74 protein-coding genes, 3 pseudogenes and 1 riboswitch (1 of these 78 cut by a window edge) are annotated in these 80,805 nt (G+C 39.3%); of the genes and pseudogenes, 22 read left to right on the top strand and 55 right to left on the bottom strand.

Going from position 1 to position 80,805, the window contains the following annotated elements; all coding sequences use genetic code 11:
• Positions 1–240, top strand: the 3' portion of a protein-coding gene (locus B9T36_RS16745; RefSeq protein ID WP_228147024.1) for a hypothetical protein. It extends 18 nt beyond the left edge of the window; the window shows 240 of its 258 coding nt (coding positions 19–258); its start codon lies off the left edge, out of view; the stop codon is at positions 238–240.
• A gap of 279 nt (positions 241–519) precedes the next feature.
• Here the strand turns inward: B9T36_RS16745 and B9T36_RS16750 are convergent, their stop codons facing one another.
• From B9T36_RS16750 to glnT, 7 genes and pseudogenes are all read right to left on the bottom strand, one after another.
• A complete protein-coding gene (locus tag B9T36_RS16750) occupies positions 520–873 on the bottom strand; it encodes a hypothetical protein (protein ID WP_308463953.1) in 354 nt (117 codons plus the stop codon).
• A 288-nt stretch (positions 874–1,161) separates the two neighbouring features.
• Positions 1,162–1,431, bottom strand: coding sequence for a pirin family protein (locus B9T36_RS16755; protein ID WP_228147025.1), 270 nt, complete (start codon positions 1,429–1,431; stop codon positions 1,162–1,164).
• 92 nt (positions 1,432–1,523) lie between these two features.
• Positions 1,524–2,457: pseudogene (locus tag B9T36_RS16760) on the bottom strand (IS5 family transposase).
• Positions 2,458–2,538: 81 nt separating this feature from the next.
• Complete coding sequence (locus B9T36_RS16765; RefSeq protein ID WP_086210586.1) at positions 2,539–3,873, bottom strand: FMN-binding glutamate synthase family protein; 1,335 nt, start codon at positions 3,871–3,873, stop codon at positions 2,539–2,541.
• A gap of 27 nt (positions 3,874–3,900) precedes the next feature.
• Entirely contained in the window at positions 3,901–4,629 is a 729-nt protein-coding gene (locus tag B9T36_RS16770) for a protein glxC (RefSeq protein ID WP_086210587.1), read from the bottom strand.
• A gap of 26 nt (positions 4,630–4,655) precedes the next feature.
• Positions 4,656–5,579, bottom strand: coding sequence for a class II glutamine amidotransferase (locus B9T36_RS16775; protein WP_086210588.1), 924 nt, complete (start codon positions 5,577–5,579; stop codon positions 4,656–4,658).
• Between the two features lie 62 nt (positions 5,580–5,641).
• Positions 5,642–7,033, bottom strand: a complete 1,392-nt coding sequence (gene glnT / locus B9T36_RS16780) for a type III glutamate--ammonia ligase (protein ID WP_228147026.1) — start codon at positions 7,031–7,033, stop codon at positions 5,642–5,644.
• Between the two features lie 292 nt (positions 7,034–7,325).
• Between glnT and B9T36_RS16785 the strand changes: the two genes are divergently transcribed.
• Positions 7,326–7,925, top strand: coding sequence for a helix-turn-helix domain-containing protein (locus B9T36_RS16785; RefSeq protein WP_086210589.1), 600 nt, complete (start codon positions 7,326–7,328; stop codon positions 7,923–7,925).
• 264 nt (positions 7,926–8,189) lie between these two features.
• The gene (locus B9T36_RS16790; RefSeq protein WP_416202568.1) at positions 8,190–9,503 is read left to right on the top strand and encodes an ammonium transporter; all 1,314 of its coding nucleotides are present in this window, start codon (positions 8,190–8,192) and stop codon (positions 9,501–9,503) included.
• Positions 9,504–9,602: 99 nt separating this feature from the next.
• On the opposite strand, the gene B9T36_RS16795 is transcribed toward B9T36_RS16790, so the two are convergent.
• The 9 genes from B9T36_RS16795 to B9T36_RS16835 all read right to left on the bottom strand — a co-directional run bounded on the left by B9T36_RS16795 (position 9,603) and on the right by B9T36_RS16835 (position 19,399).
• Positions 9,603–9,986, bottom strand: coding sequence for a carboxymuconolactone decarboxylase family protein (locus B9T36_RS16795; RefSeq protein ID WP_086210591.1), 384 nt, complete (start codon positions 9,984–9,986; stop codon positions 9,603–9,605).
• Between the two features lie 2 nt (positions 9,987–9,988).
• On the bottom strand, positions 9,989–11,437 hold the full coding sequence (locus B9T36_RS16800; RefSeq protein ID WP_086210592.1) for an NAD-dependent succinate-semialdehyde dehydrogenase: 1,449 nt from the start codon (positions 11,435–11,437) through the stop codon (positions 9,989–9,991).
• A 151-nt stretch (positions 11,438–11,588) separates the two neighbouring features.
• Positions 11,589–12,758 (bottom strand): porin, encoded by a 1,170-nt coding sequence (locus tag B9T36_RS16805; RefSeq protein WP_086210593.1) that lies wholly within the window; start codon positions 12,756–12,758, stop codon positions 11,589–11,591.
• A 37-nt stretch (positions 12,759–12,795) separates the two neighbouring features.
• Positions 12,796–14,199, bottom strand: coding sequence for a purine-cytosine permease family protein (locus B9T36_RS16810; RefSeq protein WP_086210594.1), 1,404 nt, complete (start codon positions 14,197–14,199; stop codon positions 12,796–12,798).
• Positions 14,200–14,551: 352 nt separating this feature from the next.
• Positions 14,552–16,021, bottom strand: a complete 1,470-nt coding sequence (gene tgnC, locus B9T36_RS16815) for a (Z)-2-((N-methylformamido)methylene)-5-hydroxybutyrolactone dehydrogenase (RefSeq protein ID WP_086210595.1) — start codon at positions 16,019–16,021, stop codon at positions 14,552–14,554.
• Between the two features lie 14 nt (positions 16,022–16,035).
• Complete coding sequence (tgnB, locus tag B9T36_RS16820) at positions 16,036–17,073, bottom strand: flavin-dependent trigonelline monooxygenase oxygenase component (protein ID WP_086210596.1); 1,038 nt, start codon at positions 17,071–17,073, stop codon at positions 16,036–16,038.
• 2 nt (positions 17,074–17,075) lie between these two features.
• On the bottom strand, positions 17,076–18,008 hold the full coding sequence (gene tgnA, locus B9T36_RS16825) for a flavin-dependent trigonelline monooxygenase reductase component (protein ID WP_086210597.1): 933 nt from the start codon (positions 18,006–18,008) through the stop codon (positions 17,076–17,078).
• A 28-nt stretch (positions 18,009–18,036) separates the two neighbouring features.
• Positions 18,037–18,828, bottom strand: a complete 792-nt coding sequence (locus B9T36_RS16830; RefSeq protein ID WP_086210598.1) for an alpha/beta fold hydrolase — start codon at positions 18,826–18,828, stop codon at positions 18,037–18,039.
• Positions 18,797–19,399, bottom strand: a complete 603-nt coding sequence (locus tag B9T36_RS16835; protein WP_086210599.1) for an amino acid synthesis family protein — start codon at positions 19,397–19,399, stop codon at positions 18,797–18,799. Before B9T36_RS16835 ends, B9T36_RS16830 begins: the two co-directional genes overlap by 32 nt.
• 152 nt (positions 19,400–19,551) lie before the next feature.
• On the opposite strand from B9T36_RS16835, the gene B9T36_RS16840 reads away from it, so the two are divergent.
• Positions 19,552–20,217, top strand: coding sequence for a GntR family transcriptional regulator (locus B9T36_RS16840; protein WP_086210600.1), 666 nt, complete (start codon positions 19,552–19,554; stop codon positions 20,215–20,217).
• A 12-nt stretch (positions 20,218–20,229) separates the two neighbouring features.
• A complete protein-coding gene (locus B9T36_RS16845) occupies positions 20,230–20,514 on the top strand; it encodes a DUF1330 domain-containing protein (RefSeq protein ID WP_086210601.1) in 285 nt (94 codons plus the stop codon).
• Positions 20,515–20,676: 162 nt separating this feature from the next.
• Here B9T36_RS16845 and B9T36_RS16850 read toward each other — a convergent pair whose 3' ends face one another.
• From B9T36_RS16850 to B9T36_RS16940, 18 genes and pseudogenes are all read right to left on the bottom strand, one after another.
• Positions 20,677–21,345 (bottom strand): sarcosine oxidase subunit gamma, encoded by a 669-nt coding sequence (locus B9T36_RS16850; RefSeq protein WP_086210602.1) that lies wholly within the window; start codon positions 21,343–21,345, stop codon positions 20,677–20,679.
• A 2-nt stretch (positions 21,346–21,347) separates the two neighbouring features.
• Positions 21,348–24,263 (bottom strand): glycine cleavage T C-terminal barrel domain-containing protein, encoded by a 2,916-nt coding sequence (locus B9T36_RS16855; protein ID WP_086210603.1) that lies wholly within the window; start codon positions 24,261–24,263, stop codon positions 21,348–21,350.
• Entirely contained in the window at positions 24,260–24,592 is a 333-nt protein-coding gene (locus tag B9T36_RS16860) for a sarcosine oxidase subunit delta (protein WP_086210604.1), read from the bottom strand. Before B9T36_RS16860 ends, B9T36_RS16855 begins: the two co-directional genes overlap by 4 nt.
• Before the next feature lie 12 nt (positions 24,593–24,604).
• Entirely contained in the window at positions 24,605–25,843 is a 1,239-nt protein-coding gene (locus tag B9T36_RS16865; RefSeq protein ID WP_086210605.1) for an FAD-dependent oxidoreductase, read from the bottom strand.
• A 42-nt stretch (positions 25,844–25,885) separates the two neighbouring features.
• Positions 25,886–26,779 (bottom strand): bifunctional methylenetetrahydrofolate dehydrogenase/methenyltetrahydrofolate cyclohydrolase FolD, encoded by an 894-nt coding sequence (gene folD, locus B9T36_RS16870; RefSeq protein WP_086210606.1) that lies wholly within the window; start codon positions 26,777–26,779, stop codon positions 25,886–25,888.
• On the bottom strand, positions 26,776–27,642 hold the full coding sequence (gene purU, locus B9T36_RS16875) for a formyltetrahydrofolate deformylase (protein WP_086210607.1): 867 nt from the start codon (positions 27,640–27,642) through the stop codon (positions 26,776–26,778). Before purU ends, folD begins: the two co-directional genes overlap by 4 nt.
• 766 nt (positions 27,643–28,408) lie before the next feature.
• A pseudogene (locus tag B9T36_RS16885) lies at positions 28,409–29,340 on the bottom strand (IS5 family transposase).
• A gap of 81 nt (positions 29,341–29,421) precedes the next feature.
• Positions 29,422–30,186, bottom strand: a complete 765-nt coding sequence (locus B9T36_RS16890; RefSeq protein WP_086210609.1) for an OmpA family protein — start codon at positions 30,184–30,186, stop codon at positions 29,422–29,424.
• Positions 30,187–30,192: 6 nt separating this feature from the next.
• A complete protein-coding gene (tagF, locus tag B9T36_RS16895; protein ID WP_086210610.1) occupies positions 30,193–31,149 on the bottom strand; it encodes a type VI secretion system-associated protein TagF in 957 nt (318 codons plus the stop codon).
• Positions 31,150–31,185: 36 nt separating this feature from the next.
• Positions 31,186–35,007, bottom strand: a complete 3,822-nt coding sequence (tssM, locus tag B9T36_RS16900; protein WP_086210611.1) for a type VI secretion system membrane subunit TssM — start codon at positions 35,005–35,007, stop codon at positions 31,186–31,188.
• 24 nt (positions 35,008–35,031) lie between these two features.
• Entirely contained in the window at positions 35,032–36,471 is a 1,440-nt protein-coding gene (locus tag B9T36_RS16905; RefSeq protein ID WP_086210612.1) for a hypothetical protein, read from the bottom strand.
• Between the two features lies 1 nt (position 36,472).
• Complete coding sequence (gene tssG, locus B9T36_RS16910; protein WP_086210613.1) at positions 36,473–37,465, bottom strand: type VI secretion system baseplate subunit TssG; 993 nt, start codon at positions 37,463–37,465, stop codon at positions 36,473–36,475.
• Positions 37,429–39,237 carry a type VI secretion system baseplate subunit TssF gene (gene tssF / locus B9T36_RS16915; protein WP_086210614.1) on the bottom strand — a complete coding sequence of 603 codons (1,809 nt, stop codon included), beginning with the start codon at positions 39,235–39,237 and terminating at the stop codon, positions 37,429–37,431. Before tssF ends, tssG begins: the two co-directional genes overlap by 37 nt.
• Before the next feature lie 11 nt (positions 39,238–39,248).
• On the bottom strand, positions 39,249–39,725 hold the full coding sequence (gene tssE / locus B9T36_RS16920) for a type VI secretion system baseplate subunit TssE (protein ID WP_086210615.1): 477 nt from the start codon (positions 39,723–39,725) through the stop codon (positions 39,249–39,251).
• A 68-nt stretch (positions 39,726–39,793) separates the two neighbouring features.
• The gene (locus tag B9T36_RS16925) at positions 39,794–40,297 is read right to left on the bottom strand and encodes an Hcp family type VI secretion system effector (RefSeq protein ID WP_086210616.1); all 504 of its coding nucleotides are present in this window, start codon (positions 40,295–40,297) and stop codon (positions 39,794–39,796) included.
• A gap of 47 nt (positions 40,298–40,344) precedes the next feature.
• Positions 40,345–41,826, bottom strand: coding sequence for a type VI secretion system contractile sheath large subunit (gene tssC / locus B9T36_RS16930; RefSeq protein WP_086210617.1), 1,482 nt, complete (start codon positions 41,824–41,826; stop codon positions 40,345–40,347).
• Positions 41,819–42,322, bottom strand: coding sequence for a type VI secretion system contractile sheath small subunit (gene tssB, locus B9T36_RS16935; protein WP_086210618.1), 504 nt, complete (start codon positions 42,320–42,322; stop codon positions 41,819–41,821). Before tssB ends, tssC begins: the two co-directional genes overlap by 8 nt.
• A 36-nt stretch (positions 42,323–42,358) precedes the next feature.
• On the bottom strand, positions 42,359–43,012 hold the full coding sequence (locus B9T36_RS16940; protein ID WP_086210619.1) for a hypothetical protein: 654 nt from the start codon (positions 43,010–43,012) through the stop codon (positions 42,359–42,361).
• 391 nt (positions 43,013–43,403) lie between these two features.
• Between B9T36_RS16940 and tssH the strand changes: the two genes are divergently transcribed.
• The 6 genes from tssH to B9T36_RS16970 are packed head-to-tail and all read left to right on the top strand — an operon-like array spanning position 43,404 to position 50,988.
• On the top strand, positions 43,404–46,073 hold the full coding sequence (gene tssH / locus B9T36_RS16945) for a type VI secretion system ATPase TssH (RefSeq protein ID WP_086210659.1): 2,670 nt from the start codon (positions 43,404–43,406) through the stop codon (positions 46,071–46,073).
• 23 nt (positions 46,074–46,096) lie between these two features.
• Positions 46,097–47,233, top strand: coding sequence for a type VI secretion system protein TssA (gene tssA, locus B9T36_RS16950; protein WP_086210620.1), 1,137 nt, complete (start codon positions 46,097–46,099; stop codon positions 47,231–47,233).
• 5 nt (positions 47,234–47,238) lie between these two features.
• A complete protein-coding gene (gene tssK, locus B9T36_RS16955) occupies positions 47,239–48,609 on the top strand; it encodes a type VI secretion system baseplate subunit TssK (RefSeq protein WP_086210621.1) in 1,371 nt (456 codons plus the stop codon).
• A 5-nt stretch (positions 48,610–48,614) separates the two neighbouring features.
• Positions 48,615–49,412, top strand: coding sequence for a type IVB secretion system protein IcmH/DotU (icmH, locus tag B9T36_RS16960; RefSeq protein ID WP_086210622.1), 798 nt, complete (start codon positions 48,615–48,617; stop codon positions 49,410–49,412).
• Positions 49,413–49,423: 11 nt separating this feature from the next.
• Positions 49,424–50,023, top strand: a complete 600-nt coding sequence (locus B9T36_RS16965; protein WP_086210623.1) for a hypothetical protein — start codon at positions 49,424–49,426, stop codon at positions 50,021–50,023.
• Positions 50,020–50,988, top strand: coding sequence for a M15 family metallopeptidase (locus B9T36_RS16970; RefSeq protein WP_086210624.1), 969 nt, complete (start codon positions 50,020–50,022; stop codon positions 50,986–50,988). The genes B9T36_RS16965 and B9T36_RS16970 overlap by 4 nt, the downstream gene beginning before the upstream one ends.
• Here the strand turns inward: B9T36_RS16970 and B9T36_RS16975 are convergent, their stop codons facing one another.
• The 8 genes from B9T36_RS16975 to B9T36_RS17010 all read right to left on the bottom strand — a co-directional run bounded on the left by B9T36_RS16975 (position 50,989) and on the right by B9T36_RS17010 (position 56,063).
• Entirely contained in the window at positions 50,989–51,762 is a 774-nt protein-coding gene (locus B9T36_RS16975; protein ID WP_086210625.1) for an alpha/beta fold hydrolase, read from the bottom strand.
• Positions 51,763–51,950: 188 nt separating this feature from the next.
• A complete protein-coding gene (locus tag B9T36_RS16980) occupies positions 51,951–52,820 on the bottom strand; it encodes an MBL fold metallo-hydrolase (RefSeq protein ID WP_086210626.1) in 870 nt (289 codons plus the stop codon).
• Positions 52,821–52,824: 4 nt separating this feature from the next.
• The gene (locus tag B9T36_RS16985) at positions 52,825–53,238 is read right to left on the bottom strand and encodes a DUF6691 family protein (RefSeq protein ID WP_086210627.1); all 414 of its coding nucleotides are present in this window, start codon (positions 53,236–53,238) and stop codon (positions 52,825–52,827) included.
• Between the two features lies 1 nt (position 53,239).
• Complete coding sequence (locus tag B9T36_RS16990) at positions 53,240–53,656, bottom strand: YeeE/YedE family protein (RefSeq protein ID WP_086210628.1); 417 nt, start codon at positions 53,654–53,656, stop codon at positions 53,240–53,242.
• 472 nt (positions 53,657–54,128) lie between these two features.
• On the bottom strand, positions 54,129–54,854 hold the full coding sequence (locus B9T36_RS16995; RefSeq protein WP_086210629.1) for a zeta toxin: 726 nt from the start codon (positions 54,852–54,854) through the stop codon (positions 54,129–54,131).
• 33 nt (positions 54,855–54,887) lie between these two features.
• The gene (locus B9T36_RS17000; protein ID WP_086210630.1) at positions 54,888–55,139 is read right to left on the bottom strand and encodes a hypothetical protein; all 252 of its coding nucleotides are present in this window, start codon (positions 55,137–55,139) and stop codon (positions 54,888–54,890) included.
• Between the two features lie 126 nt (positions 55,140–55,265).
• Entirely contained in the window at positions 55,266–55,691 is a 426-nt protein-coding gene (locus B9T36_RS17005) for a hypothetical protein (RefSeq protein ID WP_086210631.1), read from the bottom strand.
• Positions 55,692–55,694: 3 nt separating this feature from the next.
• Positions 55,695–56,063, bottom strand: coding sequence for a hypothetical protein (locus B9T36_RS17010; RefSeq protein ID WP_004693046.1), 369 nt, complete (start codon positions 56,061–56,063; stop codon positions 55,695–55,697).
• A gap of 217 nt (positions 56,064–56,280) precedes the next feature.
• Here B9T36_RS17010 and B9T36_RS17015 point away from each other — a divergent pair, with 217 nt between their 5' ends.
• From B9T36_RS17015 to B9T36_RS17025, 3 genes are read left to right on the top strand one after another with little or no spacing between them, the layout of a single operon-like run.
• Complete coding sequence (locus B9T36_RS17015) at positions 56,281–57,225, top strand: ABC transporter permease (protein WP_086210632.1); 945 nt, start codon at positions 56,281–56,283, stop codon at positions 57,223–57,225.
• Positions 57,225–58,106 carry an ABC transporter ATP-binding protein gene (locus tag B9T36_RS17020; RefSeq protein ID WP_086210633.1) on the top strand — a complete coding sequence of 294 codons (882 nt, stop codon included), beginning with the start codon at positions 57,225–57,227 and terminating at the stop codon, positions 58,104–58,106. The genes B9T36_RS17015 and B9T36_RS17020 overlap by 1 nt, the downstream gene beginning before the upstream one ends.
• Before the next feature lie 14 nt (positions 58,107–58,120).
• A complete protein-coding gene (locus B9T36_RS17025; protein WP_086210634.1) occupies positions 58,121–58,450 on the top strand; it encodes a DMT family transporter in 330 nt (109 codons plus the stop codon).
• A gap of 638 nt (positions 58,451–59,088) precedes the next feature.
• Here the strand turns inward: B9T36_RS17025 and B9T36_RS17030 are convergent.
• From B9T36_RS17030 to B9T36_RS17040, 4 genes are all read right to left on the bottom strand, one after another.
• Entirely contained in the window at positions 59,089–60,111 is a 1,023-nt protein-coding gene (locus B9T36_RS17030) for an ABC transporter substrate-binding protein (RefSeq protein ID WP_086210635.1), read from the bottom strand.
• 55 nt (positions 60,112–60,166) lie between these two features.
• Positions 60,167–60,622, bottom strand: coding sequence for a CopG family ribbon-helix-helix protein (locus B9T36_RS17035; protein WP_086210636.1), 456 nt, complete (start codon positions 60,620–60,622; stop codon positions 60,167–60,169).
• A gap of 4 nt (positions 60,623–60,626) precedes the next feature.
• Positions 60,627–60,749, bottom strand: coding sequence for a hypothetical protein (locus tag B9T36_RS19340; RefSeq protein ID WP_265733403.1), 123 nt, complete (start codon positions 60,747–60,749; stop codon positions 60,627–60,629).
• 318 nt (positions 60,750–61,067) lie between these two features.
• Positions 61,068–61,559, bottom strand: coding sequence for a hypothetical protein (locus B9T36_RS17040; protein WP_086210637.1), 492 nt, complete (start codon positions 61,557–61,559; stop codon positions 61,068–61,070).
• Positions 61,560–61,963: 404 nt separating this feature from the next.
• On the opposite strand from B9T36_RS17040, the gene B9T36_RS17045 reads away from it, so the two are divergent.
• From B9T36_RS17045 to B9T36_RS17055, 3 genes are all read left to right on the top strand, one after another.
• A complete protein-coding gene (locus B9T36_RS17045) occupies positions 61,964–63,043 on the top strand; it encodes a zinc-binding metallopeptidase family protein (RefSeq protein WP_086210638.1) in 1,080 nt (359 codons plus the stop codon).
• 129 nt (positions 63,044–63,172) lie between these two features.
• Positions 63,173–65,110, top strand: coding sequence for an esterase/lipase family protein (locus tag B9T36_RS17050; RefSeq protein ID WP_086210639.1), 1,938 nt, complete (start codon positions 63,173–63,175; stop codon positions 65,108–65,110).
• A 118-nt stretch (positions 65,111–65,228) separates the two neighbouring features.
• Positions 65,229–66,383: an MFS transporter gene (locus B9T36_RS17055; protein WP_086210640.1), complete on the top strand. Its 1,155-nt coding sequence runs from the start codon at positions 65,229–65,231 to the stop codon at positions 66,381–66,383.
• A gap of 53 nt (positions 66,384–66,436) precedes the next feature.
• Here the strand turns inward: B9T36_RS17055 and B9T36_RS17060 are convergent, their stop codons facing one another.
• The 4 genes from B9T36_RS17060 to B9T36_RS17075 all read right to left on the bottom strand — a co-directional run bounded on the left by B9T36_RS17060 (position 66,437) and on the right by B9T36_RS17075 (position 71,316).
• Entirely contained in the window at positions 66,437–67,927 is a 1,491-nt protein-coding gene (locus B9T36_RS17060; RefSeq protein WP_086210641.1) for an amidase, read from the bottom strand.
• A 52-nt stretch (positions 67,928–67,979) separates the two neighbouring features.
• Complete coding sequence (locus B9T36_RS17065) at positions 67,980–69,410, bottom strand: GGDEF domain-containing protein (protein WP_086210642.1); 1,431 nt, start codon at positions 69,408–69,410, stop codon at positions 67,980–67,982.
• Positions 69,411–69,650: 240 nt separating this feature from the next.
• Complete coding sequence (locus tag B9T36_RS17070; RefSeq protein ID WP_086210643.1) at positions 69,651–69,878, bottom strand: hypothetical protein; 228 nt, start codon at positions 69,876–69,878, stop codon at positions 69,651–69,653.
• A gap of 193 nt (positions 69,879–70,071) precedes the next feature.
• On the bottom strand, positions 70,072–71,316 hold the full coding sequence (locus tag B9T36_RS17075) for a D-amino acid dehydrogenase (protein WP_086210644.1): 1,245 nt from the start codon (positions 71,314–71,316) through the stop codon (positions 70,072–70,074).
• Between the two features lie 133 nt (positions 71,317–71,449).
• A riboswitch (glycine riboswitch) is annotated at positions 71,450–71,536 on the bottom strand.
• 153 nt (positions 71,537–71,689) lie between these two features.
• On the opposite strand from B9T36_RS17075, the gene B9T36_RS19295 reads away from it, so the two are divergent.
• Complete coding sequence (locus B9T36_RS19295) at positions 71,690–72,469, top strand: hypothetical protein (protein WP_086210660.1); 780 nt, start codon at positions 71,690–71,692, stop codon at positions 72,467–72,469.
• On the opposite strand, the gene B9T36_RS17085 is transcribed toward B9T36_RS19295, so the two are convergent.
• From B9T36_RS17085 to B9T36_RS17100, 4 genes are all read right to left on the bottom strand, one after another.
• A complete protein-coding gene (locus tag B9T36_RS17085) occupies positions 72,466–72,975 on the bottom strand; it encodes a GNAT family N-acetyltransferase (protein WP_086210645.1) in 510 nt (169 codons plus the stop codon). The two genes, B9T36_RS19295 and B9T36_RS17085, sit on opposite strands and share 4 nt — an antisense overlap.
• A gap of 68 nt (positions 72,976–73,043) precedes the next feature.
• Positions 73,044–74,135, bottom strand: coding sequence for a chorismate synthase (aroC, locus tag B9T36_RS17090; protein WP_086210646.1), 1,092 nt, complete (start codon positions 74,133–74,135; stop codon positions 73,044–73,046).
• A 15-nt stretch (positions 74,136–74,150) separates the two neighbouring features.
• A complete protein-coding gene (prmB, locus tag B9T36_RS17095; protein ID WP_086210661.1) occupies positions 74,151–75,161 on the bottom strand; it encodes a 50S ribosomal protein L3 N(5)-glutamine methyltransferase in 1,011 nt (336 codons plus the stop codon).
• Between the two features lie 105 nt (positions 75,162–75,266).
• The gene (locus B9T36_RS17100; protein WP_086210647.1) at positions 75,267–75,689 is read right to left on the bottom strand and encodes a lysozyme inhibitor LprI family protein; all 423 of its coding nucleotides are present in this window, start codon (positions 75,687–75,689) and stop codon (positions 75,267–75,269) included.
• A 192-nt stretch (positions 75,690–75,881) separates the two neighbouring features.
• Between B9T36_RS17100 and B9T36_RS17105 the strand changes: the two genes are divergently transcribed.
• The 4 genes from B9T36_RS17105 to B9T36_RS17120 all read left to right on the top strand — a co-directional run bounded on the left by B9T36_RS17105 (position 75,882) and on the right by B9T36_RS17120 (position 80,453).
• Positions 75,882–76,187, top strand: coding sequence for a hypothetical protein (locus B9T36_RS17105; RefSeq protein WP_086210648.1), 306 nt, complete (start codon positions 75,882–75,884; stop codon positions 76,185–76,187).
• A gap of 157 nt (positions 76,188–76,344) precedes the next feature.
• On the top strand, positions 76,345–77,718 hold the full coding sequence (locus B9T36_RS17110; protein WP_086210649.1) for an ABC1 kinase family protein: 1,374 nt from the start codon (positions 76,345–76,347) through the stop codon (positions 77,716–77,718).
• 222 nt (positions 77,719–77,940) lie between these two features.
• Complete coding sequence (locus tag B9T36_RS17115; protein ID WP_086210650.1) at positions 77,941–79,236, top strand: acyl-CoA dehydrogenase family protein; 1,296 nt, start codon at positions 77,941–77,943, stop codon at positions 79,234–79,236.
• A gap of 17 nt (positions 79,237–79,253) precedes the next feature.
• A complete protein-coding gene (locus B9T36_RS17120; protein WP_086210651.1) occupies positions 79,254–80,453 on the top strand; it encodes an acyl-CoA dehydrogenase family protein in 1,200 nt (399 codons plus the stop codon).
• Between the two features lie 136 nt (positions 80,454–80,589).
• Here the strand turns inward: B9T36_RS17120 and B9T36_RS17125 are convergent.
• A pseudogene (locus B9T36_RS17125) lies at positions 80,590–80,805 on the bottom strand (IS982 family transposase); the annotation flags it as partial.

The raw sequence follows: 80,805 nt of genomic DNA on the forward strand, positions 1-80,805 counted from the left end.
GAAGTTTTATTAAAAGCTGTATTAAAAGTTACTGACTTACTTAATGTTAGTCAAGATGACCTTACAACCATCCTTGGAATTGATTTTAGATTAATTTGTAATTCAGAATTAGATCCAAAATCTGAATCTGGTAAGAGAGCTCTAATACTTATCAGAATCTTTAAATCTTTAGATGCTTTAAATGGTAACGATATTAGGCTGAATCAACATTTTATGAAAAACTTTAATTTAATAAAGTAACAGGCGGTATTCCTGCTGAGCAGATAAAAGATTCTGAGGGCTTAATTGCAGTATTAATGTTTCTAGAGATTTTGAAATAAAGTGAATTTGCTATAAAAAAAAGAAGTAATTAAGTCATTGGAGCCCTGCCCCAATGACTTTTAGAAGTATTGAATATTTTGCTTCCGCCAGTTATCTATAGCAGCAAAAACCAATAAAAAATCCGAAATTTAAGACAAACTTTTTATCAAAAATTTGACAGTTATGAAAATTTAAATTCATAACTCTCTCTTCTATTATTTAACCTTGCAATGTAGGCATGACAATTTCTTGCACAATTTGCCTCATTAATGTTGGATAAACGGTACATACGTCATTTGTTAGCCACGCAATGATGATACGTTTACGTCCTGTTGCTGTAACTGCTGCGGCAAAAATATCATCGTCCATTGCGTTGACGATGCCTAGACGCTTAATACACGCTTCGAACTCAACAGGTAAATTATCTTTCAGTTCATCCATCAAAGGTCCCTGAGCATATTTTTCCATACTTGAAGTAAGTACAGTCGGAATATTCAGAATTTTTGCTGTTTTAGCCAACATAACTGCATGGCGTTTCATCTCTTCAAGTGAAATCGAGTTAACCCAGCTCATTGTTCCAACTTGATGGTCAATCAATAACAATGCTGAATCTTCACTTGTAAATCGTTTGAGTTCCCTCATTTAATTTAATAATGGTTTAGCACTAAAAAAAAACGAGTTTTGCTCCTCGTTCGAGAGCTTTCAAAGTACTATACTGAGCTACTTCTTTTTCATTAAAAATAGGAACCTATAAATCATCAAGTTTAATGGTTTGATCATCTACCCTAACTTTGCCATAGACAGGTAAGAGAAAGCCTGAATGTTCAGGTGCTAAGTTCAAAACAAGTTCTGCGTTTGGTTCTAAAAACTAATGTCCAACATTGTGACTTCAGTGGGTGGAGTCAATGGCAGGCTAATAAAGATTAGTAGGGAATGTACGGTCTTTCCTGTTTCAGCAGGAACTTCTTCATGTACGATCCCTTTACCCGCGGTCGTCCAATGCAGACCACCTGATTTTATAAGATTTTGAGTCCCAATTGAGTCACGATTATTAATTCCTGTTTCTGAATCAAGGAATAAATATGAAACTGCTGAAAAGCCTTGATGGGGAGGAAAAGTCGGTCCACTCATCCAAGCATGATCAACACCAATAAATGGATTAGTTGCGTTGGGCTTTATTGCATAAAGCCTTTAAAGATAGAGTTCTTTTAAGCAACTCAAATTTAAGTTACAACTTGGGTATGTGGTCGACCTAATTCCATAAATTTGTTAAGGACTGCTACACATGCATGAACCTCATTGACTTGGCTTCGAAGGTTTCTTGAACTGAGTTTATCACTTAATAATTTGATGCAGTACATCTTGGTTTCAACCAAACTTCGGCGATGATAGCCTCACCATTTTTTCCATAGTGTCCTGCCTAAACGTTTTAACTGTTCGAAGTAATTCATTTCGCTCTAGCGAACTGGTCTTTGTATCTTTCCAAAACTTGGCATTTTTCCTAGGAGGAATCACTGCATGTTTTTGCCGATCCGCAATGACCGGACGGCATTTCTTGGTGTCATAAGCTCCATCGGTATAAACAGAGTCAATCTGCTCATCTTGTGGAATCTGATCAAGTAAATCACCAAGTAGCTGTTAATCACTGACATTATTGATTGTGAGCTGAATAGCATGTGTTTGCATGGTTTTAGCATCTATACCAATATGTAATTTACGCCATTGGTGACGATATTCAGGCTGATGTTTCTTACGTTTCCATTCACCTTCACCTAAAAACTTCAAGCCCGTGGAATCGACGAGTATATGCAGTCTATTGCAACTCTTCTCATAGCTAATTTGAATATCAATATGCTTTTGTCTGCTACACAGCGTACTGTAATCTGGTGCTGCCCAATTTAATCCGCAAAGGTTAATCAGACTTTGAACAAAACCTGTGACCATGCGTACAGAGAGTCTGAATAAAGATTTAATCATTAAACAGCATTGAATAGCGGTGTCAGAGTAAGTTTGATTCCGACCATGATTGCCTTATGATTGTGCATACCACTGGGTCTTTGGATCGAACCAAATGGCAATATTCCCACGATTAATGAGAGGTCGGTTATATGCGGGCCAATTGGTTGTGCGGTAGATTTTGTGTGTAGGCTTCTTCATTTGAAAATCATATTGCTGAAGAAGCCCTTAAGAACAGTTTTGTGCAACTAAAGCCATTCAGAACCAAAATCATTTCTAAGCTTAATACTGTAATTGCCCTGGAACCCAGTTTGTTCCTGCAAGTGGTACACGGGCCATTGCTGCAGCTTCAACAGTTAACGCAACCAAATCTTCAGGGTCAAGGTTGTGTAAGTGCGATTTACCACAAGCGCGCGCCATGGTTTGGGCTTCTAATACCAAGACCCGTAAATAATTGGCTAAGTGGCGCCCTCCTTCAATTGGGTCTAAGCGTTGAGCCAACTCTGGGTCTTGGGTAGTAATCCCTGCAGGATCACGTCCATTCTGCCAATCATCATAATAACCCGACGCAGAGCCAATTTTATTTAACTCTTCATTTAAACGAGGATGGTTATCACCTAATGCAATCAGTGCAGCAGTGCCAATCGCCACTGCATCTGCACCCAATGCCATCGCTTTTGCAACATCAGCACCTGTACGAATTCCGCCTGAAACGATGAGCTGAACCTTACGATGCATTCCCATTTCTTGCAGCGCCTGAACAGCTTGAGGAATCGCAGACAAAATTGGAATACCGACATGCTCAATAAATACTTCTTGAGTTGCAGCAGTACCGCCTTGCATACCATCTAATACAATGACATCCGCCCCTGCTTTAACTGCAAGTTTGACATCATAGTACGGACGGCTCGCCCCGATTTTGACATAAATCGGTTTTTCCCAATCAGTAATTTCACGGATTTCAGCAATTTTAATGGCTAAGTCATCTGGGCCTGTCCAATCAGGATGACGACATGCACTACGTTGATCGACACCTACTGGAAGTGTACGCATACCCGCAACACGCTCAGTGACCTTCATGCCGAGTAGCATGCCGCCACCGCCTGGTTTTGCACCTTGTCCGAGTACAATTTCAATGGCATCTGCTTTGCGTAAATCGTCTGGGTTCATACCATAACGTGAAGGAAGATATTGGTACACTAATGTTTCAGAATGACCACGCTCTTCAGGTGTCATTCCGCCATCACCTGTCGTTGTCGATGTCCCCACCATAGAGGCGCCACGACCGAGTGATTCTTTGGCATTGGCAGACAAAGCACCGAAGCTCATCCCTGCAATGGTCACTGGAATTTTTAAATGAATTGGTTTTTTCGCAAAACGTGTACCCAACACCACATCGGTGCCACATTTTTCACGGTAACCTTCTAATGGGTAACGCGACATACTCGCGCCCAAAAGCAGTAAATCATCAAAGTGTGGTAAATGGCGTTTAGTACCGCCACCACGAATATCGTAGATCCCTGTTGCAGCTGCACGTTGAATTTCTTGAATCGTCAAACGATCAAACGTAGCGGATTCACGTAATACTGGCTCAAATGTAGTAGTCGCTTGTGTCATGATGATTTCTCCAAATACGTTGAATTCTTAGTAAGCAGATGCATTGTCTACTTTGAAGTTATAAAGTTGGCGTGCGGAACCGTAGCGTTTAAATGTGCTTGGATCTTGGTCAAAACCCGCTTTTGCTAATAACTCAGTCAATTCAGCAATGTGCTCAGGGCGCATTTCTTTTTCAATACAATCTGAACCCAGTGATTTCACTGTGCCTTTAACATAAATACGGGTTTCATAGAGTGAGTCGCCAAGTGCATCACCTGCATCTCCACACACCACCAAGCGACCTGCTTGACCCATGAAGCAGCTCATATGACCAATACTACCGCCCACCACAATATCCACGCCTTTCATGGAAATGCCACAGCGGGCACCTGCATCTCCTTCAATCACCAGCAAACCACCATGTGCCGTTGCGCCTGCCGCTTGCGATGCATTGCCTTTAATATAAACAGAACCTGACATCATATTTTCAGCTACGCCTACACCGACATTACCATTCACCACGATGTCTGCTTCTTGATTCATGCCTGCACAGTAATAACCTGCATGTCCATCAATGGTGACTTGAACGGGCGCTTTAATCCCTACGGCAATGTTATGTTGACCCGCTGGATTTTTAACTTTCCAAGATGTGACTTCTTCAACAATTTCTGCAGTATGTAACGCCTGATTCAGCTCACGAATCGTATCCACGCTTAGATCATAAGTATCTTTAAAAGTGGTTGAAGTCATTTTTTCTGCTAGTACTGTGCTATTCATATTTTTACTCCAATTTTTCTGTTAACTTATGCTGCTGCACTGCTATTGGTTGAAGAACGTTCCCAAACATATAAAGTCGCTGGCTCTGGCTCCCACACTTTGGCTTTATCAATATTCGGTAATGAGGCTAAGGCTTGATATTCAGAAGCCATGGCAACGTAATCATCCGTTTCAGCCAAAACCGCGGGTTTACAAGCAATCGGATCACGAATCACGGCAAAACCATCGCGTGTCCCAATGGCAAAAGTAAAGAAGCCATCTAAGTCATCCAGTGCATGATTTAACGCTTGCTCAAGATTGTCCCCTTGCTGTAAGCGCCAAGTGAGATAACCTGCCGCAACTTCGGTATCGTTATCTGTTTCGAAGCTAATGCCTTCACGTTTGAGTTCTTGGCGTAAACGGGCATGATTCGATAATGAACCGTTATGTACTAAACATAAGTCGGCACCCGTAGAAAAAGGATGGCTGCCTTCCATCGTTACAGCACTTTCAGTCGCCATACGGGTATGCCCAATGATGTGGCTACCTTTCATCTTAGCTAAGCCAAAACGTTCAGAAATTTCGACTGGAAGACCCATGCCTTTTAAGATTTCAATGCTTTGCCCCACGCTCATAATTTTAAGTTCAGATGCAAGTTCAGTAATGGCAGCACGAACAGTGGCTTCATCTGCTTCAACTTTTAACACCGCCGCAGTTGCATTTTGAAACCAGTCAAACCCTGTGCCCAGTTTTGCTTGTAATTTTTCTGAAAAACCTTGCCAGTTAAAGCTTTCATCTGCGCTTTGTAAGGTCAATTTGACCCAGCCATCTTGTACTTCATCACCATAAATGGCGAAGCCCGCACTATCTGGACCACGTCCAGTCATGGCTTCTAGCATTGGTTCAAATAACTTGCCTAATTGTGATTCAAGCGCTGGGTTTTTAAGATATAAGCCAACAATTCCACACATATTCTTTCTCCGATTATTTTGTATTCATTGCTTTGTATTAGCGGTGACATTAGGTCTTTTGCTTAAAAGAACTCGGTATAACGCTGTATTTCCCAGTCCGAAACGTGACGACAGTATTCGACCCATTCCATACTTTTTTGTTCAATAAACTCACCCACAATCTCTGCACCCATTTTGTCTTTAAATAATGGATCAGCTTTTAAAGCATCGACCGCTTCTTTTAAGGACTGTGGTAAGGTTTCAATGCCACGTTCTGCAATTTCATCAAAACCTAAGGTGTATAAATTTTCATTGCATGCGGTTGGCGGGCTAAGTTCACGCTCAATACCATCTAAACCAGCGGCAATGATGGCTGCAGAAACTAAATAGGGATTACAGCCTGCATCTGGTAGTCGAAGCTCAATACGTCCATAGGGAATACGGACCATTGCCGAACGGTTATTTGCTCCGTAAGTGATAAAAGCAGGTGCCCATGTTGCGCCCGACAGTGAACGACCAACCACTAAGCGTTTGTAAGAGTTGACGGTTGGGGCACAAAATGCGCAAAGTGCTGGTGCATGAGCCAACAAACCAGCAATAAATTGGTAAGCCATTTTTGACAGCCCCATACCGCTTGGGTCGCTCGGATCATGAAATAAGTTATTTGATTCATCACTACCAATAGACAAATGGAAGTGCATTCCATTTCCTGCTCGTTTAGGATCTGGTTTAGGCATAAATGAACAAATCATGCCTAAATCATTGGCAATTTCTCCTGCTGCCATGCGGAAGAAAGTAAACATATCTGCCGAATTCATAGCATCACTATAAGTATAATTAATCTCAAATTGCCCATTGGCATCTTCATGATCAATTTGATAAATATCAAAACCTACGGGGATTAATGCTTCAGTTAAGCGCTCAAGGAACTGACGAGAACGGGAAAGACCTTTATAGTCATAACAAGGTTTATCTAAAGTATCTGAGTCATCCACAGCTTTTAATTTGCCATCTTCTCCACGACGGAAAAGACTAAATTCTGGTTCTAAACCTGTATTTAATGTCCAACCTTTCTCAGCCAAACGTTGTACTTGTTTACGCAGTACATAACGAGTGTCATAAGGGTGAGGTTTACCATTTACATGTCCTTCGCAAACCACGCGGCCATAACCAGGTTGCCAAGGGACAGGAATTAAAGTAGATAAATCCCCTTTTACCATAAAGTCAGGGCCATGCGGTTGCATTCCCATACCAGAAATTGCAAATCCAGCAAAGCCTACACCATCTTTCTCAATGGCTTTTAAACCAGAAATTGGAACTGATTTTGTTTTTGCTGCACCATGAATATCCACAAATTGTGCAAGCACATATTTCAAATGATGTTGATCAATGACTTTTTGTACTTCTGAACGATACATGGGTTTGTTGATCACTTCGTGGTGATCAAACATCTCCTTTACAGCCTGCTGCAACATGATTGACATACTCCTAATATGACAAAAACAGTGTTTGGCTTGAAAAATGCATTGAGATATTTATATTAATGCAAGTTTCATATCAAGAAATTTTATTTCCCAAAGAGAAAAGCAAATCTCTTGCCAAGTTTCATTTTTTGCAGAAGAATTTGATAAAAAACAGCCAAGCCTTTAATTTCCTTATAGGAATATTTATTTCACAAGAGGATTATTAAAATATAGAACAATAGTTTTTTATTTTTAGTAGAATTTAAAAGGCATAATTTTCAAAACAGTGCAGAGTTGAACCATAATGAGTCAAACCAAGAACAGCCTAAAGTTGGAACAATATATAGGTATTCAAATTAAGAAACATCGACAAGAACAGAGCCTCAAACTGTCTGAAGTAGCCCAAATTTCAGGTATTAGCCAAGGCATGTTAAGTAAAATTGAAAATGCTCAGGTTTCGACTAGCCTTGAAACTCTTAGTCGCCTATGTGAAGTCCTCGGTATTCCAATGTCAACGTTGTTTAGTCAATATGACCAACAAGAAAGTAATGCCATGTTGGTTAAATCAGGTGAAGGTATGGAAGTTGTACGTCGTGGAACTGAAAAAGGACACACGTATCATCTCATTACGCATTCACGTGGCCCACGTAAAAATTTTGAGGCTTATTTGGTGAGTATGGATGATGCTAGTGAGGAGTTCCCGACCTTTGCTCATCCTGGTACAGAAATGTTGTATCTGGTTGAAGGTGAATTAATGTATCGCCATGGTCATGAAATTTTCCACATGCAGCCAGGTGACTGTTTAACACTTGAAGGTGAAATCCCACATGGACCAGAAAAACTGATTAAAGTGCCAATTCGTTTACTCTCAATTATGAACTATGGATCAAATGGAGAAGTATAAGTTTCTGTATGGTACCTGTTTTAAGAAATGGTGCATGTGAAAATATTAAAGCTAAATCACATACACCTTTCAATCATTTCAATGTTTCATAGTTTTATCAATCACACTACATTGTCACGTCATAAGAATGCTTAATAAATAATCATGGTACAAGAATTGCTTTAACTGAAAGGAAATTATTATTCTCTTTAGGAATGCTGATCTTATGTATTTCTATTTAAGAGCCAATCAAATAAGCAAATCCTCCATTGGGAGTACTTCATCATGATTCATGTGTTAAAAAAAATCTTTCTGGCCTTGCTATTCCTTATTCCTACCTGTGTTTTTGCCGAAGAACCTCACTTAGATGCTGCATCTACAGTATGGATGATGATCTCTGCAATTTTAGTACTGATGATGTTCATTCCAGGTCTTGCCTTATTTTATGGTGGAATGCTACGGTCAAAAAATGTTTTGTCCTTGTTCTCTCAATTCTTTGCCGTTGCAGGTATTTCAGCCATTTTATGGGTGGCATTTGTTTATAGTATGACCTCCGACACCAGTAACATGACCGAAGGGAATTTAAACCTTAATAGTTTTGTAGGTTCCTTAAATAAAGCATTTCTACTCGGCATAAATGACCAGACCTTGGTGGGCGGTGTGCCTGAGTATGTGTTGATTACTTTTGGTCTAACTTTTGCCATTATTACACCTTGTATTGCCATTGGTGCTTTTGCAGAACGTATGAAGTTTAGTGCTGTTATAATCTTTGCTGCACTTTGGCTGACTTTAGTTTATGGCCCTTTAGCACATATGGTCTGGGGTGGCCCTGGGGCAATTATGCACAACTGGGGGGTGTTAGATTTTGCTGGCGGGACAGCGGTTCATATTAACTCTGGTATTGCGGCCTTGGTCGGTGTATTGGTTTTGGGGAAACGTCACGGCTGGCCTACGACAGCGATGCCGCCACACAATTTAGTATATACCATGATTGGTGCTGCACTATTATGGGCAGGTTGGTTTGGTTTTAATGTCGGTTCTGCGCTCTCTGCCAACACCACAGCGGGCGTCGCACTGTTAACCACAATGCTTGCGACTTGTGCAGGTATTACTGGTTGGATGTGTATTGAAAAAATGATGGCAAAACATGTGACATCTCTTGGACTGGCTTCAGGAGCTGTTGCTGGCTTGGTTGGCATTACGCCTGCTGCTGCCTATGTTGGACCATTAGGTGCGCTTGCGATTGGCTTCCTTACAAGTATTTGTTGTTTTTATGCTGTGACTAAATTAAAGCGAAAATTTGGTTTTGATGATGCTGTTGATGTATTTGCCTTACACGGTGTAGGTGGCATGGTTGGGGCAATATTAACAGGCATTTTCTGTATTCCTGCTTTAGGGGGTACTGTAAGCGATGTTAATTTAGTCCAGCAATTCTTTGCTCAAGTTGCAGGCATTGTCTTAACTATTGTGTACTGTGGATGTTTTACATGGCTCATTATGAAAGGCATAGATATGACAATCGGGTTACGGGTCAGTGCAGAAGAAGAACAGCAAGGTCTTGATATTATTGAGCATAACGAACGTGCTTATAACAGTTAAAAAATAATAAAGTAGGTGCTTTATACTTTGATGTAATGGCACAACGAACCAAATAAAAAGAGAAACTGCTGTTTCTCTTTTTATTATTCATACATAGCACTAAGCGTCTGCTTCAAACTCTTTAATCGCTTCTTTAGCAATACGAAAACTATCCACTGCCGCAGGTACGCCACAGTAAATTGCGACTTGTAGCAATACCTCACGAATTTTTTCTTTGGGCACACCATTACGCAATGCACCTTTGACATGTAGTTTTAATTCATGTGGACGGTTCAAAGCAGAAATCATCGCCAAATTAATCATGCTTCTTTCAGCTTTCGAAAGTTCTTCTCTGCCCCAAACTGCGCCCCAGCAATATTCTGTCACAAGCTCTTGTAAGGGAAGATTGAAATCATCGGCATTGTTGAGCGAGTTATTGACGTATTCTTCACCCAAGACTTGCTTACGAATAGCTAAACCTTTTTCAAATTTTTCATTGCTCATACTTAAATGCCTCCAAATAAGGTGTATTTAATTTCAAGATAGTCTTCAATACCATATTTAGAACCCTCACGCCCCAAACCTGAATGTTTCACGCCACCAAAAGGCGCCACTTCATTTGAAATCAGACCCTTATTGATCCCAACCATACCGTACTCAAGCTGTTCACTCATACGCCATGCACGGCCTAAGTCTCGGGTATAACAATAAGCAGCAAGACCATATTCTGTGTCATTTGCCATCTGTACGGCTTGATCTTCAGTTTCAAACTTAAATACCGCTGCAAGTGGACCAAAAGTTTCTTGAGTTGCCACTAACATCTCACTATTTGCATCGGCAATCAGTGTCGGTTCAAAAAACAGAGGACCCGCTACGTGGCTTTGTCCACCAGTCACTAAACGCCCCTGTTTGGAAAGTGCATCTTGAATGTGTGATTGAACTTTTTCCACTGCACCTTGATTAATCAACGGGCCAATTTCATGTCCTGCTTCTAAACCATTACCGACTTTTAAGGCTTCAATTTTACTTTTGAAGACTTGAATGAATTTTTCATAAATTCCTGCTTGCACCAAAAAGCGATTTACACATACACAGGTTTGTCCTGCATTTCGGAACTTGGCGATTAAGGCACCTTCAACAGCGGCGTCGACATCAGCATCATCAAATACAATAAACGGTGCGTTGCCGCCCAATTCCAAGGAAACTTTTTTCAGGGTTTTTGCTGATTGTTGCAGAAGCATTTTCCCTACAGGTGTTGAGCCAGTGAACGTAAACTTGCGTACAGCATCACTAGAGAAAATAGCATCACCAATTTGCACTGCGTCGCCTGTAATCACACTCAAAATTTCTGCAGGAATTCCAGCTTGTACCGCTAAATCAGCTAAGGCTAGAGCTGTAAATGGTGTTTCAGGTGCAGGTTTGACAATACAAGGACAACCCGCAGCCAGTGCAGGTGCCACTTTTCTGGTAATCATCGCAGCAGGAAAATTCCAAGGGGTAATCGCTGCAACGACACCAATCGGTTGTTTGTTTACAACAATGCGCGCGTCTGGATAAGGGCTAGGGATAACATCCCCATAAATTCGTTTCGCTTCTTCAGCAAACCATTCAATAAAACTGGCAGCATAAACAATCTCACCTTTGGCTTCAAATAAAGGCTTGCCCTGTTCAATGGTCAATATTGCTGCCAATTCATCACTATGTTGAATAATCAGCTCATACCATTTTTTTAATAAAACTGAACGTTCTTTTGCAGTTTTAGTTTTCCACATTGGCCATGCTGCATAAGCTGCTTGAATCGCACGTTCTGCTTCAGCTTTGCCCATATTGGGAACATGACCGATCACTTGCTGATTAGCAGGGTTATAAATCGTGGTTTTTTGTTGATTATCTGCATCGCACCATTGCCCTGCAATCAATGCTTGCTGATGAAAAAGTGGTCCCATTGGAGTCATTGTATATCCTACCTTTTAAACTGTAACTTCAGTCAAAATATCTGTAGCGCGTATTCCGTTAACTGAATAATAAATTGGATACCATATTATTGAAATATGGTATACCAAATAAATGAGGAAATTTTTTTGAGCAGTCTGCCCATTTTACCAATTAGAAATAATAGAAGAAGGTTAAGTTCAACAGTCTATTCCATTTGTCATCAGCATCGCCTTGCGCTAAAGCAGCCTGAGTTCCACCAATAAATGGGTCATTCTTACTGAAGATATATTCAGCCACTAAAGATACCTTTTTATAGTCAAATGAAGCACCTAAAAAGTTTCGGGTTGAATCTTTATAGCTATCCTGATCTTTGACATAAGTGGTATATGCCGCATACGGTGTAATGCTTAAGCCTTTGTATACATCTTTAAAATTATAACGAACATCGGCTGTATAAAATGCACCCTTATTGGCAACGTCATATTCACCATCATAAGAACCCATCACTGACTCATGTGGACCAGTTGAATCTTGATTGCTTACTGAATTTTTACCACCGGTAAGTGTCAATGCTAGATTTTGATAAGCCAAACTTCCAAACAGTGCCCACGCTTTACGGGAGCCGTCTAAGTCTGTGGTCTTATTTTCAATGTCTGAATACCAGTAAGAACCGCCTAGGTTTAAACTCAGATCAGGTATGCTACTTAATTTAATATCTTGGCTAATTCGTCCAATCCACATATTTTTTTCATTCAGTGTTGAACGTGTTGGATCATCCGATTCTACAAAGTTACCTGTATAGCGTGCTGAATCACGACTATCACCATGATAGTTTCCACCATCAGTAGCAAAGTAAGCCAAATCTATTTTGGTTGAATTCAGTTCATGATGGTAGTTCACGCCCAAATTATGTGCATCTTCTAAGCCCATGGTGTTGTTAATACCACCATATAATGAACTTTCCCAAAAACGTGCCACACCAAAAGGAATCGGTTGTAAACCTACGGTCACATTTTGTTGCTCATTAAAACGATAACCAGCATAAGCATCAACCAAAGTCGAGAAATCGCATAAGGTACTGTACTGATAGCAACGGTATTCACCATGTGCAAACCATTTGGGTGCTGAATAATCTAAAGCCAGCTTTGCAGCATTAAATTGCAGTTTATGGTCATTATCGGAACCATAATTTTTATCTTGGTAATTGGCACGTACATAACCTGAAATGGTCAGTGCGCCAGTGTCGGTTTGTGCATCACCCAAAGTAATTGCTGCAAAACAAGGCAGTGCGAGACTCGTACTGATTAAACCTAAGCTAAAGCGATAATATGAATGTTTCATTTTTTATTCCTTACAAACCTAATGTCTTTACGTTGACTTAACATTTTTTGGTTGAGACGTCGTAATGACGTGCAGAGACCTTGGACTGATTAAACAGGTAATAGATCACTGCGGTAACCAACATGCCGACAATCCACGAAATATCGACATCTGGAATAATGTTGGCAAACGTACCAGTAAAGAACGAGTTGGTCAGGAATGGAATTTGAACCACAATTCCAATGAAATAGGCAGCGAGGGTTTTGACATTGTATTTACCGTATTTACCACCGTTTTCATCAAAAATAGAATCAATGTCATAACGCTTTTTGTTGATGTAATAGAAATCCATCAGGTTAATAACAACCCACGGAATAAGAATAAATAACAACGCAAAGATGAAGTTTAGGAAGTAGCTGATAAAGCTGCTTGATGCCCAGAGTGCAGTTCCTGTCGAAAGAATGAGCACGAAGATCGACAAAAGAATGCGCGTATTTTTACTCGGAATCCACTTTCCTGCAAACGTTTGAATCGCGGTAATAAAGGAAAGTGATGCACCATATAAATTCATGGCATTATGCCCGATGATATTGCATAAGAACAAAATCATGAGGACATAGCCAAAACCACCTGTGACAGTTTTAACCGCAAGCATGGCATCATTGGTGGTCATAATACTGACTGCAAGCATACCAAAGCTAAATGCAATGATCGTACCTAGAGCTGCACCTAAGTAGGTATTAATAAACGGTTTGAAAATACCAATTTCTTTAGGTAGGTAACGTGAATAATCCGAAGTGTAAGGAGAAAAACTAATTTGCCAGATTGCGCATACGCAGAACATAGCAAACCAACCTTTTAAGTTAAAAGACCCTTTGGCAAGAACCTCAGCCGTTACATGCGGAATCATCAGTGCAAAACCAATTAAAAGCGCCCCACCCATAAACCATGTGCCAATTTTGTTGAACTTATGGATAAAGTGATAACCAATAATCCCGATTAAGGTCGCAACAATGGCACCAATTACGGTTGCTGTCGGTACGGGGATTGCAGGAATAACGGTATGTAAGGTTTTACCCGACAGAATAATGTTGGAGGTAAAAAAGCCCAGATAAATGAAAGTCGTAAAAATAACCACCAATAATGCGCCATAGCGACCAAATTGTGCACGACTCTGGATCATTTGAGGAATGCCGACCTGTGGCCCTTGCGCCGAGGTTAAGGCTAAAATAGCGGCGCCAAAGAAATGACCAAACAGAATTGCTGTAAAGGCACTGATGATGTTCAATTTAAATGTCTGTACAGCCATAGCACCCGTAATCACCGCCAAGGGTGCAATATTGGTACAGAACCATAAAGTAAATAAATCTTTTACGTTGCCGTTTCTTTGCGACGGATCAACATAATCGATACTGTTGCTTTCTATTTCAAAAGCTTTTCCTGTTGTTGCATTTTGACTCATATCCTTAATCTCACTTTTATAGAGAATTGGCCTAGATGACGATTCCAAGAATTCTTTCAAGGAATTTTTTATTCCCAAAATGCAAAGCAATTTTTAAACCATTTATTAATTAATCTAAAAAATATTGCAATTGAGCCTCGTCTACTAGGGATATCCTTTTTGTTAAGTCAAACGGAATTGAATAAAATAAAATTTTGTAGATCATTGTTTTAAAAATTATATAAAGCAATGCTGTGCCAACTCGATATCTACATCGAAGTTGGCTCAATCGAAAATCCATTTTCTTCGAGCAATCCGTTTATTTAAATTATCTAAATAATTAAATAATCTTAAAATATGGCATAAACTAGCTTTACCTCATGACGAAGGGGTCATCAATCGGGTCATCTGAGGTTCTTAGCCATACCGTTTTAGTGGTGGTGTAATCTAATACCGCATCTAAGCCACCTTCGCGACCATGGCCCGATAAACCATAGCCGCCAAAGGGAGCTAAAGGAGAAACGGCTCGATAGGTGTTTAACCAAACAATACCTGCACAGATCGCTTTGGTCATGCGGTGGGCACGGGTTAAGTTGGTAGTAAATACACCTGAAGCCAAACCATAAGGGGTGCTATTGGCTTTTTGGATGGCTTCTTGTTCAGTGGTGAAGCTATCTACCGATAGCACTGGTCCAAACAATTCTGTGGTAATACAATCGGCCTGAGGTGCCGTACTACAGTCCAAAATGGTTGGCGCATAATAAAAGCCATCTCTGTCTAATGCCTGCCCACCCGTCAACAAAATTGCTCCTTGTTGAATAGAAGCCTGTACCACCTGCTCAATTTTTTCACGTTGGCGCAAAGTACAAAGTGGACCATACTCAGTGGCCATGTCATTTGGTAAACCAACACGAATATGCTGTACACGCTCAACCAATTTTTCCAGAAATTGATCTTTGATACTGGCTTCAATCAATAAACGCGAACCAGCCACACAGCTTTGACCTGTTGCTGCAAAAATTGCAGCCACTTGTGCGTTGACTGCACTTTGTAAGTCAGCATCTGCAAATACGATAAAGGGAGATTTACCGCCGAGTTCCAAAGAAACCTTGGCTAAATTTTCAGCACTATTTTTGATGATATGCTTAGCTGTTTCAGGCCCACCCGTAAAAGCGACATGCGCTACTTTAGGGTGGCTACTCAGCACTGCACCACATTCAGGACCGAAGCCTGTAATAATGTTCACGACACCTGCTGGAAAACCTGCGGCATGCACAAGTTTTGCAAACTCAAGTAAAGGCCCTGGCCCTTCTTCTGATGCTTTGAGCACGACAGTGCAACCTGCGGCCAAAGCTGGACCAAGTTTAACAGCAGACAAAAACAGTTGGCTGTTCCAAGGCACAATCGCAGCAATCACCCCAACAGGTTCACGCACGGTCCACACTTGCATGTCTGGTTTATCTACAGGAATAAAGCTGCCCTGTATTTTATCTGCAACACCTGCGTAGTAACGGTAATACTGCGCCACATAAGCAATTTGACTAGACGTTTCACGTATAATCTTGCCTGTATCCTGAGTTTCAATTTCAGCTAACTGCGGTGCAGCCTGTTCAATTAAATCGGCAAGTTTATAAAGCAACTGTCCTCGCTGAGATGCAGTTAAGCTAGCCCAAGCAGGATCAGTTAATGCTTGCTGTGCAGCATCGACAGCACGATTGACTTCATCGTTGCGTGCCTCGGGCATTTCTGCCCACACTTGACCAGTTGCAGGGTTAATACTGCTAAAACGTGCAGCACCCGCTTCAAACTGACCGTTAATATACAATTGAAATTCTGAGGTCATCGTCCTTGCCTCTCTTATGCAAATGCAGGCATTACTTCATTGATCATACGTTCTAACGAAGCTTTTTTGCGTTCAAAACTCATACCAGTGTCAATCCAGAATGAATATTCGTTATATCCCATCGCTTCATAAGCTTTCAGACGATCAATTACTTCTTGCGCTTGACCAATCACATTATTCTTACGCATTGCTTCAGGGGTATAAAATGGATGTGCTGCGATTTCTTCAGCACTTAATGGTGCAATTAAGCCTTGAGTAATTTCTCGCTCATTTTTAAACCATGCACCAAAATAGTTATAGAACGTATTAATTTCATCAGCAGCCAATTGAGCGTCTGCTTCACTGTCAGCTACATAGGTATGGCGGAGTAACATAATTTCAGGGCGAGGAATATCAGCAAACTTTTCACAAGCTGTGTTGAAGTGTCCCATTAGTTTTTCAACTTCGTCATCGCCAAAATGTAAAGGTGTCACTTGCACATTACAGCCGTTTTGCACCGCAAACTCGTGGCTGTTTGGATCACGCGCAGCCACCCAAATTGGCGGAAAAGGCTGTTGAAGGGGTTGCGGTGCTGATGTTGTTTTCGGGAACTGCCAAAACTCACCTTTATGTTCGTAATCGCCTTTCCATAAGTTCTTTACAGCGGGAATCATTTCACGTAGACGCTGACCTGCACTCCATGCATCCATTCCAGGAACCATCCGTTCATATTCAAATGAATAGGCTCCACGGGCAATCCCGATATCTAAACGACCATTGGTAATAATATCGGTCATCGCTGCTTCGCCAGCAAGCTTAATGGGATGCCAAAAAGGGGCAACAATTGTTCCTGTACCTAGACGTACATTTTGAGTTTTATTGGCCAAATCCGCTAAATTAATAAAGGGGTTAGGAGCAATAGTAAAGTTCATCGCATGGTGTTCACCCGTCCAAATCGCATGCATACCGCCACGGTCTGCAATTTGACAGAGTTCAACCATTTCATCATAAAGTTGCTTCTGTGTTTGTTGATCAGAAACTCGTTCCATATGCACAAATAATGAAAAACGCATGATTAAACTCCCTCTTTAACAATTTGACGAACCGTTCCGCTGGTTTGATTACCGTAATAAACACCATATGTTTTTAGGTGATTCTCTTTACGATAACGCATTAACATACTTTCTAAGGCACTATCGACAAATTCGAGTTGTTCTAATTGGTTTAAATCGACAAAGGTTCCCGCAATGGCATCATCTACTGGGGTATTACATAAGAATGAAATATATTGTTGTTGATTTTCAATATTTTCATAAACCGAATAAATGAAGCTAGCAGAAGCATCGGGCTGATATTGTTCAAAAATGCTTTCTAATGCTTGATCGGCACCATCTTTGCCGACCATGACATGTGGAATCGTCCATTTATGATCAGGCGTTTCTACCAAGAGAATTTTATTTTCATGGCCAATAATGGCACTGATCACGACTTTCGGACCAGTAATGACTTCAGCAGAAAGTTTTGCTGGAGTGAAATAGCCGCCACGGTAATAGCCTAATCCAGCAAAACCTGCCGATGCAAAATTTTCAACTTTACCAATTAAAATCGCATGATCACCCGCATCCACAATCTGATGCGTCGTGCAGTCAAACCATGCACTTACTTGATCAATTAATGGGTTCTTGCAAGGGCTGGTTATCCATGCGAGATTTGCAAAACGGTCATCACTTGGGCGTGCAAAGGTATTTGAAATATCTTTTTGCTCTTCTGCCAAAATATTAATTGCAAAATGTGCAGCATCCGCAAAATTATGATAATTGCTTGATGTCTTGGCAATACTGACAAGCAGTAAAGCTGGGTCCAAAGACACCGAAGCAAAAGAGTTGGCAGTAAAACCTAGAGGCGTTCCATCCTCTTTACAGGTAGTGACTACGGTAACGCCAGTCATGAAAGACCCAAAAGCGTCGCGTAGTTCGCGCATTTTATTAACTACATCCTGTTCACTCATGTCGATACTCCTGTGATCGATCAGCAACCTAAGCGGCTGTATTCAGCCAAGCTTGCATTGCCTGATTAACTTTTTCTGGTGCGGTTAAATTCACCATATGTCTTTCATTTTCAATAATAACGGCTGTTCCATTTGGCGCTTGATTCGCCATTTGTTCGGTCATTTCTGCTGTTGAGTTTGGGTCGTCTGTCCCAGTTAAAACCAGTGCTGGGCAGGCAATTTTTGACCAACCATCTGCATAGGTTTCATCTCCGCTGGCAAATGCTGAATATGCGGTGGTATACCCCAACAGATTTACACTTTCTAACCAAGATTTCACTTTTGCTGAAGCAATTTGTTCTAGTTCACTTTCACCAAACCAACGTTGTAACGGTGTTTCAACATCAATATGGCCATGCTTCAACTCTTCAGCACGTTGCATTACCGCTTGGCGAGCTTGAGGTGTTCTACGGTATACCCCATTTAACACCGCCATACGTTTGACCAAATCAGGACGCGTGACACTAACACCTGCGGTAATCAGTGAGCCCATGGAGTGTCCAGCCAAATTGACTGGACCTAAACCTAACGCACTAATAAATTCAATGGTCCAGTCGACAAAGTCTTGTAATGAGGCATCGACTGGTAATTGAGTACTTTGACCATGACCGGGCATATCCACTGAAATAACCCGATATTGGTTCGAAAAAAATTCGATTTGCGGGTACCATGCTTCCGCTTGCATACCGACTCCGTGAATGAGAACCAAAGGTTCTCCTTCACCTTGCTCAAAATAGTGAGCAATACGGTTATTTGACAGCTGCTGGGTTTTTGAGATCATGTCCTAACTCTTCTAAATCCTTGTAACGATCACCAATACGGTGGTGTGGACGTCCTGTTGTCGCAGCACCAATTACAATCACAATTTCATCTGGTCCAGGTGCATCAGGGATGGCGAATTGCAACGTTAAATAATGTGAGCGGCGACCTTCATCATTTTTATCCATCATTGGAACTAAAATGGCTGCATTGGCTGGACCACGAGTATTGTTAAAGGCCAAGTACGATTTGGCTTCTACTGCACTGCGATAAGTGTTGCCAAAATGTAAGGTGTGAATAAGCGCTGAAGCATGTTCAAGTTCACCATTTAGCCCTACAACGGCACTTTTACCAAACGCTTCAACGGCTGCACCAGAACCGACCTCATCAATAATTAATTTGGTTAAGTGTTCACTTAAAATGGGTGCGATACGACGGATTTCTGGGGTTAAGTTTTCAACATAGCCCTGTCCTGCCCATGGATTTTTAATGACTGCGGCGGCTGCAACCATTTTTAATGGTGTTGCGGCTTCTTTCGCGCCATCTACATAGGTGGTTTCTATATGAAGTACAGTTTTGCGTATCAGGTTCATTGTTCTTCCCTGTTGAGTCGGTTAGTATTGTTATACATCTTATGGTATACCATAATACATAATGAAAAAAATGCAATACTTTGTTATGCTCTTTTCCAAAGAAAGTTATGTAACAAAATTGCGACTCACATATTTAGGTAAGATCGACTCTTATGAATCTTAAAATTGAAAATCCACCAGTCACCTTGCGTGAACTTTGTTTAGAGAAAGTTCGCAATGCGATTATTACGGGCTACTTTCCATCGGGCAAACGTTTGGTAGAACGGACATTATGTGAAGAGCTAGGGGTCAGTCGTTCTGTGGTCCGTGAAGTGATACGTTACCTTGAAGCAGAAGGCCTTGTTGAAATTTTGCCAAACAAAGGCCCTATAGTTTCTTTACTGAATTGGGACATTGCTTCGCAAATTTATGAAATTCGATTGTTGCTCGAACAAAGTGCTGTAGCGGACTGTACTAAAAATCTTAATGATGCAACCCGTGAACGTTTAAAGGTTCTACTGGCCGAATTAGAACAAGATTTTGCAGCTGATGATATTAATCACATTATCGCAACATCTGCCAAACTCTATGAAACCATCTTTAACACGGCTAAACATTACATTGCGTGGGAAGTGGTACAACGTTTAAATGGTCGGATTAGCCGTTTACGTGCCATGACTATGAAATCAACCAAGCGAGAAGTTTCGGGTTATCAACGAATTAAAAATATCTGCGAAGCCATTTATATTCATCAAGACCCCGATCGGGCAAAACAAGCCGTCGCTGAGCATATTGCGGAAGCCGCTGCAGTTGCTAAAAATGTTTTAGATCAGGCTTAAAAGGAATTCGCCATGACTGCTTACTGGATTGCACATGTAACCATACATGACATGCAACAATACCAACACTATATGCAATTGGCCCCTGCTGCATTTCAGAAATATGGCGCTAAATTTTTGGCTCGTGGGGGTAACTCACATAGCTTAGAAGGTCATGAATTTAGCCGTCATGTTGTAATTGAGTTTGCAGACTTAGCAACGGCACAAGCATGCTATGACTCCGAAGAATATAAAGCTGCTCGCCTCGCTCGTGAAGGCTGTGCCGATGTAATGATTAGTTTGGTTGAATCAGTCTAACTGTCTGAATAATTTTATATTCTTAATCAATTGAACACTCGAAGACAGATTATGTTCTTTCATGGGCTAATATTGAATTTTCGTTTTAGCATATAGCCAATACCGATCTGAACATTAGGTTGGGGAAAATGATCAAATCGGTATTTGATTGGCTATATCGGTTTAGAAGATGGCTTCAATACCTGCCACCTGCCCATCAAATTCGTCAATTGCATCAATCAAGACGTCCCAGAGGTATAAAGCAGCCGCACGGTCACACAGCAGATTAAACTTTTGGGTTTGAGCATCACTGACATTAATCACAATCGCATTAATCCGTGCAATAGAGGTCTGCGCTATTTGTCCCACTGCAAATTCTTCCTGATGCAAATTCACGCCACAAAGTTTTGCCATGACCAGCGCTACATGCTGCCCTGTTAACTGAATCCATGCATGACTGTCTTGACGCGGCAATAAATAGTTTGCCCGCTCATCCAACGTCCAGCCTTGTTCAAGCTGGCTGACACGTTCACCAAAGTCATGCAGTGAACCCAATATACAATATTCAGTGAAGGATAAGCGCGTAACCCAACTACCATCCTCTTGCTCTAATGCCTGATTCGGCTTTTCTGGTAATGTAAAACCATAGGAATTTAGATATTCTGCTGCATCTTGCCCACGAAAACCGACTCGAGATAAATTGGTTAAATCGACGATTGCACACTGCTGAATCTGTTTTTCTGCGGCTATATCTATATCTTTTAAAAATTGTTTACCCAAGCCAAAAGTTTGATAGGACGCAGTCGTACTTTTCGCAATCGGGCTACGTTCCACTTCGTATAATGTGTTCATATTTAAATCTCCTGACGTTGGTTTTTCGGATCATAGAAAGGGGCTTTTACCACCGTCGCATGCACCACATGACCTTTTTCTACCCGAATCGGGAATTGCTGTCCAATTTCACTTTGCTCGATGCCGACATAAGCCATGCCAATAATTTGATTTAGCGTAGGCGAGTATTCACATGAGGTAATATTTCCAGAAATATCATTACCATCCAATACAATATGACCTTCAAGTGGCTTTTCTTGAGTTTTATCTAAAACAAAAGAGACCAATTTACGTTTTAAATTTTGTGCCTCTAAAATTTCAATGGATCGTTTACCCACAAACCAAGGTTTACTCCGTGCCACTGCCCAACCCAAATCAACTTCTTGAGGATGAGTCATACCATCGGTATCTTGGCTAATGATGATATGGCCTTTTTCTAAACGTAACAGACGTTGGCTTTCTACCCCAAATGGTCGCATGTCAAAGTCTTGACCTGCTTGCATCAGTTTATCCCACATAAATTCACCATAGCGTGCGGGAAAGTGGATTTCATAGCCCAATTCACCCACAAATCCAACCCGTAAAATACGGACTGGAATGCCATAAATGGTTCCTACACGAAGTCCTAAATATGGAAAAGCTGCATTGGATAAGTCCACATCCTGACAAACCATTTGCATCACTGCACGTGAGTTTGGCCCCGCAATATTCACCGCTGCAAGTGCTGTAGTGACATTGGTAATATCCACATTCAAACGCCATTGCACATTCCACTTCAGCATTTGTTGATAGATTCGATCTACACCACTGGTGGTGGCTGTCACGTAAAAATGATTTTCACTGAGGCGCCCTGCAACCCCATCATCAATCACCACACCATCTTCATTCGCCATAACCGCATAGCGGGTTTTACCCACAGGCAACTTGGCGAATCCAAAGGTATAGAGGCGATTTAAGAATTCAGCACTGTCTGAACCACGAATCTCTAAGCCACCCAAAGTCGATACATCAATCATGCCGACATTTTGGCGCACATTCAGCACTTCACTTTCGATGTTTTGCAGACGTTTATTGGCATCACCGTAAAATGCAGGACGTTGCCAATTACCCGCGGGCATCATTTTTGCGCCTGCTTCAATATGACGTGCATGCATTGGGGTTTGACGGTACGGATCAAATCTACGTCCCGCAACATGCGCGAGTTTTTCTGCGGTAAATGGTGGACGTGCAGTGGTTACACCTGTTTCACTGACACTACGATCTGTCGATTTCGCCACTAAACGCGCAGTTGGTAAGGCTGAATGACGACCTTGCGATGGCCCCATACCAACAGTTGAAAAACGCTTAACCAATTGCACATCACGATAGCCGCTCTTGGTGGCATTCACGATATCTTTAATTTGTAAATCTTCATCAAAATCGACAAATTCTTTGCCTTTAGGGTGACTAAAGATCGGCCAAGGAAAATTCACATCTTGATCAGAGAATTGTTGCAACGATAAACCCTCATCAGCTTGCTCCAACGCTCGTGTAGCCGCCAATTTTGCAGTTTGTTGTGCATTTTCTAGAACATGCTCAAGCTTATGTATCCCATTCACTGAACCTGCAACATACAGTCCTTTGGGTAAACCAGAAAGGGTAAATTCAGCTTTGTGATCATCATAACTAAGCTTGGCACCCGCCTGACAAAGCAACTGATACACTGGCATATAACCCGAGGACATACACAGTACATCACATGGGATTGTTTGAGACTCTGTGCCGACTTCTCCTTCAGAGATAATCTTACGAATATCAACACCCGTTACACGATGCATATGTTTTTCATGGAGTGCTTCGTAAACGGTACTGCCCATATAGCACGGGATTTTTTTGGCTTTGAGTGCTCCGTAAAGTGCAGCATCCTTCGCGGTTTCTCGCATGTCGACCAAGGCCACAACATTTAAGCCGGCATCAATTAAATCCAGTGCAGCCAAATAGCCATCATCATTACCTGTCAAAATCGTAATCTTCTGACCCGGTTGAACAGCATAGAGTTTCATTAAACGCTGCACCGCACTGGTTAAAATCACCCCCGGTAAATCATTATTTCGAAATACCACAGGTTGATCAAAGCTACCACTTGCCACAATACATTGCTTCGCGCGGACTTTATATAAACGCTTGCCTTGAATCACAGGCAGATAATGATCGGTAAACCATGCATTACAGATGGACTCCGTCATTACGGTAATATTGGCATGCTGCTCGACTGCACTCAGTAGTTGTTGACGTAAAGCATTGGCTTTTTCACCTTTAAGGTCGAAACGTGCATAGTTCAGGCTACCACCGAGAATTTTATCTTGCTCAATTAGCAATACCTTTGCGCCAGCATCTGCTGCACTGAGCGCTGCTTGCAGCCCCGCTGGACCAGCACCCACAATCGCGATATCGGTAAATAAATAAGCCTTGTCGTAATATTCAGGTTCAAAATTGAGGTCCAATACCCCTAAACCTGCTTTTTTACGAATGATTGGTTCCCAAAGTTTCCACACGCCTTTCGGTTTATAAAACGAGCGATAATAGAACCCGACAGGCATAAATTTGGAAAATCTTCCTAAAAATGCGTCCGAGTCTTTCATCAGGGAACCTGAGAAATTTTGCCCACTAGAAACCAATCCAGAATGAATGATTGTCGTATCTGCTAACACATTGGCTTCATGTGGCAATTGGATTAAGGTATTGGCATCTTGACCAGCCATCGTGAGTGGCGCACGTGGACGATGGTACTTAAACGAACGGGACATCACCCAACGCTGGTTGGCAATCAAGGCACTGGCGATGCTATCCCCTGCGAAACCTTTAAATTTTTCAGCGTCAAATTCGAATTCAATTTCTTGGCTACGATCAAGTAATGTACCGTAAGGCAAAGGGAGTCGGGGTAAGTTTAAATTGCTCATGTTAATGACTCCTTCTGTTGCTGTGCGACAGCTGTTTTTTTACTTTCTACGGCTACAAATTCAACGCGCGTATTAAAAATTTCTTTGGCATCAAAAGTTCGGATAATTTCATCTGTTACGGTATGGCGTTCTGCGATAAACCAGTAACTACTGGGGGTATGCATCCACCATTCACGTACAATTCCTGCGGTGTTATCGCTATTAAAAACGTAGTCTGCCCATTCAATATCGGTACAGGTATTTTGATCTGGCATCTGTTTGACTTCACCGCCATAGGTAAATTCACTGATGTTACGAGGTCCATTCAAAGGACAATGCATAATTTTCATCTGATATTCTCCTTAATGGCTCGCAGCCGTTGCACCCATTTCATTCACTTGTTGGAAGCGACTAAAACGTTCTAATTCAAAAGGTTTAATCATTTCTGGTGTGCGACCTGTCGCCACCATTTCTGCCATGGTTTTTCCACAAATTGGCGTTGCCTTAAAGCCCCAAGTGCCCCAACCTGCATCCAAGTAATAATTGTCATAAGGCGATTTACCCATAATCGGGCTATAGTCTGGTGTCATGTCGGTGATGCCCGCCCATTGACGCATCAGTTTGGCATTGGCCATAAAGGGGAACATTTCAATTGCATGGGCAAGTAAACTTTCTTTTAAATCTAAAGTTGAACGCGTGTTATAGAGCGGATAAGGATCGGAACCGCCACCAAATACAATTTCCCCACGGCTGGTTTGTTGCACATAACAATGCAAAGCCGAAGAACTCACCAAAGGATTCAGGAAGGGTTTAAACGGTTGCGTGACCATGGCTTGTAAGGGATAAGTATGAATCGGTGCACGAATTTTCAACTTATTCATTAAAATAGAGGATGCTCCTGCAATCGCCTGAACAATACAGCCGCATTGCACTGTGCCACGATTGGTTTTCACAGCAGTAACTTTATTATTCTCGATCACAAAGTCTTGTACTTCAGTTAACTGATGAATTTCTACCCCACGTTTGGCTGCTTCTTTGGCATAACCCCAAGCAACGGCATCATGTCGTGCGGTTGCACCATCGATATGCCATAGGCCTGCTAGAACGGGTAAATGTCCTGGGTCTAAATTCAAGCAAGGAACGAGTTCTTTAATTTGTTGGCGGTCAATCATTTCTGTCCGACCACCAAAATGCTTATTCACTTCTGCGCGCTGACGGAATGCGCGCACCGTTGAATCTGTATGCGCTAAAGTCAATTGCCCGCGTTCAGAGTACATAATGTTAAAGTCAAACTCATTCGAGAGATCTTTAAACATACGTACCGATTCAGCATAAAATTTCACACCTTCAGAAGTTAAATAGTTCGAACGAATAACAGCAGTATTTCGCGCTGTATTACCACCACCAAGGTAGGACTTTTCCAATACCGCAATATTGGTAATCCCATGATATTTAGATAAATAATAGGCTGTTGCTAAACCATGACCACCGCCACCAATAATGACAACATCATAGTGTGATTTCAGCTCCTTCGGTGGAGGTAAATCCACTTCCACTGGATATTCATTACTTAATCCATACTTCAGTAGGCTAAATGGCATGGCGTAATCCTCCGCGGTGCGATGTAGCACCTATCAAAAATTCTATAAATTTGGATACTGCAAACGGACAGCTTGTACTGTGTTTTTCATAAGATAGGCAATCGTCATTGGACCCACGCCCCCTGGCACTGGAGTAATTGCACTCACCATCGGTAAGACATCATTGAAGTCGACATCCCCTACTAAGCGAGGTTTTCCATCTTTGATAATTCGGTTAATTCCTACATCAATAACTACGGCATCAGCTTTTAAATAGGATGCAGTAACCATATTTGGCTTTCCGACAGCTGCGACTAAAATATCGGCTTGTTGGCAGACTAGATGTAAGTCTTGAGTCTTAGAATGTACAACGGTAACTGTACAATTCTCTTTTAACAGCAATGCAGCCATGGGCTTGCCTACAATATTTGAACGACCGATAATAACGGCATGTAGACCACTCAAATCTTGACCTAAAGTTTCTTTAATTAAGCGTACGCAACCCGTTGGGGTACATGGTGTAAGTACGTCTCGCCCTTGGCTCAGCCCACCGACATTTTCACTGTGAAAGCCATCGACATCTTTTTTAGGATCAATGTGTTCTAACACTCTTATTTCATCAATTTGTTTGGGCAATGGCAGTTGCACCAATATGCCATGTACGTTTGGATCACTATTTAAAGCATCAATGGTTTTAAGTAAATCTGTTTCACTTAACTGTTCATCAAAACGAAACTCTAAAGAACAGATGCCAACAAATTTGGCTTTTTCGACTTTATTGCGGACGTACACGTGACTGGCAGGATCATCACCCACTAAAACCACCGCCAGACAAGGCTCAATACCTTGTTGTTGCAATGTGATCACATCATCTTTGACTTCTTCTAGCACGCGCTGGGCGATTGCTTTGCCATCAATAATTTTGTCATCATCTTGTTGTAATAAGGCCAGACTCATTTGAACACCACTGTACGGTTATCATTCATAAATACGCGATGTTCTACAAAATATTTCACTGCTTTTGAAAGTGCGATCGTTTCAGTATCACGACCAACTGCAACTAGATCTTCAGGAAGATAAGCATGATCTACACGCTGTACAGCCTGCTCAATAATTGGACCTTCATCTAAGTCACTGGTGACAAAGTGTGCGGTTGCACCGATGAGTTTTACCCCACGGTCAAAGGCTTGATGATAAGGTTTTGCCCCTTTAAAACCTGGTAAAAACGAGTGGTGAATGTTGATGGCACGACCTGCCAATTGTGTGCATAAATTATTTGATAGAATTTGCATATAGCGCGCTAATATCACTAGCTCAGTTTTAGTTTCATCAATGATTTTAAGGAGTTCTTCTTCTTGCTGTTGTTTGGTTTCTTTGGTCACAGGAAGATAAATAAAACGGATACCTTCACGTTCAGCAACTGCACGTAAGTCTAAGTGGTTAGAAACTATTGCCGTAATTTCAAAATTTAACTCACCTTTATGCTGGCGATATAATAAATTCAGTAAGCAATGATCAAACTTACTCACCATAATCATGACTTTCATGGGTTTTTTCTTTTCATAAAACTGTGCATTTAATGAAAATTTCTCTGACACCTCTGCAAAGCCGAGTTTTAGTTGCTCAAGATCTCCATTGCCATCATTGAAGCGAAAAACAATACGAGTAAAAAAGCGTCCAGTAATTTCATCGTCATATTGCGACATTTCACTAATAAAACAATTGTTTCCTGCCAGATAGCCTGAAACTGCAGCGACAATGCCAGAAGCAGCTGGACAAGAAATTTTTAAGACATACTGGTTAACAAGATCGTGAGACATGGTATTTCCTCAATATAAATTTGTAGGAAGTCGGAATCTGAAATTTAAAAATTCTCTTAAAGAATTATTTTTTCCTATTGGGAATTTATATAAGATTTTTTTTTGATCGTCTATCTGTTTTTTATATTTTTATTTATATAAATCAAAACTTTATAGTTATTTTGAACGTAAAGAACCAGGGTAATGTTCACTTGATCATTACCCTGTTAGAGATGTGCCTTTAACATAAAACTTCGACTTTATGATATTGCTTGAGTTGAAGTAATGAAGTGAATGGATTCTCAGATTGGCATAAGTGGTTGAGCTGTTCATGGAATTGGTACTCAAAAATATCATTACAATATATCGCCCACCCTTTGGTTAAATGCGTTTCGGTATTTTCTATATATAGTTCGCATGAGTTTTGTCCGATTAAACGGATATCCTTAATTTTAAATAAGCTGAATTCACCCATTTGAGTTACTCCACTAATCAATCTATTTAAACATTAGCAAGGAATATGCCAGTCTGTTATTTACATATATTTCAATACCATATATTAATTATTTATATTTAAATTCCTCACAGGAAATATTTATGCATTGTTTTTGTGCATTCAGCTACAGCTACGTTTAGTTTTGTTGCATTCTGCTAGCTTTCTTACAAAAAACTTAGCGCATATTCCTTCAGGCCCTTTAGGTGGAGATGTAGGTACTTAATGATTCTCCTATACAGGCTTTGTTGCACAAAGATTTATAATTTGAAGCACTCCCCAACTCACTCAAATTTAAGTTACAACTCGGGTATGAGGTCGGCCTAATTCCGTAAATTTATTCAGTACGGCTATACGGGCATGTATCTCATTGACTTGGCTCCCAAAGTTTCTTGAATATAGTCGATCGCCTAATAATTTAATGCAATGCATTTTGGTTTCGACCAAACTTCGCCGATGATAGCCTGACCATTTTTTCCATAGGTCCTGCCTAAATGTTTAACAGTAAGAAGTAATTCATTTCGCTCTTGCGAATGAACTTTTGTATCTTTCCAAGGCTTTGCATTTTTTCTGGGTGGAATAACTGCATTCGCTTGCCGATCTGCAATGACCTGACGGCATTGTTTTGTGTCATAAGCCCCGTCTGTATAAACTGAATCAATCTGTTCATCCAACGGGATTTGTTCAAGTAAATCCCCAAGGACTTATGAATCGCTCACATTGTTCGTAGTCAACTGTGCAGCCCGTATTTGCAGGGTTTTAGCATCTATACCAATGTGAAGTTTACGCCATTGACGACGATATTCAGGCTGATGTTTCCTACGTTTCCATTCACCTTCACCTAAAAACTTTAAGCCAGTAGAATCAACGAGTAGGTGTAATCCATCACGACTTTTTTGATAGCCAATTGCAAGATCAATATACCTTTGTCTTCTGCAAATGGTGGAATAATCTGGGGCTGTCCAATCTAATCCACAGAGTTTAATCAGGCTTTATACAAAGCCAGTGACCATGCGTAGGGAAAGACGAAATATGGATTTAATCATTAAGCAGCATTGGATAGCTGTATCGGAATAAGTCTGATTTCGACCATGTTTGCTTTTTGGTTGAGCGTACCATTGTGTTTTGGGATCAAACGAAATGGCAATATTCCCACGATTAATGAGAGCTTGGTTATATGTGGACCAATTGGTTGTACGGTAGATTTTAGGTGTAGGCTTATTCATTCGAAAATTATATTATGGAATAAGCCTTTAGAGATAGGTTTGTGCAACAAAGCCATTCAAATGTAACTTTCAATACAAAATTTATATCACATCAAATTCAATTCGACGATTCTTCTTGCGCCCATCAGCCGTAGCATTATCAGCAACAGGTTTATTTGCTCCCATTCCTTCAACACTTAAACGCTCTTCAGCGATATGCTTGTTGAGCAAATAGTTTTTTACAGCAATAGCTCGCTCTTTACTTAAAGCTAGATTCTTTGTCGCATCACCAGAACTATCTGTATGCCCAACAATTCGGACTTTCTTTCCTCCAACCTTATTTAAAGCCAGTGCCATTTCATCTAAAATCTGTGTCCCGCTTACTGCTAAAATGGCACTGCCAGATTCAAATTCGATAATTCGATTTTTAAGCGTATCATCAATAATTTGTTGTTCTGCCTGATTTACAGAAAATTGCGTATTTAAGCGATAAGGCGGTATGACTAAACCCTGAAATAAGTTTGTTATGGGCTGGATATCCGTTGAGTTCATTACTTTTCCATTGAGTTCCATCTGCGTACCACGTACGGACAATTTCCCTTGATGTACTTTTTTTAGCTCTGGAATCACCAAATTCGCTACAGACTCACTCCAACCCGATGGTGCATTTACAGCTTTAACTTGTATTTTATCAATAATTTGATCTGCACCATAAATGCTGTACATTTTAGCTAATATGGTTTGCTTACTGGCTTGATTGGGAACAATGCCTTCTACAATAACCGGCTCTGCCCAAACGTTGACACCGAAAAGCAGTGTTAAACTGAATAGAATTTCCGTTGTTTTAATTTTATAATTTATTTTCATATCTCATTAATCTATAAATGTTTTTTTAAAAATTCTTACGCCTTGCATTAAGCTTAATTGCCTCTCACTTAATGCTTGTTCAAGGGTTGCCAAACCAGCATTTTGCTCTAAATATGGGTCGATCCAATTTGCATTGACCAATGAAACCCAACGACCTGTATCCATTTTTTGTGTAAAAATTTCACTTAATGTAAGAATATCAGCGCCTTGAAAACCAAATAGTAAGATCGGTTTTTCGTCATGAGAAATGCCTATCAAGAGCTCTGCATTTTGATTTTGAATAAAATAACTGATTAACTTGACCCAAAAAGCTGCAATTTCGTAGCAATAAGCAGCGTTATGAATAGGTAAAATCAAAACTTTGGTAAGGCGACTCGTCCCTTGCTGAATAACTGGTTGTAGCAACAAACCTAATCCAATCATACTTTGGGCAAACTCGTAACTACTAATTTTTAGTAATTGTGCAAATGAGTGGATTGTATGATGTTCATAAAATGCAGAGGCTTCAACATGATTAAAAACCTGAATTTCATTCTGTAATTTCGTCAACTTATCCAATAATATATTTTCATCGCGTAGTGACCGCATTACACGGTTTTTTTGAAACAAATCAATCAAAGTTTGTTTATAGCGGTATGGTGCATAAATAATATGCTGGAAACTATCATCAACCTCCAATAAATGGCTTAAGACCATTGGAAATTGGCGCCCTGAACTATCATGGCTTGCAATTAAATTTGCCACAAGAAAATGATTTTCTTGTGGGTTTGCAATGAAAAAGTCTAATGATGGTAATTTCTCATAAGCTTGAGCAAAGTTTTCCGATTGCATCGCATGTTCTAAAGCTTCCGTAATCCATTGGTCAATCACCTGAATTAAAGCATATTGTCCACGTGTTTTTAAGAAATCGCCATGTGCTGGGTATTTTCCATAATATAAAGGCAATGTACGCAGTTCATCCATATCGGCACGCCTCCTTATCCCATGTCTTCCATAAAATCATGAACGTGGCTCCTGCAAATTTGTAGGAGCTTTTAAACTCACCGCTGTTGCTACAGGTGCTGTTTGTGCAGCCACCACACGAACGGATTTAGTTGAAACCACTTGATCAACTAATTGCATACCGTTATAGCTACGTTGCCCTCCTACTCCACCACTAGCATCCCCGCTGATTAAACGGAAGTTAACTTTTACAGCAAGTTCAGGATTTTGTTGATTTTTCCATATCATTTCATAGCTTCCTCCACGTTGCGTACGTTGTGCACTGTCAATTAAACGATTAATCCCGTACTCACCTGGAGCCTCAAAAATCGTATGGGTTTTTCCATCTAAATCAATAGCTGTAATACGTGCACCTGGAATTGCACCTGCATTTGGCCAAACAAAGTTCACCCACTGCTGAACCCCATTTTCATAGAGCATACGTTGTCCATCAATATCAATGGTATATGATAGAAGTTTAGTATTTTCAATTGGGTAAAATTGAAAATTAGATTGATTTTGGGCTACTGATGCAGATGAAGTTTGATTTAACTCTCCTGTGGCCATGCCACGACTTGGCGCAACATAAGTTTGAAAATTTACAACAAATTGTGGATTCAAACTGATACCTAGATCTTTCCAAGTCTTCGATGTCAAAGTATATCCACGACGAATGACCAACGGATCAAGTGTCTCTTTTACATAACGTGCAATACTGCCATTCTCCCCGAGAACTTGACTGATCTCACTGCTGGTGGCTTGTAAAGTTGCAGAAGAGTTAAACGGATATTTCTTACTCAAACCACTATTAAATGGTTGATATACCTGCATTTGCCAAAGTTTATTCATCTCATCTTGTGCTGGAGTAATTAAACTCTCAAATGACTGTGTAAGGGGTGACATAAGTAGCTTTTGTAGTATTTTTTGATCTGGCTCAGACAACCCAACAGACATTTTTTCATCTACCAGTTTTTGCGTTGTATTGAATACTGAATTTTGCTCATTAATGGTAGATTTAACCAAGCTTATTGTAGCTGGCCCAACGTCACCAGAGCTTTTTAGATCATTGAATTTGCTACGAACTTGTGCCAAAGACTGCATATATTCATCAAGCAAAGATTTATTTTGTTGATCATCACGTTTACGGACCAACTGATAAAACATTTGAAACTCGTTGGAAATAGACCCTTGAGCTTGATTTAAGATAGTTGCATTAAGTTTTGCATCATCACGTCTTAAGACTTTACGTTTAAACCAAGCAACAAATCCAGTCTGTGGTGCTGCAAGTTCAGCCATTACAACAGGATTATCCCAACTAGTCTCTGTCGCAACTCGATCAAACACGCTGCGAATTGGTGAGTTTTCTGGTTCACCTAAAACTTGGATAAAATTCGTTTGTTGAGCATAATCACTTGCTTTCGCATAATGTATGCCCGTCAGAAATTTTCTCCACTCCGCAATATATTCCTTTTTATATAAGTCAGTTAGCTGTTTTCTGATTTGATCTGGGCTACCGCTAAAGCTTAAATCGTCAGATTGCGTGCTATTTAGCACCCAATCTTTGGTGTCTGTTGGGCGCTTGGCAACTTCATCAATAGCTTGTTCGATATATTCAGACCATGCGGCATGTGTAAACATGCCTGGTAGTGCATAACTACCTAAAATTGTATTTTGATTCGTCTCACCCAACATCTGTTTTATGGTCAATGCAGGATAACGAACTGCTGCGCGCATTTTGAGTTCATTATAAACACGATCTCGTGCAGGCATGCCTCGTACTACAGACAACAAGGCTTGACGTGCTTGATCCACCACCAGACTATCTGAGCTTAGGACTGGAAACTTAGGATCATTTGTTAAAGTCATGCTATATGACAGCACTTGCTCAGCTTTTTGAATCATTTCACCGCGTGGCATTTGTCCACGATTATTGTCTAACCACGACCGCCAAAAGCGAGTCACTTGGTCACTTAAATGACTGGCATCCATATATTGAGCATTACCCATCATCAAATAGGCTTTTAATGCATTGTATGCATCTTGTGGATTCGTATCACTCGGCTCTAAATATTGCTGTGTTTTTGAAACAGGTGTTAGCTTTACATTGCTATGATTGGTTCGCAATTGCTCTTCATTGGCTTTAACACGTTGTAAATATTGAGTAATATTTTGCTGCGTTGGAACCAATATAATTTGTTGAACACCTTTTAAGTATTCAGTTTTAAGCTTCTCATGCAGCTCATCTCCTTGATATAAACCAAAAGCAAACTTTAGTGGTCGATCTTGCTCAAATTGATCGAGTTGTTGCATACGTTCTTGTAAAATTAACAGTGCGTTAAGCTGTGTGGACAACTCTTGACCTGACTGTTTTTCAAGTAACACAACCTTTTCTAAGTCAGCCTGTACATCGGTAATCAGTTGTTGATTATTACGATAAGACCAAACCCATAGACTTAAAATAAGAGCCACACCAAATAAAGCGGTAACGAATGCAATATACCGTTGACGTTTACGCGTTGGGTTGATGTGTTGCTTAACTAAGTTTTTGTCTTTTAAAATAACGTCTGAAAATAGACCTTTTAAAAAATAACCATGATTTTGTGAAATTGAACGTGTTGGAATACCGCTGTCATTACCCAAACCTTTCTGTAATAAAAAGTCTTGTGCAATTTGTTCAGTCATTGGGCTTTCGATGATACCTTCTTGTAGCGCACTCGTGAAATAAAAACCACGAAAAACAGGCTTAAATTGATAAGGATTATCTTCGAAAAGTGTACCAATAAACGTTTTCAATGCAGGCTTTAAGCTCTTAAACTCCAAAGGAAAAGTCATTACGCTTGGCGAGATATTCTGAGCGTGTCGACGGCTAAGATGTGTGGTACTCACCCCTTTCAAACCGTCGTATAAAATTGAATAATGTTTCTCAAATAACTCAACCGCATGGTTTGATGCATCTGTGCTATAAGGTAACGTTGCGCCCCAAACCTGGTCAAACTCGTTCACTTCATAGCATTCAAAAAACTCTGTAAAACCAGCAATCAAATCCATTTTCGAAAAAACCAGATAAACTGGAGAGAAAACCTCTAAACGTTCAGTTAGATCTTGAATACGTGCACGTAAATTTTTCGCAAGTTTAATTGATTTTTCAGGGCTATTACTGACTAACTCAGCAATACTCACAATCACAATCAAACCGTTAATAGGTGCCTTGGAACGATTCTTTTTTAGAATATTTAATAAACCTAACCACTCAAAATGGTCATCCGCATAAATGGAGTAACGCCCTGCGGTGTCCAATAAGACTCCTTCTGTTGAAAGAAACCAATCACACTGGCGTGTTCCACTTAAACCGGCAGAAACTGATCTTTGATGTGTCTCTTCAAAAGGAAATTTTAGACCCGAGTTATAAATGGCTGAGCTTTTTCCAGCAGCGGGATTACCAATCACCATATACCATGGCAATTCATATAAGGCTGCATTGCCTTTCTTATCGCCTAGTTTAGATTTCCGAATCAATTGGATAGACTCTTTCATTTGTTGTTGAATCAAATGAAGCTCATCGTTGTTTTTCTGCTTTCCATATTCAGCTTTCGTATCATGGGCAATGGCGTCAGCAAGCACCTCACCTTGTGCAGCGTGTCGACGACGCATAATCAATAAATACACACCCCAAATCACAAGCCCTAATACATAACAGATCATTAAAGCCCAAAAAACTTTGGCGGGAATCGTGTTATACATTGCAAATAACGCAACAAAACAAGATAAAGCGATAATGGCCTTAGGATTCGTCACATACTGCCAAACATAACCTAATACGTTGTAAAATAAAGAATTCACGTTACTCTCTTATTCTTTTTTAATTTAAATGGATTGTGCTAATTTTTCATTCATGTCTTCATATGCTTGTATAAAGCAATGCGTTGAAGATTGATCTACGCTATAGATCATTGTCATAAGTTCATCTGGCAAATGCATACCCAGCATAAAACCGAATATTTTCGCCAAATGCTGCGTATCACCAAGACTTTGTTTTGTATAAATAAAATGGTGTGGCTCAATATGGCTTTGACTAAAAGCATGATTGACCTTTTTTATGGTTGGAATATTTGTCATATCATCCAATATCAACACAAAAGGCTGAACGGGCTTCAATTGCTCTAAGCTCAGCATGTGCTCAGTTGGAAGTTGGTCTAAGATATTGTCCACATTTAAACCAATATTCAGTTTTTTTTGTGGTGTAGTCTCTAATAGTTGTAAAAAAGATGCAGCCAAACACCAACTCGATGCATATTCTGAAGGTAAGTAACGATCCGTCAGCCATGTTTTTTCATCTAGCAACTCTTGATCAATTTCAGAGTCAACATTAAGAATCAATGAAATTTCTTCTAGTTGCTTAGACACTTGTGCCAACAACAACACCCAGTCTTTATAGGCAGTTTCCTGACTCAAATAATGATGTTCAATTTGAATTTGTGCAGTGATGATCCCTAAAGACCTTAAATAATGCTCCACAATTTCAAAACTTTGTGTTTCATTCCAAAAATGTAAAACCGACTCAGATAACAAAATATGGATATGAATACGATTCAGTTTCGTTACACTTTTAATGCTTTCCTGATCGTCTTGTACATCAGATGCATATTCACTATTCGGATCAATCCAAGCGGGATGCATTCGATATTCATAAGCTAATTCGCTATCATAAAATAACGCAGATTGTTTTAAGTGCTGCGCAATTTGCCACAATGTTTCAGCATGCTGTTCAAGTTGATGCTCAATCAATGCTTGAATACGCTGGTGACGAGGGTGCTCTATCTCAAATTCATCTTCTTCATCTGCATTTGTAATGACATTGTCTAGCGCTTGTATACGATAGGACAACATTGGAAGCCCATAATTATTCTGTAATTGAGTATCTAACTCAGGGCTTTTAAACTTTTGCAGTTCATCAATAATTGTTTCATTTTCTCCCAAAGCACTATAAGCAGCTGAAGAATAAATATTAAGTTGGATCCATTCGATATCAACAGGTTTTGCTTGTTTTTCTACAGCTTCTATCTGTTGACTTTGTGCCAATTCATCTTGCTTTCGTTGCTCTTTACGTTGTTGTTGTGCTTTCCATACTCTGTAGATAGCCCAAGGCAACCATAAAATCACACTGATCAATAAGGGAAGTAAAAGCAAATGACGAACTAAATCAATTGCACTTGGGTCATAACCAGTATCACGCCAATAAAAAACAACAACACCACACACCAGTAACAATGAGCTCACAAGTGTTGCAATAAAAAGTTTAAGCATGTCACATTCCCATCAGTGCATAACAGGTTTCAGCGTTGTGATCTTTCTGTTTAGGCATTAAAAAAGCACCTTGGGATAAGCCCATAGTGGTTGTTGAATTCAGATGTAACGGTTGAATATCGTTTTTATTTAGAATGAGCCTTAAATCAACCGCGAGTGTTGGGCTCAACCAAGTAGACAAAATCCGTTTAATTTTTTCGCCATTTTCTTTTTTCGGTAAAAACGTTAAATATTCGCTATAAGAAACTGGGCCGACCACTATCTCTATCTTTTCGTCAATTTGACGTATCGTTTCACCACAAAAAGTATTCATTCCCAAAAGGTTTCCATTTCCTCCAAGCACTGTTCTCTGATCAACAGACAGAGTAAATTTTTCTTCGATGAACTCAAAAACCTTGATATTTTGTTTAAGCACAGCACTCAACATGATCTTCAAAGCATGTACTGTATTATTTTGCCCCTGCATTAAACCTGCAAATTCAGCAAAATAATCATCTAAATCTGGTTGATGGTGCTGTGAGCGAATATATCCATTCAGAGCGTGCAAAATATCTAAATAATGGTTCTCTGCTTCAATTTCATAGCGCACAGGTAAATGATAAGCCAAGCATGCATCGACATATTGGGTCGTCAACTTATGATTGAACAAACCTAAAAAATGAATAGTCTCCTCGCGTTGGATACGGGGACTGTGTCTAATTTTCTGGGTATAGCTATAGGGTAAGCTTCCATGAATACCTGTTAGCCCGACCATTAAATTGGTTAAATGAATTTTCTCCTCATCAAGACTTAAACTTTCAATCTCTGTATCGGGAAAATTAAGATTTAAAGAACTATGAAATCTAAATGGCTTGGCCCAATCTCCCTTGATTTCCTTGTTTGAATCTGCTGTCTGCCGTAATAATCGTGTTGCTTGAATAAACTCAAAGGCACGCGGTTGTTCAATCAAGGCCCCAATTACAGAAGTGTCTTGCCACCAACGTTCTGCACGCATTGGTATAACTCCTGTTGTGTATAAGCATCGGATATAACAACATCAACAAAACTGTTCATGTGTACTTTTAAATTGAAAACATGTGCTAAAAGCTGGCTAAAAATGAATAAGCTATGCCCCCGGAAAACCTTTGAATCAATCGCTAGTTTTACTTTTAAACCACGGACAAATAATGGAAAAGGTTTTGCCTCTACCATTTTTTGAGTAAGAGAAAAATCAACCATTTGAATTGAATTAATAATCAGTTGATTTTCTTTTGATTTGGGTAAATTATAGAGTTCAAGTAATTCCTTAATATGACTTAAGGTCTCTCCTTTCATTAAGGACAAAGTATTTAATGAAAGATGTGAAATAATTCTCCATTGTTCTTTTTTATTTTTTTCAAAAACATAGGGTTTATTGGGTCTTTTTAGAACCACCGCTCGCCGTGCAAGACTACTGTCATTCAAACTCAGAATACTATTAGTCTGACTTAACGCTTCATGGGGTAAGTCACGATTGGAACACAGTAATTGTGTACTAATGAAGTCTGATTTAGTGCTTTCTGGCGAAAGCTGCTTTGAGATAATACTATATACTGTTTCTGTGTATTTATTATGCAAATGGGCTGAATTTAAACTATAAAAAAATTGAGTATCTGGATCTTGATAATGACTCATTGCAAAAAAAGGATAAATATCAAATGCTGTTTGTTCTTGATTTGATTTTTCACGGATCATCTGCATTCTAGTAATACTATATGTTTGATAATACTCAGGATGATGTGCATCTGTAATTAAAGGGTATTCTAATTGCTTATGATTTATTTTCTGTGGTTCTGCTTGTTTCCTAAATAAATTCACTGCTGGAGTAACATATAATTTAAAGTTTGCAATATTTAATTCTGAGTAATTTTTGATATTCACTTGATCATTTAAATTAAGTTTTAGGTGAATTAAAATTTCAAAATAATGCTGACCTTTATCTAGATGTTTTAAAAAATCTAACTTCATATTTAGAAAGCTAAACTTTTCGGGGAAGCAAAAATACTCCATCAATAACCGATAAGCATGATGTGTATGCTGATCTAATGGCAGTAAGCTTTCATCTTCTGAGAAACCTTGAGTACAAAAAGGATTTTTAATATCAATCAGATGATGACCGTATTTCAATGAAAACCCAGTATTTGATTGAAACACTGCATCCAAAACCTGGAGTGGAAAATTAGATATAGCATCCAGATAAATAGGTAAGCATTCTTTTTCTAAAATGCGCTGAGATTGATTAAAAAGATTAAAACCTAAAGTAAGGGTAGCGTTTTGATTTAAGTGCATATGTGCACTGGGATGCGTTTTAAAACTGAGTTGACACAACTCAAGTGGTAATAGTTTTAACTCTTGGGTGGTATTAAATTCGCACTGCACTCCTTTAAAACTGCGTGACTTAATCGTGGTATTCTTAGGAACAACATGTGCTTCTGTTAATTGTTTACACTTATTTAAATCTTCCAAACTAAGTATAGTACATGCAGGAAAAGGCTTTAAATATTGTGGAAACATCACCTCAAACAGCGATCGCGTAAAGACGTCATAACTGTCTACAAGTTTTTTATCAATTCTAGCTGCAATTAAAGAAAAAGACTGAATTAAGCGCTCAATATGCGGATCATCAATTTGTTCTTGGTTTAAAGACAACCGTTGAGCAATTTTAGGATATTTTTGTGCAAATTCGCGTGATTGCTGTCCAAATTCTTGTAATTGTTTTTCATAGTAAGGTAATAACTCTTCAATCACAAATCACCCAATTAAGATCGTGCAGAAATAACATATTGTTGTGTTGTTGGTTTGAGTAAGGCATCGAAAATAACAGGCTCATACAATGGATGAATATTTAAATAAGCTTGAATACTCAAACATAAAGCTCCCATATTCTGCCCATCAAATAACATTTCGACTTTAACCTGTTTTAGTCTTGGCTCATGTGCGGTAATAGAACATGCGATAGACTGACATATTTTATCTCGGTCTAAGGGGTTAGCCGTCGAAAGCCCAACAAAATCAATGATCCCAAACTGTAAAATGGATTTTTTTACTAAGGGAAAGGCATCAATAACTGAGCCGAAGTTTGCCATACGACTATTAAGTAATTCTTCTAAATCATACGCGACAGACTCGCGCAACTCTTGAAGAGACATCCCCTGCCGATCCTGCTCACTTGTAGGCAACAATCGGTCAAATAGTGTTTTTCTAAAACCATATGGATAAAGTTGATCTAGGTTCATATTGACTAGAATTTTCCTACATGAAAAATAAGGGCTAATATAAGTTAGCCCTTATTTTTGAAGCATATTTATGCAGCGTACGATGCGGTATTATTTGACAGTGACCATTTTTTGGTCACTGCACCTTTTTGCGTACCATTAATATCTTGCTGGTTATACGTCCATTCCACTGCGGCATATTTCAAACCGAAGCTCTCAATTGGTACACCTTCTTCACTCACTGTTGGTGTAACACTTGAAACCAACACATGCTTTAACTTGATTTGCAGATATTTAATACGTTTATCACCATTCGCTCGATAAAAATCAATCTGAACTTCGTCAAAGGTATATCCCGCTGAACATGCTTCCCATAGCTTTGGGCTGGTTGCATCTAAATCTTTCACAAAAATCATGTCAGAGTGTTCTACACGCTCAGCTGTATGGCCACCTACACTTGAGGATGTTGCGGACTTCGGCTGGCGAATGTTATGTGACCAAGAATTTACCTCCAACCAGCCTTTATGTTCAGCATCGCGTGATTCACCATCGACTTTGTACTTACCACGAAATTGTACGTATATATCTTTCATTTTTAATATTTTCCTATTTTAAAGTTATTATGTGTTGGCATTCAAAATTAATTTGAGGACTGAGGTAATTCAGTAACAAGTCGCAGTGATACTGACAACTCGTCCAACTGGAAATGTGGTCTTAAGAAAACCACAGATTTGTAGTGCCCTGGCTGTGCAGGATTCTCTACAACTTTGACAGAGGCTTCACGAAGTGGATATTGCGCTTTCGCTTCTTGTGAAGCGCCGTCATCAAGTAAGATATATTGGGCTAACCATTCATTTAAAAATGCTTCGACATTTCCAGCAGATGCGAAGCTACCGACTTTATCTCGCATCATGGCTTTTAAATAATGTGCAATACGTGACACTGCCATAATGTATTGAATTTGACTTGATAAAGCTGAGTTTGCGTTCGCAGAATCGCTATCATACTTTTTAGGTTTCTGCGTCGACTGTGCGCCAAAAAATGCTGCGTAATCTGTATTTTTGCAATGGACAAGCGGAATGAAGCCCAGATCACTGAGTTCTTTTTCGCGACGGTCTGTAATTGCAATCTCAGTTGGACATTTAAAGACAACCTCACCATCATTGGTCTTAAACGTGTGGACAGGTAAGCCCTCTACTAAACCGCCACCTTCTACACCACGAATCGCTGCACACCAACCATGCATATCAAAAGCATTGGTTAAACGGGTTGCAAATGCATAAGCAGCATTCATCCATAAATAGTCATGATGATTTTGTCCAGTCACTTCTTCGACAAAATTAAAGCCTTCGGTCGCAGTACCTTCTTTAGGGTGATATGGCAAACGGCCTAGTACTCGTGGCATGGTCAATGCCACATATCGCGCATCATCACTTTCACGGAATGAGCGCCATTGCACATATTCAGCCGTCTCGAAGATTTTTGAAACCTCTCGAGGGCGGTCTATATCTGTAAAAGATTCTAGGCCTAAAATGCTTGAATCTGCTGCAGAGATAAATGGTGCATGTGCTGCTGCTGCAACATGCGAAATTTGTTCAAGCAAATACATATCTGAAGGCGTGCGGTCAAACTCAAAATCACCAACTAATGTGGCATATGGCGCTCCACCAAATGAACCATACTCTTCTTCATATATTTTTTTGAACAGTGTGCTTTGATCAAAATCTGTTGCACCTTGAAAATCCTTAATTAGCTCTTTTTTTGTAGTATTCAACATCCGAATTTTAATAAGCGGATTAGATGGCGTTTCCTGACAAAAATAATATAAACCACGCCATGTCGATTCAATTTTTTGAAATTGTTCATCGTGCATGATTCTGCTGAGTTGAGTCGAAATGAGCGCATCAATTTCTGCAATACGTTTATCAATAGATAAGGTCATATTTTCTGAAACAGTAATTGTTCCAGCCATCACTTCTTTAGCTAATTCACCAATTAGACTTTTAGCACGATCATGTTCTTCTTCATTACGCGCTATACGACTTCTTTCAACGATTGAGTCTAATAACGTAAATTCTTCTGTAGTGTCTTGAGCTACTGCTGTAGATTGAAAATTATTCATTCTCTGCCTCCACACTCATTTTGCGCACTTGGTCAGTATTTTGTAAAACTTGATCTAACAAATCTTCTAAACGTTCATTGTTTGAAATTTTATTTCGTAAATCCGTCAAACGCTCACGTGCTTCTACCAACTTTCGTAATGGATCGACCTGTTGAACCACGTTTTCAGGACGAAAATCCTCCATAGATTTAAAAGTCAGATCGACTGACATTCGACCACCGTCATCAGTTAAAGTATTTTCAACTTGATAAGTTGCTCGAGGCAATAATGACTCCATAACTTCATCAATGTTTTCTAAATCAACATTAATGAATTTTTTATCTTTAAGCTTGGTTTTTTCTAGTTCAGAGGCTGCTGAAAAATCTCCCAAAACACCCACAACGAAAGGTAATTCCTTAATTTCTTTACCATCCCCCACTTCAACATCGTATGTTAATTGGACACGCGGTGGTCGAATGCGCTGTAGCTTTTTTTGTACACTTTCACGTTTAGCCATGTAAAAATCCTGTTCGTTATTCTTTCGATTTAAGTTTTAAAGTGCATTAAATGGGTTTGCGTTCGATTTATTTAAAGATTCAACTGATTGTATTTTTTCAACTTTTTTTGTTTTTACTTGCTGAGTAGTTACCTTTTTTGTTGTTTTTTTAGAACTAGTAACAGCAAGCTTGCGTGTTGTTTTTTTGGAGGTCTTCAGCACAACTGCTTTTGCGTCACTGGTGTCTGGTGCTGGTAGAGAATTTTGTATGCTCTGTGACAAGTTTTTAGCAGGCGGATAGGTTAAGTCTGCTGATAAATAACGCATTTCTTCTTGACGCATATAGTCTAATGCTGCATTTGCAATCGCAATACCCGCTAAAAACCGCGTATCTGTAAGTGAAGAGTGCTGTATATTTTGAGCATTTAATGTTTCAACCAATTGTAACGCTTTATAATTTTTCCCAAGCTCTTGATAGCGTTTTGCCGCCTGGACTGAGAGCTGATTTTTTAAGACATCATCTTTTTTATTTTTCTTATCACAAAGCTGCATATATAAATGCAGTAAATTCTGATCAGTTTCTCCACTGACCAGTGGATATGCCTTAATACACTTATTGCTTAGCTGAATCACACCTTCTGTGTCTGCAAAAGCAAGTGATGTCGCAGCCAATAGAATGGATGTAGATAAAATAAAATAGTAACTTTTCAAAATTTGCCTCAAACTTATTATGAATAAAAAATTAAAATTATTATGGGTATAACTTCAAATTAATATTTAGCGACCTAAACTCTCGCTTTTTTATTGGTTATTTAATACGCTGAGATTTAACAAAAACATCCCACCTAAAGTCAAGAAATAAATGTTCCGAACAAAAGAATTTTGATCTTTTTATGTTATTTTTTTGTAATTTTATATCTTTTTTATCTAAAAATGATTTGTGTATTCTTAGGTCATATATATAAAATAGCAAAAAATAGTATTTTAAATTAAATATAAAACACTAATTTATAAAAAAATTTAGCTTTAACCAAAAAAACAAATTGCTATTGGCACATGATTGCTTGTTAAAGCCTTGCTATAAACCATGACTGAGTTATATATGAATAACCTTAAAATTCTAATTAAGAAGCTATCTAATCACGCACGTATTGGGTTAGAAAAATCAGCAAATAGTTGTATTAATCAACAAAATTATGAAATTGAAATTGAACATTTCTTTCTGGAATTATTGTCACAATCAGAAACGAATGACCTTCTTTTATTACTGGAAAAATATAATATTTCTCACTCAGATTTAGTTATTGATTTACAGCTCAGCCTTTCACACTTACCCAAGGGCAATGTTCGGACACCAATTTTTGCCCAATCTATAGTTCGTTTATTAGAACAGGCATGGTTACTTGCATCTGCTGAACAAAATTCCATCATTAGAACTGGGCATTTATTGATTGCACTACTAACTGCGCCTGATTTGTACCAAATCGCATCACGTGCCTCAAGTCTTTTTGAACTATTTCCAATTGATACAATGAAGCATAAGTTTATAGACCTATGCACTAACAGTAGTGAACAAGATTGCTATCAGCAAACAGTCTTAACACCAACTGACGTTCCAATACTTCCCACTTTAAACAAGACATTAGCGCTGGATCAATACACCATTAATTTGACTGACAAAGCCAAAAATGGGCGAATTGATCCAGTCATTGGGCGTGAATTTGAAATCTGTTTAATGCTTGATATTTTGATGCGCCGACGTCAAAACAACCCCATACTGACAGGTGAACCAGGTGTAGGAAAAACAGCAGTTGTCGAAGGTCTTGCACTCAAAATTGTCAACAACCAAGTCCCTGACGCTTTAAAAAATGTACAACTTCATATTCTCGATATGGGGCTATTACAGGCTGGTGCGAGTGTTAAAGGAGAATTTGAAAATCGTTTAAAGCAGGTGATTGAAGAAGTTCAAAGTTCGAGCCATCCTATTATTTTATTTATAGATGAAGCACATACCTTAATTGGTGCAGGTGGACAAGCAGGACAAAATGATGCTGCTAATTTATTAAAACCTGCATTGGCACGTGGTGAGTTACGTACCATTGCAGCCACGACTTGGGCTGAATATAAACAATATTTTGAAAAAGATGCGGCTCTTAGCCGACGCTTCCAAGTCATTAAAGTTGAAGAGCCAACAGAAGAAGTGGCTATTGATATGTTACGTGCCATGCTTCCCGTGATGACCAAACATTTTAATCTCAATATAGATGATGAAGCAGTCATCGCTGCAGTAAATTCTTCACATCGTTATATCAGTGGTCGTCAACTTCCTGATAAAGCCATTAGTGTACTCGACACGGCTGCTGCTCGTGTTGCGCTCACCCAAAATGCGCAGCCTGTAAAGTTAGATCAACAACTGGCTCAACAACATAATCTAAAACTTGAATACAAAATTTTGGAGAATGAGCACCAGAATCTGCCAATTCATCATGAACGCTTACAAGATTTAAAGCACAAACTAACACTGCTAGATACAGAGATTAATTTGACACAAAAGCAATGGCACAAAGAGCGTTCACTCGTTGAAAAAATTAAACTACGACAAAAAGATTTAAATCATCAAAATGTTCAAAAAGAAATTGCAACATTACGTGAAGAATTAGCTGAAATACAAGGTCAAAGTCCATTGGTCTTTGAACGTGTAAATGCGCAAATGATTACTGAAATTATTTCAGATTGGACAGGTATTCCTGTCGGCAATATGTTGAATGATGAAATCCAACAGATTTTAACATTAGAGGATAAGCTTTCAGCCCGCGTCATGGGACAACACTATGCCCTTCATCAACTGGTTCAGGGTATTAAAACATCTAAAGCAAAACTGGATGATCCGAACAAACCGCAAGGTGTATTCATGCTTGTTGGTCCAAGTGGTGTAGGTAAAACTGAGACTGCTCTTGCTTTAGCCAATGAACTTTATGGTGGAGAATCACATCTTATTACGATTAATATGTCTGAATATCAAGAAGCACATACTGTTTCCTCTTTGAAAGGTGCTCCTCCTGGTTATGTTGGTTATGGACAAGGCGGTATATTAACAGAGGCTGTTCGGCGGAATCCCTATAGTGTTGTCCTGCTCGATGAAATAGAAAAAGCGCACAATGATGTTCAAGAATTATTCTATCAAGTCTTTGATAAAGGGACACTGGAAGATGGTGAAGGCCGACTTATTGACTTCAAAAATACCACGATCCTTTTAACATCAAATGTCGGTTCAACTGCAATTATGCAAGCTTGCATCAATCAACCTGTTGATACATGGCCAAGCGCAGAAAACTTAATTGAACATCTAAAGCCAAGTCTATATAAACAATTTAAGCCTGCATTTTTAGGACGCATGCGGATCGTTCCGTATTTACCTTTACATGATGATTTATTAGTTGAAATTATTCATCATAAAATCAGTAAAATAACAGCTCGTCTTGAAAAACAGTATCAAACCAAAGTTCACTATACAGACGACTTAGTCGAGTTGCTATTGAGCCGCTGTACGGAAGTCGATAGCGGTGCGCGTAATATAGATCACATTTTAAATGCTACGGTATTGCCTGCTTTAGCAACTGAAATTTTAATAGCATTAGCGGAAGATAATGTGCCTAAAGTGATTTATATCAATGCTAAAGATGATGAAATCACCTACCGTTTAGATCCAATTGAAAAAACAAAAGTTCCCAAAAAACGTCAGCCGAATAAAAAACAAGTAGATCAAGCCTAACCCAATTTATAGAGTATCGAATTATGAGCTTAGAACTTGAGTCTTTACTGTCTCCTATTTCAAGCGACTATCCTTGTGGACAAGATCTATCTTTTTCCAATGAGTTTCATGCCATTAAAATTGCAAAAACTCAAGATGATCCACTACTCGATCAAGGAGATTGGGTTGCTGAACCCAAACAAGCAGATTGGCATTTTGTACATCAAAAATCTATTGAGCTTTTAACTGAAAAATCAAAAGACATTCGTTTACTGGGCTGGTTACTTGAAGCTTGCTCCCACTTGTATGGATTTGAAGGCATAACCAAAGCACTTGAGCTAATGCATCGGACACTGAGCAACTATTGGACACAGTTACATCCTGAAATGGAAGAAGATGATTTAGATCAACGTTTAGGTTTATTACAAGGTTCAATCAATCAATTGGTTGCCTTGATTAAACGCGTTCCAATCACACATTCTCCTCAGTTTTCACTGGGTGACTACGAAGCGCTGCTGAGACAAAAAAATCAGCAATTAAAACAAATCGAAAATTACGAGGAAAATCATACTGTTCAATCTCAGGGGATTGAACAGTTCGAGCACAGTTTATTTAATACATCAAAATCATTTCAATATCAAAACTATCAACACTTTTCAGCACTTCTAGCCGAATGGTCTCAACTCAAAAGTGTGTTAGATCGCCTCATGGGACTCGATGCCCCTAGCTTTGCAGCTATTGATACGCAGCTTGAAAATGTCCATATCAGTTTAAAGAAACTCTATAAAACTGATGTTTTTGTGCAAATACATGCCATCAATACATCGACAGAATCAGCAACACCAGCAATGATAAGTAGCCAAAGACTTTCATTGATGCAACAAGAAGAACAAATCAGCTTAGAGAATACATCACCAATGCCTCAAAATTTTAAGGTGCAACCGCAAAATCACCTCGTAAATCGTGAACAAGCAATGCGTGTATTGCAAGATATCTCAGACTATTTCCAAGCTAATGAACCACATAGTCCCGTAAGTTACATGTTGCAGAAAACTATAAAGTGGAATCAGATGCCACTTCACGAGTGGCTAAATCAAGTCATTAAAAATGAAAATCCACTCCTTAACATCCAAGAACTTTTGGGTGTACAACCACAATCTAATGAATCTAATAACTGGTAATCTTCATGTTTAAAGCAGAAAAAATACTTTGGGGCGAAGGTCTCTTCTTACGTCCTCAACATTTTCAATTGCAAGATGCTTATCATGAGCAACGCTTGAATCATACGATTCGCTCGACCATTCCATTTGCCTATGGCATTCAAAGTGTACAATTTGACGAAGCTCAGTTACAAACGCATATCTTGGCGCTCGAAAGCATTCAGATAATTTGGCAAGATGGAGAAATTTATCAGGCGCCTATGCGCGATCTATTACCATCGCCCGTTTTATTAGATGAGCTCAACCTGCGTGGCGAAGTTCTAGTCTATTTAGCGCTTCCAATTGTGCAAGCCAACAAGAGGAACTTAACCGGTGAAAATAGTACGCAACTAGGTCGTTATCATTCTTATTTGACTTCGACTCATGACTTATTTACAGATGCCAGCGAAGCCGATATCACATTATTACACCGCCGTGCCGAGTTCAGATTATTAGATGCTAATATTGAGCCTGATCAAGAACTTGATGGGTTTTTATATCTAGCCTTAGCAAAGATTAAACGTCAAAGCTCTGGGCAATTTGAGTTTGATCGCCATTTTATTCCCCCAATTTTGCACATTGAGTCGTCTGAGAATCTCATTTCAAGTCTAAAACGTACTTTAAATGTCATTAAAGCGAAAATTAAGACCATTCAAAGTAATAATCGTGAAAATGAGCAGAAACTGATTGAGTTCCGCTCTGGTGATATTGTGTCATTTTGGTTGGTCAATGCACTGAATACAGCACATGCAACATTAAATCATTTATTACAATACCCACATATCCACCCAGAACGACTTTATTTTGAGTTATTGCGCTTAACAGGTTCTTTACTCACGTTCTCGACTGCACATGATGTGGAACATTTACCACGTTATCAACATCTTCATTTACAAGAAAGCTTTTCTGAGATTGATATCATTTTACGTGACTTATTGGATACCATTATTTCAAACCGTTACATCAGTATTCTACTGAAAGAAACCCGACCATCTTATTGGTTAGGTCGTTTAGAGTCAGACAAAATTACACGTGATTCAAGGCTGTACTTGGCTGTTTCAAGCAGTATGATGCAAACCCACGAACTGGTTCAATTGGTTCCTTTACGTTTCAAAGTAGGCAATACAATAGACGTTGAACAACGTGTAGTTGCTGCACTTCCAGCCGTACCGTTACAACATTTAGTACAAGTGCCAACAGCGATTCCTGTCCGGTCTGGCGTGAGTTACTTTGAAATCGAACCGAATAATGACTTATACCAACGTATGTTAGATGCCGAGTCGATTTGTATTTATATTCCAGCGGGGTTTCAAGATATTGCTGTTGAATTGATTGTGGTTATGAATGGCCAAGGATAATAATAATGAATAATGCCCCTTCACTTTTTGATGATGGACAAATTGGAACTGGTTTAGTTTCACCACCTATAGCCGCAAAAACTGCCAATACCTCGAACTTAGTCGATTTATTGCATGATGGTTTTTATATCGTTTTTTTATTAAAAAACCAATATATCCCTAGCAGTGTCACGGAATTTCGTGAAAAAGTTATTGCATTGCTCGATCGCTTTGAAAACCAAGCACGAAAATTACAGTTTTCTGCAGACGATATTCTAGACGCTAAATATGCCTACTGTGCATTATTAGATGAAACCATTGTGACTCAGCAAGATACACAGTTTTTTGAGCTTCAAAATAGCTGGCTCATTAGCCCCCTACAACTGAGTTTATTTGGGTCACAACTTGCAGGTTATCGTTTTTTCGAAATATTAGAGGAACTACGTCGTAAAGGACATGGTCGATTAGGTGCTCTAGAAGTTTATCATTACTGCATGCTGTTGGGTTTTCATGGTAAATATCGTATTGAGTCTATAGAAAATTTAAATCATCTGGTAGCACGTGTGGGGGATGAAATTGACTATTTAAAAGGGAAAAAGGCTGCCTTTTCTCCCTTTGCCTCTCTGCCCGATCAAATTAAACACATGATTCACCGCGAACTACCGTTCTATTGGATTTTACTGTTCTTGGTAATGTTTGCATTGTTAGCCTTTGGTGGCTTGTACTACATGTTGTCTAAGCAAAATACGAGTTCTTTAGCTAAATATGAAAATGTCATTTCAGCACCAACTGAACAAGCATATATCACAATCCATTTGCCCTAAGAACTCAATCCATGACTCGTGAAAAACAAACTTCAGTCAAAATTTTGACATCAGCAAAAAAGAAAAGACCTGCACCCATGCTCTATGCCGTGGGTGGTTTTTGTGTGGGTATCCTCTTAACATCAAGCATTGCTTTTACTTACTTTTTTATACAACAAAAAAATACATCCCTCCAAGTGAACCAAAACCCAGCTGTAGATCAAACAACTGCAATAGACAATGAAATGCCAACGCGCGAACCCGAAGCTATTTTTGAGGCGAGCAAAGTCAATGCTTCAAATCAGCCTCAAGCAACCAATGATCTAGAGTCATCTAATGAATTTATTCAACCCAAAGATGATGAGCTGAGTAAAGCTTTTCTACGCCGGCCCCAAGCATTAACCACAGCTGTACCAAAGCCGACGACGAATGCAATATCTCAAAATAAGGAGAATAAAAATCAGAATACTTCTCCACGCAGTTCAGACCATTCGCAAAAACAGAGCCCACAAAAAATAACTAGGCCACAGCAATCTTTGGATATAGCAGAGGAATCTCCTGTAGGAGATGTACAAACAACGATTACAACACGCGCCGTGGAAACAAAACATGTGGCTCTTACCACACCATGATCTATGCTCTTTTTTCTACTTTTCTAATTCTGGCATTAGGACTCAGTTTGGCACTGTCCTATGAATTAAGAACAAAGTTTACCGATTTTTTTGTCGGGTTAATTCCTCAAGGAAAAAGAAAGTTTCAGTCTGCTCGTCAGTTTGCGCAACACATCAATAATGCTGCGGCACCTGAGCAATTACAATCCTCTTGGCATATTCAGCAATGGTGGATATTAGTTGCAGGTCTCCTTTTATTTACCAGTATCTTGATGTTTGCATTTACTAGCCCTGTCACGCCTACTAAGATTGAAGCCGATTATTTAAGACAATCAGATCCACAAATTTATGCATTACTCGAGGGACAAATTTTATCGCCACCACCAGAAGTAGAAGAATCATTGGTTGCTGCGGCCATAGTTGAAGCAAGTATGCTTGAGCAAGCGGATCTTAATAATAATTCTATTCAAGCCAGTACTTTGAGTTACGATCCGAGTATTCAGGATGTACATTCTGCCCATTCGTATGACAGTTTAGCAACGGCTGACCGTAAATGGCATAAAATGAACCCGCGCTATAAGCAGCGTCTACTAATGGTATTTAAAATCATGCATGATCAACATGGTTATGAGCTGGTACTGCTTGAGGGCTATCGTAGTCCACAACGCCAAAATTCCCTAGCCACTAATAAAAATACAACGCTCGCTCGTGGTTATCAAAGTTACCACCAATTTGGCTTGGCAGCGGATGTCGCATTTAAGCGAGATGGAAAAGTCGTTATTTCTGAACGAGACCCATGGGCGATGCGTGGCTATCAGCTCTATGGCGAAGTTGCAGAATCTGTCGGTTTAACTTGGGGCGGACGTTGGACGTCAATCCAAGACTATGGACATACCGAGTATCGAATGCCTGGTTTAAAAAAAACCGCTGAGATGGCTGAAAAGTTGACCTCCGAGGGGCAACTTTTAGCAGCAAATTTAAATTAGTCAGTTGCAATCATGATCCAAATATTGGTTCATGATTTCTAAGACTTCTGAAGTCTTTTCTGCGTGCAACCAATGCCCAGCATCTGCAACCGTTTGAATCTGCGCTTGAGAAAACTGCGATTGAATCGCATCCATATATTCGGGCTTTTCTACATAAGGTGACTTTCCACCACGAATAAATAATGCAGGTTTTTGCCATGTTTTTATATTTTCCCATGAAAGAATTTGAGCATAATTCTGATACAGGGCATCTACATTAAACAACCATTTTCCTTTGCTAAAAGACTTTAGTAAAAATTGAATTACCATTTCTTCTTTGAGATATTCACGCATAATTTCAATGGCCTGCTGGCGATTTTCAATATCAGCTTTTTGCACTGAAAATAATGCTTTGAAAATCTGCTCATGATGATTTTCTTTATACGCAATAGGCGTAATATCCAGCACCACAAGTTGCTCTAACCGATTCCCTGCCACTTCTGTCACTTTCATGACCAATTTTCCACCCATAGAATGGCCGATTAAAGAAAAGTGTTCAATATTAAGCTCATCCAAAGTGTCAATCAGATCAGCAGCCATCAATTCATAAGTCATAGCATCTGAATGTGCAGATAAACCATGATTACGAACATCGACTTGTAATACATGATGACTCGCATAATAGTGTCGAGCAAGCATTCCTAAATTACTTAAGCTGCCGAATAAACCATGAACGAATACCAGTGTTTTTGCTGTTTGTTGTTCATTTTGATGAAATTGATAATTGAGAATCATATAAAACTTACTGTATTTGATTTCTATAGATATTGAATTTTTAATGTGAATAAATCAAATGACATTTTGATTTTTATTAAAATGTGCTTAGGCTATTTTGAATGTAAATTTGCTTAGGCTAAATTTAAAATATCATATATATGTATTGTGTCTAATATCAGCTTAAATTTTTAAGTCAAATTTCGGTTTTAAAAATAATTCAGCGGAATTTTTAAGTAAGAAACACCATTTTCTTCAGGTTTAGGAAATTTTCCTGCAAACATATTGATTTGAATGGCTGGCAAGATCAATTTTGGCATACTTAAAGTTGCATCACGGCGATTGCGCATTTCGATAAAATTAACTTTCTGTGTTTCGGTATTAATATGAATATTTTCATGTTTTTGTACTGAAACGGACGTTTCATATTGATAATGATCCCGGCCCTCTGGCAAATAGTCATGGCATAAGAACATCCGCATTTGATCTGGCAATGTGTACAAAGTTCTCACTGAGTCAAATAACGTTGCTGCACTTCCCTTAGGAAAGTCGCAACGTGCTGTGCCGTAGTCAGGCATAAACAAGGTATCCCCTACGAAAACAGCATCGCCAATGACATAGCTTAAACACGCTGGTGTATGGCCAGGGGTTGGAAGGTTATATGCTTTTATGTTGCCTATCAAAAATGTCTCATGATCTGCAAAAAGGTAATCAAATGACTGCGTAGCATTTAAACTCTTAATATCTAAGTGATAAATCTCACCAAAAGTTTGTTGTACGATCTCAATCTTATGGCTAATAGCAGTTTTTCCACCTAGTCTTTGCTTTAAGTACTGTGCAGCACTTAAATGATCCGCATGCACATGTGTTTCTAAAATCCAGTCTACGCTTAGGCTATTTTCTTGAATATAACTAATGATTAAATCAGCCTGCTCTGTATTAGTCTTTGCCGATGCTGCATCATAATCCAGCACACTATCAATCACGGCGCAGCGCTGAGTTTCTGGATCACTCACCACATAACTAAAGGTGTTAGTTGCAGAGTCAAAAAAGGCTTTGACTTGAGCTGTTTGCATCATGATATTACTCCATCACTTTACGGTGTAGCAACACGCCTATGAACATCGCAATTACAAAATAGATCGCTTGATAATACCCCAACCCAATCAAAGTGAAACTCGGTGCAGGACAAATTCCCGCAATTCCCCAGCCTATACCGAATAACAGACTTCCGATAATCAGTTTTCTGTCGATTTTCGTATTTTTAGGCAGTTGTATGACTTCACCATAAAAGGTTTGTGGGTGTGACTGACGTACAGCGTTCTGAAAAGGAATAAATGCAACTGCAATTGCACCCATCATCACAAAAGCTAGGCTGGCATCCCACTGCCCGAAAATATCTAAAAAACCAATCACCTTTGCAGGATTCGACATTCCTGATAGCATGAGACCGATTGAAAATAATCCGCCCCAAATGAATGCCCAAACATTTCTCATTTTAGATTGCTCCAAGCATATGTCGAACGATATACACAGTGATAAAGCCTGCGAACATAAAACTAATCGTAGCGATGATTGAACGTTTGGATAAGCGACTAATACCGCAAATACCATGCCCACTGGTACAACCCGAGCCTAAACGAGTGCCAAAACCTACCAATACGCCCGCAATAATTAACATGAAAGGTGTCGCTTCCATATGAATATCAGGTTGAACAAAAGCTGCGTATATAAACGGAATAATAAACAGACCCAATAAGAACCACAGTGCAGGCGTATTTATAATCCCCTTTAAGTTTAAAACTTGAGAGACCAGACCACTAATTCCCGCAATTCGTCCATTGGTATATAAATATCCAACGGCGGAGATGCCGAGGAATATTCCACCTAGAAAAGACCACGCAAAATCGTGCATTGGCAATCACCTATATAATATATATTTTTATAATATATAAAATATAGAAATAATCAAGCGTACTTTGTATCTAATCATGCTATGCCTACATATAACAGCTGTTTACAGGAGCATCCATCTACCTTGGGATAGCTCAATGAAGTCTGCTAGTCCATTATCCAAATTTTTAACACTTCAGCTGACAACTTAAACCATTTCTTTTACATAGTTATTCTTCACAATAGCGTAAAAAGCTTGAATATATCCCCGAGAGATTTTCTATTCGACCTTTTTTTAGATTAGAAATACTTAACTTATCTCGTTTTATTTCATTATAGTTTTCATTTAAAGAAACTGAGTAGAGTTATGGGTACATTTCTACATCATGATCATTATTTTAGGTTTATGAAACACATTTACGACGTTTGATTATATTTTTATGTAGGTAGATATATGAAAAGTAATGAAATAATTGACTCTTTTTCTAAGCAGTTTATTGGAATTCTGATAATACGCGTTCTGCAAACCATCTTGGTAGCTTAGACACGGCGGCATTCATTTTTAAGGTTTCAGCTGCTTCTATTTCTGCAAGAAAAGACGCTTGTATACCGTCAGAAGAGTTATCAAACAAGTAGGCTCGATCGCAGCATTCTACGGCTTGCATGAGCAGATCCATACTACGGTAGTAACGTTCAATAATTTTCTGTTCAGGAACTGGATGTCCGCCTACACTGACGCGATACTTGACTCGAGCAATATTGATTTGTGGATCTACTGTTGAAACATAATATAGATAGGTTTTATAACCCTGACGTTTCGCTTCCCGGAGAAATTCAACTTTAGAGATATGCGACATTACCGTCTCAAAAGTAAAACTGACTTTTAAGCGCAGAAACTCAAACCGAATATAATCAATAATGCGTGCACAGAGATAAGAGTCGATTTCTTCGGTTTTAAACTCAATCTTCCATTCATCTAGCACAATTGGTTCATGCGCAAGTAAAGTCACGAACTGTCCCGCTTGAGGACGTTTCTTACTTTTTAAAAAAGTGACCAACTCTGATGCTTTTAAGGAAGGATGATAATGCAATAAATCAAGGCGTTGGCTTTGTCTTAAATTTTGTTCGAGTTCATCTGCATTTAAATATGCCCCAATATGTTGGGGCAAGAGGTAATCTTTAACAGTGCTTTTACCAGAACCATTCGGCCCTGCAAACATTCTTATTCTAGGTTGTCGAGGTGGCATATCAATCTATACAGTTACGCGTTTCTTTTTACGTGTCAGTGTCGGTAAAACGCCTACATCGACATAAGCACTACTTAAGTCCTGTAAAACAGTTTCATTACCGTGAATATCACGCTCAACCAATTGCTCAGCTTTTGCATAAACCACAGACGAACGCGTAGTTGCCTTTAAAAAAGCATCATGAAAAGCATGAATAGCAAGTTTAGGAATCATATCATCCTCATATTTGCCTGCTTTAATGTCGGTATAAGCTGCCATACACCAACTCCTACTCAAACGATGGTTGATTTTATTTATCTTAACACAATCGGGCACATTGTCTATTTATACAGCACACTGAAACAATAAATTAGATCTTAATATCTGCGCTAATTCCGTGTTGTCTTATTGAGTTACTTTACTTTTGACTCGTTTCGTATCTTCAAGTTTTAAAGCTTTAGCCGTTGGGCAAAAAGCACTTTCATTCATTCCGCTATCAGTTAAACTTTTCTCTTGCTGTTCAAGATAACGGTTGGCCACCATCAACATTACAGGTGCTGTACTTAACTCAATATTGGCCTTGGACAGCGCAGCAATTTGATGATAAGCATCCATACGCTGACAAAATGCAGTTTTCATCTCTGTTGCAGTTGCTTGGTTATCTTTTGAATCTAGAACACTTTTAGTCGAATTCACCGTTGCGGTATATTCAGCCATTTTCTGGTCATATTGCGCCTGAGTCAGTTTTATTGTTTCTGCATAACTCTGGGTTGATAGAAGCGATAATAAAAATAACGAAAAACTAAGCAACGTCCATGTCTGTTTTTTCATGTCTTAAGACTCATCGCCTTCTTTCCAAACGTCTTCATAGTCATCACCATCAATCATAAAACGGTAACCTTCACTTAGAGCCAAGTACGGAAGTACATCTGGCAAAATATCTTGTAACTCTCGTACAGTCATGGTTGTAAAAAAGTCTTGCCCTTCACCCAATTCACCACCATAAATAAACCAAGCAACATTCTCCTCAGTTTCAGGCTTTTTACGTAAACCAACAATGGGTTCTTGATTTAAAGTATGCACAGCGACAGCTACGACATCATCACCTTTTACTTCAACATAAGCAGAGTCAAATTCTTCACAAAGTAGTTTTTGTTCTGCAATCAATTCGTTCAGTGCAGATTGTTGTGACTTTTGTGCCATGCGATGCAGCCCCTTTTGAGCATCAGTCTATCAATAGCACATTTTAAAACATATTTATGCCAAAGGCTTTGCTTATTTACTGGGTTAAATGAAAAACTCATGATTGAAACAGGCTTAAAATGAAAATATGCAGATAAAACCCATCTCAAAGCTTGGCATTTATTTTGCTTAATAGTATTACGTTTTATTAAAAAAGTAATATTGGGGCTAGGAAAATATGGGTTACATCACACGAGAACTCAGTCCTAAAAGCAAATTTTTGCTCAGCTTAGGATCATTTTTAATACCAATGCTCATTTGGTGTGCAGTAAGTTATTTACCATTTATCTGGCATCCGCAAGTACAAATTACAGATTCTGGTAGTGTGCCGTTTTTACAAGAAGGAAGCCGTGTTGATAAAGCTGTGTTTTATCATGAAGCACAAAATGCAGTTGATCATGACTTGGCCGTTCCTCAAGGTAAACTGGTTAACCCAATCTACTTACCAGCCCCACATGAAGTAGTGAAAGCTTTAGTAACATCTTTTACGACGGCTCCAGCACAGGCTGATGCGCCATGGTTACATCAAAGTCTCTGGCATAGCGTCAAAATCGTATTCACTGCATTTTTTATTTCATCAATTATTGGGGTTCCACTTGGAATTCTTTGTGGCTTCTCAAGCACTATCTCAAAACTTGCTGAACCCTTTGTTGAGTTTTTCCGTTATCTACCAGCCCCTGCATTTGGTGCATTAGCCGTAGCAATTCTCGGCATAAATGATGCACCGAAAATTGCCATTATTGTGATTGGGACACTGTTTCAACAAATTCTAATTATTGCCAATACCACTCGGATGGTTGATCAGGGACTGATCGAAGCGGGTTATACACTCGGAACAAATAAAGCGAAAAGCCTGTTTCACGTCATTATCCCTGCAGCATTACCTGATATTTATCAAAATCAACGTGTACTACTCGGCTGGGCTTGGACCTATTTGATCGTTTCTGAGTTAATTGGCGCAACATCTGGCATTACCTGGTTTATCACCCAACAAGCTCGCTATCAACACTTCGACAACGTTTTTGCAGCTATTTTGATTATTGGTGTGATTGGATTGCTCTGCGATGTAATTTTAATGAAGCTAGGACAACATCTTTTTAAATGGAAAGTAGGAGCAAAATAATGGGAACTACAGAATTTAATGCTCGTGAGTATTTTAATCAAATTTATCAACGCCCTGTCATCTTAGAAGCCAAACAGCTAAGCCAAATCTTTCAGCATGGTAAAAGCTCGCGCACAATTTTAAATCAATTAGATCTGAAAATTCATAAGCGTGAATTGATCTGTGTGATTGGTCCATCAGGCTGTGGGAAATCAACCTTTAGCCGAGTTGTGGCAGGTTTAGATCCTTATAGCAGTGGTGAACTGCTAGTAGATGGGCAACCTATTTCAGGTCCAAGCCCTGAGCGCGGCATGGTGTTTCAAGGCTACACTTTATTCCCATGGAAAACAGTAAAGGAAAATGTCATGTTTGGGCCACTGATGAAAGGTGCAAGTCAGGCGTCGGCTGAAGCGGCTGCACGGGAATGGATTAATATTATTGGCTTAGAAAAATATGAAAACCAATATCCACATCAATTATCTGGTGGTATGAAACAACGTGTCGCTATTGCCCGTGCATTAGTCAATGAACCCAAGATTCTGCTGATGGATGAACCATTTGGCGCGCTTGACCCGCATACTCGTCAAAAAATGCAGAGGCATCTGCTAGATCTCTGGCAAAACATTGATATCACTATCATCTTTGTGACACATGACATGGATGAGGCTATATTGTTGGCCGATCGTATTGTTGCCTTAAAAGCAAATCCTGGGGAAATTAAAGAAATTATTGAGGTCAATTTACCTCGACCGCGACATCAAGATTTAATGCAAACAACTAAGTTTAAAGAACTACGCAAACATGTAGATCGACTTGTCCATGCTGATGAAGATGAGCTTGACCCTGCTTTGGCTGAGTTACCTGTCATCCCACGTATGACGAAAGTTAGTCATGTGAAGTAAGGAGCTGATCAGATATGTCATATCTATATTTATGTATTGCTATTGTGGCTGAGGTCATTGCAACTTCTGCTCTCAAAGCTTCTGACGGATTTACTCAATGGTTACCCGCCTCAATTACAGTGGTGGGTTATTTAGTTGCAATTTATTTCCTTGCACTGACCATGAAAACTGTTCCTGTGGGAATCACTTATGCGCTATGGTCTGGAGCAGGCATTATCCTAATTTCCTTCATTGGTTGGGTTTACTACAAACAAAATCTCGATGCGCCTGCATTGTTAGGTTTAGCCTTTATGGTCATAGGAATCATCATCATTAATGTTTTTTCAAAAAGTACTGAAATCTAACCCGATGCCTAGTTGCATCTTTCTTCTCAAATTTTATGCGTTTAGGTCAAAACACAAAAGTTTTTTAGGATCTAAAATTGACAAACTTAAACATCAAGCAAAAAGCTTTCTGCTTTGCCACTTGAAGAAAAAGTGAAAGAGTATACGGAGAGCTTTGGGATTAAACATTGAGGCTAGACCCTCTCTTGGTGAAGGACGTACGGAAACCTTAGAATGATCAGAACTTGCAAAAATTCCAAATAAAGCAGACAACAAAGAGGTTTTTGATCTAAGTTAAGATTGACCCCAAAATGCCCCTAATGTTGTTACCAAAAAGCCCATGCATGAGCTAATTTACCCAACTGAAGTGCAATAGCCAGAAAGCCAAATCAAATCAATATTTGAGCCAGACTATAGATAGACTTTACGATTTCCGATGCCAATGAGCCAAGTCCCTCACTACAAGAAATCCGAATAGATGATGAATGTCTTAGAGCTGTCATATTACTTGAATTTTCTTTTGTCTGAGCGGAAATGATCACACTATATCAGGCTTAAACTTGAAGTATGTGTCATTGATAAAGAAAGTGTTTTAATACATCACCCTCAAATACAAAAGAGGCTTTCTTTTAAAGAAAGCCTCTTAAAAATTATTTGTATTATTTCAGACCTTCGACCAATTCAGGAAAGATCACACCATCAACATCTACCTTCGTGCTATACACACCATTTTTGACGTTAAACTCATTCACAAAATATGTTGAACCATAAATCGAATCTAACCCATTGCCTTTGGCAAAGACTTTCTTGTTCGCATCTATATCCAGTAAATGTGTTCCATCTATAAATTGTAAATATTGAGCTGGTTCAACACCAACACGTTTTGCCATGATTTTGACTGCATCATCACGCGTTGCCGGATCATTGATGTATTTAACGGTTTTATCCCATACTTGTATGATTTTTTTCCAATCTTCTTTATGTGAGGATAGATGTGCCGTATTCACCGTTAAAGTGTCATAAATCAAACCAGGTTTGTCTTTAGAACTATAAATAATTTTAGAACCCGCAACAGCTTTCAAAGCCTGATTTGCAACGGGTTGCCATACAGCAATTGCTGCAACATCGGGACTTGAAAATACTTGAGGGAGCTCATTGGTAACAGCATTTACTAAAGTCACATCAGTCGCTTGAATTTTATAATCACTTAACGCGGTAGATAACAAATGATGATCAACTAGCCCTTTTTCAACAGCAATTGATTTCCCTTTCAAATCTGAAATTGAGTTGATCCCATCTTTCGCAATAATAACGTCATTTCCAGCAGAATAATCAGTGGCCATAATCATTACGCCCTTGGTTCCTCCAGAAGCAATGACCAAATTGTCCCCATTCGATACTGAGATTGCATCTAATTGGTTCGCTGAGAATGCGTTAATAGATGCCGAATAATCGAACCACTTAAATTCAACATTCAAGCCTGCATCCTTTAACCACCCCTTTTCAATTGCAACTTGCCAAGCAACCCAGCCAGGCCAATCACTATAGCCAATGGTGATTGGCTGTGTGTTGGTTGAGGCCGATGCCGTTTTCTGCTTTTCTGGAACCTTGGCAGTATTGTCACACCCTGCCAAGAATGTAGCAGAAACCATAGATACTGATAAAAATACGTGTTTAATCATGAGGCTATCCCCGATGCAGTTAGGCTTAAAGTTGCTCTCTAATAGATGTACAGCATTATGATTTCAATGCATTCAGATTTTCGTTTTGCGGAATCGGAGGCATTACGGCATCCATAAGCTCCAAATGCCCTTTAATCACCCCTTTCAAGGCAATGAATTTTTGACTTAAAGCTTTTAACTCAGTGCTTAGACCCTGCAAAATCATCACTTCTAGAATCTTTTGCTCGTCCAATTGAATATGCAGTGAGCTCACGACTTGTTCTAAAAATTGGCGCTGTAAATCTAGCAATTGGATCCTAAGTGGAGTCACACTGGCGTTATAAAGTAAAGTGAAAGTCCCTACCATCACGGCGTTACGTTGCTCTTGATCCGCGATCAAATGCTTATTGATCATATCGACGATTGCTTGCGAACGGCTTTCATAGTGTTGATCAACAATTTTTTGATCCAATGCATCAACGGTTCGTTCTGGTACAGTAATACTGATTCGCGCCAACTTTGGTTTAGACACGTCGTTATCCTTTTTTCGTTAAATCTTGTTTAATGTAAATTCCAGCTCTTGCACTTAAAATTTCTATGGCAAATAGCTTAAGTATGGAGATTAAAGCGATTAAACTCTCTTTGAAGTGTTTAGACATCTGCAACTCCTATCAGTATTACCAAAAAAGTTTTTTGTATTACCAATGAATAAGCAGAATGCATGCCAATTTTTTAAAGCAAATTTAAAGCTACAGCGCATAAAAACGTTTATTTTTTGTGCGGAATTATTTTTTATTTTTAGAAGTGACACATCTAAGTGCATTGTGGGAAATCAAAGATGATTTTCAGTAAAACATTTATAAAATAAGAGCTAGCATACCAAGTAATAACCATCGTCAAGAAGATACGGGGGCAATACTACTTATCCAGATATCAATCTGGCAGATAAAAAAAATCGCCAAATGGCGATTTTTTCTTTATTGATACACTTTCTGGAACTCACCCAAAATTGGTGCGGAAACACCATCTTTATAGACATATCGAGAGATAATTCCTTTGTCAGTATAAATATTCATTTTAATTGAGCTCGTGCCTTTTAAGCTGCCCATCAAATTCACAGGCGCTAAAATATAATTCGTAGAACGGTTTGCACCTAACACATGATCATGCTCTGTAGGGCCTGTTACAGCAAAGGATTGGCTTTTTTTCTCATTTGTAAATTCAACCTTTTGGATATCATATTTGTTATAGGTACTACTCAAATGAATTTTTAATTTAAGTAACTCCTTGTTCGATTCATTCCAGCTTACAGTAACTACTGGACAAAGCTCATTTTTCGCACAAATCAGCAAACCTGTCGTACCCACATTTTGACGACTTGGGTCTGTAGCGGTCGTTGCACAACCCGAAAGGAACATCGCTCCTAACCCCATGAGTAGCCATTTTTTTGGTGATACGTTCATTATCATTATATTTTACTCCTAGAAACTTAAAAAACTTTGAAAGTTCAAATAAGGGATGACTTAACATACGTACTATTTTTGACGAATCTGCGCCTAAATCAAGCTTTTTATTACACTACGATATAAATTTTATACGATTAAGCACCATCTGCAAAACCACTCACAGTAGCTGACTGAAAACAGCAGTTATGTTTAATCAAATTTTTCACGGGTTTGCTCTAACGCACGCATAAATACAGGAAAGATTATCTTTTCTACAAAAGCCATCAAGCAAATATCGTTCATTATAAATATTATACGCAGTCAGCAATTCAGTTTTAAAAGACAAATGAAACCGATCACTATGCATGACGAACTGAATCAACATCAATTATACTAAGTCCAAAAGATCACGACTGATACAGCCGCCAATGAAATTTTTTACTTGTGCATCCTGCCAAAACCAAGTCTTTTTTGCTAACTCACAATGTGTGAGTTGCCAAACTACACTCGGTTATATTGCATCAGAAAAAGACATGGGGAGTTTTGAACAACATAGTCCCGTACTTTGGTTGGCGCTCAATGAACAATATCAAGAAAAACGCTATAAACCTTGCTATAACTATCAGCATCATCAAGTGTGTAATTGGGTCATTCCAGCTGAAAGTAGCGATATTTACTGTGAATCATGCGTGCTTACCTATACCATCCCAAGTCTAGAGAATCCTGATCATATCGTCTACTGGTCCCGCCTCGAACATGCTAAACGCCGTTTTTTATATTTAATGCAACGTCTTAATATTATGCCGAGACCCAAATATAACGATGATGACCGTTCTGGGCTACGCTTTAATTTTTTAATGCCAGAACAAGGTCTGCCTGTGCTGACTGGACATGCCAATGGTGTCATTACTCTCAATGCCAGTGAAGCAGATGTTATTTATCGTGAAACCACACGTATTAAAATGGGGGAAAATTATCGAACACTTTTGGGTCACTTTCGCCATGAAAGTGGGCATTATTATTTTGATCTCATTAAATCGCTCCACCCTGAACTGGTCGATGAATTTCGTCAGTTTTTTGGTGATGAACGCCAAGACTATAACGAAGCACTACGACGTCACTATGAAGATGGCCCACCACAAAACTGGGATAAATTTTATGTGAGCTCCTATGCCAGTACACACCCATGGGAAGATTGGGCAGAAACATGGGCGCATTATTTACATATGATGGATACGTTAGAAACCGCTTACTACGCAGGTTTAATTGTTCGAAACAACAGGAAAGACGAGAATGACTTAGCCTTTTATGAGAACCCCATAGGCGCTCAAGATTTTGATCTACTACTGAAACAATGGATGACACTAACCTTTAATTTGAATGCTTTGAATCGGAGCATGGGGTTAGAGGATGCCTATCCTTTTACCTTGTCCAATCCAGTACTCGATAAATTACGGTTTATTCATAAACATGTGTTGGGTAAAGCGTTTCATCTCGAAATAACTTGAACCTAAACCCTAAAACCAAATATGAAATAGTTAAATGATCACATCACGAACTTTGATGTATCTCAGTAATAATTGTCATAAAATAAAAGACATGTTTAGCCTATATAGATAACTGCCGTGCTAAAAACTATGCTTTCACAAAGACATCATGCTTTACCACGGTCTTTTATTTTAGGATTAATTATTGCTTTATTCCCTGCCTGCCAGTTGGTCAAAGTTAAAGAAAAAACCATTCACCAATCCATTCGTAATAAGTCGGAAAATATATTAACGCATGACCAATTAAGTACCGAAACCCTAAGTTTATTAAAACTACTTAGCCTGACTCCACAACAATGCACTGCTAAATTGGAAATATGTTTAAACCGCTTAAATCAACAAAATACTATTGCTGTTGATGAACGTTATGCAGCATTAAGTGAACTATATTTAGCCCAAGCATTACAGCTATCAAAGCAAAGAGACTGTACCCAATCAGAGACCTCGAGTGAGAATCCTTGCTTGCAGAATAGCCTAGAAGCATTTGACCAAAGCTTACGCTATAGCTATGTATACTTATTTAAAATGCAAGAAAGCCCGAGTACCCGCGTTTTTGATCAAAGACAAATGCATGTCAGAAGCTTTTATAATGTTGCATTATCACGTCTCATTACTACGGCGTACCACACGCAGCCTTTTCAGCAAGTTCCTTCGCAACTCAACATAAAAAAAAGCAGATACCTCATAAGCTTAGAACACTATCCCGAACTCAAAAATAAAGGTATTGAACGAGTTCAATCAAGTTATAATTTAAATTTCTCAGGCTTCTATCAAGTCAACCGTCAAGATGGTCTTGGTGCAGAGTTTGTGGTCGCTACAGCGTCGGAACCACCCGCTAAAAATGATTTTATCCTTGACCCTATATTGTTTTATCAAAATCAGCGCAATCCAAATATACATTCTGCACAATATTTGTCTGTCACTGCTACAGCACAGCCCCAAAATGCAGAAAGTGATATTGAAAATATCCTCAACGGAACAGCTACTTTTGAGATTGAGTTATTTAATCCATATACACAAAAGTACGTTGAAATTAACCAACAAAAATACATCCTCACGGCAAATTATTCCGTACCTTTTGCCTATTGGTTAGCTGAAAATAAGTTAGGCTCAACAGGTTATTTAACCTTACTTGATCGAACGGAACGCTTACGCATGCCGCATGTCTATATGCTTGAACCGTATCAACCAAATAAGAAAATTATTATCCTCATTCATGGCTTAGCCAGCAGTCCTGAAACATGGATCAACCTGACCAATAACATTTTAGGTGACAAAGTCTTACGTGAAAACTTTCAAGTTTGGCAGGTATTCTATTCGACCAATATGCCCATTTTTGAAAGTCGCTATCAAATTCACGCCCTACTCAAACAAGCCTTTGCACAAGTTAAACCTAACTCTCGTTCAGCCAGTGATGCTGTGTTGATTGGACATAGTATGGGAGGCGTGATTAGTCGTTTATTGATCAGTGAGCAAGATATTTCGGAACAAGTGATTCCACTTTTAAACTATGAACAATACATTCGCTTGCAACAGTATCCTATTATCAAAGACCGTTTTCAATTCCACTCAGACTTACCTATTGGACGTGCAGTATTTATTGCTGCACCTCACCGTGGCAGTGAACTGTCCGATCGCTGGTATATGGGGGTAGTGAAAAAAATGGTGAAGCTACCAATCACTTTTTTTAACCAAGTTGATATGCAGTTGAATGGCAGCTCTAGCACTAAAGGTATGGTGCAATCAGGACCAGATGACTTAAGTCCAAAGTCCCGTTTTATGACGTTGACCCATAACATCATGCCTGTTTCCACCATTCCCTATCATTCGATTATGGGTAACTACCGTCAGACCAATGATACACGTGAAATGAGTGATGGTATTGTGCCCTATTCGAGTTCACATTTAGACCATGCTGTATCTGAAAAAATTATTAAAGCGAAGCATTCAGTACATGAAGAAGCAGAGACCTTATTGGAGTTACGTCGTATTTTAAGACTGCACCTTGAACAAAACCCAAACAGATAATCAATACTGCTAAGTTTTTGATATAATTATCTTATTTTAGAAAATATAGCCAAGCTTAAATAAGTAAATGCTTTAACACTTTTTTGAATATTTTCGCTCTAGCAAGGAATACAGCACAATGCTTCCATTCCCCATTCAGCACCGACTGGCTGGTTTTTACTTCTTTTATTATTCCATTGTAGGCACATTCATGCCGTTTTGGAGTTTATATCTCGAAGATCAAGGCTTTAACTACAGTGAAATCGGTATTCTTTCATCCATTGCCATTATTACCCGTTTTTTTGCCCCGTTTATTTGGGGTTGGATTGCAGATAAATCAGGGAAACGGATGCTCTTAGTCCGAGTTGCTACATGGATGGAAGCTTGTATTTGGTTCATGATTTTTATCATTCCAAACTCCTTTCAAGCCGTTGCTCTGCTCATGCTAATTTTTAGTTTTTTCCAAAATGCAATTTTAGCTCAATTTGAAGGTGTTACCCTATTTTGGCTCGGAGAACAACGGAGTGCATTATATGGAAAAGTCCGGAAATGGGGTTCTATTGGTTTTATAGTCGGTGTGTTTGGTATTGGTGCATTATTAGAAATAATTCCAATTTCTATGCTGCCCATACTACTACTATGTATTTCTTTTTTGGCTTTTCTTTGGTCGTTTAGCATTCGTGAGCCAACCACAGCTCCCAATTCTCAAAAGCACCTTGAGCCACTCTTACCTATCTTAAAAAAGCCTGTCGTAGCCGCATTTTTTAGCATTGAATTTATTCTACTTTTTTCACATGCCCCATTTTATAGTTTCTATAGCAACTATTTAAAACAAACAGGCTATTCAACCACTGAAATTGGTTTTTTATGGTCAGTGGGCGTCATGGCTGAAATTATTATGTTTGCCGTTGCTCAGGTGTTTTTCAAACGTTTTTCATGGCGGCTCCTTGTTTCTGTTTGCCTCATTCTCACGGCGCTACGCTGGTTTTTGATAGGTTCTTTTCCACAAATCTTCACGATTCAATTTTTAGCACAAACCATTCATGCCTTTAGTTTTGGTTTATTCCATTTGATTGCTATGCGCATCATTTTCCAAAATTTTAGTTTAGGCCAACAAGGCCGTGGACAGGCACTTTATAGCACCATGTGGGGCCTTGGTGTCGCATCAGGCAGTATTCTTGCAGGACATTATTGGAGCATTCTATCAGGCGAATATATTTTTATTTTGGCTGGTATTGCCGTCTTATTCGGGCTGTCTTTGGTAATCTTTCTGCCCAAAGAAGTACAAGCTTAAGCCACTTTTTGAGCGACACTTATAGCTTGGGTAGTTAAACTAACATAGCCTTTCTATACGTGGATCTCTCGATATCTATGGAACCATGGTTGAGTTTGTTCAAGTTGATTGGCCAATTGTAGTAGCAAGTCTTCACGGGCAAAAGGCGCAATAAACTGCGAACCAAGCGGTAGGTTATCAGCATTCCAATACAAAGGTACAGACATTGCGGGTAAGCCTGTAATATTTGCCAGTTGTGTAAAAGGCACCCAAAGCAGATTATCTTTTACAATTTTATCTACCAACTTCCCTTGAGCGAGCAAATGCACCTTACCGACTTTAAGTAGGCTTTTTAGAATCGGCTTTTGCCATAAAGGTGTAGAAACTTGTCCATTTTTGGGCGCGACTGAAGCAGTTGCAGGAGTTAAATAAAGATCATAATGGTCAAAGAATTGGTTCATACGAGTCACATATATTCCCCAATGATTCAGGTTATGAATATATTCTAAGGCTGTTGTTTTCGCACCAAAGGCAGCCAGAGTTAAAGAATCCAACTCGAAATCGCCTGCTGTTGTTGGGACTTGTTGTTTGATCTGCTCTAACATATACGAAAATTGACTGAACCATGTCGTGATAAAGTCGCGGGCCAATGCCATACCATCAATTTCAGGTTGTGCTTCAACTACTGTATGCCCTAATGACTCCAACAAATGTGCCGTATGCTGTACAGCAGCAATAGCATCTTTAGATACTGTAGTTCCAATAGGAGACTGCGTACAAAATGCAATTTTAAGTTTTTTTACTGGCTGCTGTAGACAGGCCAAATAGCTTTGGCCGGGCTGTTCAATTTTAAACAATGAGCTATGTTCCGCACCGTGCGTTGCATCAAGCATTGCAGCACTATCTCGCACAGTTTTCGCCAATACATGCTGTATGGCTGCACCATGCATTGCTTCACTCATATCTGGACCCCACGGCGTACGTCCACGACTTGGTTTAAGACCGAATAAACCACAATATGATGCAGGGATCCGAATTGATCCTCCCCCATCACCTGCACCAGCAATCGGTACAATCCCTGCTGCAACGGCCGAAGCAGAACCACCAGATGATCCACCACTATTATGTTTTAAATTCCATGGATTACAACAACTACCCCAAGCATCAGGTTCAGTAATCCCTTTAATACCAAATTCAGGCGTATTGGTACGTCCAAAGGTCAAGATCCCAGCTTTCTCCCAGCGGTTCACTATTTCTGCATTGTGCTGTGCAATATACCCCGTTCGTTTAAAGGCTTGGCACCCATAAGAGGTGGGATAACCCGCATATTCCTGAAATAAATCTTTAACTAAAAATGGTACACCAGCAAATGGCCCAGATAACACATTCTGAGCGCGCTTTTTAGCATAATCATGCATGGGAATAATAATGGCATTTAAGGCTGGATTAACTTGCTGACTGCGCTCAATCGCAAGTTGTAATAATTCAGCAGGATGGACTTGTTTTTGTGCAACTAACTCAGCCAATCCTAAAGCATCGTATTGTAGGTATTCAGAAAAAATCATTGTGATCCAAATATATAATTCTTATTGTTATCTAGTTTTACCTGCTTTTAGATTAAGAGGCAATACGTACTTGGTTCCGCCCTAATGTTTTCGCTTGGTAAAGCGCCCGATCTGCCTGATTTAAAATACTCTGTAGACTATTTTGCGTTGGTAGCACCTGATGCACTACGCCTAAGCTCACGGTCATATTTAAAACTGCATGCGCCACTTGAGTCTTGGACAACGCTACGGCACGACAAATACGCTCTGCAATCATTTCTGCTTCAACTAAGTTCGTATTCTTCAACACCACAACAAACTCTTCTCCCCCCATACGTGCAAATAGATCTTGTTCACGCAAATTACTTTTGACCGTGGCTGCAAAGCTTTGTAGCAAAACATCTCCTATATAATGTCCATATTGATCATTCATTTTTTTAAAATGATCAATATCAAGCATAATAATCGTAAGCGATTTGAATTGATTTTGTTTTAGTAGATTCTCAGTTTCTGTAAAGAAAAAACGACGATTAGCCACATGAGTTAAAGGATCATGATTGGCAAGATATAAGACTTCCTTATATAAAGCATGCCGATTTCGGCTTACGATACATAATAGCAAAGGCGCAATCATCAGCATGCACAGACCAATTCTTACGGACATTGACGTTGCCAAAAAATTATCTGCAGTTCGTGAAATATAATAGGTTGTTAAACTATGATATAGCACCAAGCAGACCGTACTATTAATTACACTGACGTAAAATAAATTATAACTCAAGGCCGCCCAAATCAACCCTGCTAAAGGAAAAAGCAAAGCGCCTGGACCAAAGAAAATATGTGTACAAGCCACAGAAACAATAACAGAAAATAGTGGTAATAAATCTATAAACTTTGTCTCACACTGCCTCCGATTTTTCCAAATATTGGTGAACTTTTTCCCAGTCGGGAACGTAAGCATCAATGGTAAAATAGAGATACAATTTAAGACTTCACCCGTCCACCAAATATAAAACTCAGACCAAGAGTCATCTGCCGTCATAAATGTATGTGGCATATGTGGAACAACGGTCACAGCAAAAATCGCACTAAAGAAACAGCCAATAAATATACAGACTAAAAATAAATAAAGAAAATTTAATCCTTTATTATCAGAACGATAATCTATTTGTAAATATTGAATAAAAAACAGAGAGACACTGACTGTAATAAAATTGGCAACAGTTAATGCTAAAGTTAGTTCAAAATGGTTTCCCGTTACCAAGTCCGCAGACATATAACCAATAAAAGCGCCTATCCATCCCCCCAGATTTCTTAACTGAGGAAATCTTAAAAACAAGCCGATGAGTACAGCATTGGCGGGCCAAAAATAAGCAAAATATGCAATCGGTCGTGTCAGTATTCCAAGCAAACAACAGACAAAAATGACCAAAGCAATCAATGCACATGCGCGGCCATGCTGTTTAAAGTTAAATGGTACTTCTGTTAGCTTTCCTGCGTACAAAATATTCCCTCATGTTTACATGAGTTTAGCAACATCATGTTTTTTTATTGTCCTTTAGACTTCAAATACTCATTGAATAGAAGTCATTTTGCATTGACAATATTTACTAAACAAACTGTATAGATTGTTAGGTGGCGTTTCAATATCATTTTTTATTTATGCTCTAAATTTATATCATTTGTAAAAAAAAGTTGCCCATTTAAAAAAGCCTCCAAATCAGGAGGCTTTTCTATAGTGAACTTATTTTGCTTCAGAAGCAGCTACTGGCACTGACGCACCTGCCTCCTCAGACTCTAAAGGTGCAGCATCAATCATCTCTGGACTAACTTCAATATTGGTCACTGGTGTTTCAGTTGCTGAACTTTCCACTGGCGTTTGTTCAGTCTCTTGTTTCTTGTCACTACATGCTGCAAGCGACAGCATCGTTGCAGAAGCTAAAACCACCAAAGCCATTTTCATGTTAATCATTATTCACCTTCGAATTAGTCATCAATTACCTGAAACCATACTACGTATTTTTGATGCAGTTTAAAGTATTAGTTTGTGAGCAATCTTTTGAAATTAAGGCAGAATTATAACATCATTAAAGCAAAATGATAAAAACAAGTCCGACTTGAGTTTGTTTTTATCATTTCTCATATAACCCAATACAACCTTTGGCTTAAACAGGATAAGCTGTGGCAACCTCTTGGCTAATCATGGCTGCTGTCGCAGCAGATAGCGTCCAGCCTAAATGCCCATGTCCTGTATTAAAGAACACACGCTCTAATTTTCCACGGCGTACCACTGGCATCATATTCGGCATCATCGGTCGAAGGCCCGCCCAAGGTACCGCATGCTCTGTCGAGACTTTAAAATTACGATTAGTCCAGTCCACCAAAGGCTGAATGCGATCCGCTCGAATATCACGGTTATAGCCATTAAACTCAGCTGTTCCCGCTACACGGAATCTGTCTTTACCTAAACGTGAAGTGACGATTTTTGCACTTTCATCCAGCAAGCTTACCCATGGTGCATTTTGCTGACTCTCTTCGTCATTCAACATAACGGTAATCGAATAACCCTTCACTGGATAGACATTGACACGTTCTTGGACTAACTCTGCCAGTTGGTAACTGCCTACACCAGCACAAACCACAACAGCATCGGCAGCCAAAATCTCAACATCATTCGGTGCCAATTCTACATTTTCAGAACTCGGTTGTAATTTCACCTCAACACCCGTCGATAGATGTTGAATATCCGTTACATCCATCCCAAAACGGTATTTTACACCTAATCTTTGGGTGACTTCTGCCAAACCTGTGGTGTACTTATGAATATCACCCGTGGCATCACCTTCACAGTAGAATCCTGCATAATAGTCACCAGTCAGGGTCGGCTCAATTTGCTTAATTTCTTCATTGCTTACACCGCAACGTTCAAGCCCACCTTTATTCAACATATCATTGACGCGAATAGCAACGTCATAGTCTTGTTTATTATGATAAAAATGTAAAATTCCACGCTTCTCTAAGTTAAAGTCAATTGACTCTTTTTCAGCAACTTCAAATAAGCGCTGACGAGCCAATAGAGCTAAGCGGACCGTTTCGTGGGTATTGGTCTCATAATGTTTAATATTGCCTAGAAATTCCATCAACCATGCATATTTATGTACACTAAAAGATGGATTCAGCAACAACGGCGCAGATTTTTGAGACATCCATTTCATGCCTTTCAGCACTGTCGATTTTTGGTTCCAAACTTCAGCATTGCATGCAGACAGTTGTCCACCATTTGCAAAAGAAGTTTCCATGGCTGGAAATAGATGACGGTCAACAACGGTCACTTGATAGCCAAGTAAACTTAATTCATACGCAGTTGTGACGCCTGTAATTCCAGCACCAATGACAACGACATGACACATAGACACCTCCTTTTTATTGTTTGATGTCAAACCCCATCTGTCATGTGTACCTGAGAGCTTCGATCTAAAACTTCCCATGAAGCTTTAAACCATCCCCTTCGGTGAGTGATTGAACACTTCTCTCCAGAGTTTTTTCATTATTACAGTCCTTTTGCCTGAGAGTTTCCGGGGTCGTTGCTCCTTCGGCGAATGCAGAACATTTCTCTCCTGCAATAATGCTTATTATTCTATGAGCAATTTATATACCATGTAATCATGAAATTTAAAACTACTCTCAAAGTATTATATTGTCGTTTATTACGATCCACATTGATCCAATATGATAATGAACTTTGCACTATAATGGATAAATTCCTGCTTTATGCTCCAAAATATGACTCTTCCAAATGCTCAATTTTCAGACTATAAAACAGTTATTCAACAGCATAGTCTTCAGAAATTATTCAGCTCTAATTTACTTCGAATAACTACATTTGATTCACTCCAGAGCTTTTATGCACCTTTTGATACCATCAATCCTCATGCCAAAATCGTGCTCGTGGGGATAGCGCCAGGACAACTACAATGGCGAAATGCTGTGACAGCTTGTAAGGATGCACTACAACAAGGTTATTCTGATAGTGAAGCACTTAGTATTGCCAAAGCAACTGGTGCATTTAGTGGTCCACTTCGGCAAAACCTGATTAAAATTTTGGATCATGTTGGTTTGCATGAAAAACTTCGCATTGAAACGACCGCTGAGCTTTTTTTACAGCAACAGCATTTGGTACAACACAGCTCACTACTCAGGCAGTGCATATTGAATAATGGCAAGAATTACACAGGAACATCACCGAATATGCTTAGAAATGCTTTTTTGAGACAGCATGTAGAGCACTATTTTATTCCCCAAATTCAAAATCTACCCGATGCGTTGTATATCCCTTTGGGCCAAAGTGTGATTGAAATTTTACATTATTTATCTAGCTTAGGCTATTTAAGCCGAAACCAAATTTTAGATGGTTTTCCCCATCCTTCTGGCGCAAATGCAGAAAGGATTCAATACTTTTTAAACTTAAAAACCAAGGATCAACTGTCCAACAAAACTAATCCTGAGAAAATTGATCAAGCGAAACAACAGTTAATTGAAAAATTAGAAAGACTCGAACTCTAAATTTGCTTACTCAGTAAGACCAAATGAAGGTTAATCAAAGGTTGTCCTACATTGGCATCCAATGGGTAAGATTCCGTCTTATGAGTATCGTGATAACCATGACGTACATAATATGCTAACAATTCTTTTCTTACATTTAAGACCGACATGTTTAACCTAACAATATGTTGCTTTTGTTTAGCAAAAACTTCTGCAAAATTGAGTAATTTCTTTCCATAACCTGAATTTTGATGCATAGGTAAAATTGCAAAACTTCCAATTTCAATAGAGTCAACATCTTCGGTTAAGCCAATGCACCCCAAAATTTGACCATCCGCTTCTAAAACAAAGAGCTTAAAATTTTCTTTTTGTAGTTCGATTTTTAACTGCTTTGAAGATATACGATCTCCAGCAACAACATTAAATTCATGTGTCCAACCTTGGTTGGTACGATAGGCAATATTGATGACATCTACAACGTTTTCAATATCATTTAATTTTACCAAACGAATTATATTGTCTTTCATATTCAAATAAAAAAGTCAGACCGAAGTCTGACTTTAATATGTACTTTCTTAAATAGGAAGAAAATTCTCTAGCATTCAATCGGCGCAAATGGGGCAACAACATCTGCATTTTGAGCACGATGGCGCATAAAGTGATCCATTAAAACAATCGCAAGCATTGCCTCTGCAATCGGAGCCGCACGTACACCCACACAAGGGTCATGACGACCTTTGGTTAATACGTCAGTATCTTCACGATTAATATTGATCGTTTTACCTGGTGTAGTAATAGATGCTGTTGGTTTAAGCGCAATTGCAACACGAATGGTTTGACCACTCGAAATACCACCCAAAATGCCACCGGCATGGTTCGCGAGGAAGCCATCTGTGGTTAACTCATCACGGCTCTCATGTCCGAACTGACCAGCAACGGCAAAACCATCACCAATCTCAACCCCTTTGACAGCATTAATGGACATCATGGCATGGGCAATGTCAGCATCTAGACGGTCAAAAACAGGCTCCCCCCAACCTACAGGTACTTTTTCAGCCAAAATTTCAAGCTTTGCGCCACAACTGGTACCTTGTTCACGCAATGAAGTCACCAGTGCTTCAAAACGCGGTACGGCATCGACATCACCGCAGAAAAAAGGATTATTGGGTACTTCATTCCAATCCAATTTTTCAGCAACTTCAGTTCCAATTTGGGTCACATGACCACGAATTAAAACACCAAACTTTTCGGCCAAATATTTTTTCGCAATCGCGCCCGCAGCCACACGCATAGCCGTTTCACGCGCACTCGAACGACCACCGCCACGGTAATCACGGAAACCGTACTTTTGTGTATAAGTATAGTCTGCATGTCCCGGACGGAAGCTTTGTGCAATGTTACCGTAATCTTTGGATTTTTGATCGGTGTTACGGATCAATAAACCAATTGGTGTACCTGTTGTTTTACCTTCAAACACACCTGAAATAATTTCAACTTCATCAGGTTCTTTGCGCTGCGTGGCAAATTTCGAGGTGCCCGGCTTACGACGGTCTAAATCTTTTTGCAAATCGTCTGCTGTAAGCTCAAGACCCGGTGGAACACCATCCACAATCGCCATTAAGCCTACACCATGAGATTCACCACAAGTCGTTACACGGAAGAGTTGCCCTATACTATTACCTGCCATGTCCAACGACTCCTTTTATGCTTGAACAGATTGAATGAATAAATCACGGAATTGACGGCACTGAGCTGCAGTCAATGCAAAGATTCCTGTACCGCCTTTTTGGAACTGTAACCAGTAAAAATCAACGGTATTAAAGTTTTGGCGCATTGCCCATTCAGAATTACCCACTTCAATCACAATGAGACCATCTTCAGTTAAGTAATCTGGTGCTTGAGCTAACATTTTACGAACCAAATCCAAGCCATCTTGACCCGCTGCCAGTGCCAATTCTGGTTCATGGTGAAATTCTTCTGGTAAGTCTGCCATGTCTTCAGCATCCACATAAGGCGGATTAGACACGATGAGATCATATTGATTTTCAGCAGGAATTTTGGCAAACAAGTCAGACTCAAGTAAAGCCACTTGATATTGTTTGTCGTGGTGTTCTGAGTTAATTTGAGCCACTTCTAAAGCTTCTTTAGAAATATCAGTTGCATCCACTTCAGCATCTGGGTAGGCATAAGCTAAAGCAATCGCGATACAACCTGAACCCGTACACATATCTAAAATACGTTGTGGTGTTTTTGGATTTGGATTTTCTGGCAAGTTATTGACTGCCTCACCCATTTGGCCATTTTCACCTAAGCAATAAGGTGAAAAACGGTTTTGAATCAATTCTGCAATCGGTGAACGCGGTATCAGTACACGTTCATCGACATAATATGGTTTGCCATCAAAATATGCCAAATTAAGCAAATACGAAGTCGGTACTTTTTCATTAATTCGACGTTCTAGTAAACTTAAAACTTCTGCTTTTTCACTTGGTAGTAACTTTGAATCTAAGATTTCAGCATCTGCATTCCAATCTAAAGATAAAGTCTGTAACACCAACGCTGAGCTTTCAGCAAAATAGTCTTCTGTACCTTGACCTAAATGTGCATCGTATTGACGTAATGCTGTCACTCCAAAACGGATAAAATCACGAATTGTACTTAAGTTTTCAGCGGCTTCCTGTATATGTTCAGGGCTAATAGTCGGGCGATCCACTAAAGGCGTCTCCAAGGTCATTGTAAAAACGCCTTATGATACCCTGTTTTTCTATGATTTATAATGTTTTGATGCACAGCAAACACATTTTCATACGCTTTGCACTTATTTGCTTATACTGCCTGTACGTGCTTCGTACATATCTGCACGGGTTTGTGTCATTTGCATCAGACATGAAATCCGCTGAACTTCAGTCTTTTCATTTTTCACAATGGGTTTGTTATTACAAATTTGATCACGCTGCTCAAGCCATTGCTGATGAGATTGTTTAACCAAAGCTTGCTCATTAGTAGGGGTTTTGTCTAAATATATTTTGAACACTTTTTTTAAGCGTTTTTTTTGTACTTTATATTCTTTACTCATGCATGTATCAATCTCACTCAATACATTACCCGTTTGTTTCATACATATTTCATATTCTTTACTTGGACCCATCGCAAAGGCTGAACCACCGCACAATCCCATTACAAGGAGTAGACCTAATATCTGTTTCAATTCCATTCCCCAAAACAAATGTTCTTTAATCATTTTTTAATCTAATCATTCACAACATCTACGCGTTGCAGCGCTTTAATATAACATCCTATTTTGTATGAACATACTAAACACTTATAAAATTTCCACATCCTTACTTTTACATGAAGTCACAGGCTTTACATTGAAATCAGATCAAATGGCTTTATTATGAAATGAATTATTTTGCTGATTACGTCCCAACCTATGAGTTATAAACACAATAATCTAATGGCGATGCGTGAGCGTTATTGGAATGACACTGAAAATAACCACGTCGACATTGAAAAAGCTTTTTTTCAAAACCTACTACAACAACAAGGTATCTTTGACTGCGCGACCGTTGAAGATGCAAAATATTTCTTTTTTAGTCTACCAAGCATCATTATTGTTAAAGGTTATGCACACGGTTTTATGCACCAACCTGTGCAAGAAATGATTCTACAACACATTCAAACGCATAAAAATGAACTGATTCAGAAGAACAAACTTAAAATCCAATTTCGCATGTAAAACCTCAGGTTGAGCTATTTTTAAGTACTTATCTGACACTTATAAGCTTTTTTAACTCGCTATTCAGCAAGTTGAACTTTTTTAATACGTGAATACACGATATTATCCGTTACAATCTTAAGTGCTGCCCTTGCTGATGAAAGGATTTTACTGAATTATGTCAGATCACAACGATAAGCTTAAACAACTGAAAACCTCCTCTATGGATCGTCGTTTATCGATTGCCAAAGCTTCGTTGCTTGCTGGAACACGTTGGGCAGCTTCTAGCGCAACGTCTATATTTTCTAGTGAAGAAGAAAAAGAAAAAAAACGCAAAAAAGCCATGAAAGAACAAGCCGATTATTTGGTATCTGAAATTGGCAAGCTTAAAGGTTCCATCGTCAAAATTGGCCAAATGATGGCGCTATATGGTGAACATTTTTTACCAGAAGAAATCACACAAGCGTTAAATACTCTAAACAATCAAACAGTCGCTTTAGCATGGCCTGCGATTAAACAGCAATTACACAGCCAATTGGGTTCTAAACTGGATGATTTAACCATCGACCACGAACCTTTAGGCACTGCATCACTTGCACAAGTGCACCGCGCAACACGTAAGTCTGATGGTTTAGAGGTGGTATTAAAAATTCAATACCCAGGCGTTGCTGAAGCCATTGACTCAGACATGAGCCTATTCAAAAATATGCTTAAACTGACACGCATGGTGCCGCAAACACGTGAGTTCGATCAATGGTTCGACGAAGTCCGTGAAATGATGCACCGTGAAGTGAATTATAAAATTGAGGCTGCAACTACACGCCGCTTTGCTGCTCGCTTAAAAGAAGACCCACGCTACATCGTGCCACAAATTATTGATGACTATTGCACAGACCAAGTGTTATGCATGACCTTTGAACGTGGTGTGCCGATTAACAGCCCCGTCATGCTGTCTCTACCGCAAGAACGTCGCAACAAACTTGGTGAAGCATCACTTGAAATTGCGGTACGCGAGATTTTTGAATGGGGTGAAATGCAGACCGATCCGAACTTTGGTAACTATCTGGTTCGCTTAGGTAATGGCAATGACATCTTGGATAAAATCGTTCTGCTTGACTTTGGTGCAATTCGACAGTTTGATGAACACTTACTCGGTGTTGCACGCAAGCTCATTCATGCTGGATTTAACCACAATAGTGAAGAAATGGTTCAAGCAATGACAGGCTATGAATTTTTCGACTCTATCCCTCAAAGCATTAAACCGGATATGGCTAAAGTCTTTTTACTTGCAACTGAAGCATTCAGCAGTCCTAGTAACAATCCTGACTTACCTACTGGTGTTATGGATGAACACTTTGCTTATGACTGGAAAGCTAGCCAACTTCATAGCCGTGTCATGCAACAAGCGTCTAAGTCGATGGCGTCTCGCTATTTCAGTGTTCCACCCAAAGAATTTATGTTTATCAGCCGTAAATTCATCGGTGCTTATACCTTTATGACCGTGATTGAAGCGAAAACCAATGTTCGCGCAATGGTTGAAAAGTTCATCTAAAAGCTGCATGACCAAAATGACGCAATGTCATTTTGGTCAATTAGTCAATAAATTTAATTCCCAACGATTTAATAAAAAAGTTTAAAAACAAATCATTAGAAGAATTTAAAACACACCACCTACCGTTTATCTTTGACAATACATCATGTCAGCGATGACATAGTCATTCATGTTCCGCTATGTCAGCATAAAAATACAGAATAATTCTGCTGGATGAAAATAATGACAAATATGGTAAATAAAGCGCAGGGATTTGGCTTATCACTGATCACAAAAATGGCAAGTAGCGACGTACTTGACCAATTAAAACTTAGAAAGTTTGTAGAAAAATCACTTTATCAAGGCTCAAAAGCAAGCTTTAAAACCCTATCAAAAACACAAAAAGCTTTTAAAGCCAATACAGATCTGCATAAACAGCGGCTCAACAATCAAGAAAAATCATTGTTTGATCTGAACTATTCAGAAGATCAGCAAATGACCATCGACACCATGTCTCAATTCGCTGCAGATGTACTTTACCCATTAGCCGCAAGTGCCGATCAAAATGAAACTTTTCCAACAGAACTTTGGCAATATATCGAAGACCTAGGTCTAAACTTTTATGCTTTGCCTGAAGCACTCGGCGGTATTGCATCTGAAAAAAATATTCTGAGTAATATACTTATTGCGGAGCATTTGGCCAAAGGTGATTTTAGTTTAGCTGCGGGTATGCTCTCTACCTTTAGTGTGATTAATGCCATTACACAATGGGGTTCTGAGCAAGTACAAGCTTTATATTTGAACAGTTTTGCGCAAGACGTTAGCATTCGCGCAAGCTTTGCAATTCAAGAAGCTACGCCTGCTTTTAATCCTTACCAGTTAAAAACCAAAGCCATTTCACGTGATGGCCAGTATCTTATTCAAGGCGAAAAGACACTGGTGCTATCGGCTGAAAGTGCAGATATTTTCCTTGTCAGTGCCGAACTTAATGGTCAAGCTGAAGTTTTTATTCTCAGACGCGATGAAAGTATTCAGTTTAAAAAATCTCCTGCTATGGGGCTCAAAGGCACAGAAACAGCAACTTTAATTTTTAATCAAACCCCTGCTTTACGCTTAGGTGATGAAGACTTCAACTACACTGCATTTTTAGACCTCGGCAATTTAATGTGGTGTGCAATGGCGGTTGGCACATGTGAAGCAGTCAAAAAATATTGTATTGAATATGCCAATGAACGCACCGCCTTTGGTGAACCCATTTCTCACCGTCAAAGTGTTGCTTTTATGATTGCCGATATGGCCATCGAAATTGATGCCATGCGTATGCTTATCCTAAATGCAGCAAGTCTAGCTGAATCTGGGCAGACATTTCACCGTGAAGCCTATTTAGCACGTTTACTTTGCGCCGAAAAAGCCATGAAAATTGGCACTGATGGTGTACAGATTTTAGGTGGGCACGGATTCACCAAAGAACACCCTGTCGAACGTTGGTATCGTGATTTACGTGCAACAGCAATTGTTCACTCTGGTCTACATGCATAATAAAAAGGAAAACTGGCATGAATTTACAAAACCCTAAAAAATTTAAATTGCTGATTGATCAAGCCCACCAAGTTGCCATCAATGTACTTCGCCCTATCTCCCGAAAATACGATAAAGCTGAACATAGCTATCCTAAAGAACTGGATATGTTGGCATCCTTAGTCGATGGTATGAATGAAGGTGGTGAAGGTATGAACGCAGGGGCCGCTGTCGGCAAGCGGGGTACCAATGAACAAGGCAATAAAAATGGAGTGAATCTCTCTACCGCTTTAAGTGTAATTGAGATGTGCTATGGAGATACCGCTTTACTTCTATCAATGCCCCGTCAAGGGCTGGGGAATTCAGCAATAGCCGCTGTTGCCAATGAAGAGCAGTTGGAGCGCTTCAAAAACACATGGGCGGCCATGGCAATCACTGAACCAAACTGTGGCTCGGACTCTGCTGCTATTCGCACCACTGCAACACAAGATGGCGATGATTACATCTTAAATGGTGAAAAGATCTTCGTGACTTCTGGTGATCGTGCCGATGCCATCGTTGTTTGGGCAACACTGGATAAAAAGTTAGGGCGTTCAGCGATCAAATCTTTTGTGATTCCTAAAGGAACAGCTGGCATGACGGTAGAACGCTTAGAGCATAAGCTAGGAATTAAAGCATCTGACACCGCAGTTATTCGTTTTATTGACTGCCGTGTATCTGCAAGCAATTTACTTGGCAATGCTGAAATAGATGCAACTAAAGGCTTTGCTGGTGTGATGGAAACTTTTGATAATACCCGTCCACTCGTTGCAGCAATGGCTATAGGCTGTGCCAAGGCCTCACTAGAACGCATTAAAGAGATTTTTAGCGATTATTTTGATCCTCAATACATAACGCCATACTTACAGACGACTCATATTGAGAGTCAAATTTATCGTATGGAAGCCGAATGGGAAGCGGCACGATTACTGACCTTAAAAGCCGCATGGATGGCAGATAACAAAAAACCTAACTCAAAAGAAGCCTCTATCTCAAAAGCTAAAGCTGGCCGGATCTGTAATGAAATTACACTCAAGTGCGTCGAACTTGCAGCAACAGTCGGCTATAACGAAGATGAGCTTTTAGAAAAATGGGCAAGAGATTCTAAAATTCTAGATATTTTTGAAGGGACTCAGCAAATTCAGCAACTCATTATCGCGCGCCGTGAACTAGGCAAGTCATCCAGTGAATTAAAATAATTCAATATTAATAAGGCGATACTTAAAACTATCGCCTTTCATCCAAAAGCGTTTAGGTAAAATATTACCTCATCTAAAGTTGTCCCCCCATAGACACAAATGAACTGAAATTATGATTACTTAACCCGAATCCTGTTTAAGCCAATGATTCCACAACCCGAATGATTGGCTTGTTTTGATGACATAATTGGTAAGCACATAAAGAGGCATAAATACCAGCTAAATAGCCTTCAACACTTCTCGCGTTACTTGTTACCAAATTATATTTCCCTTTGAGCAAACTAAATAACGTTTCTATTTTGTTGCGCTGCTTTAGATAATATTCATCTTCTTTTGACAATTGAACTGCCTG

Origin of the sequence: Acinetobacter sp. ANC 4204, assembly GCF_002135205.1 — a bacterium.
Lineage (GTDB): Bacteria > Pseudomonadota > Gammaproteobacteria > Pseudomonadales > Moraxellaceae > Acinetobacter.

What these genes read in the sequence shown, in the direction of transcription:
- B9T36_RS16750 (WP_308463953.1), bottom strand. Translation starts at nt 873, where the DNA reads ATGAGCTGGGTTAACTCGATTTCACTTGAAGAGATGAAACGCCATGCA.
- B9T36_RS16755 (WP_228147025.1), bottom strand. Translation starts at nt 1,431, where the DNA reads ATGAGTGGACCGACTTTTCCTCCCCATCAAGGCTTTTCAGCAGTTTCA.
- B9T36_RS16765 (WP_086210586.1), bottom strand. Translation starts at nt 3,873, where the DNA reads ATGACACAAGCGACTACTACATTTGAGCCAGTATTACGTGAATCCGCT.
- B9T36_RS16770 (WP_086210587.1), bottom strand. Translation starts at nt 4,629, where the DNA reads ATGAATAGCACAGTACTAGCAGAAAAAATGACTTCAACCACTTTTAAA.
- B9T36_RS16775 (WP_086210588.1), bottom strand. Translation starts at nt 5,579, where the DNA reads ATGTGTGGAATTGTTGGCTTATATCTTAAAAACCCAGCGCTTGAATCA.
- glnT (WP_228147026.1), bottom strand. Translation starts at nt 7,033, where the DNA reads ATGTTGCAGCAGGCTGTAAAGGAGATGTTTGATCACCACGAAGTGATC.
- B9T36_RS16785 (WP_086210589.1), top strand. Translation starts at nt 7,326, where the DNA reads ATGAGTCAAACCAAGAACAGCCTAAAGTTGGAACAATATATAGGTATT.
- B9T36_RS16790 (WP_416202568.1), top strand. Translation starts at nt 8,190, where the DNA reads ATGATTCATGTGTTAAAAAAAATCTTTCTGGCCTTGCTATTCCTTATT.
- B9T36_RS16795 (WP_086210591.1), bottom strand. Translation starts at nt 9,986, where the DNA reads ATGAGCAATGAAAAATTTGAAAAAGGTTTAGCTATTCGTAAGCAAGTC.
- B9T36_RS16800 (WP_086210592.1), bottom strand. Translation starts at nt 11,437, where the DNA reads ATGACTCCAATGGGACCACTTTTTCATCAGCAAGCATTGATTGCAGGG.
- B9T36_RS16805 (WP_086210593.1), bottom strand. Translation starts at nt 12,758, where the DNA reads ATGAAACATTCATATTATCGCTTTAGCTTAGGTTTAATCAGTACGAGT.
- B9T36_RS16810 (WP_086210594.1), bottom strand. Translation starts at nt 14,199, where the DNA reads ATGAGTCAAAATGCAACAACAGGAAAAGCTTTTGAAATAGAAAGCAAC.
- tgnC (WP_086210595.1), bottom strand. Translation starts at nt 16,021, where the DNA reads ATGACCTCAGAATTTCAATTGTATATTAACGGTCAGTTTGAAGCGGGT.
- tgnB (WP_086210596.1), bottom strand. Translation starts at nt 17,073, where the DNA reads ATGCGTTTTTCATTATTTGTGCATATGGAACGAGTTTCTGATCAACAA.
- tgnA (WP_086210597.1), bottom strand. Translation starts at nt 18,008, where the DNA reads ATGAGTGAACAGGATGTAGTTAATAAAATGCGCGAACTACGCGACGCT.
- B9T36_RS16830 (WP_086210598.1), bottom strand. Translation starts at nt 18,828, where the DNA reads ATGATCTCAAAAACCCAGCAGCTGTCAAATAACCGTATTGCTCACTAT.
- B9T36_RS16835 (WP_086210599.1), bottom strand. Translation starts at nt 19,399, where the DNA reads ATGAACCTGATACGCAAAACTGTACTTCATATAGAAACCACCTATGTA.
- B9T36_RS16840 (WP_086210600.1), top strand. Translation starts at nt 19,552, where the DNA reads ATGAATCTTAAAATTGAAAATCCACCAGTCACCTTGCGTGAACTTTGT.
- B9T36_RS16845 (WP_086210601.1), top strand. Translation starts at nt 20,230, where the DNA reads ATGACTGCTTACTGGATTGCACATGTAACCATACATGACATGCAACAA.
- B9T36_RS16850 (WP_086210602.1), bottom strand. Translation starts at nt 21,345, where the DNA reads ATGAACACATTATACGAAGTGGAACGTAGCCCGATTGCGAAAAGTACG.
- B9T36_RS16855 (WP_086210603.1), bottom strand. Translation starts at nt 24,263, where the DNA reads ATGAGCAATTTAAACTTACCCCGACTCCCTTTGCCTTACGGTACATTA.
- B9T36_RS16860 (WP_086210604.1), bottom strand. Translation starts at nt 24,592, where the DNA reads ATGAAAATTATGCATTGTCCTTTGAATGGACCTCGTAACATCAGTGAA.
- B9T36_RS16865 (WP_086210605.1), bottom strand. Translation starts at nt 25,843, where the DNA reads ATGCCATTTAGCCTACTGAAGTATGGATTAAGTAATGAATATCCAGTG.
- folD (WP_086210606.1), bottom strand. Translation starts at nt 26,779, where the DNA reads ATGAGTCTGGCCTTATTACAACAAGATGATGACAAAATTATTGATGGC.
- purU (WP_086210607.1), bottom strand. Translation starts at nt 27,642, where the DNA reads ATGTCTCACGATCTTGTTAACCAGTATGTCTTAAAAATTTCTTGTCCA.
- B9T36_RS16890 (WP_086210609.1), bottom strand. Translation starts at nt 30,186, where the DNA reads ATGAAAATAAATTATAAAATTAAAACAACGGAAATTCTATTCAGTTTA.
- tagF (WP_086210610.1), bottom strand. Translation starts at nt 31,149, where the DNA reads ATGGATGAACTGCGTACATTGCCTTTATATTATGGAAAATACCCAGCA.
- B9T36_RS16905 (WP_086210612.1), bottom strand. Translation starts at nt 36,471, where the DNA reads ATGCTTAAACTTTTTATTGCAACACTTGTGAGCTCATTGTTACTGGTG.
- tssG (WP_086210613.1), bottom strand. Translation starts at nt 37,465, where the DNA reads ATGCGTGCAGAACGTTGGTGGCAAGACACTTCTGTAATTGGGGCCTTG.
- tssE (WP_086210615.1), bottom strand. Translation starts at nt 39,725, where the DNA reads ATGAACCTAGATCAACTTTATCCATATGGTTTTAGAAAAACACTATTT.
- B9T36_RS16925 (WP_086210616.1), bottom strand. Translation starts at nt 40,297, where the DNA reads ATGAAAGATATATACGTACAATTTCGTGGTAAGTACAAAGTCGATGGT.
- tssC (WP_086210617.1), bottom strand. Translation starts at nt 41,826, where the DNA reads ATGAATAATTTTCAATCTACAGCAGTAGCTCAAGACACTACAGAAGAA.
- tssB (WP_086210618.1), bottom strand. Translation starts at nt 42,322, where the DNA reads ATGGCTAAACGTGAAAGTGTACAAAAAAAGCTACAGCGCATTCGACCA.
- tssH (WP_086210659.1), top strand. Translation starts at nt 43,404, where the DNA reads ATGAATAACCTTAAAATTCTAATTAAGAAGCTATCTAATCACGCACGT.
- tssA (WP_086210620.1), top strand. Translation starts at nt 46,097, where the DNA reads ATGAGCTTAGAACTTGAGTCTTTACTGTCTCCTATTTCAAGCGACTAT.
- tssK (WP_086210621.1), top strand. Translation starts at nt 47,239, where the DNA reads ATGTTTAAAGCAGAAAAAATACTTTGGGGCGAAGGTCTCTTCTTACGT.
- icmH (WP_086210622.1), top strand. Translation starts at nt 48,615, where the DNA reads ATGAATAATGCCCCTTCACTTTTTGATGATGGACAAATTGGAACTGGT.
- B9T36_RS16965 (WP_086210623.1), top strand. Translation starts at nt 49,424, where the DNA reads ATGACTCGTGAAAAACAAACTTCAGTCAAAATTTTGACATCAGCAAAA.
- B9T36_RS16970 (WP_086210624.1), top strand. Translation starts at nt 50,020, where the DNA reads ATGATCTATGCTCTTTTTTCTACTTTTCTAATTCTGGCATTAGGACTC.
- B9T36_RS16975 (WP_086210625.1), bottom strand. Translation starts at nt 51,762, where the DNA reads ATGATTCTCAATTATCAATTTCATCAAAATGAACAACAAACAGCAAAA.
- B9T36_RS16980 (WP_086210626.1), bottom strand. Translation starts at nt 52,820, where the DNA reads ATGATGCAAACAGCTCAAGTCAAAGCCTTTTTTGACTCTGCAACTAAC.
- B9T36_RS16985 (WP_086210627.1), bottom strand. Translation starts at nt 53,238, where the DNA reads ATGAGAAATGTTTGGGCATTCATTTGGGGCGGATTATTTTCAATCGGT.
- B9T36_RS16990 (WP_086210628.1), bottom strand. Translation starts at nt 53,656, where the DNA reads ATGCACGATTTTGCGTGGTCTTTTCTAGGTGGAATATTCCTCGGCATC.
- B9T36_RS16995 (WP_086210629.1), bottom strand. Translation starts at nt 54,854, where the DNA reads ATGTTTGCAGGGCCGAATGGTTCTGGTAAAAGCACTGTTAAAGATTAC.
- B9T36_RS17000 (WP_086210630.1), bottom strand. Translation starts at nt 55,139, where the DNA reads ATGGCAGCTTATACCGACATTAAAGCAGGCAAATATGAGGATGATATG.
- B9T36_RS17005 (WP_086210631.1), bottom strand. Translation starts at nt 55,691, where the DNA reads ATGAAAAAACAGACATGGACGTTGCTTAGTTTTTCGTTATTTTTATTA.
- B9T36_RS17010 (WP_004693046.1), bottom strand. Translation starts at nt 56,063, where the DNA reads ATGGCACAAAAGTCACAACAATCTGCACTGAACGAATTGATTGCAGAA.
- B9T36_RS17015 (WP_086210632.1), top strand. Translation starts at nt 56,281, where the DNA reads ATGGGTTACATCACACGAGAACTCAGTCCTAAAAGCAAATTTTTGCTC.
- B9T36_RS17020 (WP_086210633.1), top strand. Translation starts at nt 57,225, where the DNA reads ATGGGAACTACAGAATTTAATGCTCGTGAGTATTTTAATCAAATTTAT.
- B9T36_RS17025 (WP_086210634.1), top strand. Translation starts at nt 58,121, where the DNA reads ATGTCATATCTATATTTATGTATTGCTATTGTGGCTGAGGTCATTGCA.
- B9T36_RS17030 (WP_086210635.1), bottom strand. Translation starts at nt 60,111, where the DNA reads ATGATTAAACACGTATTTTTATCAGTATCTATGGTTTCTGCTACATTC.
- B9T36_RS19340 (WP_265733403.1), bottom strand. Translation starts at nt 60,749, where the DNA reads ATGTCTAAACACTTCAAAGAGAGTTTAATCGCTTTAATCTCCATACTT.
- B9T36_RS17040 (WP_086210637.1), bottom strand. Translation starts at nt 61,559, where the DNA reads ATGATAATGAACGTATCACCAAAAAAATGGCTACTCATGGGGTTAGGA.
- B9T36_RS17045 (WP_086210638.1), top strand. Translation starts at nt 61,964, where the DNA reads ATGAAATTTTTTACTTGTGCATCCTGCCAAAACCAAGTCTTTTTTGCT.
- B9T36_RS17050 (WP_086210639.1), top strand. Translation starts at nt 63,173, where the DNA reads ATGCTTTCACAAAGACATCATGCTTTACCACGGTCTTTTATTTTAGGA.
- B9T36_RS17055 (WP_086210640.1), top strand. Translation starts at nt 65,229, where the DNA reads ATGCTTCCATTCCCCATTCAGCACCGACTGGCTGGTTTTTACTTCTTT.
- B9T36_RS17060 (WP_086210641.1), bottom strand. Translation starts at nt 67,927, where the DNA reads ATGATTTTTTCTGAATACCTACAATACGATGCTTTAGGATTGGCTGAG.
- B9T36_RS17070 (WP_086210643.1), bottom strand. Translation starts at nt 69,878, where the DNA reads ATGATTAACATGAAAATGGCTTTGGTGGTTTTAGCTTCTGCAACGATG.
- B9T36_RS17075 (WP_086210644.1), bottom strand. Translation starts at nt 71,316, where the DNA reads ATGTGTCATGTCGTTGTCATTGGTGCTGGAATTACAGGCGTCACAACT.
- B9T36_RS19295 (WP_086210660.1), top strand. Translation starts at nt 71,690, where the DNA reads ATGACTCTTCCAAATGCTCAATTTTCAGACTATAAAACAGTTATTCAA.
- B9T36_RS17085 (WP_086210645.1), bottom strand. Translation starts at nt 72,975, where the DNA reads ATGAAAGACAATATAATTCGTTTGGTAAAATTAAATGATATTGAAAAC.
- aroC (WP_086210646.1), bottom strand. Translation starts at nt 74,135, where the DNA reads ATGGCAGGTAATAGTATAGGGCAACTCTTCCGTGTAACGACTTGTGGT.
- B9T36_RS17100 (WP_086210647.1), bottom strand. Translation starts at nt 75,689, where the DNA reads ATGATTAAAGAACATTTGTTTTGGGGAATGGAATTGAAACAGATATTA.
- B9T36_RS17105 (WP_086210648.1), top strand. Translation starts at nt 75,882, where the DNA reads ATGAGTTATAAACACAATAATCTAATGGCGATGCGTGAGCGTTATTGG.
- B9T36_RS17110 (WP_086210649.1), top strand. Translation starts at nt 76,345, where the DNA reads ATGTCAGATCACAACGATAAGCTTAAACAACTGAAAACCTCCTCTATG.
- B9T36_RS17115 (WP_086210650.1), top strand. Translation starts at nt 77,941, where the DNA reads ATGACAAATATGGTAAATAAAGCGCAGGGATTTGGCTTATCACTGATC.
- B9T36_RS17120 (WP_086210651.1), top strand. Translation starts at nt 79,254, where the DNA reads ATGAATTTACAAAACCCTAAAAAATTTAAATTGCTGATTGATCAAGCC.